Here is a 115,343-nt window from a genome sequence, read left to right as displayed (position 1 = left end):
GATTGGTCGCTGTGGGGCGCGGCGTCACCAAGGGGTCTGCCGGCGCGGCGGGTGCGTCGGCGGTGTCGGCGGCCGCCGCCGCTGGCTTGGCCGCCTGGGGCGCCAGGGCGGTGGGAGCGGGCGCCTGCCAGCGAGCCGGCAGCTGGGACTGCGCGGGGTAACCGGCGGCACTCAGGTACTGCGTCCACTCGGTGGCGGAAAAACCCTTGAGTTGCTGCTGGCCGATGCCGAGGACCGGCAGGCTGTCGGCGCCGGTCAGCTGCTGCAGGGCGGTGACGTCGGCGTTGGAGCCGACGGTTTTTTCGGTGAAGGGGATGCCGTGCTCGCGCAGCAGCTTGCGGCCGCTGGCGCAGGGCTCGCAGTCGCTGCTGGTGTAGAGCGTGACGGGATAGCGCTGCGCCGTCTGGCGCAGCGCATAGGGCAGGGCGGCGTTGTTGCCGGACGCCGCGGGCGCCTCGGCGCGCGGTGCCGGGGGCTGCGCCGCCGGCGGCGTGTCGGAGAAGCTGACACGCCCGTCCGGGCCGACCGAGCGATAGACCTGCGCCGACGCGCTGGCCGCCAGCAGCAGGCCAAGCGCCAGGGCCAACGGTGTGGCGGCCATGCGCCGACGCGGGATGAGACGAAGGTTCATGTGGGCCTTGCTTGAATGGTCGGTAGGCCGTCGCGTACTGCGGAGCGGCTTGGGCGGTGCCGGCAATGGTACAAGATGGGCTGCCGGCTCCCATACGGTTCAGGCCATGCCCTGATGGCGCAGCAGGGCGTCGATGCTGGGCTCGCGTCCGCGGAAGGCCTTGAAGGACTCCATGGCCGGACGGCTGCCGCCGACCTCCAGGATGGCTTGCCGGTAGCGCCGCCCGGTTTCCACGCTGGGCGTGCCGTCGGCCGCAAGGCTTTCCTCGAAGGCGGCGTAGGCGTCGGCCGACAGCACCTCGGCCCACTTGTAGCTGTAGTAGCCGGCCGCGTAGCCGCCGGCAAAGATGTGGCTGAAGGTGTGGGCCATGCGGTTGAAGGCGGGCGCGGGCAGCACCGCCACCTCGGCGCGCACCGCGTCGAGCAGCGCCTGCACGTCCTGCGCTGCGCCGGGCTCGGTGTGCAGGCGCATGTCGAACAGGGAAAACTCGACTTGCCGCAGGGTCTGCAGGCCGGCCTGGTAATTCTTGGCGGCCAGCATCTTGTCGAACAGCGCGCGCGGCAGGGGCTCGCCGGTGTCGACGTGCGCCGTCATGTGGCGCAGCACGCTCCATTCCCAGCAGAAGTTTTCCATGAACTGGCTGGGCAGCTCGACCGCGTCCCATTCGACGCCGCTGATGCCCGACACGTCGTGCTCGCCGACCTGGGTCAGCATGTGGTGCAGGCCGTGGCCGAACTCGTGGAACAGCGTGATCGCGTCGTCGTGCGTCAGCAGCGGCGGCTTGCCGTCGACCCCGGTGGCGAAGTTGCACACCAGGTAGGCCACGGGTGTCTGCAGCGTGCCGGTGTCCGGGCGCAGCCAGCGCGCGCGGGCGTCGTCCATCCAGGCGCCGCCGCGCTTGCCGGTGCGCGCCAGCGGGTCGAGGTAGAACTGGCCCAGCAGCTGGCCGTCGCGCTCGATGCGGAAGAACTCGACGCTGGGGTGCCACACGCTGGCGTGGTCGGGGCGGATGCTGACCTCGAACAGGGTCTCGACGATCTTGAACAGCCCCGCCAGCACCTTGGGCAGCGGGAAGTAGGGCTTGACCTCCTGCTCGCTGAAGGCGTAGCGCGCTTCCTTGAGCTGCTCGCCCACGTAGGGCCAGTCCCAGGCCTGGGGGTCGTCCAGCTGCAACTGGCTGGCCGCGAACGCACGCAGGTCCCGCACGTCGCGTTCGGCAAAGGGCCGGGCCTTGCCGGCCAGCTCGCGCAGAAAGGCGATCACCTGGGCCGGCGAGTCGGCCATCTTGGGCACCAGCGATACCTCGCCGAAGTTGGCGTAGCCCAGCAGCGCCGCTTCTTCCTGGCGCAGTGCCAGCAGCTCGCGCATGATCGCCCCGTTGTCGAAGCGCCTGGCATCGCCTTCGGCCTGCTCGCTGGCACGCGTGACGTAGGCGCGGTACAGCAACTGGTGCAGCGCGCTGCTCTTGGCGAACTGCATCACCGGCAGGTAGCAGGGCAGTTGCAGGCTCAGCTTGTAGCCCTCGCGCCCCTCGGCCTGGGCGGCGGCGCGGGCAGCGGCCTTGACGTCGGCCGGCACGCCGTCCAGGTCGGCCTCGCTGGCGTAGTGGGCGAAGGCGTCGGTGGCGTCCAGCGCGTTTTCGCTGAATTTTTGCGCCAGCTCGGCCGCGCGCTCCTGGATCTGGGCGAAGCGCGCCTTGGGCTCGTCGGTCAGCTCGGCGCCGCCCAGCACGAAGCCGCGCAGCGTGTGCTTGAGGGCTTCGCGCTGCTCGGCGTTCAGGCCGGCGGGGTCGATGGCCTTGTACTTGGCGTACAGGCGCTCGTCGGAGCCCAGCCGGGTGAAGAACTCGGTGATGCGCGGCAGCGCCTCGTTGTAGGCGGCGCGCAACTCGGGCGCGTCCATGACGGCCTTCAGGTGCGAGACGGCGCCCCAGGCGCGGCCCAGGCGCTCGGTGGCCACGTCCAGCGTGCCGGAGAGGGCGCTCCAGGTGGCCGGGTGCGCGGGCTGCACCACGCGTTCGAGTGCGGCTTCGGCCTCTTGCAGCAGTTGATCGACGGCGGGGGCGACGTGTTCGGGGCGGATGGCGTCGAAGCGCGGCAGGTCGGTGAAGTCGAGCAGGGGATTGGCGGTGGGCATGGTCATGCCCCTGCAGATGAGGGCGGCGCGCTCTTCCTTCAAGGCCAGCGCTCAGGCGCTGGCGCGCTCAGCCGCTGGCGCGCTCAGCCGCCTCGAGGGTGTTGACCAGCAGCATGGCGCGGGTCATGGGGCCGACGCCGCCGGGAACGGGCGTGATCCAGCTGGCGACGTTCTTGACGCCCTCGAAGTCCACGTCGCCGCACAGCTTGCCGGCCTCGTCGCGGTTCATGCCGACGTCGATGACCACGGCGCCGGGCTTGACCATGTCGGCCGTCAGCACGCCCCGCTTGCCCACGGCGGCGACGATGACGTCGGCCTGCAGCGTCTGGGCCTTCAGGTCGCGCGTGCGCGAGTGGCACACGGTGACGGTGGCGTCCTGCTGCAGCAGCATCAGCGCCATGGGCTTGCCGACGATGTTGGAGCGGCCGATGACCACGGCGTGCTTGCCTCGCAGGTCGAACCCGATGGACTCGAGCATCTTCATGCAGCCGTGCGGCGTGCAGGGCCAGAAGCCGGGCAGGCCGGTCATCAGCGCGCCGGCGTTGGCCACGTGAAAGCCGTCCACGTCCTTGGCCGGGTCGATGGCGGTGATGACCTTGTGCGTGTCCATGTGCGTGGGCAGGGGCAGCTGCACCAGGATGCCGTGCACGGCCGGGTCGCGGTTGAGGGCGTGCAGGCGTGCCAGCAGGTCCGCCTCGGGCAGGTCGGCCGGCAGGCGCTCCAGCGTGGCGGCCAGGCCGGTCTCGGTGCTGTCGTTCACCTTGTGGCGCGTGTAGACCTGGCTGGCCGGGTCCTCGCCCACCAGCAGGATGTGCAGCGCGGGCTGCACGCCGCGCGCCTTGAGGGCCGCGGTGCGGCTTTGCACCTGCTGGCGGATGTGCCGCGCCAGCGCGTTGCCGTCGATGAGTTGGGCTGCCATGGGTTTATGAATCAAATAGGCCGCTGGCCCGCATGCAAAGGGCGGAAGGCGCTATTGAAAAAAGAGTATCAAGCCTTGGCCGAAACCTGGCCCAGGGCGATCTTGAGCAGGTCGGCGACGGTGTTGGCACCCAGCTTTTCCATGATGTTGGCGCGGTGCGCCTCCACCGTCTTGATGCTGATGCCCAGGTCGTCGGCAATCTGCTTGTTCAGTCGGCCGGCGACGATGCGCTCGAGCACCTGGGCCTCGCGGCCGGTCAGCTTGGACAGCAGCGCGTCGCGGCTGGCGGCCTGCTGGTGCTCGGCAAAGGCGGTGCGGGCCTGCTCCAGCATGCGCTCGACCAGGGGCACCAGCTTTTCCTCGTTGAAGGGCTTCTGGATGAAGTCCATGGCGCCCTTCTTCATGGTGTCCACCGCCATGGGCACGTCGCCGTGGCCGGTGACGAAGGCCACCGGCAGGGGCGAGTCGCGCTCGGCCAGGCGGTCCTGCAGGTCGAGCCCGCTCATGCCGCTCATGCGGATGTCGATCAGCACGCAGCCGATCTCGCGCGGGTCGTAGCGCGCCAGGAAGGATTCGGCCGACTCGAACGAGCGCACGCGAAAGTCCTGGCCTTCGAGCAGCCATTGAACCGAGTCGCGCACGGCCTCGTCGTCGTCGACCACATAGACGGTTCCGCGCTTGGGGGTGAGATTCATGCGATCGCCTTGACGTGTTGGCCCGCGCCGCCGGCGGACTGCAGTGATTGGGGCGGGCCGACCGGAATCCAGAACGTGAAACGGCAGCCCATCACCCGGCCGGCATTGTAGAGGTTCTCGGCGTGGATCCGGCCCTGGTGCGACTCGACGATGGAGCGGCACAGGTTCAGGCCGATGCCCATGCCCTCGCTCTTGGTCGAGAAGAAGGCCTCGTACAGGCGCTCGATGGCCTCGGTCGACAGGCCGGGCCCGGCGTCGGTCACGCAGAACTGCACCGCCGCCACGCCTTCGATCTCGCGCTGCGTCACGCGCAGGTCGACCACGCGCTCGTCCAGCGGCACCTCGGCGCCGTCGATGGCGTCGCCGGCGTTCTTGATCAGGTTCATCAGCACCTGCTCGATCAGGATCGGGTCGACGAACATGGCCGGCAGCGAGGGTGCCATGTGGTGCGCCAGGCGCACCTGGCGGCGGCGCAGGTCGAGCTCGGCCAGCTCCACCACCTGCTCGACGATGGGCGCCACGTCCGACCACTGGCGGCGCGGCTCGCTGCGCTTGACGAAGCTGCGGATGTGCTGCACCACCTGGCCGGCGCGCTGGGCCTGGCGCGCGGTCTTGTCCAGCGCGCCCAGCAGCTCGTCCTGGTTGATCTGCCCGCCGCGGATGCGCGAGATCATGCCGGTGCAGTAGTTGGTGATGGCCGTCAGCGGCTGGTTCAGCTCGTGCGCCACGCTGGAGGCCATCTCGCCCATGGTGATCAGGCGGCTGGCGGTCTGCGCGCGCTCGGCCTGGGCGGCAGCCTGCTCCTCGGCCTGGTGGCGCGCGGTGATGTCGGTGGCGATCACCATCTGCGCTAGGCGCCCGTCCACCCAGTTGAGGTAGCGCGAGCGCACCTCCATCCACTTGCCCAGCTGCTCCAGGTAGATCTCGGCGTGCTCGGCCAGCGGCGTGGTGGCCAGGTTGTCCAGCGGCAGCCCGACGAAGGAATCGACCGCGTCCAGGCTTTCGTCGCTGGCCAGGGTGTTGGCGGTGCCGCCGCGCAGCACCAGCTTGAGGTGGCCCTCGGTGGTGGCGCCGAACCACTGGCGGTACAGCTTGTTGGCGAACAGCAGCTCCTTGCTGCCCAGCGGCGCCACCGACACCGACGCGTCCAGCGCCTCCAGCACGGTGGTGAAGCGCTCGTAGGAGGCCGACAGCTGCCGGCGCACGCGGTTGGGCTCGGTGATGTCGGTCATCGACGCCATCCAGCCGGTCTGCTTGCCGGTGGCGTCGATCAGCGGCGACACGTACAGCCGGGCGTCGAACACCGAGCCGTCGCGGCGCTTGACGCGCATCTGAAAACCCGCCGGGTCGGCCGCGCCGCCCAGCTCCTCGGTCAGGCGCGCGGCCAGCTGGTCGTGGTCCTCGTTGGGCCAGTAGGTGAAGGGCTCGGTCTGGCCCAGCAGCTCCTCCTCGCGCCAGCCGGTCATCTTGCAGAAGGCCGGGTTGACGTAGATGATGCGCCCCTGCAGGTCGAGCGCGCGCATGCCGGTGAGCATGGAGTTTTCCATCGCGCGGCGAAAGCTGGTCTCGGCCTGCAGCGCCTGCTGGGCCTGGTGGCGGCGCACCGACTGGCGCCAGTTGGCCACCAGCATCCACACCGTGGTGCCCGACAGCAGCAGCACCAGCCAGAAGATGGCGTTGCCGATCAGCCCCTGCGAGGTGCGCCAGGCCTGCGCGCGCAGCACCAGCGCATTGCCCACGGGCGACACCGGGATCTCGAACTCGTTGACCTGGCCCGCCCAGGGCAGGCGCTCGGACAGGCCCGAGCGCGCGGGGATGCTCTGGCCGCTCATCAGGTGGCCCTTGTCATCCAGCAGGGCCACCGCGTACTTGGCCAGCACCTCGCTGGGCACGCCGTAGCGCAGCAGGCCGTCCACGCTGTACTCCACCAGCAGCTCGCCGGCGAACTGCCCGCGCGGCGTGATCGGCACGTGCAGCTCCAGCGTGGGCTCGGCATTCTTGGCCAACGGCGGCAGCACGTACACCGGCTGGCGCAGGTCGCGCGCCAGGCCGTAGCCGTTCTCGGCCTCCTCGGCGCGCAGCTGCCCGTCTTCCATCCAGCGCGGCTGGGGCTGCACGCTGGGGCGCGTTTCCAGCGCGGTGACGCGGCGGCGCACGTCGATCCAGCCGATCGACAGCAGCTCGGGGTACTGGGCCACCAGCGACTCGGCGCGGCTGTTGAACTGCGGCGGCAGCACCTCGCGGTTGGAGATGTCGCGCGCCAGGCGCATCACCTGCTCCTGGCGCTCCAGCAGGCGCAGGCGCAGGCGCTGCTGGGCGTATTCGACGTCGCGCTTGAGCGCCTCCTGCTCGCGGCGCGCCTCCTCGATGCGCAGGTAGCTGAACACCGCCAGGATGATCACCACGAACAGCAGCACCGCCAGCAGCGGCGCCACGTGCACCCAGCCGTCGGAGCGCAGCAGCGGCCAGCGGTCCCGCCAGTGCCGCGCGGGCTCGGCAGCGTGGGACGGCGGGTGCACGGTGGGGGGGTACTGCATCCTTCAAGTGTAGTGGGGCTGCAGGTGAGCGCGGATGCCGTGCGCCGGCGGACCGAACATAAGTCACGGATCAGCCTGATATATCACAATATAAAAATACAAATCAACATTTGAAAAACAAGGCCATTTGTGCGATGATGCGCGCGCGATTTCGTACACAATGACTTTCAACCTTTCTGACCGGAGACACAGCGATGCCCGCAGCGCCTGATTCGCCCTTCAATGTTGGTTCGGACATTGATGCCCAGGAAACCCGTGAATGGATGGACGCGCTGTCCTCCGTCATCGAAAAGGAAGGGCCCGAGCGCGCGCACTTCCTGCTGGAGCAACTGCTCGAGCACGCCCGCCAGAGCAGCATCGACCTGCCGTTCTCGGCCAACACCGGCTACGTCAACACCATCGAGCCCGACCAGGAGGCGCGCTGCCCCGGCAACATCGCCATCGAAAAGCGCCTGCGCGCCTACATGCGCTGGAACGCCATGGCCATGGTGGTGCGCGCCAACCGCCTGCACCCGGCCGACGGGGGCGACCTGGGCGGGCACATCGGCTCGTTCGCCTCGCTGGCCAGCATGTGGGGCGCCGGCTTCAACCACTTCTGGCACGCCGAGGGGCCGGACCACGGCGGCGACTGCATCTATTTCCAGGGCCACAGCGCGCCCGGCATCTACGCCCGCGCCTACCTGGAAGGCCGCATCAGCGAGGAGCAGCTGGAGAACTTCCGCCAGGAGGTGCACGGCAAGGGCCTGTCCAGCTACCCCCACCCGCACCTGATGCCCGGCTTCTGGCAGTTTCCCACCGTCAGCATGGGCCTGGGCCCGCTGATGGCGATCTACCAGGCGCGCTTTCTCAAGTACCTGCACGCCCGCGGCATCGCCGACACGGCCAAGCGCAAGGTCTGGGTGTTCCTGGGCGACGGCGAGATGGACGAGCCCGAGAGCAAGGGCGCCATCAGCCTGGCGGCGCGCGAGAACCTCGACAACCTGATCTTCGTCATCAACTGCAACCTGCAGCGCCTGGACGGCCCGGTGCGCGGCAACGGCAAGATCATCCAGGAGCTGGAGGGCGACTTCCGCGGCGCCGGCTGGCACGTCATCAAGCTGCTGTGGGGCAAGGGCTGGGACCCGCTGTTCGCGCGCGACAAGTCGGGCAAGCTGCGCCAGCTGATGATGGAGACGCTGGACGGCGACTACCAGACCTACCGCGCCATGGACGGCGCCTACCTGCGCAAGCACTTTTTCGGCAAGTACCCCGAGACCGCCAAGCTGGTCGAGCACATGAGCGACGAGGAGCTGTGGGAGCTGCGCCGCGGCGGCCACGACCCCGAGAAGGTGTACGCGGCCTTCCACGCCGCCAACGAATTCAAGGGCCAGCCCACGGTGCTGCTGGTCAAGACCGTCAAGGGCTACGGCATGGGCAAGGCCGGCGAGGCCAAGAACACCGTGCACCAGACCAAGAAGCTGGACGACGAGGACATCAAGTACATCCGCGACCGCTTCAACATCCCGATCCCCGACAGCGAGCTGGACAAGCTGCCCTACTACAAGCCGGCCGACGACACGCCGGAGATGAAGTACCTGCACGAGCGCCGCCAGGCGCTGGGCGGCTACCTGCCCACGCGGCGCGAGAAGGCCGACGAGAGCTTCACCATCCCGGCGCTGGAGACCTTCAAGGCCGTGCTGGAGCCGACGGCCGAGGGCCGCGAGATCAGCACCACGCAGGCCTTCGTGCGCTTTCTGACGCAGCTGCTGCGCGACAAGGCCTTTGGCCCGCGCGTGGTGCCCATCGTGGTGGACGAGTCGCGCACCTTCGGCATGGAGGGGCTGTTCCGCCAGATCGGCATCTACAACCCCAAGGGCCAGCAGTACGTGCCGGTCGACCGCGAGCAGGTGATGTACTACAAGGAGCAGGCCGACGGCCAGATCCTGCAGGAGGGCATCAACGAGGCCGGCGGCATGGCCAGCTGGATCGCCGCGGCCACCAGCTACAGCACGAACAACCGCATCATGATGCCGTTCTACGTGTACTACTCGATGTTCGGCTTCCAGCGCTTCGGCGACCTGGCCTGGGCCGCCGGCGACCTGGGCGCGCGCGGCTTCCTGCTGGGCGGCACCAGCGGGCGCACCACGCTCAACGGCGAGGGCCTGCAGCACGAGGACGGCCACAGCCTGGTGCTGGCCGGCACCATCCCCAACTGCGTCAGCTACGACCCGGCCTTCGCGCACGAGGTGGGCATCATCCTGCACCACGGCCTGCGCCGCATGGTCGAGAAGCAGGAGGACGTCTTCTACTACGTCACCCTGCTCAACGAGAACTACCCCATGCCGGGCCTGACGGCCGGCACCGAGGAGCAGATCCTGCAGGGCATGTACCTGTGCAAGGCGGGCGCGGCCGGCAAGCTGCGCGTGCAGCTGCTGGGCTCGGGCTCGATCCTGCGCGAGTCGCTGGAGGCGCAAAAGCTGCTGGCCACCGACTGGGGCGTGCAGGCCGACGTGTGGAGCTGCCCCAGCTTCAACGAGTTGGCGCGCGAGGGCCAGGACGTGGCGCGCTGGAACCTGCTGCACCCCGCCGAGCCGCCGCGCGTGCCCTTCGTCACGCGCCAGCTGCAGGCGCACGCCGGCCCGGTGGTGGCGTCGACCGACTACGTCAAGAACTACGCCGACCAGATCCGCGCCCACATCCCGGCCGGTCGCAGCTACACCGTGCTGGGCGCCGACGGCTTCGGCCGCAGCGACTTCCGCTCGCGCCTGCGCGAGCACTTCGAGATCAACCGCCACTACGTCGCCATTGCCGCGCTCAAGGCGCTGGCCGACGAGGGCCAGCTGCCCATGGCCAAGGTGAGCGAGGCGATCGCCAAGTACGGCATCCGCACCGACAAGATCAACCCTCTGCACGCCTGAAGCAGCACAACCCGGAGACAAGACATGGCATTGGTCAACATCCTGGTCCCCGACATCGGGGACTTCAGCGAGGTCGGCGTGATCGAGCTGCTGGTGAAGGCTGGCGATACCGTCAAGGTCGAGCAGTCGCTCATCACCGTCGAGTCCGACAAGGCGTCGATGGAAATCCCCTCCAGCCACGCGGGCGTCGTCAAGGAGCTCAAGGTGGCCCTGGGCGACAAGGTCAGCCAGGGTAGCGTGATCGCGGTGCTGGACAGCGCCGAGGCCGCCGCTTCTGAAGAAAAACCGGCCCCAGCCCCCGCCAATCAAGCGCCGGCAGCTACCAAACCAGAAGCGGCCGCGCCCGCGGTGGCGCCCGCCGCCAGCGGCCCCATCGAGGTGCGCGTGCCCGACATCGGCGACTTCAAGGACGTCGCGGTGATCGAGCTGCTGGTCAAGCCGGGCGACACCATCGCGCCCGAGCAGTCGCTGTTCACCGTCGAGTCCGACAAGGCCTCGATGGAAATCCCGTCGCCCGCCGCCGGGGTGCTGAAAGAGCTGAAGGTGCAGCTGGGCGACAAGGTCAACCAGGGCGACCTGGTGGCGATCATCGAAGGCGCCGCGGCAGGCGCCGCCGCGCCAGCGCCCGCGGCACCGGCCCCCGCGCCGGCTGCGGCAGCGCCGACGCCCGCCGCATCGCCCGCGCCGACCCCGGCGCCCGCGGCAAGCGTGGCGGCGCCGGCCCACAACCCCACCGTGGCCCCCAGCGGCCAGCTGCCGCACGCCAGCCCCTCGGTGCGACAGTTCGCGCGCGAGCTGGGCGTGCCGCTGGCCGAGGTCAAGGGCGGCGGCCGCAACGGCCGCATCACCTTCGAGGACGTGCAGGCCTTCACCCGCTCGGTCATGGCCGGCAGCGTGCAGACCCAGGCGCAGGCCGCCCGGGCGCCCGCCGGCGGCTCGGGCGTGGGGCTGGACCTGCTGCCCTGGCCCAAGATCGATTTCACCAAGTTCGGTCCGGTGGAGCGCAAGGAGCTTTCGCGCATCAAGAAGATCAGCGGCGCCAACCTGCTGCGCAACGCCATCATGATCCCGGCCGTCACCAACCACGACGACGCCGACATCACCGACCTGGAGGCCTTCCGCGTCGCCACCAACAAGGAGAACGAGAAGAGCGGCGTCAAGGTCACCATGCTGGCCTTCCTGATCAAGGCCTGCGTGGCCGCGCTCAAGAAATTTCCCGAGTTCAACAGCAGCCTGGACGGCGACGCGCTGGTCTACAAGCAGTTCTGGCACATCGGCTTTGCCGCCGACACGCCCAACGGCCTGGTGGTGCCCGTCATCAAGGACGCCGACAAGAAAGGCGTGCTGCAGATCAGCGCCGAGATGGGCGAGCTGGCCAAGAAAGCGCGCGACGGCAAGCTGGGCCCGGCCGACATGAGCGGCGCGAGCTTCACCATCAGCAGCCTGGGCGGCATTGGCGGGCGCTACTTCACGCCCATCATCAACGCGCCCGAGGTGGCCATCCTGGGCGTGTGCCGCTCCACCATGGAGCCGGTGTGGGACGGCAAGCAGTTCGTGCCGCGCCTGATGCTGCCGCTGTCGCTGACCTGGGACCACCGCGTCATCGACGGCGCGGCGGCCGCGCGCTTCAACGTCTATCTCGGCCAGATCCTCGCGGACTTCCGCCGGGTGCTGCTGTAAACCGGAGGCTGGCAAATGAGCGAAGTGCAAGTCAAGGTGCCCGACATCGGCGACTTCAAGGACGTCGCCGTCATCGAAGTGCTGGTCAAGGTGGGCGACACCGTCAAGGTCGAGCAAAGCCTGATCACCGTCGAGTCCGACAAGGCCAGCATGGAGATTCCCTCCAGCCACGCCGGCGTGGTCAAGTCGCTGGCCATCAACCTGGGCGACAAGATCAACGAGGGCTCGCTGGTGCTGACGCTGGAGGCCGACGCCGCCCCCGCAGCCGCGCCGGCTCCCGCCGCCCCGGCATCGAAACCGGCTGCAGCCCCCGCCAAGCAAGCCCCGGCAGCTCCTGCTCCTGTAGCGTCCAGCTTTGGCGGCAACGTGGACGTGGACTGCGACGTCGTCGTCCTGGGCGGCGGCCCGGGCGGCTATTCGGCCGCGTTTCGCGCCGCCGACCTGGGCCTGAAGGTCGTCGTCGTCGAGCGCTACGCCACCCTGGGCGGCGTGTGCCTGAACGTGGGCTGCATCCCCAGCAAGGCGCTGCTGCACGTGGCGGCGGTGATGGACGAGGTGGGCCACCTGGCGGCGCTGGGCATCGACTACGGCGGCAAGCCCAAGGTGGACATCGACAAGCTGCGCGGCCACAAAGAGAAAGTCATCGGCAAGCTCACCGGCGGCCTGGGTGCCATGGCCAAGATGCGCAAGGTGACGATCGTGCGCGGCTACGGCAGCTTTGTCGGCGCCAACCACATCGAGGTGGAGGAAACCACCGGTACCGGGCAGGACAAAACCGGCGGCAAAAAGGTGGTGCAGTTCAAGCGCGCCATCATCGCCGCCGGCAGCCAGGCCGTGCGCCTGCCCTTCATGCCCGACGACCCGCGCGTGGTGGACAGCACCGGCGCGCTGGCGCTGAAGAGCGTGCCCAGGAAGATGCTGATCCTGGGCGGCGGCATCATCGGCCTGGAGATGGGCACGGTGTATTCCACCCTGGGCGCGCGCCTGGACGTGGTGGAGATGCTGGACGGCCTGATGCAGGGCGCCGACCGCGACCTGGTGAAGGTGTGGCAAAAGCTCAATGCGCCGCGCTTCGACAACATCATGCTCAAGACCAAGACGGTGGGCGCCAAGGCCACCGACAAGGGCATCGAAGTGTCATTCGAGGGTGAGGGCGCCCCGGCGCCGCAGACCTACGACCTGGTGCTGCAGGCCGTGGGCCGCAGCCCCAACGGCAAGAAGATCGGCGCGGACAAGGCCGGCGTGGCGGTGACCGAGCGTGGCTTCATCGACGTCGACATCCAGATGCGCACCAACGTGCCGCACATCTTCGCCATCGGCGACATCGTGGGCCAGCCCATGCTGGCGCACAAGGCGGTGCACGAGGCGCACGTGGCGGCCGAGGTGATTGCCGGCGAACTGAAAGGCGACGACAAGCTGGCCAAGGCCGCCTTCAACGCCCGCGTGATCCCCAGCGTGGCCTACACCGACCCCGAGGTGGCCTGGGTGGGCCTGACCGAGGATCAGGCCAAGGCGCAGGGCATCAAGGTCAGGAAGGGCCTGTTCCCTTGGACGGCCTCGGGCCGCGCCATTGCCAACGGGCGCGACGAGGGCTACACCAAGCTGCTGTTCGACGACAGCCCCGAGGCGCACGGCCACGGCCGCATCCTGGGTGGCGGCATCGTCGGCACGCACGCCGGCGACATGATCGGCGAGGTGGCCCTGGCCATCGAGATGGGCGCCGACATGGTGGACATCGGCAAGACCATCCACCCGCACCCGACGCTGGGCGAGAGCATCGGCATGGCCGCCGAGATCGCCCACGGCAGCTGCACCGACGTGCCGCCGCAGAAGAAGTAGCCTCCGGCGCGCGCCGCCGAGACGAGGGCCCGGACGGGAGACCGCCCGGGCCTTGCCGTTTTGGGGATCAGGTCTTGAAAACTATGAAAATCATAGCTTCCTGCGCCCAATCCATCGGGGCTGCAGGCCAAAAACATTCAAAATTCAGCATCGCGCCACCATGCAAGCCCTGCTCGACGCCATTGCCGCCATGCCGCTGCCGGTGGAGGCGCAGCGCATTTTTCACGGCCGCGGCGGCCTCTGGCCGGGCTGCGAGCCGTGGACGCTGGATGCGTACCCGCCCGTCCTGGTGCTCACCAGCTTCGCTCCCGCCAGCGATGCGCAACTGGCCGCCGTTGACGCGGCCCTGCAAGCGCGCTGGCACCGGATCGCGCCCGGCCAGCCGCTGAGCTGGGTCTTCCAGCAACGCGGCGCCGGCCGCGCCGACACGCGCCCGATGGCCGGCAGCGTGCCCGAACCGCACATCGTCACCGAAGCCGGCGCGCGCTTTCGGGTGCACGTGCTGCGCGGGCAAAACCACGGCCTGTTCCTGGACATGGCGGCCGGCCGCGGCTGGGTGCGTGCGTGGGCGGCCGACTTCGCCGCCCGGCAGGGGCGCGGCGCGCGCGTGCTCAACCTGTTTGCCTACACCTGCGCGTTTTCCGTCGCGGCGCTGCAAGGCGGGGCGGCACAGGTCGTCAACATCGACATGGCGCGCGGCGCCCTGGCCACCGGCCAGCACAACCACGCGCTCAACGGTCTGGCCGGCCGCGCCCAGTTCTGGCCGCACGACGTCTTCACGTCCTGGGGCAAGATCGCCCGCCACGGCCCCTGGGACCTGATCGTCGCCGACCCGCCCAGCCATCAAAAAGGCAGCTTCGTCGCCACCAAGGACTACCCGCGCCTGATGCGGCGCCTGCCCGCCCTGCTGGCCCCCGGCGGCCAAGCCCTGCTGTGCCTGAACGCGCCCGAGCTGGACATGGATTTTTTGCGGCACCACATGCACCAGCAGGCGCCGGAGCTGGCGTTCGTCGAGCGCGTGGCCAACCCGGCCGTTTTTGCGGACGTGGACGAGGGCAGGGCGCTGAAGGTGGCGGTGTATCGGCTGGCGCCTTGAGCACGCTGCCCTCGCACCACTACGGCTGCGCCTGCAGCAGGCGGTCGATCACCGCCCACTCGCCCGGCTCCACCGGCGTGATCGACAGGCGGTTGCCGCGCTGCAGCACCCGCATCGCCGCCAGCTCGGGGTGCCGGCGCAGTTCGGCCAGCGAGACCAGGCGCGTCTTGCGCAGCGCCTGCACGTCCAGCAGCAGCCAGCGTGGCTGCTCCGGGCTGGACCTGGCGTCGAAGTAGGGCGATGCGGGGTCGAACTGGGTGGGGTCGGCGCGCACGCCCGAGGCCACGCGGGCGATGCCGGCGATGCCCGGCTCGGCGCAGCTGGAGTGGTAGAACAGCACGCCGTCGCCCACCCGCATGGCGTCGCGCATGAAGTTGCGCGCCTGGTGGTTGCGCACGCCCGTCCAGGGCACGGTCTGGCCGGGGGCGGCCAGGGCGTCGTCGATGCTGCACTCGCCGGGTTCGGACTTCATCAGCCAGCAGCGGGGCGAAGGGGTGTTGGGGCTCGGATGCATGGGGCGATTGTGGACGGGTGCCATCGGTTGGTGCCACGCATGGCGTTTCATGAATCAAATCAGGCGATAGCCCCCATCAATCAAGCCTGAGCAGCTATCGATTCAGGATTCCATGCGGGCTTCGCCGGCCTCGGGCAGCCCGGCGCGCCGCACCGCCTGGGCCAGCCGCTGGCGCACTTGCGGCACCAGGTCGGCTGGCGCCTGCGGCCCCAGCATCCCGGCCACGCCGACGGTCTTGGCGGGGTCGTACTGGCGGCCGCTGCCCAGGGCCTGCTCGAAGGCGTTGGCCCAGGCGTGGGCGACGGCCAGGTCGGGGTCGACCAGCAGCACCGCATGGGCCAGCACGGCGTGGGTGGCCGGGCCCGCCGGGTGGCGGGGCAGGGGGCGCCAGTACTGCGCGGTGCCGGCGATCTTGCGCGCCGCGTCGCCGCGGCCGCAGGCCAGGTTGAAGCGGCCGTCGCAAAACGAGCCGCCGACGGCCTGCCAGTGCGTCGGGACGCCGAAGCCGAGCAAGCTGCCTTGCAGCAGCGCGCACAGGTGGAGGTAGACGCGCTCCATCCACGTGCCGAGCCCGCCGGGCAGGGTGTAGACCAGGCTCAGGTTGAGGATGCCGGGCCCTTGCGGCACCAGGCCGCCGCCCGATGGGCGCTCGTGGACCGGGCAGCCGCGCGCGGCAAACTGCGCGGCCACGCGCTCGAACGCGGCATGCCGGCGGTAGCTGCGCGGCACGACGAGGGACACGGGGCCTTCCCACAGCCGGGCGCGGGGCGGGCCGGCGTGCTGCAGCAGGGCCAGGTCGGCGGCGATCGGGTCGCCGCCGCGGGTGGGCTCCTGCGTGACCTGGAAGCTCATGGGCCGGGCCGGGTGTCGTTCAGCGCCTTCGCCCCAGGGGGCGAGGGAGCGAGGCCCATCAGTCGTTGACCAGCACCAGCTTGCCGCGCACCTGGCGGCTGTTCATGCGCGCGTAGGCGGCCTTCAGCTCGGCCATGGGCATCTGGCGGTCGATCTGCGGCTTGATCCTGCCCTGCGCGTACCAGCCGGCCAGCTCCTGCATCATGGCGGCGTTGGCGGCCGGCTCGCGGCGGGCGAAGTCGCCCCAGAACACGCCGACGATGCTGGCGCCCTTGATGAGCGCCAGGTTGATCTTGAGCGAGGGAATCTCGCCCGCGGCAAAGCCCACCACCAGGTGGCGCCCGCGCCAGCCGATGGAGCGGAAGGCCGCCTCGGTGAAGGCGCCGCCCACCGGGTCGTAGATGACGTCGGGGCCCTTGCCGCCGGTCAGCGCCTTCAGTTGCTCGCGCAGGTCCTGCGTGCTGTAGTTGATGGTCTCGTCGGCGCCCAGCTGCTTGCAGAAGGCGCACTTGTCGTCGGTCGAGGCGGCGGCGATCACCCGGGCGCCGGCGATCTTGGCGATCTGGATGGCTGACATGCCCACGCCACCGGCGGCGCCCAGCACCAGCACGGTTTCGCCGGCCTTCAGCTGCCCGCGGTCCAGCAGCGCGTGGTGGCTGGTGGCGTAGATCATGATGAAGGCGGCCGCATCCACCGGCGGAAAGCCCGGCGGCAGCGGCAGGCACAGCTTGGCCGGCGCCAGCGTGTGGGTGGCGAAGCCCCCGGTGCCCGCCAGGCAGGCCACGGCCTGGCCGACCTTCAGCTCCGTCACGCCTTCGCCCACGGCCTCGATCACGCCGGCGTACTCGGAGCCGGGCACGAAGGGCAGCTCGGGCTTGAACTGGTACTTGTTCTGCACGATCAGCAGGTCGGGAAAGTTTAGGCTGGCCGCCTGGATGCGGATCAGCACCTGGCCCTTGGCCGGGGTGGGGGTGGGCAGCTCCTTCCAGGTGAGGGCGTCCACGCCCACGGGGTCTTCGCATAGCCATGCGTGCATGTTTGGTTCTCCTTGCCATCGGTGGCGCGCTCAAGGGCAAGCCCGCCGTCGGCCCGATGATAGGAGCGCCGCGCGCGCCTTGCCGGTCGCGCGCGCGACCGGCCGCCCGGACGCGGCGGCCCCCTACAATCCGTTGCATTCACCCGCTCTCGACCATGAAGATCCTGCTTTGCAATGACGACGGCTACCAGGCGCCGGGCATCGTGGCGCTGCACGCCGCGCTGGCGGCGTTTGCCGAGGTCGAGGTGATCGCCCCGGAGCAGAACAACAGCGCCAAGTCCAACGCGCTGACGCTGCACGCGCCGCTGTACGTGCACCGCGCGCCCAACGGCTTTCGCTACGTCAACGGCACGCCGGCCGACTGCGTGCACATCGCGCTGACGGGGCTGCTGGACTATCGCCCCGACCTGGTGGTCTCGGGCATCAACAACGGCGCCAACATGGGCGACGACACGATCTACTCGGGCACCGTGGGCGCGGCCATGGAGGGCTATCTGTTCGGCATTCCGGCCATCGCCTTCTCGCAGGTCGAAAAAGGCTGGGCGCACATCGACGACGCCGCGCAGGCCGCGGGCGACCTGGTGCGGCGCATCGGCGCGCAGCCGGCGCCGCGCGATCAGCCCTGGCTGCTCAACGTCAACATTCCCAACCGGCCGCTGGCCGAGCTGAAGGCGCCCAAGGTCTGCCGCCTGGGCCGGCGCCACGCGGCGCAAAGCGCCATCACCATGACCAGCCCCTACGGCGAGACCATGTACTGGATCGGCGGCGCCGGCGGCGCGCTGGACGCCAGCGAGGGCACGGACTTTCACGCCACCGCGCAGGGCCATCTGTCGCTCACGCCGCTGTCGGTGGATTTGACCGACCACGCCGCGCTGGCCTACTGGGCGCAGGGCCTGGGCCACCTGCTGGCCGAGGGGAAGCCCTGATGGCGCGTCCACCCGAGCGGCCAGGCTTTCCCGCGCGCATCGACCTGGGGCCGCGCCCGGCGCTGGCCAAGCGGCCGGCGCCCGGCGTACCGCCGGCAAGCGCGGCGGCCCGCGTGCCCGCGCCGGCCGCGCTGCCCGGCGCCGCGCGCGACCCGATCCCGGCGCGCGCGCGCATGGTGCAGGCGCTGGCCGCCAGCGGCATCCACGACCCCGAGGTGCTGCGCGCCATGGGCGCGGTGGACCGCCACCGCTTCGTCGACCACGCGCTGGTGGCCCAGGCCTACGAGGACACGGCCCTGCCCATCGGGCTGGGGCAGACCATCTCCAAGCCCAGCGTGGTGGCGCGCATGGTCGAGCTGCTGATGCAGGGCGTGGCCCGCGGCGCCGACGGCCGGCCCGGGCGCGTGCTGGACATCGGCACCGGCTGCGGCTACCAGGCGCTGGTGCTGGCGCAGCTGGCCAGCGAGGTCTACAGCGTGGAGCGCCTGCGCGAGCTGCACGAGAAGGCGCGCGCCAACCTGCGCCCCCTGCGCGTGCCCAACGTGCACCTGATCGTGGGCGACGGCATGCAGGGCTTTGCCAGCGGCGCGCCGTATGCGGGCATCGTCTCGGCCGCCGGCGGCGACAAGGTGCCCGAGGCCTGGATCGACCAGCTGGCGTACGGCGGGCGCATCGTGGCGCCCACGGTGCAGGCCGGCGGCGCGCAGGCGCTGGTGGTGATCGACAAGACGCGCCAGGCCATCCGGCAGACGGTGCTGGAGGGGGTTCACTTCGTGCCTCTAAAATCGGGCGTTTCCTAGGGATCAAGGACAAGATTTATGCAGTGGTCAGGTCGCAAGGCGTGGATGGCAGGTGTGCTGGCCGCCGCGCTGCTGGCGGGGTGCGCGTCCACGTCGGTGAGCCGCGCGCCGGTCGAAGACCGCAACGTGGGCACGGCAGCGGCCGTGCCAGGGGTCGACGCGGCCCTGCTCCCGGGCGCCGAGAACGCCGGCAAGCCCGGCTACTACACGGTGCGCGCGGGCGACACCATCATGAAGATCGCCACCGAGGTGGGCCAGCCCTGGCGCGAGATCGTCGGCTGGAACAAGCTGGACAACCCCAACGCCATCGAAGTGGGCCAGGTGCTGCGCGTGGTGCCGCCGGTGGGTTCGGCATCGCCGCAGGCGGTGCCCGCGCCGGTGGAGGCGGCCCGCGGCGGCGCGGCGCATTCGGCGGGCGGCAAGCCGGCGCCGGTCCCCGTGGCCACCCAGACCACGCCCGGCGCGGCCACGCCGGCGCCGGTCCCGGCCTCGGCTGCAGCGGCGCCCGCGCCAGCGGCCTCGGCCGCCACCGCTGCTGCGGCGCCGCCGCCCCCGCCACCTCCGCCGCCGTCGGCAGGCGCCGACAACGTCAAGTTCATCTGGCCGGCCAAGGGCCCGGTGATCGCCCGCTTCGACGAGGACAAGAACAAGGGTCTGGGCATCGGCGGCAAGGCGGGCGAGCCGGTGCTGGCCGCCGCCGACGGCCGCGTGGTCTACGCCGGCGCCGGCCTGCGCGGCTACGGCAACCTGATCATCATCAAGCACAACAACACCTTCCTGACGGCCTACGCGCACAACCAGAAACTGCTGGTCAAGGAAGACCAGAACGTCAAGAAGGGCCAGGAGATCGCCGAGATGGGCTCCACCGATTCCGACCGCGTGAAGCTGCACTTCGAGATCCGCCGCTCCGGCAAACCGGTGGACCCGGCGCGCTACCTGCCGCCGCGCTGAACCGCGGCCGACCGCAGGCAACGGGCGCTCGCGCGGGCGCCCGTTGTCGTTTCCAGTGCCAGCGCAATACTATTCGATTGATAGCTTGCCGCGCTTTCTGCATGCGGGCCACTGCCTGATTTGATCATGAACCCTGAAGCACCAGCCACCCGCCCCGACGTGCCGGCGGACGCGCTGCACATCGAATCCATGGACCTGGACGCCCAGGGCATCGCCCACCGCGCCGACGGCAAGGTGGTGTTCGTCGACGGCGCGCTGCCCGGCGAATGGGTGAGCGCCCAGGTGCACCGCAAGAAGAACAACTGGGAGGCCGCCACGCTGACGGCGGTGCACCGCGCCAGCAGCCTGCGCGTGGCGCCACGCTGCCCGCATTTCGGCCTGCACGCCGGCGCCTGCGGCGGCTGCAAGATGCAGCACCTGGACGCCAGCGCGCAGGTGGCCGTCAAGCAGCGCGCGCTCGAAGACCAGCTGTGGCACCTGGGCAAGGTCCGGCCCGAGCTGATCCTGCGCCCCATCGAAGGCCCGGCCTGGGGCTACCGCTGGCGCGCGCGCCTGTCGGTGCGCCACGTGCTCAAGAAGGGCGAGGTGCTGATCGGCTTTCACGAGCGCAAGAGCCGCTACGTGGCCGACATGCGCGAATGCCACGTGCTGCCGCCCGCGGTCAGCGCGCTGCTGCTGCCGCTGCGCGCGCTGATTGCCGGCATGGACGCGCGCGACACTTGCCCGCAGATCGAGCTGGCCTGCGGCGATGACGTGATTGCTCTGGTGCTGCGCCACCTGGAGCCGCTGAGCGCGGGTGATGAGGCCCGACTGCGCGCCTTTGCCGCGCAGCACGGCGTGCAGTGGTGGCTGCAGCCCAAGGGGCCGGATACGGCGCACCTGCTCGACCCCGAAGGCGCCACGCCGCTGGCGTATGCGCTGTCCGAGTTCGGCGTCAGCCTGCCGTTTCGGCCCACCGACTTTACCCAGGTCAACCCGCACATCAACCGCGTGTTGGTGGCGCGCGCGCTGCGCCTGCTGCAGGTGCAGCGGCACGAGCGCGTGATCGACTGGTTCTGCGGCCTGGGCAACTTCAGCCTGCCGCTGGCCACCCAGGCCGGCCAGGTGCTGGGCGTGGAGGGCAGCGCCGCCCTGGTGGCGCGCGCGCGGCAGGGCCTGGAGGCCAACCGGGAGGCAGCGCGCGACGGCCAGCGCTTCGCGCCCACCGATTTCGTGGCGCGCGACCTGTTCGAGATGAGCGCCGAGCAACTGGTGCGCGACGGCACGGCCGACCGCTGGCTGGTCGATCCGCCGCGCGAAGGCGCCTTTGCGCTGGCCAAGGCGCTGGCCGCCATCCATCAGGCGCGCATCGGGGCCGAAGGCGCCGAGCCCCTGCCGGCCGGCGCGGCCGATTGGCAGCCGCCCCGGCGCATCGTCTACGTCAGCTGCAACCCCGCCACCCTGGCGCGCGACGCCGGCCTGCTGGTGCACCAGGCCGGCTACCGCTGCAGCGCGGCGGGCGTGGTCAACATGTTCCCGCACACGGCGCACGTGGAAAGCATGGCGGTGTTCGACCGGCTGGACGCGGGCGATGGCGCCGCCACCGCAAAATTTGCGTGAGGCTCGCCGGAAAGCGAAAAAATCCAAGCTATAATTTGAGGCTTGTTCCCCGATAGCTCAGTCGGTAGAGCGCCGGACTGTTAATCCGTAGGTCCCTGGTTCGAGCCCAGGTCGGGGAGCCAAATACCACAAGGAAACCCCGCTACTCAAAAGGTAGCGGGGTTTTTCTTTTTCCGGGTCGTGTAGCCATGGTGTAGCCACCGGGGCAGAGTTTTGGAAAGCTCCGAGTTCAACCCGATCGCCCATGCAGCCAGTTGGCCGCCGAACGCCCCGCTCACCTTCATCGTGGATCGATCACGTTGCGGTGATGTCTCTGGTTCATGCCCGCTCCTCGTCGCGCATCTGCTCGACGATGCGCCCGATGTGCTTCACGATGCCCGCGCTGATCGCCTCGGCACGCGCCAGGTCATCCTCGGCGCTGCGCATCGCGTCAACCAGCTTGCCGACCGTCACGGCCTTGCCCCACTGCGCCAGCGGTTGGAAGCGCAGGTACACGAGCGTGGTTCTGGGGTCATCGTCCAGGGTCAGGTCGGCCACCAGGTGTTCCAGCCCCGCCGACAGCACCATGGGCTGCCACTCGAAGGGCAAGCGCGGATCGTCATGGCGCCGCACTGGCCCCTGGATGCTGACCAGCCGACGCAGCAGGTCGGTGAGGCCAGCGAAGGGCAGGGTCAGGTACACGTAGTACAGCTCCCGTGTCTGGCTCCACATGGCCGGTTTGCCGGGCACATCGGTGCGCCTTGGATAGCCGAACGACAGCAGGCCGGTGTCCTGCACCGACTGCCGGAAGGCATCGTCGGGCCGGGTGGCTTCGGTCCAACCGGGCGCCTCACCCTCGTGCCAGCTGACCCCCTGGTAGGTCAGCCGGGCTTCGGCGGCCACCGGATAGGGCAGCTGCCAGCGCTCCAGGCATTGCCTGAAGTGATCGCGAAAGCCGCGCAGCTCGCCTACCGCGATCGGGAACGCAATCGTCCGCGCCGGCCCGTCCGGAATGCCGCACATCGACGGCGCCCCTGTTTTCGGCTCGATCACCTGCAGCTGATAGGTCTCTTCCAGCAGCGCCTTGGCTGCCCGGTCCCAGTTCTCGGGGAACCAGCCGTACATGGCCTGGCCGATCACCACCGGCAGCGGGATGCGTGTCTTGTAGATGGTGGTGGAGCCCCTGATGCCGCGCCAGCGGTCTTCGGCTACCCACTGCTGCCGAGCGACGTCATGCGCCAGCTCGAACCAGGTGTCGGCCTCGGTGCCTTGCCAGCGCGCCGACCAACCCTCGTGCGAGCGCTTGAAGCTGGCCTTGTCCAGTGGGCCCAGGATCAGGTAGGGCGGCAGATCGTCGGCTGATCGAACCGCAGTTGGATCCAGCGCGCGCCAGTTGAAGTCGCGTCGCCGGGGCAGGTAACGCAGCAGGTGGATGGACGCGGGCGTTTGGGCCTGTTGCTGGATGATGGGGTGATTCATGACCGGACCTCCATCGACAGGGCCAGGCCCATGCAATTGACGAACATGTCAACACTCCTGTTTAGCCGCTTTGACGAGCTGTCGGGGGCGGCAAGCTGGATCAAATCCCCCCGGTCGTAGCGCCCCTGCGGGCAGGCCGACCACGCCTTGAGTTTCAGCGCAGCAGGATCAGCTGCGGTACGGCGTCGGCGCCACTCCAGATCAGGGCGTTCTGCTCGAAGCGCGCACCCAGTGACCTGGCTGCCTCGAGATCGAGGCCGAGCACCAGGAAACTGTCCTCGCCGGGCCAGTCGTTGCACGGGTGCTGGCCGATGCCGGGCGCGAACGCCACGCCGTGTTGCCTCAGCTGCGCAGCCAACGTGGCCTGCCTGAGCACATTGGCCGCATCATCCAAGCGCTGGCTGAACGGATTGCAGGCGGTGAGGAACGCGCTGCCATCGACCTGGTGCAACTTGTGGGTCGTCAGCAAGTCGGCGTTGGCCTGGCCCACCCGCAGGGTGAAGGGCTGGCCCCCAAGCACCCGATACTCCGTTTCCTGGTAGGCTTGAATCGTGCCCGGATCGATGATCGATGCGGCAGCGGACGATTTTTGGAGCACGGTCATTTCTGCGGTCTCGGTGTCGATGTGACCTCGTCCACGTACAGTTGCCTGGCCGTGAGATGGCAGCATTCCATGCCGTCGTCTTGCGAGAGGGTGAGCTTGCCGCCATCAAAAGACCAGTACGTGCGCGTGCGCGTGCCCTCGTACCAGGACCATGCGCTCGTGTCGTAAGACTCTCCGTTCAGGATTTGCTGCCAGCGCCGCCGACTGACCTGGATGGTGGATGCGGCATCGTCGTTGCCCCACATCGCGGTGAGGCGGACATGGACTCTTGGCTGGTTGCTTCTGGGCATCATCGGCTCCGGTGGGTTGATCTTCATGGACGCTACGGCCTGCTGGGCGAACGCGGCGATCTGTGGCGGCACCAGCGCATTGGCAAAGCCGGTCATCTGGTGCAGCTGCAGCGCGCCATCGGCCCACTGCAGGCCCACCGTGGCCAGGCGTTTGCCCGTGTCCTTGCGCCGCACCGACAGCAGGATGTAGCTGCCGCTCGCGCACCGGTCGACGTAGCTGCCCGCGCAATGGCGCATGGCCAGGGCTTCCTCCAGAATCTGCGCCGCGCTGGTGAGCGCAACTATCTCCAGCTCGTCGTGCTCGATCACTGTTAGGTCGAACGGCGTGCGCCAAGGCTTTAGCTGCCTGGCCTTGGCCAGCTCCTGCTGGTGCCACTGTTCGGCCTTGCGCCACAGCCCCGGCAGCGTCACCTGCCGCAGGGTGCGGCTGGTCACGACCTGTGGGTGCGCCGTCGCCCAGTTCAGCAGCAGGTGGCACTGCTCCTGCAGTCGCTGCAGCCCCGACTCGTCGCCCGAGCGGGCCATGTCGGTGGCCCAGTGCCCCAGGCACGCCGCCATCGGCGCGTCGATGGGATCTTCCGGATTCTTCAGGTAGCTCTTGCGGGGCCGGTTCGGGTTGCCATCGAGATTCATCAGCGCCCGCAGCAGCCAGCGCGGTACCAACTGGCTGGTGCCGAACTTCTGGGCCTTGAGTAGCAGCTCGAGCGCGGCGCGCCCATTGTGGCGGCTCTCCTTGGTGTAGTAGTTGCGCAGCGGCCTGATCCAGTGGGTGCCCGTGCGGTGCAGCAGCCGCCACATGGCGGGACTGAGGCCGTTGTTCAGCAGCAGCGCCCGCAGCTTGGCCAAGGGCTCGCCCTCGGTCGGCAGGTGGCGCCACAGCGCGGTCAGCAGCGGCAGCCATTGCGGTGACTCGGCCTGCAGGCGCGGCCCCTGCTGGCGGCGCCAGAGGGTCAGGTTGTAGTCGGCCAGGCGGATCGGGGTTCCGTCCGGGTGCGCCAGCCAGCGGCGGGCACGGCGCACGATCGAGGCATCGAGGCCAAGGGCCTGGGCAAGCAGGGCGCGTACGCGCTGCTGGGTGCTGTCGGTCCACAACGCCTGCTCCAGCCGCAGCCGCACCCAGTCGACATAGTGGTCGATGAGGGGATGCTCGGGCCATTGCAGCTGCAGCGCCTGGCGCAAGCCTTCGGCGTAGCAGCTCAGCCACAGCGCCTGGTAGGGTGCGCCGTCGGCAACCACCTTGCCATCGGGCACACGTCGCAGCCAGGGCAGGCCCACCTGGTGGCCGCCATCGGGGTCGGGCAGAACCTCTCCCGCTCGCCATTCGTACAGGCGGTACTGGCCCTCGGGCTGGCGCTCGTAGATCAGTACGCCCAGGAGCGCGACGCGCCGAAGCGGCCCAGCGCGCTCGAGTTGGATCGGCCGGGCCAGCGCCGCCCGTATGCGAGCCACGCATTCCTCCAGCAGCGCCGGCCAGTGCAGCTCGCGCAGATGCTGCGGCGGCAGGCCGAGTGGGCCGCGCAGGCTGGGAGTCGGTGGCGCCAGCATCACCGGGTCGAACCAAATCGAGCTTGGCAGCTTGGTGGTGCCATCGCCGATGGGGGTGGGCAATGCTTGAAACATCGTGCAGTTCATTGGGGGTTTCTCCTGCAGTCGCCTCAGATGGAGCACGAGCCGCCACGCAGGATGGCCAACAGGGCCTCGTACTCGTGCCGGCTCAGGGTCATTTCGAACTGGGTGCGCTCGGCCTGCGGATGGCGGGCATCGCTGTGGCGGCTGCTGATGCGCACATGCAGCGGCTGGCCCGGGGCCTGCAGCGGGCGCACCTGGGCGCTGTAAGTCACATCACCGGCGCTGAGGAAGGGGATCAGGGTTGTCATGGTTGCCTCCGTTGGCATCAGAATCAATGGCAAGCGGCCGGCAGCGGACGGGCCGCACGGATGCGCAATGCGGCGGCGGCCTGGCGGCGCTGGGCGATCAGGCGCGCCGGCTCGCTGGTCAGCCAGTCGGCCGCTTCGCGCAGGTCGTGGCGCAAGGCTTCAGACACCTGACGCAATTCGTCCACGTCGCGGCGCAGGGCAGCCAGGGTGGTCTCGATGTCCTCGCCCAGGCTTTCGCTGAGGCCGCGCTGGTAGGCGCTGTCGACCGCGGCCTGCAGCTCGCCCTCGAAGGCGTCGACCTGCTGCTGGGCCTCGAGCCACTGCAAGGCCACGTCGTGCTCCGGGCGGTTGAGGATGAAGGCCTGCCGCTCGTGCTCGACGGCGGTGGCGTTGAATGGAAGCGTGGACATGATGGGCAACTCCGGCGGATCTGGGTATTCGGTGTTCGGTGATGGGCAAGGCTGTGGCAGAGGGGGCGAGCGGGTGGTCGCCCCGTCCTGTGCATCAGGCCGGGCGGGCCTGCAGTTCCCGACGTCGGGCGGCGATGGGGTCGATGCGCGGCCCTCGGGACGTCTTGCGCAGGGTCTTCAGCGGTCGCGGCGGCAGGCTGGCCGCCAGACCCTCGGGCACCGGGCCCGCATCGATCCAGGTGAAGCCGCCATCGCTGGCAGCGCCCACCTGCACCAGGCCGCGGCGAACCTGCACGCTCACTGCCCGGTAGCCCTTGGGCAGAGCCGTGGCGCTGACGCGGGCCGCCAGTTCGATGGCCTCGCGTTGTTGGCGCCGGTGGCCCAGCAGCTGGCGCTGGGCCTGGCGCACCAGCTCGATGCGTTGCTGGCGCTCCAGGGTTTTGTCGTTCAACAGGCGCAGCACCTTGCGGGCGATGGCCTGCTCGATGGGGTCGGCGGATTGAGATTCCACGAATGCGGTGTTCGACATGAGATAGCTCCTTTGCAGTGGATGCCGGAACACGCCGCGACACGCTGAGGGCGAGGGCAAGAGTTGTCCCCGCCCGCGTTTCGGTGCTGCATCTGCGGCGCCAAAGCTCCGCTTGGGGAGGCTTTGGGCGCAGCAAGGCGCATCACCGCGGTCGCGGCGCTTCCTGGCAGTGCTTGAACAGGCGCTAGGTCAGCGGTGCATACGCTGGAGCTGGGTGGTGAGCTGGGTCACGATGAAGGCCTCTCCGAGTCAAAGTCGTTTCCGAAAATGGCTCCCGGAATGACCCGGAGAGCCGCCGCTTTAGCCCGCATTTGTGAGTCGCCCGGCAAGATGTCGATCAAATCCGGCGACGAGGCCCGAGGGCCTCAAGAGCTTCAAACCTACCAACGAAAAAACCCGCTTCGATCCTTGAGGAGACGGCTCGCTGTTCTTGCGAGGGGCCTCGTCAACGCCAAAGCGGGTTGCATCGCTTTAGCAGGATTTGTAGCGCGCTCTGCAAGTTGATGTGGAAATCAGCGCGAGTCGTCAATGTAGTCGGTCGTGAGTGATGTGTCAAGAAAAAGATGAAGATGATGGCGACGTCGTGGGCTCACAAAGGCAAGCTGCTGCGGCCCGAATCAAACGCGTCGGGTGCCTTGAATCCGCCACCTCGCGTGTGGGTGTGATGGGGTAGGCGGGCGTGTCCGAATTTTTGTGTAAACGGGTCGGACTTCAATTGACGGAGATGCGGTCTCCGAACTGAATGGTAAAGCGGGTCAGCGCGGCCTTCCAATCCCGGATGGGCATGGTCCACTTCTGGCTGATGTTGCGCAGGGCCAGGTAGAACAGCTTGGTCAGCGCCTCGTCGCTGGGGAACGAGCCCCGGTTCTTGGTCAGCTTCCTCAGGCTCATGTTCACCGACTCGATGGCATTGGTGGTGTAGATGACCTTGCGGATTTCCGGCGGGTAGTCAAAGAACGGGGTCAAGCGGCTCCAGTTCCTGCGCCAGGACTGGCCGATGGGCAGGTACTCGGCATCCCATCGGGCCTCGAACTCTGCGAGCATCAGTTCGGCCTCCTCGGCGGTGGCGGCCGTGTAGATACGGCGCAGGTCGGCCGCCACTTCCTTGCGGCGCTTCCATGAGACGTAGTTCAGGCTGTGACGCACCATGTGAACGATGCACAGTTGCACCACCGCCTTGGGGAAGACTGCCTCGATGGCGTCAGGGAAGCCCTTGAGCCCATCGACGCAGGCGATGAAGATGTCCTGCACGCCCCGGTTGCGCAACTCGGTGACCATCTGCAGCCAGAACTTGGCGCCCTCGGTCTGGGCCAGCCACAGGCCCAGCACCTCCTTGTCGCCCGTCATGGTGATGCCGATGGCCAGGTACACCGCCTTGACCCGCACCGCGCCCTCGCGCACCTTCACATGGATGCAGTCCAGATAGACGATGGGATAAATCGGCTCCAGCGGTCGGGCCTGCCAGGCCTTGACCTCGTCGGCCACGGCATCTGTCACCGAGGAAATCAGGCTGGGTGAGACCTCGGTGCCGTACATCTCTTCGAGGTGGGCCTGTATCTCGCGCACCGTCATGCCACGGGCGTACAGCGAGATGATTTTGTCGTCGAAGCCGGCCCAGCGGGTCTGGTGCTTGGGGATGAGCTGAGGCTCGAAGCTGCCATGGCGGTCGCGTGGCACTTCGATGGGCAATTCGCCGAACTCGCCCTTGAGGGTCTTCTTGCTCTTGCCGTTGCGGGTGTTGCCAGCGGGGTTGGCCACCGCCTCGTTGCGTTCATGGCCCAGGTGCTCAGTCAGCTCAGCGTCCAGGGCTCGCTCGACCAGCAGCTTGGTCAGACCGTTCTCGCCGATGAGGTCTTCAGGCTTCTTGTAGTTGGCCAGCAGGCCAGACAGCAGTTCTTCGGGTACGTCGTGTTTCTTGGTGTTCATTGTGCTTACGGACAGGCCGGCTTACGCCGGCGGTGGATTGTCCGTTTACACAAAATTCTGCACACCCTCCTCTCTGGTGCGCCCTGGGTCAATGCGCAGACGATATCGATGTTCGTGGCCGAGCTGGCAGCGGCTGTCACGTGGAGCCTGCCGCGCGCTCCCGGTCGTCGTGGTAGCGGCGAATGCCTGCCAGAGATGCGTCAGCTGCCTTTAGTGCGGAAGAGGGCTCGCGTCAGGATCCCACAGTTTCTTGACAATCCCTCCAGAGACAGCAAAGGTTGCTTCTCGGCAGCGTTCGCGGAGGTCTTCGCACAGCGCCTGCAACGCTGTCGTGGAGAGTTGGCTGCTGAATCCTACCGCGCTCACCGCCATCAGCGGACGGCTCTCAAAGTCGAGAATGGGAGAAGAGACTGTGATCACGCCCTTGGCATAGTTGCCATGGTCGACCGCATATCCCTTCCGGCGCACTTCTTGAACGTCGCTCATGTACGTTTCAAAGCTGGGTCTGTCTTCCCAGCGCAGTTCGCTGACCTTTCGTCGCATCTCCGCCACGGTCAAGCCCGAATGGGCTGCCATGCAGCGGCCCAAAGCGGCGATATACATGGGCAGGCGTTGGCCGATGCTCATGTGTACCCGCAGAGCCGAGCCGCTTTCTGCCAAGTCTACCAACACCACACGGTCATTACGTGCGCGCTGCCACAGCGTCGTGGTGATGTTGTGGCGTTCGGCGAGCTCCTGCAAATGAGGGCGCATCATTCGCGCATAAGACGCTTTTTCAAGGGAGCCTTTGGCAAGTTCCACTAAGCCAAGGCCCATGGCATAGGTCTTGTTGGATTCATCAAAGGTCACAAGTCGCTCATGCACGAGGGTCTTGAGCAGATTGAAGCAGGTGCTGGAATTGAGGTCCAGGTCCTTGGCAATGCGTGTGACACCCATCGGAGTAGATGAGCTGGCCAGATAGCGCAGGATCTTGAGGCCGGAACTCAGAGCCCCCACAAGTTTTTCGGGAGCGGAAGCATCAGTCATGTTGAGGGCGTAGTCCGGACATATACAAACAGCTTGATCCCGCGAAGGAGACGCATGTCGCTCTATAGGCTGCGGGTTGGTCGTGGAAATTCTACCAATGGGGCGACATTGGCGTGCGCCTGCAGCCAGGCCCAGCGCGTCAAGTCGCCGCCATCGGCGTAATCAAGGCGTCCAGTGCCCACACTTGATCGCCCTGAATTGCCAACGGATTGATTTCGAGTTCGCGCAGCGGCTGCTCTAGGAACCACGCACACAGGCCGGCGATGTGACGTGACAGCGCGGGTACGTCCGCTCCCGGTTTGCCTCGGAAGCCCTGCAATAGCTTGAAGCAACGCAGGCGGCTGAGGATCTCGGAGATGTCGTCGGCAGTGGCCGGCAGCAACAGGTTGACGACATCGGGATCCAGCTCTGCCTCGACACCGCCGCGCGCCAGCGTCAGCACGGGGCCGAAGCGCGGGTCGCGGCGCAAGCCGAGCAGCAGCTCATGGTCGAATGGCAGCATCTGCTCCACCAGGACGCCCTGGACCGGGATAGCCAATTCGGTGCCTAGTCCTTGCAGCCGTTGGACGACCGCCTGCAGCGACGTGTCATCCGGGATGCGCAGGACGACGCCGCCCGCATCGCTTTTGTGCAGTAGTTGGGCCGACTGAAGCTTGGCTACTACAGGATAGGGTAGGCTCGGGGGCAGAGCATCGCCGGCTTTCAGCAGCCAGCCTTTGGGCATTTTTACGCTCTGCTGGCCGCCAAGCAGCCGCTTGCCATCCCATTCCGAAAGCAGTGCCAATGATCGGCCGTCGTCGTCCGCGCGAGCGATCGCTGTGGCTGGGGCACGCCGAGAGATTTGGGCAACGGTGCGCTTCATCTGCAAGCAGCGGGCCATGGTTTGCGTGGTCTGGGGGATATCGAGGAACACGGGAATGCCGACAGCCTCCAGCGCCCGGATGCTGCTGTCCATGGCGCCTACCCATATCACGACAATCGGGCAGTGCACTTGTTGCCGCGCTTTTGAGAGCGCCTGTACGAACGCATCGGCAATGCTATGCATCATGCCGATGAACAGTACGATCCCGTGGATCTCCTTGTCGGCGGAAAGCGCCTGCATGGTGCGGGCGATCATTGGCGTGTCCTGAAGCACGTTGCCGGTGATGTCGAGCGGATTGCTGGGATGCACGAAGCTCGGCAGCACGGGGACCAGTGCCTCGCGCACCTGCGGCTTGAGCGGCGGCAAACGCAGGCCAAGAGGTTCGCAGGCATCGGCAATCAGCACACCCGCGCCGCCAGAGACGGTAATGACTGCTAGTTGATTACCCCATGGCGTTGCCCCGTGCAGCAGCAGGCGCGCTGCATCCATCATTGCAGTGAGACTGGACGCGCGCAGGGCGCCGTGCTGTCTCAAGCAGGCGTCATACAAGGCGTCATCGCCGGCCAAGGCTCCGGTGTGCGAGGCCGCCGCCGCAGCACCCGCGCTGGAGCTGCCGGCTTTGATCGCAATCACCGGCTTGCCAGCACGGGCAGCCCGCTCCAACGCAGCGCGGAATGCATCGGTACGACGGATGTCTTCGATATAGAGGCCGATCACCTTGGTGTGCGGGTCCGCCACCAGAAAGTCTATGGCCTCCGCAGCGTCCACATCGCATTCGTTTCCGGTGGTGATCCACTGACTGAAGCCAATGCCGCTTCGCAGCACGATGTCCATCCAGTACGCCCCCAATGCACCGCTCTGGCTGACAAACGAGAACCCGCCTTGCTTTAGCGCGTGACTTTCAAGCGCCGTCGTGAACGTGGCGAGAAGGCCTGAGCGGCTGTTGGCAATGCCCAGGCAGTTCGGACCGACGATCGCGACGCCGTGTTCCTGGGCGAGTTGGGTGAGCCGCTGCTGCTGCGCGCGTCCTGCTTCATCCAACTCTGCAAACCCGGAGGAGAACACCACGAACGCCTTGACGCCCGCTGCGATGCCATCGCGGATGGCGCTTTCCACGTGGGTGGCGGCCGTGCCTACGACGGCCAAGTCCACGGGTTGACAGATGGCGGCCATGCTTGGGTAGCAGCGCAAGCCTTGCACCTCTTGCCGCCCGGGGTTCACTGGATAGATCGCACCCTGATATCCGCGCGCGAGCATGTAGGCGATAGGGCGGCCGGAGATCTTGCTGGGGTCGTGGCTCGCTCCGACCACGGCCACGCTGCGAGCGTTGAGCAAGGCCTCCAAGCGGTGGGGACTGTCAGGGAGAGCTGCTTGATTGAATGCCATTGTGAAGCTTTCAGATTCGCTATACAGAATAAAAAATTTCAATAAAGAATTAAACACCCAAAAATTTCAAAATTTTTGAGGGTTTGCCCTGGTTTGTATTCTCTGAAACGAATATATATTCTCTCAAAAGAATACAAAGCGGGAAGCCCATGAGCCTGAACTTCGCCTTCTCTCCTGAACATGAAGCGGTGCGCGACACGGTACGTCGCCTGTGCCGCGAAGAGCTGGCCCCGCTGGTCGAGGATGCGGAAGAGCACGAGCGCTTTCCCAAGCATGTGTTCAAGCGCTGGGGCGAACTCGGCCTGCTCGGTGTTCGGTATCCTGCGGCCGATGGTGGGAGCGACATGGACAAGGTCAGCGACTGCATCGTGCGCGAGGAGTTGAGCTACATGAGCCAGGCATTCGCGACCAGTTGGTCCGCGCAGACGCACCTGTCCATCTGGCCCATTTGGAAGATCGGTACCGAAAGCCAGAAGGAGCGTTTCTTTCGCCCCGCGCTCAGTGGGGACAAGATTGCTGGCTTCGCGCTGAGCGAGCCAGATGGCGGCTCCAACATTCGCGCCATGAAGACCAAGGCCGAAAAGGTCGAAGGTGGCTGGAAGCTCAGCGGCAGCAAGCTCTACATCACCAATGCCCCCATTGCCGACTTCCTGATGGTCGCGGCGCGCACCTCGCCAGAGCTCAAGCCCGACGCCATCAGCCTCTTCATTGTGGAGCTGCCACACAAGGGGTTTGACGTTCACAAGCTACGCAAGGAAGGCATCCGCGCCTCCGAGACAGCATTGATCCACATCGAGGACGCCTTCGTGCCCGACGACTGCTTGTTGGGCGAGCGCACCGGTACCTATCCGTTGTTGCTGGAGTGCCTGAGCGAGAACCGGGTGGGAGTGGCCGCCAACGCGCTGGGAATGGCGCGCGCCGCCTTCGATGCGTCCAAGGCGTTTGCCGACGATCGGATCGTCGCCGGCAAGCGCATCGGCGACTACCAGGCCGTGGCCCACAAGTTGGCCGACATGGCTGCGGACATCGAAGCAGCCCGATGGATGGTTTACTACGGCGCCTGGCTGGTCGATCAGGATAGACTGGATGCCGCGACCGCTGCCAAGGTCAAACTGGTCGCCACCGAGACCGCGCTGAAGGTTAGCGAGCAGGCCATCCGCATCCATGGCGGCGCCGGCATCATGCGCGAGTATCCGGTGGGGCGCATCCACCGCGACGCTTTCGTCTACGTGATCGGGGAAGGCACCAGCGATATCCAGCGCAATATCATTGCGCGCGACCTCGGCTTCAAGCCCTAAGGTGCCGTCGCGATGACAATGAATGCATTCATCACGGGTGTCTACGACACCGCCGTCGGCGAGTTACCCGACAGCAGCTGCATGGGCCTGCACGCCGAGGCGGCAATGGGCGCCGTGGCCGATGCCGGGCTCAAGCTTTCCGATATCGACGGCGTGCTGTGTGCGTACTCGTTTACCGAGCCGCATCTGATGCTCGGTTCGGTGTTCTGCGAGTACCTGGGAATTCACCCCGGAACCTGCTTGGCCGTGCAGGCCGGCGGCGCTAGCGCCTGCATCATGGTGATGCAAGCCGCCGCCCTGGTCGCCAGTGGCCAATGCAGCCACGTGTTGGTCGTGACCGGCGACAACCGCCTTACCGGTATGTCGCGCGATGGTGCCGTGGCGGCGCTGTCCGAAGTGGGGCATCCGCAGTTCGAGCGTCCGTTTGGCATCAGCGTGCCAGCCTCCTACGCCTTGGTGGCCAAGCACTACATGCACCAGTACGGCGTGACGTCCGAGCAGTTGGCTGCGATTGCGGTGGAGCACCGTCGCCATGCGAGCCGACACCCCAAGGCCCATAAGCGCGAACTCATCACCGTAGAGCAGGTGCTGAGTTCCAAGATGATCGCTGACCCCCTGCACATGCTCGACTGCTGCCTCATCTCCGATGGCGGCGCGGCCCTGGTCGTCAGCAGCCGCGCGGCCGCCCGCGATACGCGCGGCAAGGCCATCGAAATTCTTGGTGCAGGTCAGGGTCATACGCACGAGCACATCGTCGCCGCCCCCAGCTTGATGGACTTTGGCTGCAAGACCTCATCGGCATCTGCCTTCTCACGCGCCGGCGTGAAGGCCAGGGACATTGATGTGGCGCAGATCTACGACTCTTTCACCATCACGCTGGCCGTGGAACTCGAATCCATCGGTTTTTTTGAGCGCGGCCAGGCTGGCATCGCGGCCGCGGCCGGCGAACTGGGCCTTGGCGGCACGCTACCTTGCAACACCCACGGCGGTTTGATGTCCTATGCGCACTCAGGTGCTGCCGGTGGAATGTTCCACGCCGTGGAAGCCGTGCGCCAACTGCGCGGCACAGCCGATGCTCGCCAAGTCCAAGACGCCAAGCTGGCCTTCGTGCACGGCGATGGCGGGATCTTGTCTGCCCATTGTTCCTTGGTGCTAGGAGCCTGAAGTGAAACAGCCCACCCCCGTCGATTGCCCACTTGGTGTGGCCGCATCCCCCTCAACGGAGCGACACCAGCCGTCCGGCAAAGCCGGCCCGGCGGGTCTCCTGGTTCGGCTGTTTCATGCGTCGCGGGTTGCGCTCCGGCGCGGTGAATAACTGACATGACGACTGCAAATTACCCCTTGCCTCGACCCAACGCGCAGACGCAGGCCTATTGGGACGGCGCCGCCGCCGGCGAATTGCGTTACCAGTGCTGCGCCGATTGCGGCCGCGTGCAACTGATGCCCCGCAGCCTGTGCGAGCAGTGCCAGAGCGGCCACCTGGATTGGGAGGTCTCGCGCCGCATCGGTACGGTGTTGACGTTCACCACGGTGTACCGCGCTCCGCTGCCCGTGTTCAAAGACATGGTGCCGTATGTGATCGCCATCGTGGACCTGGATGAAGGTTTTCGCGTGATGGCGAATGCGTTGCCGCAGGGCCGTGAGGGGCTGGGGATCGGTTCCCGCGTGCGGATGGGCTTTCAGGATGTGCATGGGATTGTGCTGCCCGTCGTGGAAGCCGTACTGGAGGTGGCCTCGTGAGCGCTGCCCCGATCCTGTTTGAAGACTTTCAGCCCGGTGCCCTGATGGGGGAATGCGTGGAGGTGTACGACCTAGCGCAAACCCGGCGCTGGCAGGCCATTTTTGGCAGTGATCCTGAAAACGGTGCCAACGGGCCCGTCGAAGGTGTTTGCATGGCCGTGGTGAACATGATGCGTGCCTACCTCAACGTCGTCGTCCCTCGCCCACCCGGCAACGTGCATGCCAAGCAGCAGCTGCGCATGCACGGCATTCCTGTCCAAGGCGAATCCATGCGCGCGATCGTGGTCTGCATCCGAAAGGAAATGCGCCGTGAGCGGCGCTATGTCGAACTGCAGGTTTCGGGCACCGGCAATGGCGGCCGCAAGCTGTTCGATGGACTCGTCACCTTGATCTGGGCGGCATGAGCATGGACCAGTCAACACATGTATCGCCCGTATTGCGTTCCACGAGCTTGAGGGTGACGGAGGCTGTCATCCGTGCCTACGCCGAACTGACCAACGATTTCAATCCCATCCACCTGGACGCGGAATTCGCGGCCAAGACGCCGATGCGGCAACCCATAGCGCACGGAACCATATCGCTATGCCTGATGTGGCAGTGCATTGGCAAGAGCTTCCCGGCCCACATGCTGGGTGCGATGCAACTGGACGTTCGTTTCGTGAAGCCGGTCCACGTCAATGACGAGCTCACGGCCGGTGGCGAGCTAGACGGTGAGATATCCGGTAAGTGGAAAGTCTGGGTTCGCGCGCAGGACGGAGGCGACCGCATCGTTGGCGTTCTTCAAACCCCCGAGTCTGACCTCGGTACCTCAACAGCATGGAATGAATAACATGAAGTCCAGCAAGAAGGGCGCTGCCCAGGCGGAGCGACTCACCGCGCTCTATCGCACGATGAGCCTGATCCGTCAGGTCGAGACGGCACTCATCCGCCTGTTCGCCAACAGTGAAGTCCCGGGCTTCATTCACCTGAGCATCGGCCAGGAGGCCGTGGCCGCAGGCGTCGCCAGCGCACTGCTGCCGCAAGACTCGCTGGCGACCACCCACCGTGGCCACGGCCACGTGCTGGCGCGCGGCATGGATGTGGACGGCTTCATGAAGGAAATCATGGGGCGCGAGGGCGGCCTGTGTAAGGGCCGTGGTGGTTCCATGCACGTGGCAGACCTGAGTTTGGGCATCCTGGGCGCGAACGGCATCGTGGGCGCGGGCATACCCATCGCCCTGGGCAGCGCCATGGCGCACCAGGCGAGAAAGACCGGCGGCGTGTCCGTGGCCTTCTTTGGTGACGGGGCCATGGCCGAAGGCGTGCTGCACGAGACGCTGAACATGGCCAGCCTGTGGAAGTGCCCGCTGCTGCTGGTGTGCGAGAACAACGGCTGGTCCGAGTTTTCACCCACGTCTCGTCAATTCGCCGCCAAGCTCGAACAACTGGCGGCTGCCTTCGGCGCCAGCTACGCCAAGGTCAACGGCAACGACGTGTTGGCCGTGGCTGATGCGGCCATGCAGGGCACCGCGCAATTGCGTAAAGGCAACGGTCCCTTCGTGCTCGAGTGCATGACGACCCGGGTGCGTGGGCACTTCGAGGGCGACTCTCAGAAGTACCGCGATGCTGGCGAACTGGGGTCCGTGCACGAGCACGACCCGCTGACAGCCACGCGCGCCCAGCTGCAGGCCCTGGGGGTGGACAGCACCGCCATCGACCAGGCGATCACCGCGCAGGTGGATCGTGCTGTGGAAGCTGCCCGCGCCGACTCGCTGCCTACGCTCGAGCGCGCCATTCAAGACGTCTACACCCAAACCATGCAGGAGGCTCGTGAATGAGCACCGCCACTGAGATGCGATATGTGAATGCTGTCACGCAGGCCCTGCGCGACAGCATGGAGCAGGACCCCGCTGTGGTCGTGATGGGCGAGGACGTGGCGCACGCCGGCGGCTCGTTCAAGGCGACGCGCGGGCTGCTCGACACGTTTGGGCCGGGTCGCGTGATCGACACCCCGATCTCCGAATCGTCCATCACTTCAGCGGCAGTCGGCATGGCGCTGAGCGGCCTGAAGCCGGTGGTTGAGATCATGTTCATGGACTTCATCACCTTGTCGATGGACGCATTGGTCAATCAGGCGGCCAAGACGCGCTACATGTTTGGCGGCCAGGGCTCCGTGCCCATGGTGCTGCGCACGCCCCACGGCGGTGGCCTGAGCGCCGGCCCCCAGCACTCGCAGTGTCTGGAAGCCTGGCTGGCCCACGTCCCCGGCCTGAAGGTGGTCTGTCCTGCCAGCCCGCAAGATGCCTACAGCCTTTTGCGCGCGGCCATTGCCGATCCAGACCCGGTGATGTTCATTGAGCACAAGGCCATGTACGCCAGCAAGGGCCAGGTCGACACGGCGCAGATCGGCCGCATCGGCGAAGCCCGCATCTTGCGCGCCGGCCGGGATGTGAGCTTGATCACCTATGGTGGCACGGTCAGTGTGTGCCTCAAGGTCGCTGACCAACTGAGCAAGGAAGGCGTGGAAGTGGAAGTGGTGGACCTGCGTTCCCTCCAGCCGTGGGACAAGGCGACGGTACTGGCGTCGCTGTCGCGGACACATCGTGCCGTGGTGGTGCACGAGGCCGTGCAGGCCTTCGGCGCAGGGGCGGAAATAGTGGCCACCATCGCCGACGAAGGTTTTGACGAACTCGACGCCCCGGTGCTGCGCGTAGCTGCGCCCTTCATGCCCGCACCGTTCGCCAGTTCGCTGGAAAAGGGCTACACGGTCACGGTCGATCGGGTGATCGAGGCCGTTCGCAAGACGCTGGCCTGAACGTCCGGCCACACCTCACAACCGATTCAAGGAAACCTCGATGTCCGAAGAAAACGTCATCCTCTGCGAGCGCCAAGGCCCCGTGGGCGTTCTGACCATCAACCGCCCCAAGACGCTCAACGCGCTCAACGTGCCCACGCTGCTCGTGCTCGAAGAGAAGCTGACCGAGTTGGAGCGCCACCCGGATGTGCGCGCCATCGTCATCACCGGCGCGGGCGAGAAGGCCTTCGTGGCCGGCGGCGACATCGCCGACCTCAACAGCCGCCAGGGCCTGGCGCACTACCAGGAGTTCGCCGAGGTTATCCATCGTGTGTTCCGCCGCTTCGAGGTCTGCGACAAGCCGACCATCGGTGCCATCAACGGCTGGGCGCTGGGCGGCGGCACCGAGCTGCTGCTGACACTCGACATCCGCCTTGTGGCTGAGGAAGCCAAGCTGGGACTGCCCGAAATCACGCTGGGCCTGTTCCCCGGCGCGGGCGGCTCGCAGCGCATCATCCGCCAGGTGCCCCTGTGCCGCGCCAGGGAACTGATGTTCACGGGTGATCAGATCACCGCGCAGCAAGCCGTGGAATGGGGCCTGGTCAACCGCGCCGTGCCACGTGCATCGCTGATGAACGAAGCGATGACGCTGGCCAACCGCATCGCCGACAAGTCGCCCATAACGCTCAAGCTGCTCAAGCGCTCGCTGCGTGACGGGGCGGACATGCCGCTGTCGGCCGCCATCGGCCACGAGCAGGCCATGATCGGCCTGGTGCTGGACAGCCAGGACGCGCACGAAGGCTGCACCGCCTTCCTCGAAAAGCGCAAGGCCAATTTCACGGGTCGCTGAATCATGCGCCGCGAACTCTTGGTACCCAAGCTCGGACTGACCATGTCCGAGGGCGTCTTGGTGGAGTGGATGGTCCAGCCTGGCGAATCGTTCAAGGTGGATCAGGGGCTGTTCGTGATCGAGTCGGAGAAGGCCGCCAACGAGATCGGTGCCGAAGCCGATGGCGTCCTGCTTGAGATCAAGGTGCAGACCGGTGAGACCTTGCCGTGTGGCACGGTGATCGGCTACTGGGACGACGGCCAGCCCGGCGAGGGCGTGCCTGTCGCCAGCGCCGTCGCGGCGCCATCAGAGGCAATCGCGGCTCATCCTGCCCCGGTGCACAGCAACAACCCGCGCGTACCGGTCACGCCCCTGGCACGCCGCCTGGCGCAGCAGCAGCGCGTGGACTTGGCCAGGGTGACGGGTTCGGGCCCCCGCGGCCGTATCCGAGCCAGAGATGTGCTGGCAACAGCACAGCAGCAAATGCCAGCCGGACAAGCGCTGGAGGCCGCAGGCACGGCAAGTGCCTTGGTTCAGGCTGTAGCCGCCCCAGCGGCTGCCGTACCGGTCGAAAGCGGCACACTCCGCCCGCCGAGTGGCCTGGAGCGCAACGTGGCCCAGCGCCTCACGGCGGCCAAACAGCAGGTGCCGCACTTCTACTTGGCCGTGGACGCCGAGATGAGCGCCGTGGTGGCGCTTCGCGCCCAGCTCAACGCGTCGCAGAGCCGACAGCGCCTGACGCTGAACCACTTTGTGCTCGCTGCCGTGGGCCACGCCCTGGAGGCCATGCCCGAGATCAACTGCGTGTGGACTGACGAGGGCATCCTGAGCCTGAACAGTTCCGACGTCGGCATGGCGGTGAGCACCGACAAGGGCTTGCTGGTGCCCGTGTTGCGCGGCGTGGGCCGGCGTTCGCTCGGCGGCATCGCCGCGCAGGCCGGCGAACTGATCAGTCGTGCGCAAGCGGGTCGACTGAGCAGCGCCGACATGCAGGGCGGTGCCATCACGGTCTCGAATGCGGGCATGCATGACGTGATATACATGACGTCGATCATCAATCCCGGTCAATCGATGATTCTCGGCGTGGGCAGCATCCGCGAGGTGTTCCGTCCCGACGAAAACGGTCAGCCCGTGATTCGCCGAGAGATGGGGATGGTGCTGTCGGCCGATCACCGCGTGCTTGACGGCGTCACCGGCCTGAAGTTCCTGAAACTGGTGGTGCAGGCCTTGTCGCGACCCTTGGGTCTGCTGGTGGCGTGATGGCAGAGCAGGCACAACACTTCGATGTGGTCGTCATTGGTGGCGGCCCCGGCGGCTACGTGGCCGCGCTGCGCGCCGCGCAACTCAAGCTGCGCACCGCTCTGGTGGAGCGCGAAAACCTGGGCGGCATCTGCTTGAACTGGGGCTGCATCCCCACCAAGGCACTGCTGCACTCGGCGGACACCGTACGCCGCATTCGCCATGCCGAAGTGCAAGGCATCACCGTGTCTGAACCGCAGGTGGACTTCGGAAAGGTCGTGGCGCGCTCGCGCCAGGTCTCGCAGCGACTAAACCGGGGCGTGACGCACCTGCTGAAGAAGGCCGGCGTCACCGTCTTCATGGGCTCTGCGGCACTGCTGCCGGAGAAGCAAGTGGCGGTGACCAGCGCCAAGGGACAGCAGCAAGTGCTGCTGGCCAAGCATGTCATTGTTGCGACCGGCGCCCGCGCAAGAGAGCTGCCCATGCTGCCCTTCGACGGCGAACGGGTCTGGGGCTACCGCGAGGCCTTGTCGGCGAAGGAACTACCCAAGTCCTTGGTGGTGATTGGCGCGGGTGCCATCGGCATGGAATTCGCCAGCTTCTATGCCACTTTGGGCACGCGGGTCACCGTGATAGAGGCCGCCTCTCGCGTGCTGCCCGCCAGCGACGAGGAAGTGAGCGCCTTTGCCCAGCAGGCCATGGCCCACGAAGGCATCCAATTCCTGACGGGGGCCACGCTGGTGGCGGGGGAGTTGCTGACCGATGGCGTGCAGCTGACAGTGGAGCGTGCCGGAGAAGCGCAACATCTGAAGGCCGAACGCGCGCTGGTGGCCGTAGGCTTGGTCGGCAATTCCGAAGGCCTGGGGCTTGAGCACACCCGCGTGGTGACGGACAAGGGCCTGATCCGGGTGGCCGACTGGGGCATGACCGCGGAGCGGGGTGTCTACGCGATTGGCGATATCACCGGGGCGCCCATGCTGGCGCACAAGGCCAGCCACGAAGGCATTGCTTGCGTGGAGCACATTGCTGGACTGCGCTCAGGTGCCCAGCTCCATGTCCCGATTCCTTCGTGCGTCTACAGCTATCCGCAAAGTGCCAGCGTGGGCTTGACTCAAGCGCAGGCCCGCCAGATGGGCTTCAAAGTGCGCGTCGGGAAATTCCCTTTGGAAGGCAACGGCAAGGCCATCGCCATCGACGAGGCGACTGGCTTCATCAAGACGGTGTTTGACGAGGCCACTGGCGAGCTGCTGGGCGCACACCTCGTCGGGCCGGAGGCGACCGAGCTGGTGCATGGCTACACGCTGGCAGCCACGCTGGAAGCGACGGAAGCGGAGCTTATGGAGACAGTCTTCCCGCATCCCACCTTATCGGAAGCCATGCACGAAGCAGTGTTGGCGGCCTACGGGCGAGCGCTGCACATATGAGTCTGAGACGAGCTGGCCTGAACAGCAAGAACGGTGAGCATTATCCGAGCAACTTCCAACCACTAAGGAGACGAACATGACTGCATTTCGGAAGACCATAACCCTGATCGCGGCAGCCATCGCTGTTGGCGCTGCGCCCGCACAGGCGCAGAACATTCCTGCCAACAAGCAGATGCGCATTATCGTGCCGTACTCGGCTGGCGGTACGTCCGACATTCTCGGCCGCAAGCTCGCCCAGGAACTCGGAGAGCGCCTCGGGCGGCAGGTGATCGTGGACAACAGGGCCGGCGCAGGCGGCGCGATCGGCACCGAAGCCGCTGTGCGTGCGGATGCGGACGGCACCACGTTGCTGTTGCACAGCGGCGCCATCGCCACTGAGCCGGCGATCAAGAAGAAGTTGCCTTATGACGTAACCAAAGACCTGGTCGCGGTCACCACGGTGGTCAAGGGCCCGTTCGCGCTCGTGGTGAGCAACGATCTGCCGGTCAAGAACGTGGCGGAACTGATGGCCTATGCCAAGGCCAATCCCGGTAAGGTGAACTATGGCACCCCGGGCCTGGGGACATCGGTGCACTTCGCCACGGAGTATTTCAAGGCCATGTCCAAAGCGCCTATTACGCATGTGCCCTATAAGGGCGCTAGTCCCGCATTGGCCGCGCTGATGGCCAATGAGGTGCAACTGGTGATAGATCCGCTGGCCACCGCAAAAAAGTACGCCGAGTCAGGAAGGATACGTGCGCTGGCTGTGACGACGGCCGAAAGCACCGACCTCTGGCCTCAACTACCTACAGTTGCCGAAAGCGGTGTGCCCGGCTTTGATACCTCTGTCTGGTATGGCATGTACGCGCCGGCCAAGACGCCAGCGGCCACGGTGGAAGCTCTCAATAAGGAGTTGGTTGCCGTCCTGCAGTCCGATGAGATGCGCAAGTGGCTGAGTCAGGAGGGGCTGGAGCCCGTGGCCGACAGCCCTGCACAGTCGCAGGAGTTCTTGCGCGAAGAAATCGAACGCTGGCAGTCGCTGGCCAAGTCCGCCGGTATCCAGGCCGAGTAGCCCTTCGCGAGCCCGCCATCCGGATTCGATCGCCTGTATTCACCCTTTCAAGAGACCTACACCATGGATTTTCGACTCAATGACGAGCAGCGCATGATGATCGAGACCGCACGCCAGATTGGCGAGAGCTTCGGTCTGGAGTATTGGCGCAAGAAGGACGCAGACAAAGTCTTCCCCGGGGAGTACTGGAAGGCGGTTTGCGACGCGGGTCTGGCGGGGGTCGCCTTGCCCGAGGAGCACGGTGGTAGCGGGCTGGGCATGATGGAGATGACGCTGATCGTGGAGGCATTGTCGGCGACAGGTGGCGGCTCCACTGTCGGTCAGCTGTTCATGATTAACCCCATCTTCGGGGGGGTCTCCATCTCGCGTTTCGGCAGCGAAGCCATGAAGAAGGAATTGCTGCCCAAGATCATCAGTGGCGAAATCAACTGCTGCATGGCGTTGACCGAACCCGACGCCGGGACGAACACCCTGGAGATCAAGACCTTTGCCGCCGCAGACGGCAATGGTTGGCGCCTGAATGGTCGTAAGATCTGGATCACTGGAGTAGCGTCGGCGAAGAAGATGCTGGTGGTCGCACGTACGAAGAAGCTACAGGATTCCACGTCGCGCACCGACGGTCTGAGCATGTTCATGATTGACGTCGAGCGCGCGGGCCTGTCTCACACACCCATCGACAAACTTGGCACTTGCACGCTGGACTCCAGCAGCGTCTTCTTCGACGACGTGCGTGTAGAGCCCGGCGAGCTGATCGGCACCTTGCACAAGGGGTGGCGCGAGCTGCTGGATGTGCTCAACACAGAACGCATGGTGACCACTGCGGGTCTTGTCGGGACGGGCGAGCTCGCCATCAAGCTGGCTGTGGACTATGCGAACGATCGCAAGGTGTTTGGCGACCGTTCGATCAGCAGCTACCAGGGGCTGCAATTCCCCCTGGCGCAGTGCCATGTGGAAGTGGAGTCGGCGCGCCTGCTCAACTACAAGGCCGCAACCAATTTCGACATGAACCTGCCTTACAGCAATGAAGCCAATGCAGCCAAGCTGATCGCCGCGCAGGCGGTTGCACGGGCCACAGAACGGTCGATGCAGACCATGGGCGGCATGGGCTACGCCAAAGAGTTCCACGCCGAACGCCTGTGGCGTGACTGCCGCCTGTTCCGCTTTGCACCCGTCTCCGAGGAGATGCTGCTGAACTATGTGGCCAGCCACGAGCTGAAGATGCCTAAAGGGTACTGAGATCTGCCGGTTGCGAAATTGAACGCGTTTGGAGCATTGGCGAGACGCGCGCTGCAAATCAAGGAGTTCCAATCATGGTGTCAATAGCTGCTAGCGTCGCTTGGTGGGCGCGTACCGAACCACAGCGACTGGCGTTGGTCTACGCTGATCAACGTCTGAGCTATCGTGAACTGCACCAACGGGTGGAGTGCATGGCGGCCTCGCTGTCTGCACGTGGTGTGGGGGCTGGCGATGTGGTTGCGCTGCTCATGAAAAACAGCGCAGCCTTTCTGGAGCTCTCACTCGCGATCAGTCGCGTGAACGCGGTCTTTCTTCCAATCAACTACAGGTTGGGGGCGGAGGAGGTCGACTATATCGCGCAGCATGCGGGAGTTCGACTGCTCTTCGCTGATGAAGGGTTGTCTGCCTCTGTTCCGGCGTCGGTTCCCGTCGTTTGGGTTGATGCGGCGGCGCAGGCTGACAGCGGTGCCCTGGGTACTGCCGGTACTGTCGGTACTGTCGCCAAGTCTTCCGTGCGTGAAACGCAGAGCGAGGACCTCTATCGCCTGATGTACACCAGTGGGACGACGGATCGCCCCAAGGGGGTAATGCACACGTATTCCAACATGGCTTGGAAGTGCATGGATCACATCACCGCATTGCAGATCACCAAGGACGACAGGCTGCTGGTCGTCGGACCCCTGTATCACGTTGGTGCTTACGATTTGCCTGGGCTAGGATTATGGGTTGCAGGTGGAGCATTGGTGATCGAGCGCGATTTCGTCGCTGAACGGGCATTGGCACTCATTGAGCGCGAAAGGATCACTGGCGCATGGATGGCACCCGTCATGCTTGGTCGATGTCTGACGAGTGCAGAACGGTCGATGCATGATTTGAGCAGCCTTCGATGGCTAATAGGGGGAGGGGAGCGTACGCCCGAGGAACGTATTCGCCAGTTCTCGGCGGTCTTCGCGCAAGCGCGCTACATCGACGCCTACGGACTGACGGAAACGTGCTCCGGAGACACCCTGATGGAGGCGGGACGGGAGATTGAAAAGATCGGTTCCACCGGGCGTGCGCTTGCACATGTCGATCTCCAAATCATGGACGAAGAAGGCAAACGCTTGCCCGTTGGCACCCACGGCGAAGTGTGCCTGCGTGGTCCCAAAGTGACACAGGGATACTGGCGCGACGAAGCAAAGACCCGTGCGAGCTTTTTTGGTAGGTGGTTTCGCACTGGCGATGTGGGCTATCTGGACGCAGAAGGCTTCTTGTATCTCACCGACCGCAAGAAGGACATGATCCTCAGTGGAGGCGAGAACATCGCCTCTTCTGAAGTGGAGCGTGTGATTTACCAATTGCCGCAGGTGGCTGAAGTCGCGGCAATCGGTCTGCCTGACGCGCAATGGGGTGAATGCGTCACCGTCGCGGTGGTGCTCAAACCTGGCTATTCCTTGAGCTTGCAAGAGTTGTGCGCCTACTGCAGTGGCAAGCTGGGTGGTTTTAAGACCCCCAAGAAGCTGGTGATCTGTGAATCCTTGCCTCGGAATCCGTCGGGCAAGGTGCTGAAGCGTGAGTTGCGTGTACAACTCGCGCAGACGCCGTAACCTGCAATCGACTGAAAGGAGCTCTGATGGATTACATGTCTCGGGGCAGCCGCCGGTGCGCCTTTCAGCGCTTGTTTTCTCAACCCAACCCTATTGAAGGACTGACACCATGAGCCTTACTCTGAATGGCAGCCGCCGCGCGGCGACTTCTGCCCTGTTCGCGACGACCCTGGTTCTGTGTGCAACGTCATCGGCGTTCGCCGATACGTGGCCGGACAAGCCCATCAAGGTGTTGGTGCCCTATGCGGCCGGCGGCCCCGTCGACACCGTGACCCGCGTGGTGATGGAGATTGTGTCAACGTCACTGCAGCAGTCGGTCGTCGTCGAAAACAGGCCGGGCGCCAACACCACTATCTCGACCGCGCAGCTGGCGCGCTCGGCCCCAGACGGGTACACCTTCGGGATCATACCGGCGGCTTACACCACCAATCAGGTGCTGTCCAAAGGCCTGCCTTACAAGGCAAGTGATCTGATGCCTGTGAGCCATATGGTGAATATTCCGCTCTTTCTGTTCACCAGCGGCTCGACGCCTGCCAGTGATGTCAAGGAGTTTGTCGAATGGGCCAAAACCAAGCCGATCAGCTATGCATCGACGGGCCTCGGATCCACGGGGCATCTGCTGGGCGAAATGTTCTCGCTAACCGCTGGGTGGAAGAGCGCGCATGCAGCCTACAGCGGCAGTGCCAAGTTGATGCCTGACCTGATCACGGGCCTGGTGGACTATGTCTTCGATCCTGCGTCGGGCGGCATGCCCCACGTGAAGGCCGGCAAGCTCAAGGTGCTGGCCGTGAGCGCATCGAAGCGTTGCGAGTGCGCGCCCGAAGTACCCACCATGGCCGAGTCGGGCTACCCCAACATCGTTCAGGGCTCCTGGCTCGGGCTGATGGCGCCCGCCAACACACCCAAGCCGGTGGTGGACCGAATGTCGGCGGAGCTCGCCAAGGCGCTGAAGGAGCCGGAGCTTGTCAAGCGTCTGGAGGCGATGGGATTCGATCTCGAGGGCAGTACGCCAGAGCAATTCGAGGCCCTGATCGATCGCGACATCTCGGCCTACGCAGCCATCGCCCAGAAGGCCAACATCACGTTAGACCGCTGACCGCACCGGCCGCCTCTGGAGACCGGAGCGGACGTTTTCAGCACCGCCTTCGGGCACCTCAAACAAGGATACACATGCGTCAAGCCGTCATCGTCTCCTATGCACGCACTCCGCTGACCAAGGCGGTGCGAGGAGAGTTCAATGCAATGTCCGGTCCGGAGCTCGGTGCGCTTTCGATCTCTGCGGCGGTAGAGCGCGCAGGCCTCGAGGGTGGCGCCATAGATGACGTGATCCTTGGCTGCGCCAACCCGTACGGGCGCAATGGCAGAAACGTAGCGCATCTTTCGTCGCATCGCGCGGGCCTGCCAGTCACCGTCAGTGGCGCGACCATCAACCGCTTTTGCTCGTCGGGGCTGCAGTCCATTGCCATGGCGGCAGGCCGCATAGCGCTCGACGGTGTGGATGCTGCCATTGCCGGGGGGGTGGAAAGCGTGACCAGTACCCGCAGCATGGTGCGCAGTCCTACCGAGGAGGCCAAGGACCTTGACGCCTGGCTGCTCGCTCACAAGCCTTCGGTGTACTTGCCGATGATCGAGACGGCCGACATCGTGGCGCAACGCTATGGGGTCTCCCGCGAAGATCAAGATACCTTCTCCTTGCGAAGCCAGCAGCGCATTGCGAAGGCGCAGGCGGAAGGGCTCTTTGCCGACGAGATCATCCGAGTGAAAACCGAGATGGAGGTGGTCGACAAAGTGACCGGCGAAACCTCGCGTCGTGCCGTGGAGGTGACGCAGGACACCTGCAATCGCCCTGATACCACGCTCGAGAGCCTTCGGGTCCTCCAGCCCGTGCGTGGCGAGGACCAGTTCGTAACCGCCGGGAATGCATCCCAGTTGTCGGACGGTTCGGCTGCCGTTGTCATGATGGAGGCCAAGGAGGCCGAGCGCCGTGGCCTGCAGCCCTTGGGTGCCTTCGCCGGTTTTGCGGTGGCGGGATGCGAGCCCGACGAGATGGGCATCGGCCCCGTGTTCGCCGTCCCCAAGTTGCTCAAGCGTTTCTGCCTGACGGTCGACGACATTGATCTGTGGGAGATCAACGAGGCCTTTGCCTCGCAAGCGCTGTATTGCCAGAGGAAGCTCGGCATTGCGTTGGAGCGCCTGAACGTGAACGGCGGCGCCATCGCCATTGGTCACCCCTTCGGGGTCAGTGGCACCCGCATGGCGGGCCATCTGTTGCTGGAAGGACGCAGGCGCAAGGCCAAGTGGGGCGTGGTGTCCATGTGTGTGGGCGGCGGCATGGGTGCAGCGGGTCTGTTTGAGATCTATTGAGCGGAAATCTGTCATGACCGAGACGAGGGGTTGATATGCAAATGCTGCCGGGAATCCGCATTCTGGACCTTAGCCGTGTCTTTGCCGGCCCCCTGTGTGCCCAGGTGTTGGGAGATATGGGGGCCGAAGTCATCAAGGTGGAGCATCCTGTGCGCGGTGACGATACCCGCGACTGGGGTATCAAGATCGGGGACACCGAAACGCCTTACTACAACAGCGTGAACCGCAACAAGCGATCGCTCACGCTGGACCTCAAGCGCCCGGAAGCCCGCGAGATCTTGTTGGACCTGGCCAAGCAGTCGGACGTGTTGATCCACAACTTCAAGGGTGGTGACGCCGAGCGCATGGGTATTGGGTACGAGGATCTGCTGAAGGTGAACCCGCGCATCCTCTACTGCCACATTTCTGGCTATGACCAGCATGGTCCGGAGCGGCAGCGTCCCGGTTATGACCTGGTGGTGCAGGGGGAGTCGGGGTTGATGGCGCTGAACGGCGAAAAAGATACGCCTCCACTGAAGTTCGGTGTGGCGGTGGTGGACATGTTCACCGGCATGTACACCGCGCAGCTTATCTTGGCAGCACTCTTCAAGCGGCAAGCCGATGATCAGCCTCGCAAGCTGGAGGTGGCACTGTTTGATTGCGGGTTGCTCGTTAGCGCGTATTACGGCCTAGAGGCGTTGCAGGCGGGGCAGGAGCCTGAGAAGTACGGCAACGCCCATCCGTCCATCGTGCCGTACGGCATGTTCGAGTCAGCGGATGGTCGACTGATCATCACCGTGGGCAACAACGCGCAGTACGAGAAGTTTTGTCGGAACGTCGTGGGGCGCCCCGACTTGGTCGACGATCCACGCTTCGCGACCAACCTCCAACGTCGCGAGAATCGCGCGGTGCTTGGGCCGCTGCTTGTTGAGGAGATACGCAGGCACCCCACAGCAAAGCTGCTTGAGCGCCTGTCAGCGCACGGCATTCCCTGCGGTGAGGTGTTGGGCATCCTCGAAGCCATCCGCTCCGAACGCGTGGCTCAGGCGGGACTGCTGCATACCGTGAAGCACCCCAAGGCTGGCGAGACGCACGTCTTTGGGCCCCCGCTGCGGGTAGATGGCAAGCGCTTGCCGGTGCGCCATTTCCCTCCCACCTTGGGCGGCGATAGCAGTCAGATATTGGGTTCCCTGCTGGGCATGAATGAAGCCAGTATCAATTCGCTGCGCGCACAGAAGATTATTTGATGCCGCTTGCTAGCGAGACGTCAACAACGAACTCATAGGAAGACTTCAACATGAAAGTATTGTTTGCCGTCAAGCGCGTGGTAGACGAGAGCGTGAAGGTGCAGGTCAAGGGCGACGGCACGGGCGTGGACATCGCCAACGTCAAGATGAGCATGCTGTGCATCGCAGCGGGCATCTCCGGTGCGATCCAGCACCTGGCGGGCATGAAGGATTCGAAGGTGATCGTGGCGATCAAAAAAGATCCGGAAGCGCCGATTTTCTCGGTGGCTGACTACGGCCTGGAAGCCGACCTGTTCACGGCCGTGCCGAAACTGGTCGCCGCCCTTTGATTTGAGCAGGACTGAAGCCTCATGCACTTCAACGTCACATTCCAATGCCTGGTTCTAAGCATGGACCACGGCAAGGTCAATGCGTTGTCTCAACCGCTGCGTCAGTACCTATTTGATGGCCTGGCTGAGGCCGCCCGCCGCGACGAGGTGAAGTGGGTGCTGCTGTGTGGCAAGTCCGGCTACTTCTCTGTCGGTGCTGATCTGACCGAAGTGGCCCGAGGTACAGCAAACGCGGCGCCCGCTGTGGGCACTGTGCTGCAGGCCATCGAAGCCAGCAGCAAGCCGGTAGTAGCGTTGTTGGATGGCGCCGCTCTGGGCGGTGGCTTCGAGTTGGCCATGGCCTGCCATGCCCGCGTGGCCACGACTGGAGCCAAGGTCGGCCTGCCGGAGTCGAAGATCGGCCTGATCCCCGGTGCCGGTGGCACTCAACGCCTGCCGCGTGCCATCGGGGTGGCGCGGGCCATGGAGCTGATGGCGTCCGGAAAGACCGTGGCAGCTCGCAGCTTCGAGGACACACCGCTGGTGCAAGCTGTGGTGCCATCGGCCGAACTCTCAGTAGTGTTGCCCCTGGCCCAAGGCCTAATGGCCAAGGGCGTGCAGCTACTGCGCGATCTACCGTTGCCAGTCGCTGAAGCCGTGCCCTCTCCCAAAAGGGTTACGGACGTGACCCGTGCGCTCCAGTCTGTGGTGGGTGTGCAGTTTGAAACCTTCGATGCCGGCCTGCGTCGGGAATACGAGGTCTTTTGCGCGCTGCGCGACACGTACTCTTCCAAGGCGCTACGCCACGTTTTTGCGGCCGAACAGCAAGCCGTGAAGCTAGAGGGCCTTGAACCGGCGAGTGCCGACGACCTGCGTGAAGTGGGTGTGATTGGCGCCGGCACCATGGGATGCGGCATTTCTATTGCCTTGACCGACAGCGGTCGCACGGTCCAGCTGATCGACCAAACCGAAGAGGCACTGCAGCGCGCGCGGGACCTGCTGAACAATCACTACGCAGCTCAGGTTAAAAAGGGAAGCTTGAACGAAGCGCAGGCACAGGAACGTCTGGTGCGTTTGAAAATGACGACTCGCATGCAGGCGTTGGCAACGGTTGATTTGGTGATCGAGGCAGTGTACGAGGACTACGGTGCCAAGGAAGCGGTGCTGCGCGAGATCGACGCGCAGGTGCGCCCCGATACGATCATCGCGACCAATACCTCCGCTTTGAACGCCAATCGCCTTGCTGAATACGTGAGCCACAGTGGTCGTTTTGTCGGCTTGCATTTCTTCAGCCCCGCCAATGTCATGCGCCTAGTAGAAGTGGTGCGTTGCGAGGTCACAAGCAATGCGACTCTGGCCCGAAGTTTTGCGCTGGTGAAGGCTCTGGGCAAGTTGCCTGTACTGGCAGGTGTGTGCGACGGCTTCATCGGCAATCGCATGTACGCCAAGTACAACGCTGCCGCCAACGACCTGATCAATATGGGCGCCAGCCCCGAGCAGGTGGATGCCTCGCTGGAGCGGTTCGGCTTTGCCATGGGCATCTTCAAAGTGGGGGATTTGGCTGGGCTAGAGCTGAGCTGGGCGGGGCGCAAGCGCCGGGCGTTGGAGAACCCTGGCGTGGACTACTCCGTGTTTGCTGACCGGCTGTGCGAAGCCGGCCGCTTTGGCCAAAAGACCCGAGCGGGCTGGTACATGTACGAGCAAGGCTCGCGCACAGCCAAGCCCGACCCTAAAGTGCAGGAGATGATCGCCCAGTGGCGCAAAGATCGTGGCTATCTGACTCGAACGTTCACCGACCAAGAAATTGTGGAGCGCTGCGTGGGCGCGCTGGCGGCTGAAGGAAAGCGCCTGCTGACCGATCGCATAGCCCAGCGCATGAGTGACGTCGATGCGGTGTACATCAACGGTTATGGCTTCCCGCGCGAGCAGGGCGGCCCGATGTATTACGGCGAAAGCATAGGCTGGGATGTGTTGGACGAGAAGCTACACCGCATTGCAGAACAAAGCACCTTGGGGCGGCATTTCTGGTTGCCAACAGAAAAAGTGATGACGAGAAGGTAGGTCGAGGCGGCGTTCACGGCAGAGCGCAAAAGTCCAAGTGCCAACGTGCGCTCATATTGCGTTAGAGGGCCGGCGTGATACTTTTGTTTTGGGCCATCTCGGGCTGACAAGCACCTGCTCACCGGTGCTCTGGGGAACTTCGCACAACAAGGAACCCCGCTGGGGAAGAAACAGGCAAGGAGATTGCAACATGACAGTGACGAAAGAGCTCCATCAACAGACAGTAGTCATCACTGGCGGCGCCAGTGGCATCGGCCAAGCTTGTGCCGAATTGTGCGCCGCTCTCGGGGCATTGGTTGTTGTCGCTGACCGAGACACAGCCGCTGCTGCCGCCACAGCGGATCGAATCGGCGGCGTCGCTTTGCAAATTGACGTCGGCGATGAGGACTCGGTGTCTGCAGCGGCGAACTGTGTTCTGGAAAAGTACGGCAAGACCGATATCTTGGTCAATTGCGCTGGCGTTCTGCAGCGCACGCTACCGCCTGGCGAACTGAGCCAGCGTGAATGGGATTTCGTCTCGCACGTCGACCTGCGTGGGACTTACTTGTGCTGTGCTGCCTTTGGTACGCCGATGGCTGAGCGCAATGGCGGTAGCATCGTTAACATCGCCTCAGTGGCAGGCATGCGTTCAGGGCCGCTGCACTCCTATGGACCAGCCAAGGCTGGCGTTATCAGTCTTACGGAATCACTGGCAGGTGAATGGGGGCCCAAGGGCGTTCGTGTGAACTGTGTGTCACCTGGTTTCACACAAACTCCAGCGCTTGATCGAGGCTTTTCTACGCACACGCTAGAAGCAGATACCCTCCGCCAAGCTTCGGCACTCGGTAGGCTCGTGACTCCCGAGGAAATCGCTCAAGCGGTGGTGTTTCTTGGATCGAGTCGTGCTGCTGCCATCACTGGAGTGAATTTGGCAGTCGACGCTGGCTATCTCGTCGCTGGATCCTGGGCGGCGTATGGTGGGCTAAGAAGATAAGAACTCGGGTTGCTTCGCAGCGTCAAGGCTAACCGCTGGCGGGTTTCGTGGATGGCCAGTTTCTCGATGTCAGCCACCGGACGGGAAAGCCACGACCGCAGGCGAACAAGCGGCCGACGCTGAGTCTTTTGATCTATAAAATAGATCAAAACAATCTTCTTCAATCGAAATTACTGTTGGAAAATGACAGCCAGTTGAGATCTTCCCCCAAAGGATGACATGGTTCGCAATGGGCGCACTGGTCTTCGAAGGGGTAGGGATCCGGTAACGGTAGTGTTGTCATGAGTATTCGGTATTTCAGTCCGTGGGCGTGTCCGAATTTTTGTGTAAACGGGTCGGACTTCAATTGACGGAGATGCGGTCTCCGAACTGAATGGTAAAGCGGGTCAGCGCGGCCTTCCAATCCCGGATGGGCATGGTCCACTTCTGGCTGATGTTGCGCAGGGCCAGGTAGAACAGCTTGGTCAGCGCCTCGTCGCTGGGGAACGAGCCCCGGTTCTTGGTCAGCTTCCTCAGGCTCATGTTCACCGACTCGATGGCATTGGTGGTGTAGATGACCTTGCGGATTTCCGGCGGGTAGTCAAAGAACGGGGTCAAGCGGCTCCAGTTCCTGCGCCAGGACTGGCCGATGGGCAGGTACTCGGCATCCCATCGGGCCTCGAACTCTGCGAGCATCAGTTCGGCCTCCTCGGCGGTGGCGGCCGTGTAGATACGGCGCAGGTCGGCCGCCACTTCCTTGCGGCGCTTCCATGAGACGTAGTTCAGGCTGTGACGCACCATGTGAACGATGCACAGTTGCACCACCGCCTTGGGGAAGACTGCCTCGATGGCGTCAGGGAAGCCCTTGAGCCCATCGACGCAGGCGATGAAGATGTCCTGCACGCCCCGGTTGCGCAGTTCGGTAACCACCTGCAGCCAGAACTTGGCGCCCTCGGTCTGGGCCAGCCACAGGCCCAGCACCTCCTTGTCGCCCGTCATGGTGATGCCGATGGCCAGGTACACCGCCTTGACCCGCACCGCGCCCTCGCGCACCTTCACGTGGATGCAGTCCAGATAGACGATGGGGTAAATCGGCTCCAGCGGCCGGGCCTGCCAGGCCTTGACCTCGTCGGCCACGGCATCTGTCACCGAGGAAATCAAGCTGGGTGAGACCTCGGTGCCATACATCTCTTCGAGATGGGCCTGTATCTCGCGCACCGTCATGCCACGGGCGTACAGCGAGATGATTTTGTCGTCGAAGCCGGCCCAGCGGGTCTGGTGCTTGGGGATGAGCTGAGGCTCGAAGCTGCCATGGCGGTCGCGTGGCACTTCGATGGGCAATTCGCCGAACTCGCCCTTGAGGGTCTTCTTGCTCTTGCCGTTGCGGGTGTTGCCAGCGGGGTTGGCCACCGCCTCGTTGCGTTCATGGCCCAGGTGCTCAGTCAGCTCAGCGTCCAGGGCTCGCTCGACCAGCAGCTTGGTCAGTTGCTTGAGCAGACCGTTCTCGCCGATGAGGTCTTCAGGCTTCTTGTAGTTGGCCAGCAGGCCAGACAGCAGTTCTTCGGGTACGTCGTGTTTCTTGGTGTTCATTGTGCTTACGGACAGGCCGGCTTACGCCGGCGGTGGATTGTCCGTTTACACAAAATTCTGCACACCCTCGGGTAGGCTTGGCCGCCGGCCGGTCCTTGTTTCGAACCCGCACCGGTTCAGGCTGTCAGCCGGGGGAGGTGCACCGATGGCGACGTCAACTTACAGCTCTGCTCGTCTTTTCACCAAGTCGCCAATCCCAATTCCGTCGCAGTATGAGCAGACTCGCCCATTGCTCGCGGATGTGGTTGCAGCGTCATCGCCGCCTGATGAGGGCTTGATACCATCCGGTCTCACCATACGGCGCAGGGGCGCGCCAGAGCTGGTGTCGAATCGAGGGGCATATCGGCAACATGCCACACCACCCCGGGCCGAGTCGGAGTTGAATCGGTTCTGGCTGGTGCTGGCTGGAGTTGCATTTTTCATTGTTGTGGCGGCCTATGTCTTCTGAGTCTGCGGGCTGCCCCTCGTCGTAAGTCAACCTCGTCACCCTCCGCGCCTACCCTGAGACTGAGTACCGCGTCCTGGCGCCGCAGCCCCTCGTGCTGCGCATCGGCGAGCCCAGCGCCAAGTTGCTGGCCCGGCACCGGCTGCGCGGCGTCGGTTGCAGCGCCTTCATCACGGCCTGCAATCCGCTGGGCGAGCGAGCGGTTGGGTCAACGCTGGGTGTCAGGCCAATTTGGCGCGCGAGCTGGCCCAGCGCGGCTTGGCAGTCGAGCTGGGCGTCGGCCAACATCCATCGGGCGATTGGCCGGGCGAGCCCAGCTTTTTGGTGTACGGCCTGGCGCTGGAGGCGGCGTGACACCCGGGTGCACAGTGGGCGCGCAGAACGCCATCGTGTGGAGCGGCGCCGATGGCGTGCCGCAGTTGATCCTGCTGCGCTGACGGACGCCGCGTGGTAGTGTCCATCACCGCATGCATGCCAGTGCCAACGCTCGCCAAGCTGTCCTGACGCCCATCGGCGCGCAGGCGCTGGCCGCGCGCAACCTGGAGTTGCTGGCCGCCATCGAGAACACGCTCGATGGTTTGTATGCCGACACCAAGCTGCTGCGCGCCATCGACGACGGCTTTCGAGAAATCCACCAGCGCCTGATGGGCGCCGCCGGCCCCATTGACGTGGATGGGCGCACCCAAGCCGCCCTGGTCAAGGCGTCGGATGCCTGCGCCCGCATTCACCGTGACGCGCAAAAGCGCCACCAGAGCGCCGGCGCAGACCCCGCTCTCCACCCCGACGACGGCGTTGATGATGCGTATGACGAATACCTCGGCGCCGTACGGGATGTGCACGACACCGTGGAGGCCTTGCGTGAGTGGATTGTCACGCGCGACGCGGTGCTGGAGCCGTCCACGGGCGACACCCACGCCAGCGCGGACGCCCTGTTTGCCGCCATCCTGAGCGGCCCGTGACGCGCGGCATCCGCATCAGCGCATTCGCCTACAGCAAGCGCTTTGCCGCTGATCTGCAATCCGCGCCGCCCGATGTGCGGCAAGCCGTGCTTGAGGCGCTGCGCCTGCTGCAGGCCAACCCGCAGGCCAGGTCCCTGCGCCTGCATGCGTTGGTCGGCATGCCCAAGCCAAGCATCTGGAAGATCGACGTCTTTGCCAACCACGCCTGGCAAATCACCTTCGAGTTGAGCGGCACCGTTGCCGAGCTGAAGCGCCTGGGCACGCACAAGAAGATCGACCGCGATCCGCGCTGGCGCATGCCAGGCGACCATCATGAGCCGCACGAGACACCACGGATACAAAGCCAAGCAGCGCAAGTTCGGCGAAGCCTGGCGCTGGCTGCAGGCAACTCCTGGCTGGTGGATCAGCCTGTCCATGACGCGCCCGCAGCGCCGGGGCGCCCGCACCTGGGAGCACGAGGCGGCCCGCACGCCCCGGGCCGAGCTGGACAGCATGGACCAGCCGCCGCACGGCAGGAAGCCGCACAAGTACTTCTGGTGAGGCCTTCACGCGCGCCTCTTCTTGGGGGCGGCCGCCGTGACCGGCTCGCTGTGCCCGTCCAGCCAAACGCGGCGCCCGCTGATCAGGCTGGGGTGTTTCTGATAGTCGTCGGCCCCCGCGCGCGCCGAGGGCGGCGGCGGGCTGCCCACGTACATGCCGCAGTCGACAGCGGCTCGATCGCGAATGGGGATCCATGCACCCGATTTTTGCAACATCGAGTTGCAATCGCGTTACATTGTGGGCATTGGAGATGTCCAGATGAAACGCAGAACCGATACGCTCAATTTGAGGGTTTCGCCCGAGTTCAAGGAACTCGTCCGCTTGGCGGCGGAGCGGGAATACCGAACCATCAGCAACCTCATCGAGGTCCTGGTCCGCGACTACTGCACGAAGCACGGCGTCAAGACCGAATCCGGTGCGCGTGACACGGCCAAGAGCCGTGCGATCTAGGGGGAGCCGGTGGACGTCTTCCAGTTTCGCGAGCACCTGGTCGGCGAGTACGCCGAGTTCAGCCGCAGCTTCACCCTCCAGCGCTCCGACGACATTCGCGAGTTCGTCGACCGCGAATACGCCAGCCAGCGTTACTGGCCCGAGCCGCTCATCCAAATCAACCCGACATACCGCTCCGGCGGCACGGTCGACGAATGGGTCGCGGGCGGCCAGCTCAGCTCCGAGTGCTCGGCTATTTTTCGGCTGGGCAAGTCCGCCAGCTCCGCCGGCGTCACGTTGCCCCTGCACCAGCACCAGGCCGAAGCCATCAGCCTCGCGCTCGCCGGCGAGAGCTATGTGCTGACCACGGGCACCGGCTCGGGCAAGTCGTTGAGCTACTTCATCCCGGTGGTCGACGCCTGCCTGAAAGCCAAGCAGGCCGACCCCACCCCGCGCACGCGCGCCATCGTCATCTACCCGATGAACGCGCTAGCGAACTCCCAGTTGGAGGAGCTCAAGAAATTCCTGGGCTCGGACCCGGCCACCCGGGCCGTGAGCTTCGGCCGGTACACGGGCCAAGAGAGCGACGAGGAGCGGCAGGCCATGGCTGCGACCCCGCCGGACATTCTGCTGACGAACTTCATGATGCTCGAGCTGCTGATGACCCGGCAGAACGACATTGACAAGGCCGTCATGCGCAACGCCAAGGGGCTGCGCTTCTTGGTCCTGGACGAGCTGCACACCTACCGGGGTCGCCAAGGCGCCGACGTTGCCCTGCTGGTGCGCCGCGTCCGCGAGGCGCTGTCGGACAAGCTCATCTGCATCGGCACCTCCGCCACCATGGCGTCCGAGGGCACGCAGATGGAGCGCAACGCCGTCGTGGCCAAGGTCGCCCGGCGACTCTTCGGCACCGCCATCGCCGACCGCAACATCATCACCGAGACGCTGCGGCGCACAACACCCGAGCACGAGACGCTCGACAGCGTCCGCCCGCGCCTCGGCGCCGCCATTCGCGCAGGCGTTCCGACGGACCTCGGCCACGACGCCATGGCCGCCCACCCCATGTCGGTTTGGGTGGAGCTCATGCTGGGCCTGACCTACGAAGACGACAAGCCGCGCCGCGCCAAGCCGCGCACCCTGGCCGACGCAGCCAAAGCACTGAGCGCCGACTCCGGAGAGCCGTTCGAGGCGTGCCTGGCCTACCTGCAGCAGTTCATGCTGCGCGCGTACGCGGTCACCGATGGTGCGGGCAAGAGCCTGTTCGCTTTCAAGCTGCACCAGTTCATCGCCGGCGGGGGCAAGGTCTACACAACGCTGGAAGCGCCTGGGCAGCGTGCCATCACGCTCGACGGTCAGCAATTCGTCTCAGGCGACGACCAGAGGCAGCGCCGCTACTACCACGCGCACTTTTGCCGCGACTGCGGCCAGGAGTACCTCCCGGTCTGGGACACCGATAGACCCGAGGGGCGTGCTTTCGACGTGCGCAACATCGAGGAGCGGCAGCACGACGATGAGCAGGTCAAGTTCGGCTTCCTCATGCCTGACGGGCGCGGCTTGTGGGAGCCCGACAATCTCGAGCGCTACCCCGAGTCCTGGCTCGAGGAACGCGCTGATGGCGAATGGCGGGTCAAGTCCGGCCAGCGCAAGTTTGTGCCACAACCGGTCAAGGTACGACCCGATGGCGTGGTTACCACCGACCAAGGGCTGCAGGCTTGGTTCATCCCCGGCTCCTTCCGCTTCTGCCTCGCCTGCGGGGTGTCGCACAGCTCGGCGGGCAAAGACTCCCTGCGCCTGACCTCCCTTTCAGGCGAAGGCCGCAGCTCGGCCACCACCATGCTGACCCTGTCAGCCCTGCGCTACCTCTACGAGCAAGACCAGCAGCTGTCCGCCGAGGCCAAGAAGGTGCTCGGTTTCTCCGACAACCGACAGGACGCAGCGCTGCAGGCAGGGCACTTCAACGACTTCCTGCAAGTGCTGCTCACGCGCGCGGCGCTGCTGTCCGCCACGCAGAAGGCCGGAGGCCATGCACTGACGGAGCGCGAAGTGGCCAACGCCGTCTTCGAGGCGCTGGGCTTTCACCGCGACGACCCCGCCGTGCGCGCGGAGTACATGCAGCAGCCCGAGCTCAAGGGCAACACGCGCCGTCAGGTTCAGGAAGCCATGCGCGGCATTCTGGGCTACCGCACCTACTTCGACCTGCGCCGCGGATGGCGTTTCAACAACCCCAACCTCGAGCAGCTGGGCCTGGTGCGCATCAATTACCAGGACCTGAACGATCTCGCTGCCGATGCCGCCGCATGGGCGGATGCCCCGCAAGTCCTGCAGGTTGCCAGGCCCGAAGAGCGGGCGACGGTTCTGCGCGAACTGTTCAACTTCATGCGCCAGGGCCTGTGCATCGCCACGCGCTACCTCGACCGCACCGAGCTCGACCAGCTGCGCACCCAAAGCTACGCCAACCTGCGTGAGCCCTGGGGTTTTACCGAGGACGAGCGGCCGCTTCCCTCGCGCTGGTTCGTCACCTCCCGCCCCAAAGAGGAAACCGACCGCCGCGGCCGCCGAGTGAGGATTGAAGACTTCCTGGTCATCGGCTCCAGCCGCTCCCGCCTGGGCCGCGAGCTCCGCAAAGGCAGCACCTGGGGCGGCGGCAATCCGTACTCCAAGTTCATCAACGACCAGACCTGGTCGGACGTCGTCGGCGCGCTGCTCAAAGCCGCCGAGCCCTATGGTCTCGTGCGCAGGGAAGAGACCGATGTTGGCCTGATCGGCTGGCAGCTCAACGGTACGGCGCTCCTGTGGGAGCTCGGCGATGGCCAAAGCCAGCGCCAGGCCGACGACAACGCGTTCTTTCGCGGGCTGTACCGCAACATCGCCGGCCTGCTGGACAACCCGGTGCACCAGCTGTTCGACTTCGAGGCCCGGGAGCACACGGCCCAGGTCGAGCAGGACGACCGCCTGGAGCGCGAAGCGCGCTTTCGCTTCACCGAGAAAGACCGCGACGAGTGGCGCAAGAGAAACGGCACCGAGCTGGAGTGGCTACCCGTGCTGTTCTGCTCGCCGACCATGGAGCTGGGCGTCGACATTTCGTCGCTGAACACGGTCTACATGCGCAATGTGCCCCCCACCCCGGCGAACTACGCGCAGCGCAGTGGTCGCGCCGGCCGGGCAGGCCAGCCGGCGCTCGTCATCACCTACTGCGCCAGCCAGTCACCACACGACCAGTACTACTTCCGCGACCCGGTGCGCATGGTGCATGGCCAGGTGAACGCGCCGACGCTGGACCTGGCCAACCTGGAACTGGTCAAGAGCCACATGCACGCCATCTGGCTCGCGGAGACCGGCAAGCGCCTGGGCAACAGCGTCCGCGACCTGCTGGACATGAACGAGCCGCAGGCGCTGCCCATCACCGAGGACATGGCCAGCGACCTCGACAAGGCCGAGGCCAAGCGACGAGCCCACGAGCGTGGGCAGCGCGTGCTCTCGATGCTGGCCAATGAACTCACACCCCGCAGTGCGCCCTGGTACACGGACCACTGGGCGGAGTCGGTGTTCCAGCGCGCCTACAAGGAGCTCGACGGCGCCCTGCAACGCTGGCGCGACCTCTACCGTGCGACAGCCCAGGCCATCGAGCTCAACTTCAAGATTGAGAACAACCCGGCGGCCAGCGAACGCGAGCGCCGCGAAGCCCAGCAGCGCCACAACGAGGCGCGCAAACAACGCGACCTGCTGTTGGCCGGCGACAGCGCCTTCAACTCGGACTTCTACACCTACCGCTATCTGGCCTCGCAAGGCTTCCTGCCAGGCTACAACTTCCCCCGCCTGCCCCTGCTGGCGTACCTGCCGGCGCGTCGGGGTTCCATCGGCCGCGAGAGCTTCCTGTCGCGGCCTCGCTTCCTGGCGCTCAGCGAGTTCGGCCCCTACAGCCTGATTTATCACGAGGGCAGCCAATACCGGGTGACGAAGGCTCTGCTCACCATCACAGGCCAAGACCAGGTCAGTGAAGGTGCTCGCCTGTCCACTGAAGTGGCCAGGCTCTGCCCATCGTGCGGATACGGGCATTTCCGCTCCCAGAGGGATGCCGACCGCTGCGTCTCCTGCGGTGCGTCGCTGGCCGAAGCCCGGGAGATCAAGAATCTCTACCGCATCGAAAACGTCTCCACCAAGCGCGCCGAACGCATCACCGCGAACGAAGAGGAGCGGGTTCGCCAAGGCTACGAAGTGCAGACCACCCTGCAGTTTTCCGAGGCCGAGGGAAAGCTGCAAATGGTGACCACCGTCGTCGAAGACGCCGAAGGCCCTCTGCTGGAGATGCAATACGGCCCTGCGGCCACCGTCTGGCGCATGAACTTCGGTTGGCGCCGCCGCAAAGAGAAGGCCATCCAGGGTTTCATGATGAACCCGGTCACCGGCCACTGGGTCGGCGGCGTGGACGATGGCAGTGGGGAGTCTGAAGCTGAAGAAGCCCCGCCCGACAAGACACCGCCGCAGCGCATCGTCCCCTATGTCGAGGACCGCCGAAACATTCTCATCGTACGGCCGCACCACCGGCTCGGCGTGCTTGAAGCAGGGACGCTGACGACGTTGCAATACGCGCTCAAACGCGGTATCGAAGCGGTGTATCAGCTCGAAGAGAGCGAGCTGATGGCCGAGCCGCTGCCCACGCGCGACAGCCGCCAATCCATCCTGCTGTTCGAAGCCGCTGAGGGCGGCGCCGGAGTGTTGACGCGCCTGGCCACCGAGCCCGAGGCACTCGCCGCCGTTGCCGCCAAGGCCCTCGAAGTCATGCACTTCAAGGCCCCGCCGGCCGGCCAGACCTGGAAGCGCGACAACCTGGCCGAGGAACTGGACCACAAGGGCGAGCCGTTCTGCGAGGCCGGTTGCTATCGCTGCCTGCTCTCGTACTACAACCAGCCCGACCACACACTCGTTGACCGCAAGGACAAGGCCGCCGGTGGCTTGTTGCTGGACATGCTGTGCCGGCTGACCGAGGCCCGAACCAACCAGGGCACGCAGGGGCGCGGGCCGGAGGAGCACGACGCCCAGTTGGCGCGCACCGCGGGCAGCACCCTGGAGCAGGCCTGGCTCGACCACGTCTGCGAGCACGGCTTGCGCAAGCCCGACCGTGGACAGCACACCATCCCGGGTGCAAGTGCCTGCGCGGACTTTTTCTACGATGACCTGAACCTGGTCGTCTTCGTCGATGGCCCGCACCACGAGACCGACACCCAGCAGGCGCAGGATGCAGCCATCGACCGCAGGCTCGACGAACTCGGCTACCTCGTGGTTCGCTTCCCGAAGAACACCGGGGGCTGGAGCGCCATCTTCAAGAACAACGCCGACCTGTTCGGTCCCGGCAAAGCCTAAGCACCATGAACGCACCTATGCCGGAGTTCCTTCCGGGAAGCATTGTTTCGGCCCGCGGCCGCGAGTGGATCGTCCTGCCCGAATCAAGCCGGCAAACGCTGCGGCTGCGCCCCCTGGGCGGCAGCGAAAAAGACGAATCGCTCATCTACCTGCCGCTGGAGCTTCAGCCCGTCGGCCCAGCCACCTTCCCCTGGCCCGTGGTGGCACAGGCGCGCAACCACTCTGCCAGCCAACTGCTAATGGACGCCTTGCAGCTCAAGCTGCGCAGCGGCGCCGGCCCATTCCGCAGCTTTGGCAACATTGCCGTCGAGCCCCGTGCCTACCAGCTGGTGCCGCTGCTCATGGCCATGAAGCAGCCCACCGTTCGGCTGCTGATTGCCGATGACGTAGGTATCGGCAAAACCATCGAAGGCGCATTGATTGCCCGCGAGCTGCTCGACCGGGGCGAAATCCACCGCATGGCCGTGCTCTGCCCGCCGCACCTGTGCGAGCAGTGGCAGCGTGAACTGCAAGAGCGCTTTCACATCCAGGCCGTGGTGGTACGCAGCGCCAGCGCCACGCGCCTGGAACGCGACCTGCCGCCCGGCACCTCGGTGTTTGACGCCCACCCCTTCACCGTCGTCAGTCTGGACTACATCAAGTCTGAGCGCCGGCGCGAAGCCTTCCAGCGCTTTTGCCCCGAATTCGTCATCGTGGACGAAGCCCACACCTGCACCCAGGGCGGCCAGGGCCGCCAGCAACGCTTCCAGCTCCTGAAGGGCCTGGCAGACAACGCCCAGCGCCACATGGTGCTGCTCACCGCCACGCCCCACAGCGGCGATGAAGACGCCTTCTTCAACCTGCTGGGCCTGCTGCGCAAAGACTTCACCCAGCTCAAAGACCTGCCCGCCGGCGCCCGTACCGACCTGCGTGAAGACCTGTCGCGCCACTTTGTCCAGCGTCGCCGCCCCGACATTGCCGAGTGGCAAGACACCAGCATGTTCCCCGACCGCAAGACGGCGGAAATCACCTACAAGCTGACCGGCGCCTGGGGCCAGCTGTTCAACGACGTGCTGGACTACGCCCGCGAGCTGGTCGAGCGCTCCGAAGGCAAGGGCCAGCGCGAGCAGCGCATGAATTGGTGGGCCGCGCTGGCCTTGCTGCGCTGCATTTCCTCGTCGCCCGCCGCTGCCGTGAACGCCTTGCGCACCCGCCTCAAAGGCGGACAGGGTGAGGAGGAAGAAGGCGCGGAACTCTCGCTCGAAGAGCTCGAAGCCCAGGCCAGCGAGCGCGTCATGGATGGCCTCGACGATGCCCTGTCCACCGACGACATCGAGCCCGCAGCCCAGACCGAAGACACCGCGCACCTGCAACAGCTCATCGCTGCCGCTGAAAACCTCGCCGGCGCCGCCAACGACCCCAAGCTGGCCAAGCTGACCAGCCACCTGCAAGCCCTGGTGGCAGAAGGCTTTCAACCCGTGGTGTTCTGCCGCTACATCGCCACCGCCCACTACCTGGCCGAATCCCTGCGCGGCAAGTTCAAGAAAGCCACCATCAAAGCCGTGACCGGCGAACTCACCCCTGGCGAGCGCGAAGCCGCCGTGGCCGAGCTGGCGGACACCGAGCAACGCATCCTCGTCGCCACCGACTGCCTGTCCGAAGGCATCAACCTGCAAAACCTGTTCACCGCCGTGGTCCATTACGACCTGAGCTGGAACCCCACCCGCCACGAGCAGCGCGAAGGCCGCGTGGACCGCTTTGGCCAGCAAGCCAAAGAAGTGCGCAGCACCATGCTCTACGGCGAGGACAACCCCGTGGACGGTGCCGTGCTGCAGGTGATTTTGCGCAAGGCCGAAAGCATCCGCAAAGAGCTCGGCGTGCTGGTGCCCATGCCCGACGATGAAGGCAAGCTCACCCAGGCCCTGCTCAACGCCGTGCTGCTGCGCAAACACAATGCCATGGGGCAAAAGGCCCAAATGGGCTTCGACTTTGGCGAACCCGCCCGGCAGATTGACACCGCCTGGCAAAGCGCCCGCGACAAGGCCGCCAAAAACCGCTCCATCTTTGCCCAGCGCCGCTTGAAGCCCGACGACGTGCTGCCCGAATGGCGCAAATCCGCCGCCGCCCTGGGCAACGAAGACGACGTGCAGCGCTTTGTCAGCCGGGCCATGGCCAAGCTGGGCGCGGGTCTGGAACCCTACAAAAACCACTTCAAAGCCCCGCTGGACGCCTTGCCCTCCAGCTTGAAAGAGCGTCTGGCAGCAGAAGGGCTCAGCGGCACCTTGCGTATCGACTTTCAGCAGCCAGCAGCCCAAGGCTCCACCTTCATCCAGCGCACCCACCCCTTGGTGGTGGCCCTGGCCGACACCCTGCTCGAACAAGCCCTGGACAGCCAGCATGAAGACGCTGACGGCGTGGCCCGCGCTGGCGCTGCCTTTGTGGGCCATGTCCCCCTCAAAACCACCGTGCTGCTGCTGCGCCTGCGCCACCAGCTCAGCATCACCCGCGACAGCCACACCCGCCTGATGCTCTGCGAAGAAACCGTGGCCGTCAGCACCGCTGGTGCCGAGCCTTTGACCGAAATCCCCTTGCCACAAGCCCGCGAACTCCTGGGCGCACCGGCCAGCCGCAACATGCCCCCCGTGATTCGAGACCGCCATATCCAGCAAGCCCTGGACAGCCTGCCGACTTGGCAACCCGCGCTGGAGGCCATTGCGCAAGCTCGTGCCCAAAGCCTGCTGGCCGACCACCGCCGCGTGCGTGAAGCTGCCGAAGCCCGTGGCAGCTACCAGGTCACCGCCAGCCTTCCGGTGGATGTGATGGGTGTCTATGTACTGGTCCCCGCTGCGGTGGAGGTTTGACCATGGCCCGCAAAACCACCCAACAACTCGCGTACACCGCCCTGCGCATCGAGGGCGGCCTTATCCCGGCCGAAGAACTCACCCGCCTGACCACCCTGGCCGCACCCGAGGCCACCGAGCAGACCGAGGGGCACTACGACATCCCCAAGGGCCTCAAGCTGCGCGATGAAATCGCGCGGTACTTCAAGATTGCGCAAAACCTGTGGCAAGACTTTGCCCTGCAACGCCAGCGGCAAGACGCCAACCCGCACAGCGTCACGCTGCAAACCCTGCTGCTGCCCCTGCTGCGCCAGGTGCTGGGCTACACCGACCTGGCGGCGCGCAGCAGCCTGCCCGCCAGCGGCAACAGCCACCACAGCTACAACATCGGCCACGCCGCCCTGGGTGGCCGCCTGCCCGTGGTGTTGGCCGGCTTTGACCAGCCCCTGGACCTGGCCGCCGAGCGCTTTGGCGACACCAACCCCGACACCGGCCGCACCCGCCGCCGCAGCCCCTACATGCTGGCGCAAGAGGCGCTGAATGCGTCGGACGACTCCCTGTGGGCCATCACCAGCAACGGCCTGAAGCTGCGCATCCTGCGAGACAACCCCAGCCTGACCCGGCCTGCGTATGTGGAGGTGGACCTCGAAGCCCTCTTCACCGAAGAGCTCTACGCCGACTTCACCGCCTTCTGGCTGCTGGCCCACGCCTCGCGCTTTGGCAAATGCCTGCCCGACGGCAGCTACACCGAACCCACCGACTGCCCCTGGGAGCGCTGGCGCAACGCCGGCCAGCAAAGCGGCGAAACCGTGCGCATGAACCTGCGCTTTCAGGTCGAGCGCGCCCTGCGCAGCCTGGGTACAGGCTTTTTAAGCCACCAGACCAATACCAGCTTGCGCGAGCAGCTACAAAATACAGAGCACAGCAGCGCCACCAAACAGGCGTTTTTTGAAGAACTGCTCAGCCTGGTCTATCGCTTTATCTTTTTGGCGACCGTGGAAGACCGCAGCGACCCCAGCACCGGCCGCTCGCTCATCTTCACGCCCGAGGCCACGCCCGAGCAGCAAGAGCGCTACTGGCAGGGCTACAGCCTCACCTGGCTGCGCGAACGCGCCCTGCGCCGCAGCAGCCACGACACCCACAGCGACCTGTGGCAAGCCCTGTCCATCACCTTTGGCGGCCTGGCCAGCGGCCAAGCCGCGCTGGGCCTGCCCGCCCTGGGCGGCCTGTTTGCCCCAGCGCAATGCCCGCTGCTGCACCAGTGCCAGATAGACAACCACCACCTGCTGGCCGCCGTGTTCCAGCTGGGCTACTTCCGCCAGTCCACGGGCCTGACGCGCGTCAACTACCGCGACATGGGTGCCGAAGAACTGGGCAGCGTCTATGAAAGCCTGCTGGAGCTGGTGCCCGACTACCAGCACCTGAGCCAACCCCACGCCGCCCGCCTGGCCTTTGTGGGCGATGAGGACGAGGCATCAAACAAAGGCAACGCCCGCAAGCTCACCGGCAGCTACTACACGCCCGACAGCCTGGTGCAAGAACTCATCCAAAGCGCGCTGGAGCCGGTGATTGCTCAAACCGTGCAAGCCAACCCAAGCAATCCGGTCAACGCCCTGCTGGAACTCACCGTGTGCGACCCCGCCTGCGGCAGCGGGCACTTTCTGCTGGCTGCCGCCCGCCGCCTGGCCGACGAAGTGGCCCAACTGCGCGCCGCTGCCGTGGGCGGCGCCCCCACGCCGGCTGACTACCGCCACGCCCTGCGCGACGTGGTGGGCCGCTGCATCTATGGCGTGGACAAAAACCCCATGGCCATCGCCCTGGCCAAAACCGCCCTGTGGCTGGAGGCCTACACCCCCGACCGGCCGCTGACCTTCATCGACCACCACCTGCAGGTGGGCGATGCACTCCTGGGTGTGCTCGACCCCAAGATTCTGGAAAACGGCATCCCGGACGCGGCCTACGCCGTGCTCAGTGGCGACGACAAAGCCACCGCCGCCGCCCTGAAAAAGCAAAACAAGGCCGAGCTCAAAAGCTGGAAGCAGGTGGTGGCCAACGACCTGTTTGCCGCCACCCCCCTGGTGCAAGACGCCAGCGCCGTAGAACGCCTGGCCGACGACACCCTGGACGGCATCGCCGCCAAGCGCAGCGCCTGGGCGCACGTCAGCCAGCAAGCCGGGCAAAGCACCCTGGCCAAGCTGGCCGACACCTATGTGGCCGCCTTTCTGGCGCCCAAAGTGCCGCAAGGGGAGAAGCAAATCCCGCTCTCGGGCTACCTGTGGGGCCTGCTGCACCACAACCCCCACCAGCCGCCCCAGCCCGAACTGGCGCAGGCCGCGCACGACCTGTGCCGCGCCCACAGCGTGTTCCATTGGTGGCTCGCCTTTCCGCAGGTGGCAGCCAAGGGCGGCTTTGCGGTGATGTTGGGCAACCCGCCGTGGGAGGTGTCGCAACTGGGTGAAGAAGAATTCTTCGCAGCCCGTGCGCCGTCAATTGCCAAACTGTCTGGCGACAAGCGCAAAAAGGCCATTACAGGATTGGCAACAGAGCAACCTTGGCTGTGGGACGAATACCAAACAGCGAAACGAGGCTACGAGGCCACCAATTTGTTTTATCGGGAGTCGGGCCGTTACCCGCTCTCAGCCGTTGGAAAGCTCAACACTTACCGCTTGTTTGCTGAAGCCATTGAGCAGTTGGCATCAAAAAAAGGACGCGCGGGCTTTATCGTCCCCACTGGGATTGCCACCGACGATACGGCGAAGGACTACTTTGCTCATATTTCCCAGAGTTCAAGGCTGGCGAGCCTGCTGGACTTCGAGAACAGCGATGCAGTTTTTCCAGCAGTTCATCGCAGTTACAAGTTCAGCCTTCTCACCTTGGGTAACACGCCAGAAGCTCAATTTGTGTGCTTTGCCACACAAGTTCAGCACTTGATAGACAGTCGCCGCCGGTTCACCCTCACGCCCGACGAATTCCGCCTGATTAACCCCAACACCCGCACCTGCCCGGTGTTCCGCAGCCAGCGCGATGCCGAGCTGACCAAAAAGCTCTACCGTGCAGCGCCCGTGCTTATCCGCGAGGCTGAAATGGCGGGCGAAGGCAAAGACACGCGGGAAGTGGCCCCAGAAATCAATCCTTGGGGTATCAGCTTTTCCCAAGGCTTGTTCAACATGACCAGTGCGAGCGACCTGTTCATGAACGGGCCAGCGCAAGGCAGCGAACATCGTCGGCTGCCACTCTACGAAGCCAAGTTGATTCACCAATTCGACCACCGCTGGGCCACGTTCGTCCCCGACCCAGCAACAAGTAACGACGATTGGTCATCGCGGGATGTCACGCCCAGCGAAAAAACTGACCCGTCGTACCAAGTAGCAACCCGCTACTGGGTGGATGAGCGCGAAGTGCTGGCCCGCATTGCCCGCGTGCCCAGCCGCGTAGCCAACGCCTGGCTGGCCTGGCAACAGGCCACCGACGCCGCCCAGCACAACGGCAGCAGCAGCGCCGCAGCCACCGCGCTGCAAGAGCGCCACACCGCCCTCACCCTGGCCCTGGCCAGCTGGGTGGCCGGCGCGCTGTTCCGCACCGAGGCCGAGCGTCTGCACGCCAACCACCCGGCGCCCAGCCCAGCCCTCGCCACCGGCAGCCTGTTTGCAGAATATGAGCCAAATCAGCATCTAATGCCCGCCCAGCAAGCGCAAGCAGCTATCAATAAAGGAGTGGAAACCGATGCTGCACGCTGGAGCAACACCACGGTATTGCGCGCCACCGAGGCCACCGAGCGCCTGCTGGCCAGCCACCACCCCCTGCTGGCCGACGCCCTCAAGGCCGACGGCACCAGCGGCAAAAAAGCCCTGCCCCTGTTCCAGAAATGGGCGCTGCAAGACGCCCCCCGCCAAGGCCTGGGCCTGAGCAGCGACGAACTGGCCCACCTGCAAGCCCTGCAAACGCCCGGCACCACCAGCATGGCGCTGGAATGGCTGAACGCCTGGATGGACCGCCGCAGCCCGAGGTGGTTGATGGGGTGGCGGGACATCACCAACGCGACCAACGAACGCACCGTGATTGCTTCGGTGGTGCCAAGGGTGGGGGTGGGGAACAACATGCCATTGATGCTGTTCGCCCCTGCAACCAACGCTGCCAATCAAGCGGCCCTGTTGGGCAACTTGGTGTGTTTGACTTTCGACTTTGTGGCTCGGCACAAAGTGGGCGGAACCCACCTCAATTACTTCATCTACAAGCAGCTCCCCGTCCTACCCCCCGAGCGCTATACCCCCGCCGACTTGGCCTATATCGTCCCGCGCGTGCTGGAACTCACCCACACCGCCCACGACATGCAAGCCTGGGCCGACGACCTGCTGGCCGCCCTGCCAAGCGCCGACCCGCGCCCGCCCGAGCAGCACGGCATCCCGCTGCCTCCCTTCCCCTGGAACCCCGAGCGCCGCGCCCAACTGCGCGCCGAACTCGACGCCTACTACGCCCGCCTCTACGGCCTCACCCGCGACGAGCTGCGCTACATCCTCGACCCGGCGGACGTGCTGGGCGCGGACTACCCCAGCGAGACCTTCCGCGTTCTTAAGAAGAACGAAATTCAGGAGTTTGGGGAGTATCGGACGCAGAGGCTGGTGTTGGAAGCCTGGGACCAGCTGGCCAACTTGTCGTCTGCAACACAATCATTGGACGTTACATATTCCACTCAGGGGGTGATTCGCAGCGCTGAAGAAGGTGCTTTGGCGGGCCTTGTGATGGCAGTCGTGGCGGCGCGAATGGAGGCTGTTTCGTTGACCGCAATCCAATCAGCTCTGGCTGGGTTGACGACGGCAACGCACTACCTTGGGTCGGTCGATGGTCCTCGTTTTGATGCTTTGCGAGGCTCGTTGGGCATTGCCGATGTGGTGCCGCTATTGAGCCGCATCCTGCCTATCGTGCAGCGCCTTGAGGCCATCGGCGTACTCGTACGCTCCACCCAAGGAGGGGAGCAGGTCTTTGTACGTGGCTCCGCACCGCCGCCGCGTGAAGTCATCGCACTACCTGAACACACGGAGGCCGCTCGGCTGCTGTGGCTGGCAGAGGAGCGTCGCAATGCGTTGACTGTGCCGCAAGTCGGTACCGCACACGATGGCACAAAAGCCACCGGAACACAGTGAGGTGAACCAGATGGCAAGCTGGCTCAAGGACTTCCGTCCAGTCCGCGTTCAACCCCGGCTGTGGGTGGAAACCTTGTGGCTTGTTGAGTCCCGTGAGCCGCTTGTATTTACGCGCACCATCGACCTGCATCCTGGGCTGAATATCGTTTGGGCCAAGGAGTCGTCGCCCAGCGAGGCCTCGGGCTTGGCAAGTGCGGGTCACGGCGTGGGCAAAACTTCGCTGTGTCTGCTCCTCAGGTATGTCCTGGGTGACGAAGCACCAGCCATCGCCACCCTGCGGGCCAAAGCGGCCGGCAGTTTTCCCAAGGGCGGTGTGGCTGCGAAGGTCCATCTCGATGGAGCCACTTGGTTAGTCTTCCGTCCGTATGGCGGTCACAGCCACTCCATGGCTGCCCAATGTGACTTCTTGGAGCCGTTGGTGGGTGGGGCGGTAGCCAATGATTTCAGCGGCTACAGCAATGCGCTGGAGCAGTTTTCGGTTGGTCGGCTGGTGGCTCGTTCTCTGCCTGGTACGAACCAGAAGCTGGAGTGGCGCCACCTCCTGGCCTGGTGTATCCGAGAGCAAAGTACTCGCTTTGACGGCTTCTATCACTGGCGTGAGGGCGAAGGCTTGGGCTTCAAGCGCTCCAGGCGCGACCCGCCTCTGCTCGTGGGTTCAGTACTGGGTTTGGTGGGCTTGGAGTTGGACAGGCTGCTGCGCGACATAGAGACCAAACAGAAGCAGATGGAACAGTGCAAGGAGCGCATTCCTGAGCTCGAACGCATGCCTGTTTACGCGCTGGCACATGCTGAACGTCAACTGCGGTTGCGTGTAAAGGCGCAAGAAGATGAGCCAGTCTTCATGACCACGGTTGGAGACTCGATTGAGTCGCGTGTTCAATCTCTTCTGGAGCTTGCCGAGCAGTCTGAACAGCGCTTGGAAAGCGATGCGGAAAAAATGGAGGAAGTCCTTGCAGGGGAGCTGGTACGCCTGCATGAGCTCACCAAGGCCCGGGAGTTGGCGAAGCTGGAGGCAGACATCGCCAAGTCGCTGGTGGATGTAAATCGCGTGGACTTCGAGCGGCTGACCAAGTTACGAGACCGGCTAGAAGGCCTGGCAGGGCGGTGCGACCACGGGAATGTCGAGTTCGAGGCTTGCCACCATATCCAGGAGCGCAAGAGCACGGTCAGCATGACCTGGCACCGTGACGGGCGGCAAGTGAGGGCGACGGCCCCGGAGCTTGCGACTCGCTACGCCGTCCGGTCCGCGGCGCTCGTCAAGGCTGCAAGCGCTGCTGCAGCTCAACTACAGCGCATCTCCGAGAAGAAAGCGGAGCTTCGCCGACTGCGTGTTCGCATCGCCACCAGTGAAAGCGAGCGGGCGTTCTTGAAGCAGTCCTGGGACGCGCTTCGGCTGCAACACACACAAAGAGCTCAGGGCGGCGATACGGCCGAGCTTCTTGAGGCACGTAGACAGCTGCAGGAGCTCGAAACAGCGCTGAATGCGCTTCGGCTTGCCGAGGTCAGCCGAAGGTCTGAGCAGTCTTCGAGAGTCGATGCGATTAAGGCCCTGACGGCAGCCGTTTCGACCAGGCTTCTGGGCGCGGCCGGCCATGCGCGATTCGTTCCGGGGCATGAGGTTCGGCCCTTCGAAGTTGCGCGGGGCGGCGAGGCCTACCAAGTGCTGGAGGTACTTCTTGGCGACATCGTGTGTCTGCTTGACTCCGCCGTGTCCGAAGCCAGTAACCACCCCGGCTTCTTGGTCCATGACTGCCCCAGGGAGGCTGACATGAGCGAGCGCCTATATCAGGAGTTTTTTCTCGCCGCAGCCGAGGCTGCTGAGCAGCTCGGCCAATATGGCGCTGTCCCGTTTCAGTTCATCGTTACGACGACGTCGCCGCCTCCCCAAGAACTGGGGAAGGCCCCGCACCTCATCCTTGAATTGGCGCCGGGCGCTGACGACGCCCTCCTGTTCAAGCGACAACTTGTGCCTGAGCTGTCAGGGTTCGATTCCGAGTGATTTCAGTAGACACAACACCTCAAAGAACAAGGGAGAGCCGGGTGTCCATCTTCAAAGAAGAATATAGAGACCTCCCGCCGAAGGGGGACAAACTGTCCGATGTGGTCGTTCTTGCACAGGCGTGGAAGAAGTCTCACACCTTCATCCGTCGGCACAATTGGTATGCCGACGTGTTGGAGCTGGACGCGTCGACCATCGACCTGGAAAACCACTTGCTGCAGTGGGCGACGGACGTTGGCCAGGCCGACTTTCGGCCCAAGGACTTGCTGCTGGTTCCGGCACCCAAGAACGCGCGTTGGTCGTTTCGCCCGGCGACAGCCGACACATCAGGCGATGAGTTGCTGGCGCTTGACCTTGATGACTTGGGCAACGAGCCGACGTTCGATGACTGGGCGCCCAGCGAGCCAAGCCATTTGCAAGAGCGTGGCGGGGAGTCGAGGCAGGCGCAGCCCAGCGTGAAGCTGCGGCCATTGGCCCACCTGTCGATTCGCGACCAGACCCTGGCGACGGCGGTGATGATGTGCCTGGCACCGGCGGTCGAGTCCGCCCAAGGCGACACGAGCGGCACCGATGTACTGGCGGCCCGCACCAAGGGCGTCGTGAGCTACGGCAACCGGCTGCACTGCACCTGGGCCACCGACGTTGGCGGCAAGCCGCGCGCCCAGTTCTCCTGGGGCAACAGCCGGACCTATCGCCAGTACTTCCAGGACTACCGGGCCTTTCTTGCGCGGCCGCGCCGCGTCTGCGCAGAATGGGCGGCCCGGCTGCCGCCGAAGCGGGAGCTATTTGTGGTGTCGCTGGACATCAGGTCGTTCTTTGACTGTATCGACCGCGGCGCCTTGCTCGCGGAGCTGAAGACCCTGGAGGTCGAGTACCAGACGGCACATGGGCTGCCCGAGTCGGCGGCCTCCGACCCGACGTTTTGGGAGCGAGCTGAACGAATCTTTTCCTGGAAGTGGCGCGCTCACGAGCAGCACGAAGCCGAGCTGATTCACGGCGGAGAGCACCCAGAGCTCGAGATTGGCTTGCCCCAGGGACTGGTGGCCTCGGGATTCTTCGCCAACGCCTATCTCGTTCGATTCGACCGCGACTTGCAGAAATCGGCGGCTGAAGGTGCCGTGATTGGTGACGGCGTCAAGCTTCTGGATTACTGCCGCTATGTCGACGACATGCGCCTCGTCGTCGAAGCAAGGAGTGGCCCTGGCGGCCTCGGCCAGGCTGCGGTGCTGGAACGTGTCAAACGGCACGTGGCCGCTGCCCTGCAAGTACATCGCGAGCGCATCGGCGCGCAGAAAGCGCTCGAGCTGTCGGCGGAAAAATGCGTGGTCACCTCGTACCGGGCAATTTCGGCGCAGAGCCACGTGTCGGCCCTGATGGAAATGCTCAACGCCGAGCTGAGCGGGACATTCGACCTGGAGTCGCTGGCGCAGGCGGCAGGTGGTCTGGACGGTCTACTATGGATTTCAGAGCAAATTGAAAGTGCTGCCGACCTGAAACCTTCCCGCTTGGCATTGGCGAACGTCGCCGTGCCCAATACGGACGTGCGCGACGACACCGTGAAGCGGTTTGTCGCAACGCGCATTGCCCAACTGATGCGCCACCGCCTGGCCATGACGGATCTTGAAAGCCCAGCAGGCTTGGCCGAGACCATGAGTGAGCAAGTGACGCAAGGCGCGGTGTTGTCGCATGAGTTCGAGTCCACGGCGCGCAAGCTCATCAAGTGCTGGGCCGAGAACCCGGCGCTGGTTCTGCTTCTGCGATGCGGCCTGGACCTGTTCCCGCACCCCCGCCTGCTCAGTCCGGTGACCGAGGCGCTCAACATCAAGTTGTTCGACCTGGCTGCGCAACTGGACACTGCAAAGCGCAGGCAGGTGCGCGTGGCGGAGTACGTCCTGGCCGATCTTTTGCGGGCGGGCGCGGTGGAGACTGGCTTCCGTGACTCGGAGGAGTACCCGGACGGCGTGGATATCCAGGGCTACCGCGAGGACCTTGGGGCAATGGCCCGCCGCGTCCTGACTGAGCGAACGTCGTCACCCTGGTACTTGCGCCAGCAGGCACGCCTCTATCTGGCTTCCATCGGAGATGTATCGCTTGCTGCAGCAGTTGAACCTGCCCCTGAGGAGCAGATGTACGCCGCATTGCAGCGGGCGGCGCTGTTTACGCCGGCACAGGGTGATGGACTGCGGGACGCCATCCCCCTGGCCATCGTGGCGCAGCAACTGCAGCCGAATGCGCGGCGCTTCGGTGTGTGGTTGTCGGAGGGACTGCGGCACACGGACGACGAAGAGGTCCGAGAGGCGGTGGTGCGCTCGGTGGCGCTGGGCCGTCCGGACTTGCTGATGGCGGCGCTGAACGGCCGGCGGGCATCGAACTGGCGTCAGTTTGTCCCGGCTGCACTAGTCCAGGCCAGCAAACGGTCGAGTAGCTCGCGAAAGTACCCAGCCAAGTTGAATGGCACCCAGCGTCTATTGCAGATCATCAGCGAGTCAAACAACCTCTTTGACCAGGAGAACGCTCTGCTCATGCTCGCGGAAGCCTTGCTCCGTCACCCCGGTGTCGAGGAGCATTTGTCGGCGGGAGCAAGTGCGGCCGACATCGTGCTTCGATGTGAGGACTGGTCGAGGCTGTTGGAACTGCCCGGGGAGGATGGCTTTCTGCGTGTGGAGTCGATTGCGGAAGGTGACGCGGCAAACCCCTTGTACGCCAACCCACCATGGGTGGCGCAGGAGAAAGCCTGGCTATACGGTTTGGGACGCATCCTGCGCTCGGCCCTGACCGGGGAATTTGACTTTACGAGTCGCCGATACCTTATTACTGAGGAGGTGGGTCGCTACAGCGGACTGCGCAGCACTTGGTTCAAACGTCGCTTCGGCCTTTTGAACTCCGGGCGCGGTCTGCTGGACGAGCCAGGACCGGTGTCGCCGTGGCTCTCCAGCCTGCTTTCGACGCTACTGCAATGGCCAGGAGTCGAGTTCCGCGTGAATGCTGCGTCGGCAGCAGCCGATGTCCGGGCGGCATCAGAACTGCTCACGCTTGTTCAAAAGCGAATTGAGGTGCAACGCTCACTGTTTGGCCGCCGAAGCAAGACACCGATGTACGTGGTGCCTGTCGATGACGACGAGCCTTTGCAGGACCGACCACTGCGTGTGGCAATCGTTCAGCCGATGCGCCCGCAGCGGGAAGAATTTGATAACAAGGACCCGACACATTGGATGCCTGGAACGCTGGCCGAGCATCGCCGCCACCTGGCCGAGGTTTGCCGGCTGACGCACCAGAAGCTCAAGACTTGGGCATCGGCAAGGCCTGCGACGGCATCGAACCAGACCGACGACCCGGTGGTCGACGTCATTTTGTTCCCTGAGCTGGCTGTGCACCCGGAGCACGTCTCCCTGCTGAGGCGGCTTTCGGACAAGGTACGGGCCAACATCTTCGCCGGCCTGACTTTTCTTCACTCGCCCAAAGCGAGCGGTACCGTCAATCAAGGCTTGTGGCTGATTCGCACTGAATCGGCAAGCCATGGTCGCGCGTTTCAGTATGTTTGGCAGGGCAAACTCCATCCGATGAAGGACGAGGTCAAGATGGGAGTCAAAGGCCATCGTCCACACGTGACGCTCGTGGAGTTGCCGATTGGCGCCAAGTCGCGCACCCGTATCGCCGCAGCCATCTGCTACGACGCCACGGACCTGGACCTCGTGACCGACCTTCGTGACCGCTCCGACATGTTCCTGGTCGCTGCATTGAACCAGGACGTTCAGACGTTCGACAACATGGTAGCGGCGTTGCATTTCCACATGTACCAACCGGTGGTGCTTGCCAATTCAGGCGAGTTCGGCGGTTCGACCGCGCAGGTGCCGCTGCCCAAGCACGAGCGCCTCATTGCACATGTGCATGGGAATCAGCAAGTCGCCGTCAGCGTGTTTGAAGTTGACCCATCGCCATTCAAGTCGACAGCGACGGCCAAGGCTCCGAAGGCGTTGAAGGCATATCCGGCAGGTTACAAGGGACGGCCCCAGTGATTGGCGCTCGACGAGTGAAATCAGAGGTAGCAGGACCCTATGACTGACACATTATTCAAAGAAGTTCACTACTCGCTGGGTGGCCTCATCAACGACATCGGCCTCGGCCGCATCGGCCTGCCCGACATCCAGCGCCCCTTCGTCTGGGCCAACGCCAAGGTGCGCGACCTGTTCGACTCGATGTACCGCGGCTACCCGGTCGGCTACTTCCTGTTCTGGCAGACCGGCGCCGACGGTGCGGACACCAAGGTTATCGGCGATGCGAACAAGCAGAAGGCGCCGTCGCTGCTCATCGTGGACGGGCAGCAGCGGCTGACCTCGCTGTACGCCGTCATCCGGCGCGAGGCGGTGCTGCGCGAAAACTTCGAGCGCGAGCACATCCGCATCGCCTTCCGACCGCAGACCGGCACCTTTGCCGTGCCGGACGCGACGACCGAGCGTGACCCCGAGTACATTCTCGATATCTCCGAGGTGTTCAGCCGGCCAACGCACAAGACCATCGGCGAGTACCTGAAGCGCTTGACCGCTGCGCGCGAAGTGTCGGAGGCCGAAGAGGAAAAGGTGGCCGACGCCATCGGCCGGCTGGCCGGCCTGACAAACTTTCCGTTCATCGCGCTGGAGCTGTCGCAGCAGTGCACCGAAGAGCAGGTGGCAGACGTCTTCGTGCGCATCAACAGCGAGGGCAAGAAGCTCAACCAGTCGGACTTCATCCTGACGCTGATGTCGGTGTTTTGGGACGATGGCCGTACCGAACTGGAGAAGTTCTGCCGTGCCGCACGCCAACCAGCGCCCGCCGGCCAGGCCAGCCCGTTCAACCAGATTTTCCAGCCCGACCCCGACCACTTGCTGCGCGTCGACGTCGGCGTAGCCTTCCGGCGAGCCCGTCTGGAGCACGTCTATTCGTTGCTGCGCGGCAAGGACCTGGCCAGCGGCGAAGTCAGCCCCGAGCAGCGCAAGAGCCAGTTCGACAAGCTGCGCGATGCCCAGGGGCGAGTGCTGAACTTGACCTACTGGGCGGACTTCCTCAATGTCGTCCGAGCTGCCGGCTACCGAAGCGAAAAGACCATCAGCTCGGTCAATGCGCTGGTGTTCGCCTACCAGCTGTACCTGCTCGGCCGCACCGAGTACGACGTGGAGGGCTTCAAGCTGCGCAACGCCATCGCGCGCTGGCTGTTCATGTCGCTGCTGACCGGGCGCTTTACCTCGTCGCCCGAATCGCGCATGGAGCAAGACCTGGCAGAGCTGCGTGAGCTGAAGACCGCTGGTCAGTTCCTCGACCGGCTGGCGACCGTGGAAGCTGCGACGCTGACGAACGACTACTGGACCAAGACCCTGCCGCTGAACCTGGCAACGTCGGCTGGGCGCAGTCCGGCGCTGTTCGGTTTTTATGCGGCGCAGACGCTTCTTGGCGCGCGGGCGCTGTTCTCGCAGAGCCCGGTGGCGGACCTGTTGGACCCTCCAGCGCTGGGACAGAAGAAGGCGCTGGAGCGGCATCACCTATTCCCCAGGCAGTACCTGAAGAAGCTGGGCGTCGAGAGCGTGCGTGACATCAACCAGGTTGCGAACTACGCGCTGGTCGAGTGGGACGACAACATCGCCATCTCAGATGCTCCGCCCACCGAGTACTGGGCCAAGTACGCCGAGCGGTTCGACACCGAGACGTTGGCGGCCATGATGGGCTGGCATGCCTTGCCGCCGAACTGGTGGAAACTGAGCTATGACGATTTCTTGGTCGCCCGGCGGCCACTAATTGCCGATGTCATTCGACAAGGCTACGTGAAGTTGTCTGGAGGGGCGCAATGACCCCGCTAGACCGTCTGCGCCTGGAGAAAGCAGCATCCGATTGCGGCTTCGAGATGACCGCGATTTCGCATGCGGATGGACTGGAGCTTCGGTCGGCCCGGTTTCCGGAGACAGTGCTGGTGCAGGTGGCTGGCGAGAATGCCTTCGAGGTCAGCGCATCGGACCCCGCGCTCCTTGATCTGAAAGCGGGTGGCCAGGCGATGCAGGTCGAGGGATACGGCGAGCTCTACGCCGTGCTGCGCACAACGGCGGCTCACGCACGAACCAAGCCGAATCGGGTGGCCGACGAGTTCAAGATAAAGACGGCCGCAATGCCCAAGACGACCGAGGCAGAGCGCCTGGGCGTCCAACGCGTTGGGCAAGGCCTGTTCCGCGGCGCTCTCTTGGACTACTGGCAAGGGAAGTGCTGCGTCACGGGTCTGGACGTGCCGGCGCTGCTGCGGGCATCTCATATCCGCCCCTGGGCCCAGTGCGACACCGACGAGCAGCGGCTGGACGTGTTCAACGGCCTGCTGCTGGCGCCACACCTGGATGCGCTGTTTGATGCCGGGTGGATAACCGTCGACACGGCAGGTGTGGTGCAACTCTCGGCAGGGTTGACCATCGAGCGGCGCGCGGCTCTGGGTTTGATGCTGCCGCTGAAGGTTTCGGGCCTGCGCGCCGAGCATCAGGCCTACCTCGAGTTTCACCGGCAGCATGTCTGGGCTGTCGATGCCTGCGGGTATCTCAGCGGCCGTGACGAGTCTGGTTCAGGCTGGCTGCCAGAGCGGACATGAGCCACAAAGGAAGTGCCGACGCGGCTGCGGGCGCAAAGGAGGAGTGCGGTCGAAGCGCTGCCGCCGGACCGCTGGCGACCAAGCAAGCCTTGCTGATGACCACGGTTGAGTGTCGCACGCGATTGAGATGATTTCACTGCGTGCCCATAAAGCGGCGGCGCTGCCCGGGTGTCATCCGCGCTGGCTGGACCCACAAATCCTTGAGTTCGCGAGGATATTTGGTCGCATGGTATCGCGTCCACAAAAATCTGCATATTCAAGCGGATTTATTGCCAAACTCTCTCGCCTGATTGAAAATCCTCACAATTGAAAGGATTAATCATGCATATACCCATCCCCAACGCCGCCGCGATCGGCCAGGTGGTGCGCGCCAGCCGCAAGGCGCAGAAGATTCGCCAGGACGATGCCGCCGGCAGCATCGGCGTGAGCGAGAACTTCCTGGGCAAGATCGAGCGCGGCGGCGAAACCGTGCAGTGGGGCAAGCTCTTTCAGGTGCTGGAGGGCCTGGGCATCCGTGTCATGGTGGACGTGCCCGAGAGTGTGGCGGCTTATCTGAACGACCCGGCCAACCACAAGGGTGGGGCATGACTGGCCGATCTTTGCGCGCATCGATCAACCAGCAAGAAGTTGGCCGCTTGCAGGAGGTGGCGGGCCTGTGGAGCTTTCAGTACACCCCGGACTGGCTGGCCAACCCCAAGGGCTTTGCGCTCAGCCCGCACCTTCCCCTGTCGGCGCAGCCTTTGCTGGACGGCGCCAGTCAGCGCCCGGTGCAGTGGTACTTTGACAACCTGCTGCCAGAAGAAGATCAACGGGTGCTGCTGGCCAAGGACGCCCGGCTGGATGCGGCCGACGCCTTCGGCCTGCTGGCCTGGTACGGCGCGGAGTCCGCCGGGTCGCTGACCTTGCTGCCGCCAGAGGCCGCACCGCAAACCACCGAGCCCCTGCGCCCCTTGCCCGACGAGGCGCTGCAGGCGCGCATCCGCCAGTTGCCCAGGGCGCCGCTGACGCACGCCGCCATCAAGCGCATGTCGCTGGCCGGTGCGCAGCACAAGCTGGCCGTCGTTCTGCAAGATGGCGCACTGTTTGAACCGGCGGGCGCCACGCCTTCCACCCATATCCTCAAGCCCGATCACCCGGACACGGACTACCCCCATTCCGTGATCAACGAATGGTTTGTGATGCGGCTGGCGGGGCGGCTTGGGCTTGAGGTGCCCGAGGTGCATCGGCGCTACGTGCCGTCACCCGTGTACCTGATCGATCGCTTTGACCGGGTTGCAGCTGCGCAAGGCTGGCAGCGCCGCCATGCGATCGACGCCTGCCAGCTGCTGGGGCTGGATCGCAGCTTCAAGTACAGCCAGGGCAGCCTGGAAAACCTGGCCGCGCTGGCCAAAGCCTGCCGCAGCCCGGCGGTGGCGCGCTCGCGGTTGTTTGGCTGGCTGGTGTTCAACGTGCTGGTCGGCAACAGCGATGCGCACTTGAAAAACTTGAGCTTTCTGGTGTCGCACGAAGGTGTCCAGCTGGCGCCGTTCTACGACCTGCTCAGCGTCGCCACATATGACTCACCGGCCTTCGACAAAACCGGCTGGCCTGCACACACCCAGCTGGCTTGGCCGGTGCTGGGCGTGCGGCACTTCTCGGACATCCGCCGGAACCTGCTGCTGGAGGCCGGTGCCGCGCTGAATCTGGTCAAGGGGACGGCCGAGCGCCTGCTGGAGAGTCTGCGCAGCCGCATCGTTGCCGAGGCTGAAGTGCTGTATGCCGAGGTCGAAGCCGAGAACGCCCGGATCGCCCAGGCGCGTCCCGAATTGGCGGCCACGATGGCGGGCGAATCGCGCTGCCTCAGAGCCATCTTGCACACCGTTGTCCACGAGATGGCCCGGCAGATCGCCGCGTGATCGCCGACCGCGCAGGTGAGGCGCACACTCTTGCACACAGGTAAGTACATGAGTGCATAATCCGATCATGAAGCGGACGTCAGCAACTCAGCTCGCTCCCCCGGCTGGGCCTGCCCGTCGCGCCTCGGGCAGTAGCTCTCGCTCCGGCCAGCTGCCCGAGGGCGACGTGCGCCTGACGGCCAACATCCGCGCCGAGCTGCACCTGGCCCTGAAGATCCGCGCTGCCCGTGAGCGCACCACCATCGGCGAGCTGATCGAGGCCTGGGTGGCGACCTGGAAGGAAAGCGACTGATGGCGAGCAAGAAGTCCAAGAGCTCGACGCCCGCTGCCGCCTCCCCGGCCATCCGCGACCTCCTGAAGGGCGCCGAGACCCCGTCGCAGCAGCTGGCCCGGCTGGTGACCCAGTCCTCGGGAGCCGCTTCGACCGTGAAGCGCTACACCGAGACCGACCACACCCTGGACTCGCTGGACCTGCTGGTCGAGCTCAGGCAGGCCGGCGACGAGGCGGTGGCCGGCAAGCTGGACCGCTACGAACGCATGCTGGCCAGCCAGGCCCTGACGCTCGACTGCATGTTCCAAAACCTGGCCGAGCGGGCCGGGCGCCAGCAGACGCTGCCGGGCCTGGAGACGCTGCTGCGCATGGCGCTCAAGGCCCAGTCCCAGTCCCGGGCCACCGTCGAGGCGCTGGCGGCGATCAAGAACCCGATGCCCTACATCCGGCAGGCCAACATCGCCCAGGGCCACCAGCAGGTCAACAACGGCCGGGGCAGGGCGCGCGCGGAGAAATCCGAAAGCGCGCCAAACAAACTATTGGAGGTGCACGATGGCCAACGGCTGGAGCCTGGAGCGCAGGCAGCGGCAGGCCGAGCTGATCCGGCGCTGGCGGCCGTGGGAGAGATCGACCGGGCCCAGGACTGAAGAGGGCCGGCAGGCGGTGGCGCGCAACGCCTGGAAGGGCGGGCAGCGGCCGCAGCTGCGGGAGCTGGCGCGGGCGCTGGAGGCGGAGCTGGTGTGGATGCGGCGGCCTGTGGAGCCCTAGACCCAGGCCTGACGCACCCGCAGGTCGTCCCCCGCCAACGAGCATGCCAACCGCCAGCCGGTGACCCGTGCATCAATCGCGGGGACCGCTTGGCCTGATGTCCGCAGCTCGCCCTGAGCGAGGCGCTGACACTGCAGGGCAGGCCGTGGCCTTGACCGGCGACGATGCAGGTTGGGCAATAGCAGTCAGGACAGCTGCAGGAGATGGCATATCTAGATGGTCACCGTCTGGCGGTGTAGGCGAGGGCACGAAAACGACCTTGATAGCACCGTGAGCCGGTGTAGACGGCGCACTCTCTACACCGTGAGACGGTGCTATGACGGGCCTCTCTACACCGCGAGACGGTGTAAGGCTTGCGTTTTTGCGATAGGCGCCGCGCTGGAAACTTTCTGCGGTGCCCACGTCGTAGCCGGGCAGTCTGTCCAGCGTGTACCAGGTGATGGCGTACCAGCTCGCCTTGTTCGGACGATGGCCCTTGACGGTTTCGTGAATGAACCCGGCTTCGATCAGCTCGCGCTTGGCTCTGGTGATGGTGTCGTTCGACTTCCAGCCGCGCTTGGCCAGATAGGCTTCGCTGGCCAGCAATCGCCCGTTGTTGTCGCGCACGTACTGCCGCGCCAGCTCAATGAGCAGACTGCGCGCAGGATGGCTTAGACGGGCGTAGGCGGGGCTATCGAGCACGTCCCAGGGCACAGCAGCAAACCCGCCTGCTACGCGGCTGGAATCGCCCTTGCTGCGCTTGTCGCGTCCCATCTGCTACCCGATCAGCTTGTGAGGCATCAGCGGCGCCAGCGCGGCCTTTGCCCTGGCGTGGGCTTCGTGGTGGTCTGCGGCCCCCTGCATGGCCTGTGCGGCGATGTGCTGCGCGGCGATCAGCAGGGCTTTCTGCGGAACACCAGCGGCGGGGCGCTGGCCCGACTCGACGCCGGCCACCTTGTTGACCATCTTGTTCATGTTCGCATGAACCCAGCGTTCATTCGGTGAACCATCGGCCAGCAGGTGCAATTGGTCGTGCAACTGGTGGTAGCCGGGCAGGTATTCGACGTGCAGCTCGGCAGCGCGGCGGGCTTCACGGAAGGCCAGCACCAGCTTTGCCTTGAGGGACACCACGCGCGGCGTGTTGCGGCTCAGACTCAGCAGGAAAAAGGATTGATCCTCGTTCAGCAGGGCGAAGCGCTCGCGCTGCCCACTAGGCGAAGGTTCCATTTGAAATGGAAGCTCTCCCATGCCCTTGAAGTCGCCAGCGTAGCGATCCACCAGCGCCATGACGGCTTTGTGCTGGTTGCCCAGGTGTTGCGCCAGCAGGCGGCTGTCCACGCGCGCCTCGGCTTTCTTGGTGACAAGGGTCAGATTCATTTCGCCCCCTGCTTGCGAAGCCAATTGGTGACCGACTGCGCCACCCAGCGGGTACAGCGCAATCCGTCCTTGACGGGGGCGGGAAACTGGCCTGCGGCCACCTTGCGGCGGATGGACGATTCAGACAGGCCGGTAACGGCGACCACGGTGCGGATTCTCAGCAGCGCCTCGGGGATTTTGAGACTGTCCAGGGTTTGGACTGCGATTTGGTGGGCGCGGCGCGGCCGGCGCTTGCCGTCGTCCTCAAGCCAACAGTCGAGCGCCCTGGCGGCGGTGATGAAGTCCTGGCCGTGTTCGGCCATGTGATAGGCCAGCACGTCGCCGCCACGCGCACCCCAGCCAGCCATGCACACGAATGCGCCGGTGGCGGTGTAGATGCGCATGGAGTCGTGGCCGTGAAAGCGGCATTCGGTGGTGCGCCACTTGCCCTTGCGCTCGCGGAATTTCAGGGCGGCGGTGCCGGTGTAGTAGTCGCTGGGGGCGGGCAGGCGGGTGCGATCAAAGCTCATTGCACACCCCCAGCACGGCCTTGATGCCGGCGACCGGCCAGGCCAGGCGGCCGTTGATGCGCACGGGGCGCAGTCCTTCGGGCCAAGTCTCGGCGCAGGCCCAGCCGCGCAGCGTCTGCGGGCGGCGGTTGAGGTAGTACGCGGCCTGGGCGGTAGGAACTGCAGGCTGGGTCAGATCGCGCAAACGCGGGTAGGTCGGCGGCTCGGGTGAATGCGCCGGGCCGCGCGGCTGCGATTCATCGATACAAATTTCGCCAGTCAGCAGCGTAGCCTCTGGCTTCTGTTCCCATTGTGCGAGCGCCGCGGCGTTCGGCGGGTAGGCGCATTTCATTTCGGTAGATCCTTCTACCGCCGACCACCAGGGGCTGCCCACGCAGCCCGCCTCGTTCAGCAGTGGCTCTACTGTTTTCGGGGCATCACTTGCCCTCCAAGCACTTCGATCACGCCGGAACCCGCATGAATGCTAGGTTTCATGGGGCAAGTTTTGCTCCGCTGAGTTGTGCCCTATTTGCCCCTCCGCGGGACAATAGACCGCTTCCGATAAGCACTGGCCGATATGCCTTTGAGAAAGTGGCGCTTGATGTAGGCTCCAGTCAGTGGTCCGCCACTGATACCCATGGTGCCGTCCTTGCGCAACTTTCTGGCCACGTAGTCGGCAATCATTGATTGGGCTGGATGCCTGTCGGCGGCGACTTCATCGGCTAGGTATTGCTTCGCTAATCGGACAATCTTTTCATCGAGATCGAGCTTCAATTTTTCCTTGGCACTGTCGAGGTCTGCCAAGACTGCGTGCCGCGAAATTGGCTTGGCTGGCTCTTGACGCGACTCAGATACAGGTTCGGACGAGGCATCCGGCGTTGGGCCGTCGGGTAGCCACTTGCCACCCGCATCGACGTACTCCTGGAACCATGAATGGACCGTGAGGCCGTTGGCTTTCGCCATTCGATGCCATTCCGCGAGCGTGTGATCTGCACCTTCCTCCTCACACCACATCTGCAGATGCCGGTGGTAGTCAACCATTGTTTTCTCGTCGAGGCTCTCGCGCCAAGCTATGTCGTCATCGTTGGAGAAAGGGTTGAACCCGCTCAACAGCATCGCGGCGTAGGCCGGCTTGACACGCTGCCTCGCACACCACTTGTCCGCGTTCATGACATGGTCCCACCAACCGACCGCATGAACTTTGGCTTCTTCCGTAGACGGCCGCCTATTGCCGTGGAGCCATTCGTCAAAAAGCTCGTCTCCTCGCAGCGCGGGATCTGGACCGCCAATGGGGTGTGCTGAAACACTTCCTACTTTGGGAGATTTTTTGGTCATGGTATGAGGTACGACAGTCCGGACGATGTCTTGGGCTGCAGTTCGTTGTCGCCGCCGGTCTTGTTAAGCGCCAGCGTGTGTGTTGCCTGCTCCTTCAACTTGTGGTGCGTCAGCACCACCTTGCTAGCGGAACCACACATCGTCGCCGGGCTGCCATGTGTAGCTGTACTGGTCACCGTCAAGCGCAGGCAACGGCAGCCTTGGCGCGTCGTGCCGTCTGCCGTTTTGGCACCTTCGGCTTGCTGACTTTCACCACCGGCCCCATGCCGGCCGTTGCAGCCATGTCAATCAGGGTGTCCAAGGAAAACAGGTTCACCTTCCCGCGCACCAAGTCGGACACGCGGGGCTGCGTCACCCCGAATAGCTCGGCAGCTTGCGCCTGCGTCATGCCCTGCTCCCGGATGGTTTCGGCAAGGTTCATCATCAACTCGGAGCGTGCACGCATGCTCGCTGCTTCCTGCGGGGTGTTCTCGATAGCGTCCCAGACGCTGGCAAATCGGCGGCGGTCTGTCATGTCGCAATCTCCTTCATCAAGGCTTTGAAGCGCTTGCGGGCCAAATCAATATCGCGCTGGGCGGTCTGCTGGGTCTTCTTCTGGAAGCAGTGCAGCACGTACACGGCATCCACCAGCTTGGCAACGTACACCACGCGGAACGTCCCGGCTTCGTCCCAGACGCGAAGCTCCATGGCCCCGGTTCCAATCGAAGGCATCGGCTTGGCATCGTCGGGCTGTAGGCCGTGCTGCACCCTGTCCAGTTGATAACCGACATCGCGCATGGCCGACGGCGGGAATGCCCTCAAGTCATCCAATGCGGTAGCCCGAAACTCAATCGGCTTCATGGCTGAAGTATATAGATATTTGTATGTTTCGTTGGTTCCCGACGTCACTTCACGGTCTGTAGCTTGCCCTGCCTAGCTGGGGCGAAACAGTCAGGCGCGCTCAGGCGTCACGCTCAGGCGCAGGCCCACGGCGTGCAACACCTTGTGCAGCGTGGCAATCGTCGGGTTGCCGTTTTCGCTCAGGGCGCGGAACAGGGATTTCTCCCCTACGTCAGCACGGCGCGCCACCTCGGCCATGCCGTGGGCCTTGGCGACGTGGCGCAGCGCCAGCAGCAGCGCGGCGGGGTCTTCCAGCTCGATAGCGGCCTCGATATAGGCGGCGGCTTCCTGGGGGTCTTTCAGCGATTCTGTGAGCCAGGCTGTGTAACTGGCATCGCGCGGCGTGTTCATGGTTTGCCCCTTTCCTTCCAGTCGTTCAGATAGCCGATGGCGCGGTGGATTTCGACCTCTTGGCTGCCCTTGTCGCTGCCACACAGAAGCAGCACCAGCAGCGGGCCTTGCTAGCTCAGGTACACGCGATAACCCGGCCCGTGGTTGATGCACAACTCTTGCACGCCATCGCGCAGCGGCTTGCAATCGCCCATGTTCCCCGCCTCTACCCGTGTCAGGCGGGCGCGGATTTTGGCGCGGGCGATGCGGTCGGAAAGGCCATCAACCCATTGCACAAACGGCGCGTGCCCAGTGTTGTCGGTGTAGATGCGGATTTCCACGATGGTATCGCAAAACGTACTGTTATGCGGTCACGGCCCACAGCTTGCCCGGCTCCTTGGCGGCGTTGAAGGCCACGCCGGCCTGCTCCAGAATCTACGCCCCGAACCTTTCGTGATGTTGGCGCAGCAAGTCCAACTGGTGTCCTCAGTGTTCTTTAATCCTCGTCTTTTGTGCCGGGCAGCAACTGGCCCTGCATGCGACGGGCCACGGCCGCCTCGATGGCGTCGAGCACATGCGCCTGCACGCGGTCGGCGAAGCGCTTGCGCCGGATGTTCGAGAGTTTGCCGCCGTTCTGGTAGATGGTGACGATCAGCGTGGCCAGGTCCGTGCCGCGCAGGTCGTGGCGGTCGTTGATGTAGCGCGCCACGTCGTCAAACAGGCCCAGGAACTCCACCTCCCGCCGCAGGTGGATCTCCAGCGAAGCCTGGGCCATGGCCAGGGTGAAGGCAACGCCCTCGGTCACATCCATGTAGCGGAACCACACATCTTCGCCGCGCTGCCAGTTGTAGCTGTACTGGTCGTCGCCCGACCACAGCACCTGGCACAGCTCGCGAGCGGGCCGGCTGAATGCCGTCAGCGCTTGCAGGTATTGCTCCTCGTGCTTCCTCATCGCCACCGACACGGGCAGCAGAAAACCCGCAGGCAGCGCGCCCGACTGCCCCAGGCAGTGGTGAATCAGAAAGCGCGACAGGCGCCCGTTGCCATCCATGAAGGGGTGCAGAAACACAAAGGCGAACGACACCAGCCCGGCGTGCGCCAGCGGGTCCAGCGCTGCGGGGCGCTGGTTCGACAGGGCCATGAGCTGCTCCATCAGCTGTGCGCACAGCTCGGGCCGGGGCGGCACGTAGGTCACACCGACCGCGCCCAAGGCATTGCCCTGCAGGCGGTTTTGCTCGGTGCGGAACTGCGTCGCCTGATCGAACGGGTTGCTGACGGTGGCGTTCTGCAGCTCGACCAGATAGTCCTCGGTCAAGGGACGCGGGTCGTGTGCCCGCTTGAGCAGCGCGGCAAAGCGGCTGGCCTTGTCCTCGGTGGGTGTTTCACCCTCGATGGCGAATGATCCCTCGGTCTCGCTCAGATACGCCCACGACAGGGCCCGCTCCAGCAGTTGCGGGCCGATGGCGGCGGCGAACGCCTTGGCATGGGCCAGCACGTCATGCTGCAAGCCCTGCAGCACCGCATCGGTCTTGCGCACCACAGGGCAGAAGGCCAGGTCACCCAGCCCGTTGAAGTCCACCCGCCAGCGCGCATTGCGCCGCGATGCACCGGTCAGGTAGGCCGCCGGGTCGAACATGGGCACATAGGCGGCCGCCACGGGGTGCTGCTCCACCGCCTGCATGGGGCGCTGGTGGGCAGCTTCCCACAGCAGGCACAGCTTACGCACATAGGCCCCGTTTGGCGTGCGCAAAAACTCAGCCTCCATGTCCTCCTGGCCGACCTGGCGCAGGGCCGCCGTCAGGTAGTCCAGCCGAACCCCTTCGTGCTTGATGGCAAACAGGGCATGATCCAGCCAGCGGGTGCCGGGCGCCAGCTTGGCGGGCACCAGCAGCGCTCCCTCGGGCAGCCGCTGCAGGCTCTGCACAGAGGCCAGCCGCGCCTTGTGGGCGCCCAGAAAGTCCGGGGCCCGTAGCGCGTCCTGAATCCAGGCGTAGCCAATGGCGATACTCATGTCAGTGAGGCGTTGAGAGGCGGAAAAAGCTTCAGTGCGACGGGAATTTTCTCAAAATTCCATACACGATTGATATTTTTATCAGTTTTCCGGAGTGCGGTCGACACGTCCGAGCGGTTGGCGGACGGAAAAATTTTGTACCCACAGGGATTTTTTTCAGAACTCGTCCATCAGTGCGGCTTTTATTCAATCATGCCGGGCAAGGACGCGCCGCTGCTTGCCTTGGCGCACGAAGGAGCAAGCCAAGGAAGGATGCGGCCAAATAGGCCTCAAGCGATTTCTGGATAAGCACCACAAGCTATTTAATCAGGAGCGTCTTCGGCGCGCGCCAACCAGCGCACATCGATCCGACCGCTGGCATTACACGAAGCCATTGACCTCCATCATCTCGTCGCGCGCACCTTGCCCGATTCGGACGGAGGATGAAATTCGATACCCGTCTGTTCCAGCATCCAGGTTTCGATGCGCTCATGGTGCACGCGCAGCAGGTCCAAGGGGCGCACGCGGTAGTGTTTCTCTGCCGTGGCGCTGGGCTTGTGGCCTTGAATCTGCGCCACCACGCCGGCAGGCAGTTCCAGCCATTCGGCCAGACTGCCGAAACTGCGACGCAGGCCATGCAAGGTCAGGTACTCGACACCGGCCTCACGGCAGGCGTCAACATGCGGCGAGCGCGGCGTGGCTATCGGCGTGGGCTTGGTGGCGCTGGAGAACACCCATTCATTGCGCCGCGGCAGGCCGGTCAGCAAGAAGTGCACATAGGGCGTCAGCGGAATTTGCCGGGTGCCATCTTCACCGCCTTTGCTTTCGGCCTTGTCGCGCAGGGTGATGCCACGCCATTGCAGGTTTAAATCGTCCCAGCGCAGGTCCAGCAACTCGCCGGGGCGTGCTCCCGTCAGCAGCAGGATTTGCAGGTAGGCGGCAGGCACTGGGGGTAGGGCGCGCACGGCGGCAAACCAGACGGCCAATTGCTCGCGCAGCAGGGCGTCGGACTTGGGCTTTGCGCGGCCCAGCGGTTCGCGCACTGCTCGGCCGCTGGCAGCGTCGGTGTTCAGCAGCCCGGCATAGGCCTTCTGTTCGCCGCACCAAGTCATGAAAGCTTTGAAGCAGCGCAGCGCCAGCCGCGCCGATGTGGGCCGGGTCTTGGCTTCGTGCTTGGCCCATGCCTGCATGGTGTTGGCATCCAACTCGCCCAGCCGCAGGGCGGCCAGAGCGTGCAACGGCCCGGCGATGGTGACGCCCCGGCCACGGGTGCCACGGGTTGCCTTTTCACCACCGGGGCGAATCAGCCTCACATGGTCAGCATGGTGCCGGGCCCCCCAGTGCGAGCGGCGGGCTTCAATGTAATCGGCCCATGCCTGGCCCACCGTGACGGCCTGGGCCACCTGCGCGGCCTTCGCAGCCCGAGCCTCGGCTTCGCGCTGGCGCTCCAACTCGCGCGGGTCTTGCCCGGCATCCAGGGTTACACGCAGGCGGTTCGCTTCGGCACGCGCCAGTTCGATCGTCCAAGCGCGCACGTCACCCAAGGTGCGGCGGATGGTCTGGCGACGCAGCTTCGCTTCGAACACGTAGGACTTGGTCCCCCCGGCGGTCACGCGCACGCGCAAGCCGGGTGCTTTGCTGTCGCGCAGAAAGGCTTGCTGCTTGCCGGGCGGGCAGGTCAGGCGGTCGATGACGCCGGCTGTCAGATCGACGGCGTTCGCCAAGTCGGGGGCTTCAGTCTTGCGTGGCCGTGCCATGGTTGTAGGAGCTGGGGCTGCAGAGCGGCTACATGGCTTCGGAGTCTGGCGGAACGTGTCCGCTGGTTTTCCATGTAGCCACTATGTAGCCACTATGTAGCCAGTTTCGCCCTATTTTGCCGAATACCCCTCAACACTACAAGAGTAAATATTTCCATAACTCATTGTTTTAAAAAGAAAACATCAATTTCAATCAACACCCCAGAACCCATACTCCTGCAGACTGTTAATCCGTAGGTCCCTGGTTCGAGCCCAGGTCGGGGAGCCAAATACCGCAAGAAGACCCTGCTACTCAAAAGGTAGCGGGGTTTTTCTTTTTCCGGGCCGTATTACGGTTCAGGTGTGCTCATGGCGGGTCACGGCCAGTTGCAAGCCAGTGGCTCAGCAACAGGCATTGCAGGTAGGCCGACTGGGCGTGGCAGCCGTCAAGGGCTTGGTGCGGACGGGGTGGGCCGCGGTCCCTGCGGCAGCAGGCGCAGCAGCCAGCCGCCGATCAGCGTGAAGGCCAGGCAGGGCAGGGCCGAACCCCACTGCGGCCAGTAGGCGCTGCCCAGGTGAAAGCAGGCGATGCCGGCCAGCCACAGCAGGGCAGGGCCTGCGCGCACCGCGCGGGCCGCCGGCAGGTCGCCGCCCGCCAGCTGCGACAGCACCACGCCGAACAGCGGCACGAAGACGGAGCTGAGCAGCAGCAGGAAAGGCTCCAGGCTGTGGATGGGCAGCGCCAGCGCGGCGGCCGTGGCCAATGCCGCCAGGCCGATGCCCAGGCGGCGAATGCTCCAGCGCGAGCGCGTCAGGTAGTGCGCCGACACCGCGCCCGAGTGCACGTCGCCATAGGCGTTGTCGACCTCGTCGATCAGGATGAAGCCCAGCGCGATCAGACCGCCCTGCGCCAGCAGCATGGTGGCCAGCAGGTCGGCGTCGGCCGGCGCCGTGGACACCACCACCACGCCCAGCGCGTAGCACCACAGGTTGGCGACGATGTAGCCCAGCCAGATGCCCGACAGCGTGCCGCGCGCGCTGCGTCCGTAGCGGGCGTAGTCGGCCACCAGCGGCAGCCAGGACACGGGCATGGCGATCACCAGGTCCAGCGCCTGCAGCGCGCTCATCTCGCCGGTGCCGGGGCGGCTCCACCACGCCGTCAGACCCTGCTCGGCCAGGCGCGAGCCGAACTGCCAGCTCAGCCAGGCCAGCGACAGCACCACCAGCGGCAGGCCGAAGCGGCTGACGAAGCGCCGCACCAGGCCCACCATCGAGCCCGCGGCCAGCGCCATCAGCAGCGCGCCCCACAGCAGCGTCAGCACCGGCGCCGCCCAGGCGCCGCCCAGGCCCACGCGCTGCAGCAGCGCGGCGCTGCCGTCGCGCATGATGACCAGCTCGAAGGCCGTCCAGCCCAGCAGCTGCAGCACGTTCAGGCCCACCGGCAGGAGGGCGAAGGAGCGCCCCAGCGCCGAGCCGATCAGCGCCGAGCTGGACAGCCCGTGGCGCGCGCCCAGCGAGCCCACCCAGGCCAGCAGCCCCGCGCCCAGCATCGAGCCCAGCCCGATGGCCAGCATGGCGTCGCGCGGCGACAGCGCCGGCATCAGCGCCGCGCCCACCTGCATCACCAGCAGGCCCACGCCCAGGCTGAACCACAGGGCCGCGTGGTCGAGCGTGCCGAAGCGCCGCTCGTGCGCGCCGATCGGCAGGGCCGCGCCGTGCGCGGCGTCGGGGGAGGAAGGGGTTGCCATCGGCTTGCTCCAGGGCGATGACAGGAAATGAAGGCGTGCCGGGCTTATCGGCGGCTGGCCTTGCTTCCCTGCGCGAGGATGATCTCAGTCAGGTTCAAAGGGTCTGCTCTCAGCCGCGGCGCCCACATGCCTGTGCGACGCCGGGGCACCCCCAGCGCGCGGCGTGAGCGGGTGCTCGCGCCGCGTCCAAAAATTATAGCGGGCGTGACCCAAGGTGCGGCCCGATGCGCGCCGCCGCCGCCGCCGGGCCGGCTGGCGCCCGCCTGTGGCGTGCAGACAGCCACGGATACCGCATGCACCCAGGGCTACACTGGGCCATCGGGCCGCAAACCCATTCCGCATCGATCACCATGGACCACGATTTCTGGCTGCAGCGCTGGCAGCAAGGGCAAACCGGTTTTCACCAGTCGCGCGTGCTGCCGCTGCTGCCCAAGCACTGGCCGGCCGTGGGCGTGCCGGCGGGCGGGCGCGTGTTCGTGCCGCTGGCGGGCAAGTCGCTGGACATGCTGTGGCTGGCGGGGCAGGGCCACCCGGTGCTGGGGGTGGAGCTGTCGCCGCTGGCGGTGCAGCAGTTCTTTGCCGAGCACGGGCTGACGCCCACCGTGCGCAGCTCGCGCTACGGCACGCACCACGTGGCGGGCGCGATCGAGCTGATCTGCGGCGACGTGTTCGGACTGGACGCCGCCGCGCTGGCCGACTGCGCCGGCGTGTACGACCGTGCGGCGCTGATCGCGCTGCCGCCCGAGCTGCGCGCGCGCTACGTGGCCGGGCCGTACGCGCACCTGCCCGCCGGCTGCCGCGGCCTGCTGGTCACGCTGGAATACCCGCAGCACGAGATGCAGGGCCCGCCGTTCGCGGTCGAGGAGGCGGAGGTGCGCCAGCGCTACGGCGCCGGCTGGAACATCGCCCTGCTGGAGCGGCGCGACATCCTGGCGCAAGAGCCCAGGTTTGCCGCCGCCGGCGTGACGGCCTTGGGCACGGCCCTGTACGGCATCGCGCGCAAGGCGGCGTGAGTGGCGCGCTACCATCGCCGCACCTGGATCGACGCCCTGCATCCGCCATGTACCTCAACCCCACGCACAGCAGCAGCGACGCCGCCGTGGCCGCGCAGATCGTGCGCGAGCAGCCGCTGGCCAGCCTGATCACCACCGACGACGCCGGCCTGCCGCAGGTCAGCCACCTGCCCATGCGCCTGAGCGTGGACGGGCAGGGCGGCTGGACCCTGCTGGCCCACATGGCGCGCGCCAATCCGCAGTGGCAGCAGCTGCAGGCGCGGCCGCAGGCGCTGGTCAGCTTTCTCGGCCCCAACGCCTACATGTCGCCCGACGTGTACCAGGACAAGGCGCGTGTGCCGACCTGGAGCTACGTGGCCGTGCACTGCCGCGTGCGGGCGCGGCCGATCGACGCCCAGGACCTGGCGGCCAAGGACGCGCTGCTCAAGACGCTCATCGGCGACCACGACCCGGCGTACGCCGCGCAGTGGCGCAGCCTGGATGCCGCGTTTCAGCAGCGCATGCTGGCGGCCATCGTGGCCTTCGAGCTGAAGGTCGAATCCTGGCAATGCGCCGTCAAGCTCAACCAGCACCGCCCCGAGGCGCACGCCGCCATGCACGCGCGCTACGCGGCGGGCACCGAAGGCGAGCGGGCGCTGGCGCGGTGGATGGAGCGGCTGGCGCTGGTGCCTGTATCCATCAAGCAAGGAGACTGAACCATGCGTGGCCTGGGACTCATCGGCGTGCTGCTGGCCTTGCTGCTGGTGGCCTGGCTGGCCATGCGTCAGAGCACCTCGCTCACTCATCTGGCGGCGCCCCCGGCCGCCGGCGCGGCCCCGGCGCCTGCGGGCGGCAACGTGCGCGAGCAAAGCCAGCGCATCGAGCAGCAGTTCAAGCAGCAGCTCGAAAACGCCCTGCAGACGCCGCGCGACGTGCCGGACGAGGCCAAGTAGGCAACATTTGGAACAAAAATAGCTGCAGCCGGCACGAATCAAGCGCACCCAGCTATCGATTGCATAGTGACCCCGATACCCGAAACCCTGCTCACGGACGACGAGCAAGCCATGCGCCTGGCGCTGGCCGAGGCCCGCGCCGCCGCCGCCGCAGGGGAGGTGCCGGTGGGCGCCGTGGTGGTGCATGGCGGCCGCGTCATCGCCACCGGCCGCAACGCCCCCATCGGCCAGCACGACCCCACGGCCCACGCCGAGATCGCCGCGCTGCGCGCCGCCGCCCGCGCCCTGGGCAACTACCGGCTGGACGGCTGCACGCTCTACGTCACGCTCGAGCCCTGCGCCATGTGCGCCGGCGCCATGCTGCATGCGCGCCTGGCGCGCGTGGTGTTCGGCGCGCCCGACCCGCGCACGGGAGCCGCCGGCTCGGTGCTGGACGTGTTCGGCCAGGCCCGGCTCAACCACCAGACCGTGGTGCAGGGCGGCGTGCTGGCCGAGGAGGGCGGCCAGCTGCTGCGCGCCTTCTTCGAGGCGCGGCGCGGCAATCCCAGCCCGCTGCGCGAGGACGCCCTGCGCACGCCCGATGCCGCCTTCGACGGCCTGCCCGGTTACCCCTGGGCGCCGCATTACATCAGCGACCTGCCCGCGCTGGCCGGCCTTCGCCTGCACCACGTGGACGAAGGCCCGCGCGACGCGCCGCTGACCTGGCTGTGCCTGCACGGCAACCCCAGCTGGAGCTACCTGTACCGCCATCTGATCGCACGCCTGACCGCCGCCGGCCAGCGCGTGGTGGCGCCCGATCTGATCGGCTTCGGCAAGAGCGACAAGCCCAAGAAGGAGGTTGCGCACCGCTTCGACTGGCACCGCCAGGTGCTGCTGGAGCTGGTCGAGCGGCTCGATCTGCAGCGCGTGGTGCTGGTGGTGCAGGACTGGGGCGGCCTGCTGGGCCTGACCCTGCCCATGGCCAGCCCGGCGCGCTACCACGGCCTGCTGGTGATGAACACCCTGCTGGCCACGGGCGAGGCGCCGCTGTCGCCCGGCTTTGTGGCCTGGCGCCAGATGTGCGCCCAAAACCCGGCCTACGACATCGCCCGCCTGCTGGCACGCGGCAACCCGCAGCTGAGCGCGGCCGAATGCGCGGCCTACGCGGCGCCCTTTCCCAACGCCGGCTTTCGCGCCGCGCTGCGCGCGTTTCCGGCCCGGGTGGCCGAGCGGCCGCAGGACGAGGGCGCCGCCACGGCCCGGCAGGCGCGCGAGTTTTGGCGCCACGACTGGCAAGGGCGCAGCCTGATGCTGATCGGCGCCGCCGACCCGGTGCTGGGCGAGCCCGTGATGCGCACCCTGCACGCCGACATCCGGGGCTGCCCGCCGCCCGTCGTGCTGCCCACCTGCGGCCATTTCGTGCCCGAATGCGGGGCCGTGGTGGCCGAGCATGCCCTGGCGCACTTCGCGCCCCAGGCGGCTTGAGCGTGCCTTGCCATGGGCGGTTGGTGATACAATTTTGATAGCTGCCGGCGCTTGATGCGTGGGCGCTCGAACCGAAAAACATTCAAAACCGAATCGGCATGGCCCACATCTACGTCTATTCACCTTCTGGCGCGGTGCGCGACCGCGCGGCCTTTCGGCGCGGCGTCAAGCGCCTGCAGGCCATGGGCCATGAGGTCGAGATCGACCCCGACGCGCTGGCCAGCTGGCAGCGCTTTGCCGGCGACGACGCCACGCGCCTGGCCGCCATCGAACGCGCGGCCGCCAGCGGCGCCGACGTGGCCCTGATCACGCGCGGCGGCTACGGTCTGAGTCGCCTGCTGCCGCAGCTGCCCTGGCGGGCGCTGGCGCGCGCGGCCGAGCGCGGCACGCGCTGGGTCGGCTTCAGTGACTTCACCGTGCTGCAGCTGGGCCTGCTGGCGCGCGGCTGCACCGTCACCTGGGCCGGGCCCGCGCTGTGCGAAGGCTTTGGCAGCGCCGACGCGGCCGACGCGCAGGAAGGCCATGGCGGCGCCAGCCAGGCCGGCGGCCCCGACGAGATCATGCTGGCCTGCTTCGACGACCTGCTGAGCGGCTCGGGGGAGGGTACCGGCTGGCGCCTGCCGGCGGGCGACGTGGCGGCGCTGGCCGGCCGGCAAGGCAGCCTGGCGCGCCACGCGCTGCTGTGGGGCGGCAACCTGGCCATGGTGCAGTCGCTGCTGGGCACGCCCTGGTGGCCCGAGGTGAAGGGCGGCGTGCTGTTTCTGGAAGAGGTGGGCGAGCACCCGTACCGCATCGAGCGCATGCTGCTGCAGCTGCTGCACGCCGGCGTGCTGGCGCGCCAAAAGGCCGTGCTGCTGGGGCAGTTCACCGACTATCGCTTGAACGGGCACGACCGGGGCTACAGCCTGGCCAAAGTGGTCGAATACCTGCGCAGCCAGCTGAAAGTGCCGGTGCTGACCGGCCTGCCGTTCGGCCACACACCCACCAAGGTGCTGCTGCCCGTGGGCGCCGAGGTCGACGTGCTGGTGGAAGGCCGCGAAGCCCTGGTGCTGTGGGGCCATCTGCACTGACGGGCCCGGCCGATGCCGGGCGGCCGATCAGTTGCGCAGCGCTCCGGGCCGCGCCATCATGCTCTTGGGCAGAAGGCCGCGAAACAAAACCGACTGGCGGGCCACCTGGCGCTGCGCCGTTTCCTCGTCGTAGAGATCGGCCAGCGCCGCCATCAGGTCCGAGCGGGCATACCAAAGCGCCATCTCGTCGGCGCAAAACTCGATGCGCCGCGCCACCTGCGGATGGCGCCGCGCGCCGTCCTCGCCCAGCAGCTCGAGCATGGCGCTGCGGATGTGGGCCATTTGCACCGCCGCCTCGCGCCCATCGAGCTTTCGGTTGACCAAGCGGTCAACCAGAGAGGCGAGCATCTGAGTGGTAATCCATCGCATGGCGGAAGCAATCTCAAAATGACGATTGATTCGTTTCGTTACGTCAGATGATAGTTCTCGGTCGGCGTTTGGCAACCGGGAAGTCCCGGTTCGCGGTCGCAATCGAGACATAGCGGCAAAAGCGTGGTACATTTCACACAATCAATTATTAACATAAGATACATCGTATAAAGTAAATAAGCAACCCAAGCTGGCAGGATTCAGGGCTCACGAGCACTGCAACGACCCCAAAAACACAAACGCCCGGCGCGTCGTGCACCGGGCGTTCATCGTTGACGAATGGAGCCTTTCAGCCGGCTGCGGCTGCTTCCTGACGCAACAAGGCGTAGAGCTCGTCCTTCACGTGCAGCTTTTCTTTCTTGAGTGCTTCGATGGCCGCGTGCATGGTTCCGGCATCCTGTGTGCCCATGTTGGCGATCTGGTGATCGAGCTGGTTGTGGCGCTCGAACAGGTGCAGAAATCGCTGGTGCGTGCCCTCGGACTTGAGGCGGGTGATCAGGTCGCGGTACTCAGGAAACATCGGTTCTCCTTGCTTGGTTGACGACGATGATCCTATGGTAGCGCGTTGCCCGGCCGGCGCAAGACGGCCGGGCCCGAATCACTGGGCCACGCAGTCGGCAAAGAAGTGCATGCGCCCGTCCGTGCCCTCCTCTTCGACCAGGCCGTGGATGTCGGTCTCGAAGCCGGGACACAGCAGCGCGAACTCGCGCGCGAACTTCAGGTAGTCGACGATCTTGCGGTTGAACACCTCGCCGGGGATCAGCAGTGGAATGCCCGGCGGGTACGGCGTGATCAGGCTGGTGGCCACGCGGCCTTCCAGCTCGTCGATCGGCACCCGCTGCACCTGCCGGCGCGCGATGCAGGCGTAGGCGTCGGCCGGGATCATGGCGGGCTTGAGCTCGGACAGGTACATGTCGGTGGTCAGCCGCGCGATGTCGTAGCGCGCGTACAGCTCGTGCACGTGCTGGCACAAGTCGCGCAGGCCCATGCGCTCGTAGCGGCGGTGCTGGGCGCAGAACTCCGGCATGATGCGCCACAGCGGCTGGTTGCGGTCGTAGTCGTCCTTGAACTGCTGCAGCGCGGTCAGCAGCGTGTTCCAGCGGCCCTTGGTGATGCCGATGGTGAACATGATGAAGAAGCTGTACAAGCCCGTCTTCTCGACCACCACGCCGTGCTCGGCCAGGAACTTGGTGACGATGGCCGCCGGGATGCCGCTCTTGTCGAACTTGCCGTCCAGGTTCAGGCCCGGCGTGACGATGGTGGCCTTGATCGGGTCCAGCATGTTGAAGCCCGGCGCCAGCTTGCCGAAGCCGTGCCAGCTCTTGCTCTTGGCGGTGCCGTTCTTGATGATCCAGTCGTCGGCGCGGCCGATGCCCTGGTGGGCCAGCTTCTCGGGGCCCCAGACCTTGAACCACCAGTCGTTCTCGCCGAAATCGGCCTCCACCTTGCGCATGGCACGCCGAAAGTCCATCGCCTCCAGCAGGCTCTCCTCGACCATCGCCGTGCCGCCGGGCGGCTCCATCATGGCGGCGGCCACGTCGCAGCTGGCGATGATGCTGTACTGCGGGCTGGTCGAGGTGTGCATCAGGTACGCCTCGTTGAACAGGAAGCGGTCCAGCTTGACGTTCTGCGAGTCCTGCACCAGCACGTGGCTGGCCTGGCTGATGCCGGCCAGCAGCTTGTGGATCGACTGGGTGGAATACACCACCGACTGCCTGGGCCGCGCGCGCTTCTTGCCCATGGCGTGGTAGGTGCCGTAGAACGGGTGGAAGGCCGCGTGCGGCAGCCAGGCCTCGTCGAAGTGCAGGTTCTCCACGTAGCCGTCGAGCTGGTGCTTGACGGTCTCGGTGTTGTAGAGCACGCCGTCGTAGGTGGACTGCGTGAGCGTCATGATGCGCGGCTTCACCTGGTCGGCGTCCACGTGCGTGAGCAGCGGGTTGGCGCGGATCTTGGCCTTGATGGCCTCGGGCTCGAACTCGCTCTTGTGGATCGGGCCGATGATGCCGAAGTGGTTGCGCGTGGGGCGCAGGAACACCGGGATCGCCCCCGTCATGATGATGGCGTGCAGGTTGCTCTTGTGGCAGTTGCGGTCGATCACCACCACGTCACCGCGCGCCACGGTGTGGTGCCACACGATCTTGTTGCTGGTCGACGTGCCGTTGGTGACGAAGAAGCAGTGGTCGGCGTTGAAGATGCGGGCGGCGTTGCGCTCGCTCGCACCGATGGCGCCGTTGTGGTCCAGCAGCTGGCCCAGCTCCTCCACCGCGTTGCAGACGTCGGCGCGCAGCATGTTCTCGCCGTAGAACTGGTGGTACATCTGGCCGATAGGCGACTTCAGGAACGCCACGCCGCCCGAATGCCCCGGGCAGTGCCACGAGTACGAGCCGTCCTCGGCGTAGTCCAACAGCGCCTTGAAGAACGGCGGCTGGATGCCCTCCAGGTAGCTCTTGGCCTCGCGCACGATGTGCTTGGCTACGAACTCGGGCGTGTCCTCGAACATGTGGATGAAGCCGTGCAGCTCGCGCAGCACGTCGTTGGGCAGGTGCTGGCTGGTCTTGGTCTCGCCGTGCAGGTAGATCGGCACGTCCTCGTTCTTGCGCCGCACCTCGGCGATGAAGTTGCGCAGGTTCTGCACCGCGGTGTCGGCCTCCGGATCGCCGCCCAGCTCCTCGTCGTCGATCGACAGGATGAAGGCGCTGGCGCGGCTTTGCTGCTGGGCAAACTGGCTCAGGTCGCCATAGCTGGTCACCCCGAGGATCTCGAAGCCCTCCTCCTCGATCGCCTTGGCCAGCGCGCGGATGCCCAGGCCGGAGGTGTTCTCGGCACGGTAGTCTTCGTCGATGATGACGATGGGAAAACGGAATTTCATGGCGGTCGGCCTCCGGCCGGGGTTCGGACTGCAGCGCGCAAGTGTACGGAAATCCGGGTTTGTACCGGTGCCGCCCCGGCGATGGCCCACAATAGCCCCAGCGGCCCGCCTTGGGCCCATGCCACACGCGGAGGAATCGATGGCGGACTCAACGCTCTGGTGGATCATCACCGGCCTGCTGGTGGCAGCCGAGCTGGCCACCGGCACCTTCTACCTGCTGATGCTGGCCATCGGTGGCCTGGCTGGCGCGCTGACGGCCCACGCGGGCGGTGACCAGCATACGCAGATGATCGTCGCGGCCGTGGTCGGTGCCGCCGCCGTCTTCGCCTGCTACTGGGTGCGCCGGCGCCGGCCGGGCGATCCCTCGCCGCGCGCCGACCGCAGCGTGAACCTGGACGTCGGCGAGGTGGTGCAGATCGAGCACTGGAACGCGGACGGCACGGCGCAGATCCGCTACCGCGGCGCCCCGTGGACGGCCGTGTACCGCGGCCCGGCACCGCCCCGGGCGGGCCGCCACCGCGTGGTGGAGCTGGAAGGCAGCCGCCTGCTGGTCGAACCCCTCGCCTCTTCTTGAACCCTTACATCGACGCCACCCGGGAGACCGTACCCATGTCCATCGCGCTGATCATCGTCGTCATTGCCGTCATCTTCATCACCCGCTCGATCAAGGTCGTGCCGCAGCAAAACGCCTGGGTGGTCGAGCGCCTGGGCAAGTACCACGCCACGCTGGCGCCGGGCCTGAACTTCCTCGTGCCCTTCGTCGACCGCGTGGCCTACAAGCACGGCCTGAAGGAAATCCCGCTGGACGTGCCCAGCCAGGTCTGCATCACGCGCGACAACACCCAGCTGCAGGTGGACGGGGTGCTGTACTTTCAGGTCACCGACCCCATGCGGGCCAGCTACGGCGCCAGCAACTACATCACCGCCATCACGCAGCTGGCGCAGACCACGCTGCGCAGCGTCATCGGCAAGCTGGAGCTGGACAAGACCTTCGAGGAGCGCGACCTGATCAACGCCAAGGTGGTCGAAGCCATCGACGAGGCCGCGCTCAACTGGGGCGTGAAGGTGCTGCGCTACGAGATCAAGGACCTGACGCCGCCGGCCGAAATCCTGCGTTCCATGCAGGCGCAGATCACCGCCGAGCGCGAAAAGCGCGCCGTCATCGCCACGTCCGAAGGCAAGCGCCAGGAAGAAATCAACCTGGCCGAAGGCCTCAAGCAGGCCGCCATCGCCAAGTCCGAGGGCGAGAAGCAGGCCGCCATCAACGTCGCTCAGGGCCAGGCCGCCGCCATCACCGAGGTGGCCAACGCCACCGCCGTGGCGCTGACGCGCGTGGGCACCGCTATCCGCCAGCCCGGCGGCGGCGAGGCCGTGCAGCTGAAGGTGGCCGAACTCGCCGTCAACGCCTACGGCAAGCTGGCGCAGGAATCGACCACCACCCTGGTGGTGCCCAGCAACATGACCGAGGTGGCCACCCTCATCAGCTCGGCCATGAAGATGGTGCAGGCGCAGCAGCGCAACGAGGGCTGACACGGCCGCGCAGGCTGTGGCGATGCTCGGGCACGCTACAATGCACGGCTTCGCGGAGAGGTGGATGAGCGGTTTAAGTCGCACGCCTGGAAAGCGTGTGTGGGTTAACAGCCCACCGCGGGTTCGAATCCCGCCCTCTCCGCCAAACAAAAGCCTGAGTAGTTGATCTACTTGGGCTTTTTCTTTGGGGCCTCGCCTTCCCACCGAAAGTCAACCCGGTAGGCTTGTCGTGTGGGCTGTGATGCCTGCACTCTGGAAGAAAAATGCCCCTTGCCTGCCGACGGCTTGTGGGCATCTGGGGCAGTCAACAAGATGCCGCCCCCTGGTCCGTGCGACGGTGCATGACGGACCTGTCTTCAATCAACCGAATAAGCGCCTTGGCCAGTGGCGACGGCGTGCGGTCCGCCAGGCGAACGATGGCGCAGGGGAGTTGGAAGATGGCCTTGGGGACCAGGGGCAGCATGCGCTCCTTCAGGTCCACCAACCGGCCTTGCGCCACGTCCTGCGCCAGCCAGTGGCTCCAGGTGAACAGCAGGTGGTCGCTGTGCAGGGTCATCTCGCGCAGCAGGTCCTTGTTGTCGCAACCCATCGCCAGCGGCAGATCCTCCACCCGCTGGACGCCGCTGAGCCGGCGAAACTGTTCGTTGATCTCCTGCGCAAACTGAATGCAGGCCCAGGGATAGGGTAGCAGGTCACTGAACTGGAGCGGGTGCTGGCTGCCGGTGAGGGGATGGCTGGCGCGGCAAAACACGGAGGCCGCCTGGGCAGGCAGAGGGGTCACCTGAAAACGGGGGTCGTCCGCCAGCGTGTCCGGGTAGGCCACGAAGAACTCGATGCGCTCGGCCTCCAGGTGTCCCAGCAGCAGCGACCACTGCCCCACTTCGATCTGCAGCCGCAGGTGCGGGCTTTGCTGCCGGAGCGCGGGCAGCAGCCCCTGCAGGAAACAGTCAACACCCAGCAGGCTGGCGCCAAACCGCAGCTCCCCACCCAGGGAGCCTGCCAGGAACAGCATTTCCCGGCTCAGCTCCTGGGCGCGCGCCAACAACTCGCGCCCGCTACCCAACAGTTGGCGACAGGCCGCCGTGGGGCTGACCCGGCGTGTGCTGCGGTCGAACAGACGCAGCCCGTAGCGTTGCTCGATGGCCTGGATGCTGCGGCTGAAGGCGGTTTGCGAGAGGTTGGCCCGCAAGGCCGCGCGAGAAAAGTTCATCTCCTCGGCCAGCAGCAGGACGTGATGCAGGTCGCGCAATTCAATTTTTGCAGTCATTGCATAAATATCGCACTAAATATGCATTTCACGCCATCCATGTGCCTCACTAGACTTCCTGAGCGGTGGCTGTTTCAACCGGTGGCCACGGCGCATTCTCAAAAATATCTCACAAAACTGGAGACAACCATGCAGATGAAGCCCTTGATGACGGCCTTGGCCTTGCTGGTCGGTGGCGGCTTTAACCTCGCCGTCGCAGACGCTTCGCACCCGGCCAGCAGCGCCCCCCATTGCGATCAGTTGACGGTCTATACAGCCAAGAAGTTCTACACCATGAATCCCGGCCGGCCCGAAGGCAAGGTGTTGATTCATCAGCACAACTGAGCCAGTGATCACGTTGAATATTGAGCCACTGGGTTGATGGATTCTTTGACTATTCGGTTGTGGATAAGTCTATCGGGTCTGCTGTTTTTCGATCTCCTTTCTGGCTCTTTGGGCGTTGCTTTGGGGGAGCCGCGCCAGCGGCACTGGAGTGCTTGAATCGCCAGCTCTCGTTGCCCGTCTCGACGATGTGGCAATGGTGCGTGAGCCGGTCAAGCAAGGCCGTGGTCATCTTGGCGTCTCCAAAGACGCTGCTCCACTCCGAGAAGGTGAGGTTGGTGGTGATCACCACGCTCGTTCGCTCATAGAGTTTGGAGAGCAGGTGGAACAGCATCGCGCCGCCCGACTGCGTGAATGGCAGGTAGCCCAGTTCATCCAGGATCACCAGATCGACGTACATCAGGCGGTGCGCCATTTGCCCGGCCTTGTTCTGCGCCTTCTCCAGCTCCAGGGCGTTGACCAGCTCCACCGTTGAGAAGAAGCGCACCCGCTTGCCATGCATGCGAATGGCCTCGATCCCCAGGCTCGTGGCCAGGTGGGTTTTACCCGTGCCGGGGCCACCAACCAGCACCACGTTGTGCGCCGACTCCACGAAGCGAAGGGTGTGCAACTGGCGCACCAGTGCTTCGTCGAGCTGCGCGTGGGCGAAGTCAAAGCCGGCGAGGTCACGGTGCGAAGGGAAGCGCGCCACGCGCATCTGGTAAGCCATGGAACGCACCTCACGCTGAGCGGTCTCGGCCTTGATGAGCTGGTGCAGCACGGCCTCATGATCCAGCGACTTCATGCGGGCGGTGCCCAGTACCTCCGGCCAGGCACTGGCCATGCCGTGCAGGCCCAGCGCTTTGAGGGCATCAATGACGTCATGCATGGTCGGACTCCGGTGATGCCTCATGAGGCTGGACGTTGCGCAGTGCGTCGTAGCGCTGCAGGTTGGCCAGTGGCGGCGTGTTGAGCTTGAGCATCGTGGCCACCGGTGGCTCGGGCACGCGCTGCTCCTTCAGACGCGAGAGCACGTTGAGCACGTGCTCGGCACTCACCCGCCCGGACTGCAGCGCCAGCTCTACCGCCACCACCACGGCCTCCAGTCCATGCAGGCTCACCCCCATGAGCACCTGCGCCATCACCCTGTCGCCACCGCTGTGGCGCAGCAACTGGCGCTGCATTTCCTGCAGTGGCTCGGGCATGGTCTTGAAGGGCGCGCCGTTGCGCAGCGCGCCGGGCTTTCGCTCGATGAGCGCGATGTAATGCATCCAGTCGTAGAGCGTCTGATCACGTTCGAAGCTGCGCGCCAGGCGCACCTGTCGCCCATCGGGCCCGACCACCAGCAGGCCATCCGCGTAGGCCCGCAGACTGACCACCGCATGAATCCATTCACACGGCACGCTGTAGCGGTTGCGCTGGAAGTGGATCAGTGCGGTCGCAGAGACCCGTACCGGCTGCTCCACGTAGCCATCAAACGCACGGGGGTTGGGCATGAGACGAGCACGTTCGTCCTGCCAGACATCGGCCACCGTGAGCTGAGTCCATTCCGGGTGACTCATCTCAGCCCAGGCCTTCACGCAGGCCTGCTGCAACCAGTCGTTGAGTTCACCAAGCGTCCCCCAGCGCCGCTCGCTGGCCTCACGCCAGATGTCCTTGCGCCGATCCTGAACGTTCTTCTCCACGACCCCCTTCTCCCAGCCGGCGGCCCGGTTGCAGAACTCCGGCTCGAACAGGTAGTGCCCGGTCATCGCCTCGAAGCGTGCATTGACGCTGCGCTGTTTGCCATGGCCGACCTTGTCCACAGCGGTCTTCATGTTGTCGTAGATGCCCCGCCGGGGCACGCCACCGAAGAGGGCGAACGCCCGTGCGTGCGCATCGAACAGCATCTCGTGCGCTTGGCTGTAGTACGCCACCAGGCAGAAGGCGCGACTGGCCGCCAGCTTGGTGTGTGCCACTTCCAGGCGGCGGCGCAGCCCGCCGATGAACAGGTACTCGCAGCTCCAGTCGAACTGGAACGCCTCGCCCAACTCGAAGCTCAGCGGCACGAACCCCGCACCACGCGCAGCGTTGCCTTGCTCTTGCTGCCAGCGCTGGGCAAAGGCGTAGACCGGCCCTCGGCTGCCGCTGTAGCCCTGCGCGCGCAGCGCCTCAAACATGGCCTTGATCCCGCGTCGATCGCGTTTGCTGCGATGGCTATCGGCCTTGAGCCATTGGCTCAACTGCTCCTTGTACGGATCCAGGATGCTGGGGCCCGACACCCGCTGCGGGTATCGGGGTTCGGCCATCTGCCCGTCTTTGAGCCACTTGGTGGCTGTGTTGCGCGAGATGCCCAGGCGCCGGCTGGCCTCGCGCACCGACACGTCCTGCCTCAGCACGAGGCGGCGTAACTTGCTCAATGTGCTCACGTTGATCACTCCTGCTCCCCCGTGCTGAAAAATTCAGCAGGATAGAGCGGCAACGTGGCTCAAATTTCAACGTGAATGCGTCCCGAAATGGCCCAGCTTTGGAAATGAATCAACAGGCAAGGCCGTGGCGGTGTGCAACGAGCGTATCGTCAGCGTGGCCAGTTCCCTGGACGACCTGAAGCCCTGGATGGACCGGGTGCCCACCACGGTGGATCGCCGCTTTGAGGACAAGATCGTGTTTCCGGGTTTCATCGACCCGCACCAGCATCCCTTCCTGGGCTCCATCACCACCAGCCTGCCCATGATCGCCTCGCTGGACACGGTGCAGGCCTACGGCCCCGACATTCGGGGCGTGAAGGACGAGGCCGAGGCCTTTGCCCGCCTGCGCAAGTACGAATCCGAACTCAAGGACCCGGCCGCGCCCCTGCTGATCTGGGGCTGGGACGTGCCGGCCATGGGCCGCCACCTGACGCGCCAGGACCTGGACGCCATCTCCACCACCCGCCCGGTGCTGGTGTGGGACGCCTCGCAGCACCACGGCTACACCAACAGCTTCGTCATCGAGCAGAAGAGGATTCCCAGCGACATCAAGATCCCCGGTGTGGGACGCGATGCCAACGGCCAGTTCAACGGCCAGTTCCTGGGCGTCTCGGCGGCCTCCTACGTGATCCTGCCGCTGATCGCGCACAAGCTGCAGCCGGCCGAGGCCATGCGCATGATGAAGTCCCAGATCGACATGAACCGGCGCAACGGCATCACCACCTCCACCGAGCATTCCATGGGCATCTTCACGGTGGACGCCGAGCCGGTGCTGCTGAGCAATGTCTACAACAACCCACAGACGCCACAGCGCCTGGTGGCGATTCCGGCCATGCACACCTACCTGGCCAAGTTCGGGTCGACCGAGAAGGCCATTGACGCCGTGCATGAGCTGCAGAAGAAGAGCACCGACCGCCTCATGTTCCGCGGCATCAAGTTCTTCACCGACGACAGCTTCAACGGCCTGACCTTCAAACCCGGCGCCGCCGGCTACACCGACGGCACCGAGGGCATCTGGGTCACGCCACCGGAGAAACTCGCGGGCGTGCTGGAACCCTGGTGGAATGACGGGCAGCAGATCTTCGTGCACTCCATCGGGGTGGAGGCGCAGGACGCCACCATCGGGGCCCTGCGCAAGCTCATGGCTCAGCACCCGCGCCTGGATCACCGCTTCACCTTCGAGCATTTCGGCATGGCGCGCTATGACCAGATCCGCGCCATGAAGGCCCTGGGCGCCTCGGCCAACGTCAACATCTACTACATCTGGCTGCGCGGCGAGATGTATCCCAAAACCTTCGGTACCGATCGCGCCGAGGACCTGGCGCCCCTGGGCACGCTGGTTGGCGAGGGCGTGCCCACCACCGTCCACTCCGACTTCCCCATCGGCCCGCCCAAGCCCCTGCTGGCCGTGACCCTGGCCATGACGCGCCTGGGCCAGTCGGGCACGCGCACCCTGGGCCCGAACCTGACCGTAGGTCTGCAAAGCGCCCTGCGCATGGTGACATCCGACGCGGCCTACGTGCTGGGCATCGACGACAAGGTGGGCACCCTGGAGCCCGGCAAGCTGGCCGACTTCACGGTGCTGGACAAGGACCCCTACACGGTCAAGCCCGCCGCCATTCGCGACATTCCCGTCTGGGGCACGGTGGTGGGCGGCAAGGTGTATCCGGTCTCGGACATCGTCAAGCCGCAATGAGTGGAGTCGGGGGCGACGTGGGTGCTCGGCATTCCGTCGTTCCCGCACCACTGCCGGCTCACCGTTGCTCGGTGGGTCTGTGTGTTCGCGTCCATGAGGTTTCAGTGGGGCAATCGTCCGGTTCGGTCTGAGCTTGCCGAGGTTTTCTCGCTCTGCGGGTGGCCTTTGGGTCGGCGCAGGGCGAATGGCGCCTGCGAAACCGTATGGGCGCTAAGGCTGGCGCCGCTCGATCCAAGCTGTAGACAGGCGAGCGGTCGCTTTTTTTCAATGCAACGGGCCTCGAGCCCACAGATAAAACGGCTATCCGGATTTCTGTGTTGAAGGAGGCTTCCGGTGATTGAGTGCCTCCGTGTGGAAACCGACGTTGCACAGCCCGCAAATGAGCTGCTGCCGGCGGGTGTTGCCGCGCACCAGAACGACCACGTTCGCCTTGTCGTCCTTGGTCCGTCCCAGCTCGCAGCCGCAGCTCTGGCACCGGTTGCCCTGTTCCCGCTTCAGGAGCTGCAACTGGGTGGGGTTGGCAGGGTAGACGGTCGCCAGCCGCCACGGCTCCAGCGGCCCCTTGCCGTACAGGAGACGGGCGCGCAGCACCTCGAAGGTGTACCCCCGGCCCTGCCGGTTGATGGTCTTGGCGACCCCGTTCAGCGCCTCGGTGTAGGCGTTGGTGATGGGGTGGTCGAAGTACGCCAGAATCTCCGTCCGCCAGTTCTTCATGGCGGTCGTGAGAGTCTTGAAGTCCGCCTTCAGGCTGGCTGGGATGGTCCCCGGGAAGGCGTCGAAGGCCGCCACGGCCTGCGCCTTGGGCAGGTCGTAGATGTTGTAGAACGCCTCTTTCAGCCCGTAGGCGGCGGCCAGCTCGGGCTCGTTGGCCAGCCACATGTCCAGATTGAACCGGCCCTTCTCGGCCAGCTTGGCGTACCGCATGTTCAGCATCGCCTTGGACTGGAGCCACAGGCGCCGCTCGCCAGCCTTGCGCTGCTTCTGGAGCCGGATGCGGACCCGCTCCATGCAGTAGTTCGCCATGCGGACGACGTGGAACTTGTCGATGACCACCGGTCGGCCAGGGAACATCTGGTGCGACACGTCCCGGTACGGCCGCCACATGTCGATGGCCACGCCCTTGACCCAGTGCCGGTCCTTGAACCGGTGCAGCCACCCCGCCAAGGTCGCCTTGTCCCGGTCCGGCAGCATGTCGAGGATGCGGCGCTCCCCGATGTCCGTCAGGACGCAGCGCATCTTCCCGTCGATTTGGGTCTCGTCGATGCCCAGCCAGTCTGGCATCTCCGGCCGGTGGCTGGCCTCCAGTTCGGCCATGTACTCCGCCCCCAGCGTCCGGACCGTCTTGTCGTCGCACCCCACGTTCTCCGCGATGCGGGTGAAGGTGTCCCGCAGGCTGTGGGCCTTGATGTAGGTGGCGCAGCGCTCCGTCATGCGCCGGCCCTCCAAGATGCCGCCCAGCGGCTGCAGGAAGGTCTCCTTGCAGGAGGTGCACCGGTATCGCTGGACCTTCGCCCGCAGCTTGGCCGGCTTCCCGCGCATCGGAATGTCGACGTAAGTAGTAGCTTTGGTGCCGTGCCGGTAGATGCAGTCGAGGGTGCCGCACTTTGGGCAGGCGGTAGGCATGGGCAGCGGGTACTCCGCCTCCAGCACGTCCGCCCCGTCCTCCTCGGTGCGACCCAGCACCGTCCAGCCCTTCAGGTCGAGGATGTCCGTCATCCCCGGATTGTCGTGTGGATGGGGTCACCGCTTGTCAATGGCGGCGAGGTACTTGGCTCGGGCGGCGTTGGCTCCCGCTGCGTAGTCGGTATCACCGTCACAGCGGTCGGAAGCGATGACAGCCCGGATGCGAGACAGCTCGCGCACCAGCATTTGCTGGGTGAAGGTGGCAATCCACACCGGCACATCGTTCTCCAAGACCGTGCCCTTGATGTACTTGGGGAAGGCGGGCTTCTGCCGGACGAGCTGCTCGGCAGCGCCCAACACGTCCTGCCAAGCCGGCAGCGCCGGCCTCTGGGGCGTGTCGATGCCCATTGGCGGGTCGCACACCTCCTCTTTGCCATGCTTCGCCATCGTCTGCCGGGCCAGTTTCCTTGCAGCGTCAATCTTGGCCAGCGCGCCCTCGTAATTCTCGTTCATAGCAGGAACCTCAGGATGAACCACGCGCAGTACAGGGCTGCGCAGATGAAGAAAAAGGCAGTCAATTCACTTCTCTCGGACCAAGACTTGAGCCGCCCGGAGAACCTCGCGTGCGAAGGTGCTGGGCAGGATATTCCCCGCCGCATCGAACGACCGACCCAAGCAGTCGGCCACATCTTGGTCCGTCAGCCGAGGCATCCGGTCATCGCATCCGTTCGCGCAGGAGCCCGTCTCGTTGCAGTAGTCTGCGTGCGGACATGGGCCGGTGGTCGCCTCGCCGTGATGCCACAGGAATGCGCAGTAGGCCGCCACATCCAGTGGGTCCCCTTTTGCAACGTGCTTCCGCAGTTCCTTGCGACACTCGCCCATCCAGTCGTCAGTCGCCCACCCGTCGGAGTAGCCGTACTTCTCCTCTGCGGCGGCGAGTTTTTCCTTCAGAGCTGCGGCGAACCGGTCCACAAGGGCGGCGGTCTTAGGATGCAGTTTCACTTGGTTTCCTTTCCACACGAAAATCCGACTCAGGAGGATACTGCATGGTCACCTGTTCCACAAGTTATTCCGGAGAGCCGATAAAACATGAAGACGATCAAATGCCTGGGGTTGTCGCTGGTGGTGACGGCCATGCTGGCTGCCTGCGGTGGTGGCGACACCGTGGATCCGACACAGGCGCGGGGCGCCATCGTCAGCGCACAGCTCCTGCAACAGATGTCCAAAGCCGCGATCGATGCCAGCACGGCCGCCTCGGGCCGGCAGACCCTCACCGGGGCCGCCCAGTGCGATGTCGACATCCGCCACGTGCAGTACATGACACGCGATCCCAAGGGGCAACCCGCCACCGCCACAACCGCCGTGATGGTGCCCACGGGCGCCGGCGCCAACTGCAGCGGCAACCGGCCGGTGCTGCTGAATGCCCATGGCACGGCCACCGACAGGGCCTACAACATCGCCGATGTCAATCACAATGAAGCCGGCGCCCTGCTCATGGCCATGTTCGCGGCCCACGGCTACATCGTCGTGTCACCGAACTACCTCGGCTACGACAAATCGTCGCTGTCGTGGCACCCCTGGTCTATCGCAGAGGCGAATGCCGTCGACATGGTCGATGGCCTGCGCGCCGCCAAGGCTTACTTGGCAACGCTCAACGGTGCAACCAAGCCATCGGCCAAGCTGCTGGTCACCGGCTATTCGGAAGGCGGCTACATCGCGATGGCCACGCACAAGATCATCGAGCGCGATTACGCGGGCGAATTCACGGTCACCGCGTCGGGCCCGATGTCCGGCGCGTACAACTGGGTCAAGACGCTCGATACGGCGGTCGGGGCCGGGCCGGTGCCCGTCGGCTCCACCCTCTTCCTGACGTTCATCCTGTCCGGCTACCAGAAGACCTATGGCGACATGTACCCCACGGCCGCCGACGCCTTCCAGGCGCCTTTCGCGGCCACGGCCGAGACGCTGCTCCCGTCCGACGTACCGGTCGCGACCCTGCAGTCCCAGGGCAAGCTGCCGGCGAACGATCCGACTGGCGTCAAGCTCTTTGGCCAAGGCGGATTGTTGACCGAGTGGACCCGCAATGCCGTGCTGAACCCCAGCCCGACGCGCAGCCGGATCCAGCAAAACGCCATCCTGGGCTGGACGCCCAAAAGCCCGATGGCGCTGTGTGGCGGCGAGCTGGACCCCACGGCCCCCTTCTTCAACGCCATCGATGCGCAGGCCGACTTTGCATCGCGCAACGTGACGGTGCCGGTCTACAACTTCGAGAAGCGTGCCACGCTACCCGCCGGGCCGCAAGGCGATGCGCTGTACGCCGGCTTCCAGGCCAGCAAGACGGCCGCAGGGGCCAACGCCATGGGGCTGTACCACGGTCTCCTGTTGCGGCCCTACTGCACCGCAGCGATCCGCGATTTCTTCCAGCAAGTGCTGACCAGCGGCAGCTAGGGTCGCTCGACGGACGGGTGTGGCTCGCCACGACCATGGACAAAATGCCTTTCGGAAAATCCCCGATCAAGCGTTCGATTCGTCACTGAAAATACGAGCGCCCGATGCGGGGCATCGGGCCTCGTTGGCCGGATAACTCGGGCTTGCTTCAGCTGTCCGGGTGTCAACACAGGGCAGGACGGGTCAGGTGGTATTTATGCTGGCAAGGCACCCTCCGCGCGATCGCGCTCACGCGGGCGGGTGCGCCTGCCGCCAGCTCGCGCTGAAGCGCTGGTGCACCTTGTCCAGGTGCTCGATCATCGCGCTGCGGGCGTCTTCGGGGTTGCGCGCCAGGATCGCCGCGCGCACGCGCTCGTGTTCGTCGACCGTGGTGCGCCAGGCGCGGCTGGTTTCGAAATAACCGCCCAGGCGCTTGGACAAGGTGCTGTAGCGCGCGCCCAGGTAACCCTCGATCGTCTCGGCCAGCACGGCGTTGCCGGCGGCACGGGCGATGGCCAGGTGGAATTCGCGGTCGCTGTCCTGCAGCATGGCACCACCTCGGTCGATCTCGACCTTCATGCCGGTGATCGCATCGGCGATGGCCTCGTCATCGGCCACACGCGCGTTGCGAGCCGCGAGCGCGGCAACCTCGCCCTCGATGGCGCGACGCGCGCGGATCAGCTCGAGCGGGCCCCAACCCGTGGCCTCGGCCGCTGGCGCGCTTGGTTTGGTGCGCTCGAGCACGTAGACGCCCGAGCCGGTTCGCACCTCCACGCAGCGCTCGACCTCCAGCGCGATCAGGGCCTCGCGCACCGACGGGCGGCTCACGCCCAGCTGCTGTGCCAGGTCGCGTTCGGCCGGTAGCCGAGCGCCCGGGGCGAACTCGCCGTTGTCGATCAGGGCGCGCAACTGATTGGCGATTTGCCGGTAAAGGCGCTGAGGTTCGACGGTCTGAAGTGGCACGCGACAAGTCCCCGCGGGTAATCCCCAATTGGTAAAGTGGTAAGGCCAATTTACAGTACCACACGTTGTTCGGTCGGCTCAATAGGTGAAGTCCCGATCCGGCCAGTAGCGTCCTCAAGAGGCATGCCGATGGGGCAAGCCGATTGAACGCCTCTCCCATCCGATTATCAGAAAGATCCATCGCCATGAGACTGCAAGGCAAGACAGCCCTCGTGACCGCGGCCGGTCAAGGCATCGGCCATGCCAGCGCCCTCGCCATGGCGGCCGAGGGCGCGCAGGTCTGGGCCACCGACGTCAACGAATCGCTGCTGGCCAGCTACAAGGGCGTGCCCAACGTGCGGACCGCCCGGCTCGACGTGCTGGACAAGCAGGCCATTGCCCGCCTGATCGAGAGCCTTCCGGCCCTCGACGTGCTGTTCAATTGCGCCGGCGTCGTCCACAACGGCACGGCGCTGCAGGCCAGCGACGACGAACTGGACTTTGCCTTTCGCCTGAACGTGCGCGCGCAGCTGTGGACGATCCAGGCCGCGCTGCCGCTGATGCTGCGCGCCGGCGGCGGCAGCATCGTCAACATGGCCAGCGTCTGCTCCAGCCTGAAGGGCCTGCCCAACCGCTGCGTCTACGGCACCACCAAGGCTGCCGTGGTTGGCCTGACCAAGAGCATCGCCGCCGACTACGTGGGCCAGGGCATCCGCTGCAATGCCGTGTGCCCCGGCACGGTGGACACGCCCTCGCTGGGCGAGCGCATCAATGCCAATGCCGACCCGGCCGCCGCGCGTCAGGCTTTCATCGCACGCCAGCCGATGGGGCGTATCGCGCAGGCGGCCGAGATCGCGCCACTGGTGGTGTTCCTCGCCAGCGACGAGTCGCGCTTCGTCACCGGCCAGGCCTACGCCATCGACGGTGGCATCACGATCTGAGCCGCTTTGATTTTTTTCTCCCCTCCTCGCTAAAAGATCCCCCCATGAAACTCGTGCGTTATGGCAACCCAGGCCAGGAAAAACCGGGCCTCATCGATGCAAACGACCAGTTGCGCGATCTCAGCGCCGTGGTGGCCGACATCGGCCCCGAGCAGCTCGGCGACGCCGCGCTGGCCAAACTGGCCAAGATCAAAACGGACAAGCTGCCGCTGGTGCGCGGCACGCCGCGCTACGGCAGCCCGGTGGCCCAGGTCGGCAAGTTCATCGCCATCGGCCTGAACTACGCCGACCACGCGGCCGAGTCCGGCGCGCCGATCCCGGCCGAGCCGGTGGTGTTCATGAAGGCCACCACCTGCATTCAGGGCCCGAACGATCCGGTGATGCTGCCCAAGGGCTCGGTCAAGACCGACTGGGAGGTGGAACTGGGCGTGGTCATCGGCACGCGCGCGCGCTATGTCTCGCAAAAGGAGGCGCTCGGCCACGTGGCTGGCTACTGCGTGATCAACGACGTCAGCGAGCGCGAGTACCAGCTGGAACGCGGCCCGCAGTGGGACAAGGGCAAGGGCTGCGACACCTTCGGCCCGATCGGCCCCTGGCTGGTCACGCGCGACGAGGTGCCCAACCCGCAAAGGCTCGGCCTGTGGCTGGACCTGAACGGCAAGCGCATGCAGACCGGCAACACCCGGACCATGATCTTCGGTGTCGCCAAGTTGGTCAGCTACGTAAGCCAGTTCATGACGCTGATGCCCGGCGACGTCATCACCACCGGCACGCCGCCCGGCGTGGGCCTGGGCCACAAGCCGCCGCTGTACCTGAAGAAGGGTGATGTGATGACGCTGGGCATCGACGGTTTGGGCGAGCAGCGCCAGGATGTGGTGGCTTTCCGGCGCTGACGTGACGGCACGAAGGTTCCAAACCAACCGCACCTGGGTGAACCGGTGAAATACCAGTTTGACTTTGCCTCCGTGCTGGCGCAGTGGCCGCTGCTGCTTGAGGGCGTCTGGGTGACGGTGCAGCTCTCGTTTCTGGCCACGGTGCTTGGCTTCGTGCTGGGCACGCTGTGCGCCGTAGGAAGCGGCAGCCGCCATGCCTGGCTGCGCCGGGCGGTGGGCGCCTATGTGGAAGCCATCCGCAACACGCCGTTGCTGATCCAGAGCTACTTCCTGATCTTCGGCCTGTCCAGCATCGGCTTGACGATGCCGATCCTGGCTGGCGCCGTACTGGCGCTGGTGGTCAACATCGGGGCCTACACCTGCGAGATCATCCGCGCCGGCATCGAGTCGGTGCACAAGGGGCAGATCGAGGCCGCCGAGTGCCTGGGTCTGTCGTCGCCGCAGGTGTTTTGGCACGTGGTGCTGCGCCCGGCGGTGGAGCGGGTCTATCCGGCGCTGACCAGCCAGTTCGTGCTGCTCATGCTGGCCACCAGCATCATGTCCTCGGTCGGCGCCGAGGAGTTGCTGGGCATCGCCAGCCGCATCCAGTCCGACACCTTCCGCAACTTCGAGATCTTCGTCGTGCTGTGGGTGCTGTACCTCGGGCTGTCGTATCTGATGCGGGCCGGTTTCTGGCTGCTGGGCCAGATCGTGTTCACGCGCCGGCGCAAGCTCGGCACGCCGCTGTGACGAGGATGCCGCGGCCATGAACCACCAGCAATTTCTGTACCTGCTGCAGGGCGCGCTCGGCACGCTGATGCTGTCGGCGCTGACCATCCTGGCCGGTGGCCTGACCGGACTGGGCGTGGCGCTGGCGCGCGTGTCGCCGGCGCGGCCCGTGCGGCTGGCCGCCGCGGCCTGGATCCAGGTGATCCAGGGCACGCCGCTGCTGGTGCTCATGGGGCTGTGCTTCTTTGGTCCCAACATCGCGGGCATCGGCTCGGTGCCGGCGCTGCTGGCCGCTGCGCTCGCGATGGCGATCAATGCCAGCGCCTTCCTCGGCGAGATCTGGCGCGGCTGCATCCAGTCGGTGCACAAGAGCCAGTGGGAGGCGGCCGAATGCCTGGGCCTCACGCGCTGGCAGCGCATGGTCAAGATCGTGTTGCCGCAGGCGCTGCGCATCGCCACGCCGCCCACGGTGGGCTTTCTGGTGCAGATCATCAAGAACACCTCGGTGGCCTCGCTGGTGATCGGCTTTGCCGAGCTGTCCTACAACGCCAAGGTGCTCAACAACTCCACCTTCCAGCCCTTCATCTATTTCGGCGCTGCCGCGCTGCTCTATTTCGCCATGTGCTATCCGCTGTCGCGCTGGAGCCGCGCGCTGGAAAGGAAACTCAATGCAGGCCGCCATTGAACTCGTGCAGGTTCACAAGACCTTCGGCGCGCTGCACGTGCTGCGTGGCGTCTCGTTCTCGGTCACGCGTGGACAAGTGGTTGCCATCATCGGCAAGAGCGGCTCGGGCAAGAGCACGGCGCTGCGCTGCATCAACCGGCTCGAAACGGTGGACCAAGGCGCCATCCGCGTCTGCGGCCATGCCGTGCACGACCCGGCGCTGGATCTGCGCGCGCTGCGCCGCGACGTGGGTATCGTGTTCCAGAGCTACAACCTGTTTCCGCACTTGACGGTGCTGCAGAACGTCACGCTGGGCCCCACGTCCGTCAAACGCCTGCCCGCCGCCGAGGCCCGCGAACTGGCACTGGAGGTGCTGACCCACGTGGGCCTGGCCGACAAAGCCTCGGCTTACCCCGAGCAGCTCTCGGGCGGCCAGCAGCAGCGCGTGGCGATCGCACGCTCGCTGGCGATGAAGCCGCAGGTGATGCTGTTCGACGAGGTGACCTCGGCGCTGGACCCGGAGCTGACGGGCGAGGTGCTCAAGGTGATCGAAAAACTGGCCGCCGAGGGCATGACCATGGTGCTGGTCACGCACGAGATGGCCTTCGCGCGCGGCGTGGCCGACAAGATCGTCTTCATGCACCAGGGCCAGGTGTGGGAGGAAGGCGAGGCCACCATCCTCTCGGCGCCCGGCACGCCGGAGCTGCGGCAGTTCCTGGGCAATGGTCTTTGAACTTTTCTGTTTTATATCCCCCCACCCACCACCACCCTCACTATCACCAAAAGGACGCGAGACATGAACCCCCATCACGCACCGGTTTCCCTGGCCCGCCGCCGCCTGCCGCTGCTGCTGTCCGGCCTGCTGCTGGGCCTTGCCGCCCTGGGCACGGCCCACGCCGACCAGCTCGACACCATCACCGCCGCCAAAAAACTGCGCGTGGCCATCGACCTGGCCGTGCCGCCCTACGGCATGAAGGACGACAAGCTCAACCCCACCGGCTCCGACGTCGAGACCGCGCAACTGCTGGCCAAGGACCTGGGGCTGGAACTGGAGATCGTGCCCACCACCGGCGCCAACCGCATCCCCTTCCTGCAGACCGACAAGGCGGACATCGTGATCTCCAGCCTCTCGGTCACGCCCGAGCGCGAGAAGGTGATCGACTTCTCCGTGCCCTACGCCGCCATCATGACGGTGGTCGGAGCGCCCAAGAGCATGGTGATCAAGAGCGCAGCCGACCTTTCTGGCAAGAAGGTCATTGCCACGCGCGGTACCACCAATGACCAGGAACTCACCAAGATCATCCCCAAGGACGCCACCTTGGTGCGCTTCGAGGATGACGCCACCAGCATCACCGCCGTGGTCAGCGGCCAGGCCGACATCTTTGCCACCGCGCCCGCGCTGCTCAAGGTCATCAACGAGAAGAACCCCGCCAAGCAGATGGAGGTGAAGTTCATCATGAAGACCTACATGCTGGCCATCGGCTTGCGCAAGGGCGAGCCGCGGCTGAAGGACAAGGTCGACGCCTGGGTGCGCGCCAACCTGAAGAACGGCCAACTCAACGCCATCTACAAGAAGTTCCACGGCGCCGACCTGCCCGAGGACGTCACGCGCAACGGCGCCTGAACTGCCGCGCCGCATCGTCATGAGCCTTAGCCAGATCGACCAGGTCGAGATCGCGCAGATCGACATCGCGCCGAAAGTGCGGCGCACCGACGCCATCCAGGCCTTCGTCACGCAAGAGACGGTGCTCGTCACCGTGCGCTGCAGCGATGGCTCGGTTGGCACCGGCTACACCTACACCATCGGCACCGGCGGCTCGTCCATCGTCGCGCTGCTGCGCGACCACCTGGCGCCGCGGCTGATCGGGCGCGACCCGCAGCAGTTCGAGGCGATCTGGCGCGACCTGTTCTTCCACACCCACGCCACCGCGGTCGGCGCGATCACCAGCCT

General features: G+C 65.5%; 99 protein-coding genes, 2 tRNA genes, 3 pseudogenes and 1 riboswitch (2 of these 105 running past the window's edge). Of the genes and pseudogenes, 62 read left to right on the top strand and 42 right to left on the bottom strand.

Going from position 1 to position 115,343, the window contains the following annotated elements:
• The 5 genes from H6927_12355 to H6927_12335 form a co-directional block, all read right to left on the bottom strand.
• Window positions 1-631, bottom strand: partial view of a glutaredoxin family protein gene (locus H6927_12355; GenBank protein MCP5218886.1) — the 5' portion only. The gene continues 20 nt to the left of window position 1, outside the view; only the first 631 of its 651 coding nucleotides appear in the window; it begins with the start codon at window positions 629-631; its stop codon lies beyond the left edge, outside the window.
• A gap of 99 nt (window positions 632-730) precedes the next feature.
• Entirely contained in the window at window positions 731-2,773 is a 2,043-nt protein-coding gene (locus H6927_12350; GenBank protein ID MCP5218885.1) for a M3 family metallopeptidase, read from the bottom strand.
• A gap of 61 nt (window positions 2,774-2,834) precedes the next feature.
• Window positions 2,835-3,686: a bifunctional methylenetetrahydrofolate dehydrogenase/methenyltetrahydrofolate cyclohydrolase gene (locus H6927_12345; GenBank protein MCP5218884.1), complete on the bottom strand. Its 852-nt coding sequence runs from the start codon at window positions 3,684-3,686 to the stop codon at window positions 2,835-2,837.
• 68 nt (window positions 3,687-3,754) lie between these two features.
• Entirely contained in the window at window positions 3,755-4,381 is a 627-nt protein-coding gene (locus H6927_12340) for a response regulator transcription factor (GenBank protein ID MCP5218883.1), read from the bottom strand.
• Entirely contained in the window at window positions 4,378-6,918 is a 2,541-nt protein-coding gene (locus tag H6927_12335) for a PAS domain S-box protein (protein ID MCP5218882.1), read from the bottom strand. Before H6927_12335 ends, H6927_12340 begins: the two co-directional genes overlap by 4 nt.
• Window positions 6,919-7,112: 194 nt before the next feature.
• Between H6927_12335 and aceE the strand changes: the two genes are divergently transcribed.
• The 4 genes from aceE (at window position 7,113) to H6927_12315 (ending at window position 14,430) form a co-directional block, all read left to right on the top strand.
• Window positions 7,113-9,815: a pyruvate dehydrogenase (acetyl-transferring), homodimeric type gene (gene aceE / locus H6927_12330; protein ID MCP5218881.1), complete on the top strand. Its 2,703-nt coding sequence runs from the start codon at window positions 7,113-7,115 to the stop codon at window positions 9,813-9,815.
• Between the two features lie 24 nt (window positions 9,816-9,839).
• Window positions 9,840-11,495: a dihydrolipoyllysine-residue acetyltransferase gene (gene aceF / locus H6927_12325; protein MCP5218880.1), complete on the top strand. Its 1,656-nt coding sequence runs from the start codon at window positions 9,840-9,842 to the stop codon at window positions 11,493-11,495.
• A 15-nt stretch (window positions 11,496-11,510) separates the two neighbouring features.
• Entirely contained in the window at window positions 11,511-13,334 is a 1,824-nt protein-coding gene (gene lpdA, locus H6927_12320; GenBank protein MCP5218879.1) for a dihydrolipoyl dehydrogenase, read from the top strand.
• Window positions 13,335-13,494: 160 nt separating this feature from the next.
• On the top strand, window positions 13,495-14,430 hold the full coding sequence (locus H6927_12315; GenBank protein ID MCP5218878.1) for a class I SAM-dependent methyltransferase: 936 nt from the start codon (window positions 13,495-13,497) through the stop codon (window positions 14,428-14,430).
• Window positions 14,431-14,449: 19 nt separating this feature from the next.
• Here H6927_12315 and H6927_12310 read toward each other — a convergent pair whose 3' ends face one another.
• From H6927_12310 to H6927_12300, 3 genes are all read right to left on the bottom strand, one after another.
• Window positions 14,450-14,902 (bottom strand): EVE domain-containing protein, encoded by a 453-nt coding sequence (locus H6927_12310; GenBank protein ID MCP5218877.1) that lies wholly within the window; start codon window positions 14,900-14,902, stop codon window positions 14,450-14,452.
• A 144-nt stretch (window positions 14,903-15,046) separates the two neighbouring features.
• Window positions 15,047-15,796: a lipoate--protein ligase family protein gene (locus H6927_12305; GenBank protein ID MCP5218876.1), complete on the bottom strand. Its 750-nt coding sequence runs from the start codon at window positions 15,794-15,796 to the stop codon at window positions 15,047-15,049.
• 58 nt (window positions 15,797-15,854) lie between these two features.
• Window positions 15,855-16,832 (bottom strand): NADPH:quinone oxidoreductase family protein, encoded by a 978-nt coding sequence (locus tag H6927_12300; GenBank protein MCP5218875.1) that lies wholly within the window; start codon window positions 16,830-16,832, stop codon window positions 15,855-15,857.
• A gap of 155 nt (window positions 16,833-16,987) precedes the next feature.
• On the opposite strand from H6927_12300, the gene surE reads away from it, so the two are divergent.
• The 5 genes from surE (at window position 16,988) to H6927_12275 (ending at window position 21,230) form a co-directional block, all read left to right on the top strand.
• Window positions 16,988-17,758, top strand: coding sequence for a 5'/3'-nucleotidase SurE (surE, locus tag H6927_12295; GenBank protein ID MCP5218874.1), 771 nt, complete (start codon window positions 16,988-16,990; stop codon window positions 17,756-17,758).
• The gene (locus H6927_12290) at window positions 17,758-18,558 is read left to right on the top strand and encodes a protein-L-isoaspartate(D-aspartate) O-methyltransferase (protein ID MCP5218873.1); all 801 of its coding nucleotides are present in this window, start codon (window positions 17,758-17,760) and stop codon (window positions 18,556-18,558) included. Before surE ends, H6927_12290 begins: the two co-directional genes overlap by 1 nt.
• Window positions 18,559-18,576: 18 nt before the next feature.
• Complete coding sequence (locus tag H6927_12285) at window positions 18,577-19,509, top strand: peptidoglycan DD-metalloendopeptidase family protein (GenBank protein ID MCP5218872.1); 933 nt, start codon at window positions 18,577-18,579, stop codon at window positions 19,507-19,509.
• A gap of 126 nt (window positions 19,510-19,635) precedes the next feature.
• Entirely contained in the window at window positions 19,636-21,108 is a 1,473-nt protein-coding gene (rlmD, locus tag H6927_12280; GenBank protein MCP5218871.1) for a 23S rRNA (uracil(1939)-C(5))-methyltransferase RlmD, read from the top strand.
• A gap of 46 nt (window positions 21,109-21,154) precedes the next feature.
• A tRNA-Asn gene (locus tag H6927_12275) sits at window positions 21,155-21,230 on the top strand.
• A gap of 196 nt (window positions 21,231-21,426) precedes the next feature.
• Here the strand turns inward: H6927_12275 and H6927_12270 are convergent.
• The 9 genes from H6927_12270 to H6927_12230 all read right to left on the bottom strand — a co-directional run bounded on the left by H6927_12270 (window position 21,427) and on the right by H6927_12230 (window position 31,476).
• Window positions 21,427-22,566: a hypothetical protein gene (locus H6927_12270; GenBank protein ID MCP5218870.1), complete on the bottom strand. Its 1,140-nt coding sequence runs from the start codon at window positions 22,564-22,566 to the stop codon at window positions 21,427-21,429.
• 154 nt (window positions 22,567-22,720) lie between these two features.
• On the bottom strand, window positions 22,721-23,170 hold the full coding sequence (locus H6927_12265) for a DUF3293 domain-containing protein (protein MCP5218869.1): 450 nt from the start codon (window positions 23,168-23,170) through the stop codon (window positions 22,721-22,723).
• Complete coding sequence (locus H6927_12260; GenBank protein MCP5218868.1) at window positions 23,167-25,092, bottom strand: PcfJ domain-containing protein; 1,926 nt, start codon at window positions 25,090-25,092, stop codon at window positions 23,167-23,169. Before H6927_12260 ends, H6927_12265 begins: the two co-directional genes overlap by 4 nt.
• 23 nt (window positions 25,093-25,115) lie before the next feature.
• Complete coding sequence (locus H6927_12255; protein MCP5218867.1) at window positions 25,116-25,337, bottom strand: hypothetical protein; 222 nt, start codon at window positions 25,335-25,337, stop codon at window positions 25,116-25,118.
• Window positions 25,338-25,360: 23 nt separating this feature from the next.
• Window positions 25,361-25,747, bottom strand: a complete 387-nt coding sequence (locus tag H6927_12250; GenBank protein MCP5218866.1) for a hypothetical protein — start codon at window positions 25,745-25,747, stop codon at window positions 25,361-25,363.
• A gap of 94 nt (window positions 25,748-25,841) precedes the next feature.
• Window positions 25,842-26,276: a hypothetical protein gene (locus H6927_12245; GenBank protein MCP5218865.1), complete on the bottom strand. Its 435-nt coding sequence runs from the start codon at window positions 26,274-26,276 to the stop codon at window positions 25,842-25,844.
• Between the two features lie 711 nt (window positions 26,277-26,987).
• Window positions 26,988-28,202, bottom strand: a complete 1,215-nt coding sequence (locus tag H6927_12240; GenBank protein ID MCP5218864.1) for an IS256 family transposase — start codon at window positions 28,200-28,202, stop codon at window positions 26,988-26,990.
• Window positions 28,203-28,412: 210 nt separating this feature from the next.
• Window positions 28,413-29,228, bottom strand: a complete 816-nt coding sequence (locus H6927_12235) for an IclR family transcriptional regulator (protein MCP5218863.1) — start codon at window positions 29,226-29,228, stop codon at window positions 28,413-28,415.
• Window positions 29,229-29,367: 139 nt separating this feature from the next.
• The gene (locus H6927_12230; protein MCP5218862.1) at window positions 29,368-31,476 is read right to left on the bottom strand and encodes an acetate--CoA ligase family protein; all 2,109 of its coding nucleotides are present in this window, start codon (window positions 31,474-31,476) and stop codon (window positions 29,368-29,370) included.
• A gap of 149 nt (window positions 31,477-31,625) precedes the next feature.
• Between H6927_12230 and H6927_12225 the strand changes: the two genes are divergently transcribed.
• The 19 genes and pseudogenes from H6927_12225 to H6927_12135 all read left to right on the top strand — a co-directional run bounded on the left by H6927_12225 (window position 31,626) and on the right by H6927_12135 (window position 51,584).
• Complete coding sequence (locus tag H6927_12225; GenBank protein MCP5218861.1) at window positions 31,626-32,774, top strand: acyl-CoA dehydrogenase family protein; 1,149 nt, start codon at window positions 31,626-31,628, stop codon at window positions 32,772-32,774.
• Window positions 32,775-32,786: 12 nt separating this feature from the next.
• The gene (locus tag H6927_12220; protein ID MCP5218860.1) at window positions 32,787-33,938 is read left to right on the top strand and encodes a thiolase family protein; all 1,152 of its coding nucleotides are present in this window, start codon (window positions 32,787-32,789) and stop codon (window positions 33,936-33,938) included.
• 156 nt (window positions 33,939-34,094) lie between these two features.
• A complete protein-coding gene (locus H6927_12215) occupies window positions 34,095-34,514 on the top strand; it encodes an OB-fold domain-containing protein (GenBank protein ID MCP5218859.1) in 420 nt (139 codons plus the stop codon).
• Entirely contained in the window at window positions 34,511-34,918 is a 408-nt protein-coding gene (locus tag H6927_12210; protein ID MCP5218858.1) for a hypothetical protein, read from the top strand. The genes H6927_12215 and H6927_12210 overlap by 4 nt, the downstream gene beginning before the upstream one ends.
• Window positions 34,919-34,920: 2 nt before the next feature.
• On the top strand, window positions 34,921-35,343 hold the full coding sequence (locus H6927_12205) for a MaoC family dehydratase (GenBank protein ID MCP5218857.1): 423 nt from the start codon (window positions 34,921-34,923) through the stop codon (window positions 35,341-35,343).
• A gap of 1 nt (window position 35,344) precedes the next feature.
• Window positions 35,345-36,331, top strand: a complete 987-nt coding sequence (locus tag H6927_12200; protein ID MCP5218856.1) for a thiamine pyrophosphate-dependent dehydrogenase E1 component subunit alpha — start codon at window positions 35,345-35,347, stop codon at window positions 36,329-36,331.
• Complete coding sequence (locus tag H6927_12195; protein ID MCP5218855.1) at window positions 36,328-37,308, top strand: alpha-ketoacid dehydrogenase subunit beta; 981 nt, start codon at window positions 36,328-36,330, stop codon at window positions 37,306-37,308. Before H6927_12200 ends, H6927_12195 begins: the two co-directional genes overlap by 4 nt.
• Before the next feature lie 40 nt (window positions 37,309-37,348).
• Window positions 37,349-38,137 (top strand): enoyl-CoA hydratase/isomerase family protein, encoded by a 789-nt coding sequence (locus H6927_12190; protein MCP5218854.1) that lies wholly within the window; start codon window positions 37,349-37,351, stop codon window positions 38,135-38,137.
• Window positions 38,138-38,140: 3 nt separating this feature from the next.
• Window positions 38,141-39,376, top strand: a complete 1,236-nt coding sequence (locus H6927_12185; protein MCP5218853.1) for a 2-oxo acid dehydrogenase subunit E2 — start codon at window positions 38,141-38,143, stop codon at window positions 39,374-39,376.
• Window positions 39,376-40,779, top strand: coding sequence for a dihydrolipoyl dehydrogenase (lpdA, locus tag H6927_12180; GenBank protein ID MCP5218852.1), 1,404 nt, complete (start codon window positions 39,376-39,378; stop codon window positions 40,777-40,779). The genes H6927_12185 and lpdA (H6927_12180) overlap by 1 nt, the downstream gene beginning before the upstream one ends.
• Window positions 40,780-40,855: 76 nt before the next feature.
• Window positions 40,856-41,830, top strand: a complete 975-nt coding sequence (locus tag H6927_12175; GenBank protein ID MCP5218851.1) for a tripartite tricarboxylate transporter substrate binding protein — start codon at window positions 40,856-40,858, stop codon at window positions 41,828-41,830.
• A 63-nt stretch (window positions 41,831-41,893) separates the two neighbouring features.
• Window positions 41,894-43,066: an acyl-CoA/acyl-ACP dehydrogenase gene (locus H6927_12170; GenBank protein MCP5218850.1), complete on the top strand. Its 1,173-nt coding sequence runs from the start codon at window positions 41,894-41,896 to the stop codon at window positions 43,064-43,066.
• Window positions 43,067-43,140: 74 nt separating this feature from the next.
• Window positions 43,141-44,652 carry an AMP-binding protein gene (locus H6927_12165; GenBank protein ID MCP5218849.1) on the top strand — a complete coding sequence of 504 codons (1,512 nt, stop codon included), beginning with the start codon at window positions 43,141-43,143 and terminating at the stop codon, window positions 44,650-44,652.
• 109 nt (window positions 44,653-44,761) lie between these two features.
• The gene (locus tag H6927_12160; protein ID MCP5218848.1) at window positions 44,762-45,748 is read left to right on the top strand and encodes a tripartite tricarboxylate transporter substrate binding protein; all 987 of its coding nucleotides are present in this window, start codon (window positions 44,762-44,764) and stop codon (window positions 45,746-45,748) included.
• Between the two features lie 74 nt (window positions 45,749-45,822).
• Window positions 45,823-47,016: an acetyl-CoA C-acyltransferase gene (locus H6927_12155; GenBank protein ID MCP5218847.1), complete on the top strand. Its 1,194-nt coding sequence runs from the start codon at window positions 45,823-45,825 to the stop codon at window positions 47,014-47,016.
• 35 nt (window positions 47,017-47,051) lie between these two features.
• The gene (locus tag H6927_12150; GenBank protein MCP5218846.1) at window positions 47,052-48,242 is read left to right on the top strand and encodes a CoA transferase; all 1,191 of its coding nucleotides are present in this window, start codon (window positions 47,052-47,054) and stop codon (window positions 48,240-48,242) included.
• A 155-nt stretch (window positions 48,243-48,397) separates the two neighbouring features.
• Window positions 48,398-48,571: pseudogene (locus H6927_12145) on the top strand (electron transfer flavoprotein subunit alpha/FixB family protein).
• A gap of 21 nt (window positions 48,572-48,592) precedes the next feature.
• The gene (locus H6927_12140) at window positions 48,593-50,611 is read left to right on the top strand and encodes an enoyl-CoA hydratase/isomerase family protein (protein ID MCP5218845.1); all 2,019 of its coding nucleotides are present in this window, start codon (window positions 48,593-48,595) and stop codon (window positions 50,609-50,611) included.
• Between the two features lie 190 nt (window positions 50,612-50,801).
• The gene (locus tag H6927_12135; GenBank protein MCP5218844.1) at window positions 50,802-51,584 is read left to right on the top strand and encodes an SDR family oxidoreductase; all 783 of its coding nucleotides are present in this window, start codon (window positions 50,802-50,804) and stop codon (window positions 51,582-51,584) included.
• A 342-nt stretch (window positions 51,585-51,926) separates the two neighbouring features.
• Here the strand turns inward: H6927_12135 and H6927_12130 are convergent, their stop codons facing one another.
• Window positions 51,927-53,153 carry an IS256 family transposase gene (locus H6927_12130; protein ID MCP5218843.1) on the bottom strand — a complete coding sequence of 409 codons (1,227 nt, stop codon included), beginning with the start codon at window positions 53,151-53,153 and terminating at the stop codon, window positions 51,927-51,929.
• 437 nt (window positions 53,154-53,590) lie between these two features.
• Between H6927_12130 and H6927_12125 the strand changes: the two are divergent.
• From H6927_12125 to H6927_12115, 3 genes and pseudogenes are all read left to right on the top strand, one after another.
• Window positions 53,591-54,035, top strand: a pseudogene (locus H6927_12125) (DUF3293 domain-containing protein).
• Window positions 54,036-54,065: 30 nt separating this feature from the next.
• Window positions 54,066-54,557, top strand: a complete 492-nt coding sequence (locus H6927_12120; protein ID MCP5218842.1) for a hypothetical protein — start codon at window positions 54,066-54,068, stop codon at window positions 54,555-54,557.
• A 312-nt stretch (window positions 54,558-54,869) separates the two neighbouring features.
• Window positions 54,870-55,097 carry a hypothetical protein gene (locus tag H6927_12115; protein ID MCP5218841.1) on the top strand — a complete coding sequence of 76 codons (228 nt, stop codon included), beginning with the start codon at window positions 54,870-54,872 and terminating at the stop codon, window positions 55,095-55,097.
• A gap of 5 nt (window positions 55,098-55,102) precedes the next feature.
• Here H6927_12115 and H6927_12110 read toward each other — a convergent pair whose 3' ends face one another.
• Entirely contained in the window at window positions 55,103-55,252 is a 150-nt protein-coding gene (locus tag H6927_12110) for a hypothetical protein (protein MCP5218840.1), read from the bottom strand.
• A 103-nt stretch (window positions 55,253-55,355) separates the two neighbouring features.
• Between H6927_12110 and H6927_12105 the strand changes: the two genes are divergently transcribed.
• The 13 genes from H6927_12105 (at window position 55,356) to H6927_12045 (ending at window position 80,254) form a co-directional block, all read left to right on the top strand.
• Window positions 55,356-55,547, top strand: coding sequence for a hypothetical protein (locus tag H6927_12105; protein MCP5218839.1), 192 nt, complete (start codon window positions 55,356-55,358; stop codon window positions 55,545-55,547).
• A 9-nt stretch (window positions 55,548-55,556) separates the two neighbouring features.
• Window positions 55,557-60,887 carry a DEAD/DEAH box helicase gene (locus H6927_12100; protein ID MCP5218838.1) on the top strand — a complete coding sequence of 1,777 codons (5,331 nt, stop codon included), beginning with the start codon at window positions 55,557-55,559 and terminating at the stop codon, window positions 60,885-60,887.
• Window positions 60,888-60,892: 5 nt separating this feature from the next.
• A complete protein-coding gene (locus tag H6927_12095; GenBank protein ID MCP5218837.1) occupies window positions 60,893-63,727 on the top strand; it encodes a DEAD/DEAH box helicase in 2,835 nt (944 codons plus the stop codon).
• Window positions 63,728-63,729: 2 nt separating this feature from the next.
• The gene (locus H6927_12090; protein ID MCP5218836.1) at window positions 63,730-68,847 is read left to right on the top strand and encodes an N-6 DNA methylase; all 5,118 of its coding nucleotides are present in this window, start codon (window positions 63,730-63,732) and stop codon (window positions 68,845-68,847) included.
• Between the two features lie 10 nt (window positions 68,848-68,857).
• Window positions 68,858-70,846: a hypothetical protein gene (locus H6927_12085; protein ID MCP5218835.1), complete on the top strand. Its 1,989-nt coding sequence runs from the start codon at window positions 68,858-68,860 to the stop codon at window positions 70,844-70,846.
• 41 nt (window positions 70,847-70,887) lie between these two features.
• A complete protein-coding gene (locus H6927_12080) occupies window positions 70,888-74,862 on the top strand; it encodes a reverse transcriptase (protein ID MCP5218834.1) in 3,975 nt (1,324 codons plus the stop codon).
• Between the two features lie 39 nt (window positions 74,863-74,901).
• The gene (locus H6927_12075; protein ID MCP5218833.1) at window positions 74,902-76,665 is read left to right on the top strand and encodes a DUF262 domain-containing protein; all 1,764 of its coding nucleotides are present in this window, start codon (window positions 74,902-74,904) and stop codon (window positions 76,663-76,665) included.
• Window positions 76,662-77,441: an HNH endonuclease gene (locus H6927_12070; GenBank protein MCP5218832.1), complete on the top strand. Its 780-nt coding sequence runs from the start codon at window positions 76,662-76,664 to the stop codon at window positions 77,439-77,441. Before H6927_12075 ends, H6927_12070 begins: the two co-directional genes overlap by 4 nt.
• 127 nt (window positions 77,442-77,568) lie before the next feature.
• Window positions 77,569-77,751, top strand: a complete 183-nt coding sequence (locus H6927_12065) for a hypothetical protein (GenBank protein ID MCP5218831.1) — start codon at window positions 77,569-77,571, stop codon at window positions 77,749-77,751.
• 11 nt (window positions 77,752-77,762) lie between these two features.
• Complete coding sequence (locus H6927_12060; protein ID MCP5218830.1) at window positions 77,763-78,029, top strand: helix-turn-helix transcriptional regulator; 267 nt, start codon at window positions 77,763-77,765, stop codon at window positions 78,027-78,029.
• On the top strand, window positions 78,026-79,336 hold the full coding sequence (locus H6927_12055; GenBank protein MCP5218829.1) for a HipA domain-containing protein: 1,311 nt from the start codon (window positions 78,026-78,028) through the stop codon (window positions 79,334-79,336). Before H6927_12060 ends, H6927_12055 begins: the two co-directional genes overlap by 4 nt.
• A 67-nt stretch (window positions 79,337-79,403) precedes the next feature.
• Window positions 79,404-79,628 (top strand): hypothetical protein, encoded by a 225-nt coding sequence (locus H6927_12050; protein ID MCP5218828.1) that lies wholly within the window; start codon window positions 79,404-79,406, stop codon window positions 79,626-79,628.
• Complete coding sequence (locus H6927_12045; protein MCP5218827.1) at window positions 79,628-80,254, top strand: hypothetical protein; 627 nt, start codon at window positions 79,628-79,630, stop codon at window positions 80,252-80,254. Before H6927_12050 ends, H6927_12045 begins: the two co-directional genes overlap by 1 nt.
• 193 nt (window positions 80,255-80,447) lie before the next feature.
• On the opposite strand, the gene H6927_12040 is transcribed toward H6927_12045, so the two are convergent.
• The 13 genes and pseudogenes from H6927_12040 to H6927_11980 form a co-directional block, all read right to left on the bottom strand.
• The gene (locus H6927_12040) at window positions 80,448-81,128 is read right to left on the bottom strand and encodes a helix-turn-helix domain-containing protein (protein MCP5218826.1); all 681 of its coding nucleotides are present in this window, start codon (window positions 81,126-81,128) and stop codon (window positions 80,448-80,450) included.
• 3 nt (window positions 81,129-81,131) lie between these two features.
• Entirely contained in the window at window positions 81,132-81,731 is a 600-nt protein-coding gene (locus H6927_12035; protein ID MCP5218825.1) for a Rha family transcriptional regulator, read from the bottom strand.
• The gene (locus tag H6927_12030) at window positions 81,728-82,033 is read right to left on the bottom strand and encodes an AlpA family phage regulatory protein (protein MCP5218824.1); all 306 of its coding nucleotides are present in this window, start codon (window positions 82,031-82,033) and stop codon (window positions 81,728-81,730) included. Before H6927_12030 ends, H6927_12035 begins: the two co-directional genes overlap by 4 nt.
• Before the next feature lie 196 nt (window positions 82,034-82,229).
• On the bottom strand, window positions 82,230-82,424 hold the full coding sequence (locus tag H6927_12025) for a DNA-binding protein (protein ID MCP5218823.1): 195 nt from the start codon (window positions 82,422-82,424) through the stop codon (window positions 82,230-82,232).
• Window positions 82,425-82,744: 320 nt separating this feature from the next.
• Window positions 82,745-83,389 (bottom strand): hypothetical protein, encoded by a 645-nt coding sequence (locus tag H6927_12020; GenBank protein ID MCP5218822.1) that lies wholly within the window; start codon window positions 83,387-83,389, stop codon window positions 82,745-82,747.
• A gap of 161 nt (window positions 83,390-83,550) precedes the next feature.
• Window positions 83,551-83,694 (bottom strand): hypothetical protein, encoded by a 144-nt coding sequence (locus H6927_12015; GenBank protein ID MCP5218821.1) that lies wholly within the window; start codon window positions 83,692-83,694, stop codon window positions 83,551-83,553.
• Window positions 83,695-83,732: 38 nt separating this feature from the next.
• A complete protein-coding gene (locus tag H6927_12010; protein ID MCP5218820.1) occupies window positions 83,733-84,068 on the bottom strand; it encodes an XRE family transcriptional regulator in 336 nt (111 codons plus the stop codon).
• Window positions 84,065-84,394 (bottom strand): type II toxin-antitoxin system RelE/ParE family toxin, encoded by a 330-nt coding sequence (locus tag H6927_12005; GenBank protein MCP5218819.1) that lies wholly within the window; start codon window positions 84,392-84,394, stop codon window positions 84,065-84,067. Before H6927_12005 ends, H6927_12010 begins: the two co-directional genes overlap by 4 nt.
• A gap of 90 nt (window positions 84,395-84,484) precedes the next feature.
• Entirely contained in the window at window positions 84,485-84,784 is a 300-nt protein-coding gene (locus H6927_12000; protein MCP5218818.1) for a putative addiction module antidote protein, read from the bottom strand.
• A pseudogene (locus H6927_11995) lies at window positions 84,781-85,104 on the bottom strand (type II toxin-antitoxin system RelE/ParE family toxin). The gene H6927_12000 and the pseudogene H6927_11995 overlap by 4 nt, the downstream one beginning before the upstream one ends.
• Window positions 85,105-85,259: 155 nt before the next feature.
• Window positions 85,260-86,678 (bottom strand): Fic family protein, encoded by a 1,419-nt coding sequence (locus H6927_11990; GenBank protein MCP5218817.1) that lies wholly within the window; start codon window positions 86,676-86,678, stop codon window positions 85,260-85,262.
• A 479-nt stretch (window positions 86,679-87,157) separates the two neighbouring features.
• A complete protein-coding gene (locus tag H6927_11985; protein MCP5218816.1) occupies window positions 87,158-88,510 on the bottom strand; it encodes an integrase family protein in 1,353 nt (450 codons plus the stop codon).
• 425 nt (window positions 88,511-88,935) lie between these two features.
• On the bottom strand, window positions 88,936-90,237 hold the full coding sequence (locus tag H6927_11980; GenBank protein ID MCP5218815.1) for a cytosine permease: 1,302 nt from the start codon (window positions 90,235-90,237) through the stop codon (window positions 88,936-88,938).
• A 48-nt stretch (window positions 90,238-90,285) separates the two neighbouring features.
• Window positions 90,286-90,400: riboswitch (TPP riboswitch) on the bottom strand.
• A gap of 187 nt (window positions 90,401-90,587) precedes the next feature.
• Here H6927_11980 and H6927_11975 point away from each other — a divergent pair.
• From H6927_11975 to H6927_11955, 5 genes are all read left to right on the top strand, one after another.
• Window positions 90,588-91,250: a thiopurine S-methyltransferase gene (locus H6927_11975; GenBank protein ID MCP5218814.1), complete on the top strand. Its 663-nt coding sequence runs from the start codon at window positions 90,588-90,590 to the stop codon at window positions 91,248-91,250.
• Window positions 91,251-91,297: 47 nt separating this feature from the next.
• Window positions 91,298-91,945: an FMN-binding negative transcriptional regulator gene (locus tag H6927_11970; protein ID MCP5218813.1), complete on the top strand. Its 648-nt coding sequence runs from the start codon at window positions 91,298-91,300 to the stop codon at window positions 91,943-91,945.
• Window positions 91,946-91,948: 3 nt separating this feature from the next.
• Window positions 91,949-92,182, top strand: a complete 234-nt coding sequence (locus tag H6927_11965; protein MCP5218812.1) for a hypothetical protein — start codon at window positions 91,949-91,951, stop codon at window positions 92,180-92,182.
• A gap of 111 nt (window positions 92,183-92,293) precedes the next feature.
• Entirely contained in the window at window positions 92,294-93,646 is a 1,353-nt protein-coding gene (tadA, locus tag H6927_11960) for a tRNA adenosine(34) deaminase TadA (GenBank protein ID MCP5218811.1), read from the top strand.
• 98 nt (window positions 93,647-93,744) lie between these two features.
• The gene (locus tag H6927_11955) at window positions 93,745-94,716 is read left to right on the top strand and encodes an LD-carboxypeptidase (protein ID MCP5218810.1); all 972 of its coding nucleotides are present in this window, start codon (window positions 93,745-93,747) and stop codon (window positions 94,714-94,716) included.
• 27 nt (window positions 94,717-94,743) lie between these two features.
• On the opposite strand, the gene H6927_11950 is transcribed toward H6927_11955, so the two are convergent.
• The 3 genes from H6927_11950 to H6927_11940 all read right to left on the bottom strand — a co-directional run bounded on the left by H6927_11950 (window position 94,744) and on the right by H6927_11940 (window position 97,954).
• Window positions 94,744-95,064 (bottom strand): hypothetical protein, encoded by a 321-nt coding sequence (locus tag H6927_11950; protein MCP5218809.1) that lies wholly within the window; start codon window positions 95,062-95,064, stop codon window positions 94,744-94,746.
• Window positions 95,065-95,374: 310 nt separating this feature from the next.
• Entirely contained in the window at window positions 95,375-95,605 is a 231-nt protein-coding gene (locus tag H6927_11945; protein MCP5218808.1) for a DUF465 domain-containing protein, read from the bottom strand.
• A gap of 78 nt (window positions 95,606-95,683) precedes the next feature.
• Window positions 95,684-97,954, bottom strand: a complete 2,271-nt coding sequence (locus tag H6927_11940) for an arginine/lysine/ornithine decarboxylase (protein ID MCP5218807.1) — start codon at window positions 97,952-97,954, stop codon at window positions 95,684-95,686.
• Window positions 97,955-98,093: 139 nt separating this feature from the next.
• Here H6927_11940 and H6927_11935 point away from each other — a divergent pair, with 139 nt between their 5' ends.
• The 3 genes from H6927_11935 to H6927_11925 all read left to right on the top strand — a co-directional run bounded on the left by H6927_11935 (window position 98,094) and on the right by H6927_11925 (window position 99,629).
• Entirely contained in the window at window positions 98,094-98,528 is a 435-nt protein-coding gene (locus H6927_11935) for an NfeD family protein (GenBank protein MCP5218806.1), read from the top strand.
• Between the two features lie 35 nt (window positions 98,529-98,563).
• Entirely contained in the window at window positions 98,564-99,484 is a 921-nt protein-coding gene (locus H6927_11930; GenBank protein ID MCP5218805.1) for a paraslipin, read from the top strand.
• Window positions 99,485-99,538: 54 nt separating this feature from the next.
• Window positions 99,539-99,629, top strand: a tRNA-Ser gene (locus H6927_11925).
• Window positions 99,630-99,788: 159 nt separating this feature from the next.
• Here the strand turns inward: H6927_11925 and H6927_11920 are convergent.
• Window positions 99,789-100,751: a LysR family transcriptional regulator gene (locus H6927_11920; GenBank protein MCP5218804.1), complete on the bottom strand. Its 963-nt coding sequence runs from the start codon at window positions 100,749-100,751 to the stop codon at window positions 99,789-99,791.
• Between the two features lie 129 nt (window positions 100,752-100,880).
• On the opposite strand from H6927_11920, the gene H6927_11915 reads away from it, so the two are divergent.
• Window positions 100,881-101,075, top strand: a complete 195-nt coding sequence (locus H6927_11915) for a hypothetical protein (GenBank protein ID MCP5218803.1) — start codon at window positions 100,881-100,883, stop codon at window positions 101,073-101,075.
• Between the two features lie 49 nt (window positions 101,076-101,124).
• On the opposite strand, the gene H6927_11910 is transcribed toward H6927_11915, so the two are convergent.
• Together H6927_11910 and H6927_11905 are read right to left on the bottom strand one after the other, a co-directional pair.
• Window positions 101,125-101,964, bottom strand: coding sequence for an ATP-binding protein (locus tag H6927_11910; GenBank protein ID MCP5218802.1), 840 nt, complete (start codon window positions 101,962-101,964; stop codon window positions 101,125-101,127).
• On the bottom strand, window positions 101,933-103,459 hold the full coding sequence (locus H6927_11905; GenBank protein MCP5218801.1) for an IS21 family transposase: 1,527 nt from the start codon (window positions 103,457-103,459) through the stop codon (window positions 101,933-101,935). Before H6927_11905 ends, H6927_11910 begins: the two co-directional genes overlap by 32 nt.
• A 124-nt stretch (window positions 103,460-103,583) precedes the next feature.
• Between H6927_11905 and H6927_11900 the strand changes: the two genes are divergently transcribed.
• Window positions 103,584-105,194, top strand: coding sequence for an amidohydrolase family protein (locus H6927_11900; GenBank protein ID MCP5218800.1), 1,611 nt, complete (start codon window positions 103,584-103,586; stop codon window positions 105,192-105,194).
• A gap of 300 nt (window positions 105,195-105,494) precedes the next feature.
• On the opposite strand, the gene H6927_11895 is transcribed toward H6927_11900, so the two are convergent.
• The 3 genes from H6927_11895 to H6927_11885 form a co-directional block, all read right to left on the bottom strand.
• Window positions 105,495-106,910 carry an ISL3 family transposase gene (locus H6927_11895; protein ID MCP5218799.1) on the bottom strand — a complete coding sequence of 472 codons (1,416 nt, stop codon included), beginning with the start codon at window positions 106,908-106,910 and terminating at the stop codon, window positions 105,495-105,497.
• 24 nt (window positions 106,911-106,934) lie between these two features.
• On the bottom strand, window positions 106,935-107,330 hold the full coding sequence (locus H6927_11890; protein ID MCP5218798.1) for a hypothetical protein: 396 nt from the start codon (window positions 107,328-107,330) through the stop codon (window positions 106,935-106,937).
• 66 nt (window positions 107,331-107,396) lie between these two features.
• A complete protein-coding gene (locus tag H6927_11885) occupies window positions 107,397-107,819 on the bottom strand; it encodes a hypothetical protein (GenBank protein MCP5218797.1) in 423 nt (140 codons plus the stop codon).
• Between the two features lie 87 nt (window positions 107,820-107,906).
• On the opposite strand from H6927_11885, the gene H6927_11880 reads away from it, so the two are divergent.
• Complete coding sequence (locus tag H6927_11880) at window positions 107,907-109,265, top strand: prolyl oligopeptidase family serine peptidase (GenBank protein ID MCP5218796.1); 1,359 nt, start codon at window positions 107,907-107,909, stop codon at window positions 109,263-109,265.
• 228 nt (window positions 109,266-109,493) lie between these two features.
• On the opposite strand, the gene H6927_11875 is transcribed toward H6927_11880, so the two are convergent.
• Window positions 109,494-110,207 (bottom strand): FadR family transcriptional regulator, encoded by a 714-nt coding sequence (locus tag H6927_11875; protein ID MCP5218795.1) that lies wholly within the window; start codon window positions 110,205-110,207, stop codon window positions 109,494-109,496.
• A gap of 185 nt (window positions 110,208-110,392) precedes the next feature.
• Between H6927_11875 and H6927_11870 the strand changes: the two genes are divergently transcribed.
• The 7 genes from H6927_11870 to H6927_11840 form a co-directional block, all read left to right on the top strand.
• Window positions 110,393-111,127 (top strand): SDR family oxidoreductase, encoded by a 735-nt coding sequence (locus tag H6927_11870; GenBank protein MCP5218794.1) that lies wholly within the window; start codon window positions 110,393-110,395, stop codon window positions 111,125-111,127.
• A 44-nt stretch (window positions 111,128-111,171) separates the two neighbouring features.
• A complete protein-coding gene (locus H6927_11865; protein ID MCP5218793.1) occupies window positions 111,172-112,020 on the top strand; it encodes a fumarylacetoacetate hydrolase family protein in 849 nt (282 codons plus the stop codon).
• A 45-nt stretch (window positions 112,021-112,065) separates the two neighbouring features.
• Window positions 112,066-112,749 (top strand): amino acid ABC transporter permease, encoded by a 684-nt coding sequence (locus H6927_11860; GenBank protein ID MCP5218792.1) that lies wholly within the window; start codon window positions 112,066-112,068, stop codon window positions 112,747-112,749.
• 16 nt (window positions 112,750-112,765) lie between these two features.
• The gene (locus tag H6927_11855; GenBank protein ID MCP5218791.1) at window positions 112,766-113,413 is read left to right on the top strand and encodes an amino acid ABC transporter permease; all 648 of its coding nucleotides are present in this window, start codon (window positions 112,766-112,768) and stop codon (window positions 113,411-113,413) included.
• Window positions 113,397-114,125 carry an amino acid ABC transporter ATP-binding protein gene (locus tag H6927_11850; protein MCP5218790.1) on the top strand — a complete coding sequence of 243 codons (729 nt, stop codon included), beginning with the start codon at window positions 113,397-113,399 and terminating at the stop codon, window positions 114,123-114,125. The genes H6927_11855 and H6927_11850 overlap by 17 nt, the downstream gene beginning before the upstream one ends.
• 63 nt (window positions 114,126-114,188) lie before the next feature.
• A complete protein-coding gene (locus H6927_11845) occupies window positions 114,189-115,016 on the top strand; it encodes a transporter substrate-binding domain-containing protein (protein MCP5218789.1) in 828 nt (275 codons plus the stop codon).
• 19 nt (window positions 115,017-115,035) lie between these two features.
• Window positions 115,036-115,343, top strand: partial view of a mandelate racemase/muconate lactonizing enzyme family protein gene (locus H6927_11840; protein MCP5218788.1) — the 5' portion only. Its footprint extends 811 nt past the window's final position; only the first 308 of its 1,119 coding nucleotides appear in the window; its start codon is at window positions 115,036-115,038; the stop codon falls past the right edge of the window.

Source organism: Burkholderiaceae bacterium (assembly GCA_024235995.1).
Lineage (GTDB): Bacteria > Pseudomonadota > Gammaproteobacteria > Burkholderiales > Burkholderiaceae_C > Ottowia.
This window is presented reverse-complemented; position numbering and strand designations above follow the sequence as displayed.

Coding starts and splice junctions, on each gene's coding strand:
- H6927_12350 (MCP5218885.1), bottom strand. CDS start 2,773: ATGACCATGCCCACCGCCAATCCCCTGCTCGACTTCACCGACCTGCCG.
- H6927_12345 (MCP5218884.1), bottom strand. CDS start 3,686: ATGGCAGCCCAACTCATCGACGGCAACGCGCTGGCGCGGCACATCCGC.
- H6927_12340 (MCP5218883.1), bottom strand. CDS start 4,381: ATGAATCTCACCCCCAAGCGCGGAACCGTCTATGTGGTCGACGACGAC.
- H6927_12335 (MCP5218882.1), bottom strand. CDS start 6,918: ATGCAGTACCCCCCCACCGTGCACCCGCCGTCCCACGCTGCCGAGCCC.
- aceE (MCP5218881.1), top strand. CDS start 7,113: ATGCCCGCAGCGCCTGATTCGCCCTTCAATGTTGGTTCGGACATTGAT.
- aceF (MCP5218880.1), top strand. CDS start 9,840: ATGGCATTGGTCAACATCCTGGTCCCCGACATCGGGGACTTCAGCGAG.
- lpdA (MCP5218879.1), top strand. CDS start 11,511: ATGAGCGAAGTGCAAGTCAAGGTGCCCGACATCGGCGACTTCAAGGAC.
- H6927_12315 (MCP5218878.1), top strand. CDS start 13,495: ATGCAAGCCCTGCTCGACGCCATTGCCGCCATGCCGCTGCCGGTGGAG.
- H6927_12310 (MCP5218877.1), bottom strand. CDS start 14,902: ATGAAGTCCGAACCCGGCGAGTGCAGCATCGACGACGCCCTGGCCGCC.
- H6927_12305 (MCP5218876.1), bottom strand. CDS start 15,796: ATGAGCTTCCAGGTCACGCAGGAGCCCACCCGCGGCGGCGACCCGATC.
- H6927_12300 (MCP5218875.1), bottom strand. CDS start 16,832: ATGCACGCATGGCTATGCGAAGACCCCGTGGGCGTGGACGCCCTCACC.
- surE (MCP5218874.1), top strand. CDS start 16,988: ATGAAGATCCTGCTTTGCAATGACGACGGCTACCAGGCGCCGGGCATC.
- H6927_12290 (MCP5218873.1), top strand. CDS start 17,758: ATGGCGCGTCCACCCGAGCGGCCAGGCTTTCCCGCGCGCATCGACCTG.
- H6927_12285 (MCP5218872.1), top strand. CDS start 18,577: ATGCAGTGGTCAGGTCGCAAGGCGTGGATGGCAGGTGTGCTGGCCGCC.
- rlmD (MCP5218871.1), top strand. CDS start 19,636: ATGAACCCTGAAGCACCAGCCACCCGCCCCGACGTGCCGGCGGACGCG.
- H6927_12270 (MCP5218870.1), bottom strand. CDS start 22,566: ATGAATCACCCCATCATCCAGCAACAGGCCCAAACGCCCGCGTCCATC.
- H6927_12265 (MCP5218869.1), bottom strand. CDS start 23,170: ATGACCGTGCTCCAAAAATCGTCCGCTGCCGCATCGATCATCGATCCG.
- H6927_12260 (MCP5218868.1), bottom strand. CDS start 25,092: ATGAACTGCACGATGTTTCAAGCATTGCCCACCCCCATCGGCGATGGC.
- H6927_12255 (MCP5218867.1), bottom strand. CDS start 25,337: ATGACAACCCTGATCCCCTTCCTCAGCGCCGGTGATGTGACTTACAGC.
- H6927_12250 (MCP5218866.1), bottom strand. CDS start 25,747: ATGTCCACGCTTCCATTCAACGCCACCGCCGTCGAGCACGAGCGGCAG.
- H6927_12245 (MCP5218865.1), bottom strand. CDS start 26,276: ATGTCGAACACCGCATTCGTGGAATCTCAATCCGCCGACCCCATCGAG.
- H6927_12240 (MCP5218864.1), bottom strand. CDS start 28,202: ATGAACACCAAGAAACACGACGTACCCGAAGAACTGCTGTCTGGCCTG.
- H6927_12235 (MCP5218863.1), bottom strand. CDS start 29,228: ATGACTGATGCTTCCGCTCCCGAAAAACTTGTGGGGGCTCTGAGTTCC.
- H6927_12230 (MCP5218862.1), bottom strand. CDS start 31,476: ATGGCATTCAATCAAGCAGCTCTCCCTGACAGTCCCCACCGCTTGGAG.
- H6927_12225 (MCP5218861.1), top strand. CDS start 31,626: ATGAGCCTGAACTTCGCCTTCTCTCCTGAACATGAAGCGGTGCGCGAC.
- H6927_12220 (MCP5218860.1), top strand. CDS start 32,787: ATGACAATGAATGCATTCATCACGGGTGTCTACGACACCGCCGTCGGC.
- H6927_12215 (MCP5218859.1), top strand. CDS start 34,095: ATGACGACTGCAAATTACCCCTTGCCTCGACCCAACGCGCAGACGCAG.
- H6927_12205 (MCP5218857.1), top strand. CDS start 34,921: ATGGACCAGTCAACACATGTATCGCCCGTATTGCGTTCCACGAGCTTG.
- H6927_12200 (MCP5218856.1), top strand. CDS start 35,345: ATGAAGTCCAGCAAGAAGGGCGCTGCCCAGGCGGAGCGACTCACCGCG.
- H6927_12195 (MCP5218855.1), top strand. CDS start 36,328: ATGAGCACCGCCACTGAGATGCGATATGTGAATGCTGTCACGCAGGCC.
- H6927_12190 (MCP5218854.1), top strand. CDS start 37,349: ATGTCCGAAGAAAACGTCATCCTCTGCGAGCGCCAAGGCCCCGTGGGC.
- H6927_12185 (MCP5218853.1), top strand. CDS start 38,141: ATGCGCCGCGAACTCTTGGTACCCAAGCTCGGACTGACCATGTCCGAG.
- lpdA (MCP5218852.1), top strand. CDS start 39,376: ATGGCAGAGCAGGCACAACACTTCGATGTGGTCGTCATTGGTGGCGGC.
- H6927_12175 (MCP5218851.1), top strand. CDS start 40,856: ATGACTGCATTTCGGAAGACCATAACCCTGATCGCGGCAGCCATCGCT.
- H6927_12170 (MCP5218850.1), top strand. CDS start 41,894: ATGGATTTTCGACTCAATGACGAGCAGCGCATGATGATCGAGACCGCA.
- H6927_12165 (MCP5218849.1), top strand. CDS start 43,141: ATGGTGTCAATAGCTGCTAGCGTCGCTTGGTGGGCGCGTACCGAACCA.
- H6927_12160 (MCP5218848.1), top strand. CDS start 44,762: ATGAGCCTTACTCTGAATGGCAGCCGCCGCGCGGCGACTTCTGCCCTG.
- H6927_12155 (MCP5218847.1), top strand. CDS start 45,823: ATGCGTCAAGCCGTCATCGTCTCCTATGCACGCACTCCGCTGACCAAG.
- H6927_12150 (MCP5218846.1), top strand. CDS start 47,052: ATGCAAATGCTGCCGGGAATCCGCATTCTGGACCTTAGCCGTGTCTTT.
- H6927_12140 (MCP5218845.1), top strand. CDS start 48,593: ATGCACTTCAACGTCACATTCCAATGCCTGGTTCTAAGCATGGACCAC.
- H6927_12135 (MCP5218844.1), top strand. CDS start 50,802: ATGACAGTGACGAAAGAGCTCCATCAACAGACAGTAGTCATCACTGGC.
- H6927_12130 (MCP5218843.1), bottom strand. CDS start 53,153: ATGAACACCAAGAAACACGACGTACCCGAAGAACTGCTGTCTGGCCTG.
- H6927_12120 (MCP5218842.1), top strand. CDS start 54,066: ATGCATGCCAGTGCCAACGCTCGCCAAGCTGTCCTGACGCCCATCGGC.
- H6927_12115 (MCP5218841.1), top strand. CDS start 54,870: ATGAGCCGCACGAGACACCACGGATACAAAGCCAAGCAGCGCAAGTTC.
- H6927_12110 (MCP5218840.1), bottom strand. CDS start 55,252: ATGTACGTGGGCAGCCCGCCGCCGCCCTCGGCGCGCGCGGGGGCCGAC.
- H6927_12105 (MCP5218839.1), top strand. CDS start 55,356: ATGAAACGCAGAACCGATACGCTCAATTTGAGGGTTTCGCCCGAGTTC.
- H6927_12095 (MCP5218837.1), top strand. CDS start 60,893: ATGAACGCACCTATGCCGGAGTTCCTTCCGGGAAGCATTGTTTCGGCC.
- H6927_12090 (MCP5218836.1), top strand. CDS start 63,730: ATGGCCCGCAAAACCACCCAACAACTCGCGTACACCGCCCTGCGCATC.
- H6927_12085 (MCP5218835.1), top strand. CDS start 68,858: ATGGCAAGCTGGCTCAAGGACTTCCGTCCAGTCCGCGTTCAACCCCGG.
- H6927_12075 (MCP5218833.1), top strand. CDS start 74,902: ATGACTGACACATTATTCAAAGAAGTTCACTACTCGCTGGGTGGCCTC.
- H6927_12070 (MCP5218832.1), top strand. CDS start 76,662: ATGACCCCGCTAGACCGTCTGCGCCTGGAGAAAGCAGCATCCGATTGC.
- H6927_12065 (MCP5218831.1), top strand. CDS start 77,569: ATGATTTCACTGCGTGCCCATAAAGCGGCGGCGCTGCCCGGGTGTCAT.
- H6927_12060 (MCP5218830.1), top strand. CDS start 77,763: ATGCATATACCCATCCCCAACGCCGCCGCGATCGGCCAGGTGGTGCGC.
- H6927_12055 (MCP5218829.1), top strand. CDS start 78,026: ATGACTGGCCGATCTTTGCGCGCATCGATCAACCAGCAAGAAGTTGGC.
- H6927_12050 (MCP5218828.1), top strand. CDS start 79,404: ATGAAGCGGACGTCAGCAACTCAGCTCGCTCCCCCGGCTGGGCCTGCC.
- H6927_12045 (MCP5218827.1), top strand. CDS start 79,628: ATGGCGAGCAAGAAGTCCAAGAGCTCGACGCCCGCTGCCGCCTCCCCG.
- H6927_12040 (MCP5218826.1), bottom strand. CDS start 81,128: ATGGGACGCGACAAGCGCAGCAAGGGCGATTCCAGCCGCGTAGCAGGC.
- H6927_12035 (MCP5218825.1), bottom strand. CDS start 81,731: ATGAATCTGACCCTTGTCACCAAGAAAGCCGAGGCGCGCGTGGACAGC.
- H6927_12030 (MCP5218824.1), bottom strand. CDS start 82,033: ATGGCCGAACACGGCCAGGACTTCATCACCGCCGCCAGGGCGCTCGAC.
- H6927_12020 (MCP5218822.1), bottom strand. CDS start 83,389: ATGAACGCGGACAAGTGGTGTGCGAGGCAGCGTGTCAAGCCGGCCTAC.
- H6927_12015 (MCP5218821.1), bottom strand. CDS start 83,694: ATGTGTGGTTCCGCTAGCAAGGTGGTGCTGACGCACCACAAGTTGAAG.
- H6927_12010 (MCP5218820.1), bottom strand. CDS start 84,068: ATGACAGACCGCCGCCGATTTGCCAGCGTCTGGGACGCTATCGAGAAC.
- H6927_12005 (MCP5218819.1), bottom strand. CDS start 84,394: ATGAAGCCGATTGAGTTTCGGGCTACCGCATTGGATGACTTGAGGGCA.
- H6927_12000 (MCP5218818.1), bottom strand. CDS start 84,784: ATGAACACGCCGCGCGATGCCAGTTACACAGCCTGGCTCACAGAATCG.
- H6927_11985 (MCP5218816.1), bottom strand. CDS start 88,510: ATGGCACGGCCACGCAAGACTGAAGCCCCCGACTTGGCGAACGCCGTC.
- H6927_11980 (MCP5218815.1), bottom strand. CDS start 90,237: ATGGCAACCCCTTCCTCCCCCGACGCCGCGCACGGCGCGGCCCTGCCG.
- H6927_11975 (MCP5218814.1), top strand. CDS start 90,588: ATGGACCACGATTTCTGGCTGCAGCGCTGGCAGCAAGGGCAAACCGGT.
- H6927_11970 (MCP5218813.1), top strand. CDS start 91,298: ATGTACCTCAACCCCACGCACAGCAGCAGCGACGCCGCCGTGGCCGCG.
- H6927_11965 (MCP5218812.1), top strand. CDS start 91,949: ATGCGTGGCCTGGGACTCATCGGCGTGCTGCTGGCCTTGCTGCTGGTG.
- tadA (MCP5218811.1), top strand. CDS start 92,294: ATGCGCCTGGCGCTGGCCGAGGCCCGCGCCGCCGCCGCCGCAGGGGAG.
- H6927_11955 (MCP5218810.1), top strand. CDS start 93,745: ATGGCCCACATCTACGTCTATTCACCTTCTGGCGCGGTGCGCGACCGC.
- H6927_11950 (MCP5218809.1), bottom strand. CDS start 95,064: ATGCTCGCCTCTCTGGTTGACCGCTTGGTCAACCGAAAGCTCGATGGG.
- H6927_11945 (MCP5218808.1), bottom strand. CDS start 95,605: ATGTTTCCTGAGTACCGCGACCTGATCACCCGCCTCAAGTCCGAGGGC.
- H6927_11940 (MCP5218807.1), bottom strand. CDS start 97,954: ATGAAATTCCGTTTTCCCATCGTCATCATCGACGAAGACTACCGTGCC.
- H6927_11935 (MCP5218806.1), top strand. CDS start 98,094: ATGGCGGACTCAACGCTCTGGTGGATCATCACCGGCCTGCTGGTGGCA.
- H6927_11930 (MCP5218805.1), top strand. CDS start 98,564: ATGTCCATCGCGCTGATCATCGTCGTCATTGCCGTCATCTTCATCACC.
- H6927_11920 (MCP5218804.1), bottom strand. CDS start 100,751: ATGACTGCAAAAATTGAATTGCGCGACCTGCATCACGTCCTGCTGCTG.
- H6927_11915 (MCP5218803.1), top strand. CDS start 100,881: ATGCAGATGAAGCCCTTGATGACGGCCTTGGCCTTGCTGGTCGGTGGC.
- H6927_11910 (MCP5218802.1), bottom strand. CDS start 101,964: ATGAGGCATCACCGGAGTCCGACCATGCATGACGTCATTGATGCCCTC.
- H6927_11895 (MCP5218799.1), bottom strand. CDS start 106,910: ATGACGGACATCCTCGACCTGAAGGGCTGGACGGTGCTGGGTCGCACC.
- H6927_11890 (MCP5218798.1), bottom strand. CDS start 107,330: ATGAACGAGAATTACGAGGGCGCGCTGGCCAAGATTGACGCTGCAAGG.
- H6927_11880 (MCP5218796.1), top strand. CDS start 107,907: ATGAAGACGATCAAATGCCTGGGGTTGTCGCTGGTGGTGACGGCCATG.
- H6927_11870 (MCP5218794.1), top strand. CDS start 110,393: ATGAGACTGCAAGGCAAGACAGCCCTCGTGACCGCGGCCGGTCAAGGC.
- H6927_11865 (MCP5218793.1), top strand. CDS start 111,172: ATGAAACTCGTGCGTTATGGCAACCCAGGCCAGGAAAAACCGGGCCTC.
- H6927_11855 (MCP5218791.1), top strand. CDS start 112,766: ATGAACCACCAGCAATTTCTGTACCTGCTGCAGGGCGCGCTCGGCACG.
- H6927_11850 (MCP5218790.1), top strand. CDS start 113,397: ATGCAGGCCGCCATTGAACTCGTGCAGGTTCACAAGACCTTCGGCGCG.
- H6927_11845 (MCP5218789.1), top strand. CDS start 114,189: ATGAACCCCCATCACGCACCGGTTTCCCTGGCCCGCCGCCGCCTGCCG.